Genomic DNA, 109,233 nt, shown 5'->3' with positions numbered 1-109,233 from the left:
TCCGAAACAACGGAACAGCACAGGCGCTACTCTTCGTTTTCCCTATAGCGTTTGGCAGTGCTGTCTCTGTAGTTCGTGTAGTTCATGTAGGTGGTGTGATTCATGGAGGCGATCTGGTTGGAACCGCTTCGTGCCTGTTCTCTGCTTGTTTGCCTGTACGGTAGTTCCTATGACTCAACCCAAGGAACCACGCATCTTCCGCATGGAGTGGAAAGAGATTCATAATGCCTACATCGCTAAGGTGGAGCGGAAGTCCCGCACTAGGGAAGAAGTAGATGAGCTTATTTCGTGGCTTACTGGCTACGATGCAGAGGGTATTATCTCGGCGGGAGAGCGAAGCGTGCGTGAGTTCTTTGATGAAGCACCGGCGCTTAACCCCGACCGTTTCTTGATTACCGGCAGCGTGTGCGGTGTTAAGGTGCAAGAAGTTGAAAACCCTTTGATGCAAAAGATTCGCCAGCTCGACAAGTTGATTGACGAGCTGGCGAAGGGCAAGGCCTTGGAGAAGATTAAGCGTTCAGGCGCTTAACTGCCTCACGAATGACTTCGGGGCGCTTGCAGAACGCGAAGCGTATCTTGTAGCGCCACGGCTCAGGGTTGTCCGTGAAAGTCGCGAGCGGAATAGCCGCAATGCCCTTGGTTACCGGGAGTTGTTTGCAGAACTCGATCCCGTCCATCCCCGTGTGAGAGATATCAGCTACCAAGTAGTAGGTGCCGCGGGTGGCGTGGAGCTTAAAGCCCGCATCCTTTAAACCTTGCGCAAGAATGCCGCGGCATTCGGCGAGCTCGTCGACCATATTGCTCAACCACTCGCGCTCTTCCACCAATGCGTGAGCCACAGCAGGCTGGAACGGAGTGGTGGATACAAAGGTCATGAACTGCTTTGCCTTGATGACGCCATCGAGGAGGTCTGGGTGGGCAATGGCCCAGCCGGTCTTCCACCCAGTCGCATTAAAGGATTTGGCAGCAGAACCAACCTTCACGGTACGGGTCTCCATACCGGGAATACGTAGTACCTCAACGTGCTCGGCATCATCGAAGGGGAGGTCCTCGTAGACCTCGTCGGAAAGCACGAGCAGGTCATGCTCCACGCAGATATCGCGCAGGCCTTCTAGTGCTGCGCGGCTATATACTGAACCGGTGGGGTTATGCGGAGAATTGACGATCACCATCGCGGTCTTATCCGTCACAGCGGCGCGCACAGCATCGACGTCGAGGTCCCAACTTCCTCCAGAAGGCTTGAGAGGGACGGGGACACGGGTGGCGTCGGCAAGCGCAATGGCGGCGGCATATGCATCGTAGTAAGGCTCCATCACAATGACCTCTTGGCCCGGCTCCACGAGTCCCAGCACGGTCGCGGTGATGGCCTCCGTTGCGCCCGCGGTGACCACGATGGCGTCGCGGGCAACGCAGTAGTGGTGTGCCAGGGCGTCGATAAGCTCAGGGCGTCCCCGCAACGGTGCGTACTGATTGTTGCCCGAGGCGATCTGTTCCTGCGCAATCTCCAGCATGCGTGCCGGCCCATCGGAGTCAGGGAAGCCTTGACCCAAGTTGACGGCATCATTGTCCACAGCGAGCTGCGTCATGGTGGCGAAGATAGTCTCGCCGAACTGCTGAAGACGTTGAACAGTCATTACAGCACCAAGAGGTCGTAACGGGTGGCCTTTACGTCGTTGAGGCGTTTGCGAGCGCGGTCAAGGCGTTGCCACTGGTCTTCCGGGATGGACTTGCGTGCCATGGTGACTACCTCAGCATCAGGAGTACCCCACGCAATAGGCATTGGGCTGATCTGCTGCCAGTGGTCCTTGTCGCTGCTGGTGCGCTGACCAGAGACGGCGGCGACTGGAATCTTGGTGCCTACCGTGCGCTTGACACCCGGCACCGATGTCACGGTGCGCAGGCATGCCCCCCAGCGCGGCGGCAGCTTTGGATCGACGTTGGTGTTCACCAGCGCCATGAGCACCATGTCGCGCTCGTTAACCTCAGCCACCACAGCCGGTGCCAAAGGATAGGAATCATAAAGCTTTTGGGCGCTTCCTACCTTGCTAGCGGCAGCAACGCCCACGACAGCTACGAGGATTCCAAACAGCGCAAGGCCCAAAGCCACGGTAAAGCCCCAGGCAGCCTCGACACCGAGGTAGACCGCTACGGCGCCGACGATGAGCAGCAGGCCCATGATGAGGCCCGAGTTGCGCAGGCGCGAAGAATCGCGGAGGAGTTCGTTGTTCTTCTTGGCGTAGGTCTCATCGACCTCGAATCTAAAAATCTTCATAAGAATCACAAGTCTACTTCGTCAACGAGGCGATATGCGTAACCTTGCTCCGCCAAAAATCGTTGACGGTGCAGCGCATATTCCGCATCGATGGAATCGCGGGTCACGAGGGTATAGAACGTTGCTTCCTTGCCGTCAGCCTTGGGGCGTAGTAGGCGTCCGAGGCGCTGGGCCTCTTCCTGTCGGGAGCCAAAGGTACCCGAGACCTGAATGGCAAGGGCGGCCTCCGGCAGATCGATGGAGAAGTTAGCCACCTTGGATACCACAAGGATCTGCAGCTCGCCTTCGCGGAATTGCTGGAAGAGTTTCTCGCGCTTGGCGTTCGAGGTCTTGCCATCAATCACAGGGGCGTTGAGATGCTTGCCCAGCTCCTCGAGCTGATCCACGTAGCCACCGATGATTAGGGCTTGCTGGCCCGCGTGCTGGGCCAGGATCTTGTCTACCGCCCGGTGCTTTGCGCTTGACGACGCCGCGATTCTGTAGCGCTCGCGCGGCTGCGCCGTGGCGTAGAGCATCCGCTCCTCGGGGTCCATGTCCACGCGGACCTCAATGCAGTCTGCGGTGGCTATGTAGCCGGCGGCCTCCAGCTCCTTCCACGGGGCGTCGTAACGCTTGGGCCCGATGAGCGAGAAGACGTCTCCTTCCATGCCGTCCTCGCGGATAAGCGTGGCCGTGAGCCCGAGGCGACGGCGGGACTGGAGGTCCGAGGTCATGCGGAACACCGGGGCAGGCAGCAGGTGGACTTCGTCGTAGATGATGAGCCCCCAGTCACGGGAGTCGAAGAGCTCCAAGGCGCGGTATTCGCCCTTGGTCTTGCGGGTGACCACCTGGTAGGTGGCGATAGTAATCGGCTTGATCTCTTTCTTCTCGCCGGAGTACTCGCCGATCTCGGACTCGGTGAGCGATGTTCGCCGCAACAGCTCGTCACGCCACTGGCGGCCGGCCACGGTGTTGGTCACGAGGATGAGCGTGGTGGCCTGGGCCTTGGCCATGGCGGCCGCGCCCACGATGGTCTTGCCTGCGCCACAGGGGAGGACGACGACGCCGGAACCGCCGGACCAGAAAGAATCTGCGGCGTAGGACTGGTAGTCGCGCAACGCCCAGCCTTCCTCCACGAGGGAGACCGGGTGCGACTCGCCATCGACGTAGCCCGCGAGATCTTCGACCGGCCAATTGGCCTTGAGCAGTTCTTGTTTCAGGCGTCCGCGCTCGGAGGGCGGTACGGCAAAAGTGTGATCGTCGATGCGGGCGCCGAGTAGTGCGCTGACTTTCTTGTGGCGGGAGAGCTCCTCGAGGATGGGGATCTCTTCGGATTCTAGGATGAGGCCGTGGGCCGGGTGGGCGTGGAGACGCACGCGGCCGTAGCGCGACATGGTCTCCGCGACGTCGATAAGCAGCGCCTGCGGCACCGGGAACCGGGAGTAACGCTCGAGGACGTCGACAACCTGCTCGGCGTCGTGGCCGGCCGCGCGGGCGTTCCAGAGAGCCAGGGGAGTGATGCGGTAGGTGTGCACGTGCTCAGGCGCGCGCTCGAGCTCCGCGAAGGGAGCGAGCGCGATGCGAGCGGCCGCGGCGTCCGCGTGATCGACCTCGAGAAGCACGGTCTTATCTGACTGCACGATGAGTGGGCCTGGCATACGGGATCCTTACTTTTTGACTTTAAGGCTCGAAAATATTTTGCTGACTTTGGAAGGGAACTTAGACAAGGTGCACTGAGGTGATGCGGTGTAGCGGGAAACGAATCATTGAACGATCGGAACCTGCCGCGTCCACCTGGCCGCCTGCCACGGACAAAGGTTTGACTGTTCTGTTCTTTGGGTTGCCGTTCTTATCCGCATAGACGATGGTGACCCGGCGGCCGCTACGGGCCGCGGCATGCAGGATGTCCAGGCTGGTCTCATCCGCGGCTGCGGGTGCTGTCTCACCACTTGCGAGAAGCGCCGCGGCGACGGAAACAGGATCGGCGCTTGGCTTCGCGGCTTTGCGAGCTGCAGGCGTGGGCAGGGCGTAGGGCTCGAGGGCCACGCTGAGCGACGCCCCGTTCTCGTCCTCGGCGGCAGGCGCCATGCCACGTTCGCGTAGCTTTTCTAGCAAAGGTCCTACGCGCAGCTGAGAGATGGCGACCGTGGGAGCGATTAGGCGCAGCTCGGGGACGACGCGCACTGCCATCTCTAGCAAAGCAGGATCCTCGCTGCGTAGATACGCCAGTGCGGGGCCGGAGCGCAGCGTGCCGTGTCGGCGGGAGACATCATTGATGAGGAACTCGAGGGCTTGTGGCACCTCCGAGTGGGCGGCGAAGAAGGCAGTGATGTCCTCCGCCGTCATGCCGACGTCGAGGCCGCGACGAAGAGTTGACTCCGTGATGCGGTACAGGCTGGCCAGCCCCGGTGATTCGAGGTCCGCTAGATCACTTAGCCGGTGATGGGAGGCGGCCTCGAGCGGTCCGGGGACCAAGACCGTGAGGTCGCCTTGGATGATGAAGTAATCCACGGTGTCAGGCGTGAGCGAGTGGGTGGCTGCTGGGTCTAACAGCGCTTGGGTGGCTTGTCCGAGCGCGATGAGGCCGAGCCATTCGGCTTCGTCGACCAAGGCGTCGATGGTGACGGACTTGGTGTGGGTGGCAAACAGCGGGAAGCGGAAACGCAGCTCCTCCCAGAATTCCTCTTTGCTTAGAGGCGTGGCGGAGTGCGCGTAGATATCCATGGCGGTTGCGCGATGGCGGGGGAGGCGGTCTTTGGCGGACTCGGGATCGAGCAGTCGGCCCTCCTCCCAGGGCTGCCAGGTGGAGTGCTGCCAGGCGTCGATAAGCACGCGCCACTTATCCGCAAGCGTGGCGTCTAGCCACTCTCGGGCGCCTTGGGTTGGCGCGAGGAAGTTTCCTTCCAAACCTTTGGGCTCACCGCGGCTCAGCAGTCGCGCCGCAAAGCCGAGGCAGACCAAGCGGCGTAACTCGGTCTCGGTGATGGACAACTCCTTGGCCAGGTGTGCTTGGGGACGCACACCGACGGTTTTGTCCTTGAGGAGTTCGATGGGGTGCGCGCCGAGGGCATCGATAAGCTGCTCTAGTTCGCGAACAACTTGGAGTCCTGCGGCGGTGCCGGCGTCGTTAGCCTTGGAATTCGGATTTGGCGTGCCGGCTCGGCCGCTGGGTTCCAGCGGAATGAGTTCGGGGGTGTGGCCCTCGAGGGCACGGCGTGCGGCGCGGGGAAGACGCACCGTGCGGGAGTCCACACGCGTGAGGATTCCTTTGGCGAGCAGGCGCGGGATGGGCCGCGCGGGGTCGGCATTGGGTGCGGCGTCGCGAGTAGTGCCCACTCCGCCGGAAGTGACAAGCGTTTGGAGGATGCGTGCCTCGTCCTCAGGAAGCGCAGCAATTTCCTCGGGTGCAGTGGTGCTTTGGTGCAGCAGGGACCATTCAGTGGGAAGGGCCTGCATGAGACCTGGTGCAAGGCCCACAGTATCCGGATTGGTGGCGTCTGCACTGGTTGTGAAGGCAAGACCCCGCTCGAGCAGCTGGGACGTAGCTGCGGGCTTGGTGACAGCGACTTCCTCGAGCTCACCGCCGCGCTCGGCGATGTCCTCAGCGGCTGCCAGCAGCGCAGCGTCGCAGTGCGACAGCGCGAGCGCGAGGGAGGTGCGCAGAGTTAAACGCGTGGCCAACGGGGCAATCCCCGGGGGTAGCGGATTCAGAACATCGCTGCGGTGGGCGAGCAACGTGGCGAGCTGTGTTTGGTCAAGATCTGCCAGCCAGGTGCGGAAATTGAGCGCGGCTGATGGATGCTGCTGAGGAGGGGTCATGGTGGCACACAAGTTTAGTGGGTAATTGAGTTACTTTTTGCGCCGGGGTTTGGAATAATAAGGGCTATGTCGAATCAGAAGAATGGCTTCGTATCCCCGGCTTGGCCGAAGAAAGAAAATCGCGAGCACGCAATCACTGAAATCTACGCGCCGTTCGCTGGTGCATCCAGCCCATACGGTGACGATCTTGTCCTGCCGATGCCGGCGGAGAAGCTCAACTACGTGCACCCATACACCCGCATCAACCGCTAAATAAAGCACTAGCCGCGTGCCTAACAAGGCTAAAACGCAAAAGACTCCCTGCCACCTCGAATGACGAGGACTGGCAGGGAGTCTTTGTATGAAACGCGTTGCGTTGGCGCTTCGTGTTACTTCTTAGAGGTTGCCGACCAGCTGGGCAATCGGGTCAATGAAGTTGCGGTTTGCGGAGTAGAAAGCGTTGAAGTCGTGGCGGTTTGCCTTGTACTGGTTAGCGAACTCAACCGGGATGGACAGTCCGTACTTAGCGGCGGTGTCCTCAACAAGTGCGTAGAGAGCGTCAACAGCGAGCTCGTCGGATGGCTGTGCGGCAGCCTGCTTAACTGGAGCCGGTGCGGGTGCCGGAGCTGCGTTCAGGTTACGCGGGGTAGCAGCGGAGTTCAGGCCGAGGGAAGCGGAGCAAGCTGGCCATGCGCCCCACCCCTGGGATGCGAGGACCTTCTCCGCAACTGCGATCTGCTGCTCGCGGGTTGCCTGGTTTGCGGTCGGTACGTACTGGCCGCCACCGAATGCGGACCAGGTCTGGCCGGAGAACTGCAGGCCGCCGTAGTAGCCGTTGCCGGTGTTGATTGCCCAGTTACCGCCGGACTCGCAACCTGCGAGGCGGTCCCAATCAGAATCCGGCGCTGCGGATGCGGTCGGTGCCATGATGGCGGCAGCTGCACCGAAAGCGACGGTGGAAGCTGCGAACTTGGTAGCGAACGAGTTGTTCTTAGCGGAGTGGCGTCCCATGAAAGTATTCCTCTTCTCTAGATTTCTCGCGCCCACGTTGTGCCCAGTCCGGCAAATAAAATGTTTTGAAAGCGTTGTGCACAAATATCGGCCGCCGCGAGTAAGCCCGGACTGTGTGTGGGGCGAGACTTCCTCGCTGGCGACCAAGTGCCTGCGTCAAACAGTAACGGTTTATAACGAAATAGTCACGTAATCAGCTCGGCATGGCGGGCATGTGTAGAAATCTCGCTCTATTTTCGCAGGTCGCGACGAAAATGTGAATTAGACCACCCGTGTAACGTGTGTTGTTTATGTGGCAGCAACTTCAAAATTTGTGTCGAAAGGGTTAATATAAATCTCTTTATTGCCCCCGAGAAAGAAAGCGAGTAGGGCACGTGCCAATCGGCAAAGTTAAGTGGTTTGATGCTGACAAGGGCTTCGGCTTTGTGAGCAACCCCGGCGATGAGGACGTCTACGTCGGTCGTAACGTACTGCCCGAAGGCGTTGATGAACTGGTCCAGGGCCAGCGCATCGAGTTTGACTTCGCAGCCGGCCGTCGCGGCCCACAAGCCTTGCGCGTCAAGGTTCTGGATTCCCCGCGTCGCCGTACTCCTTCCCGCAAGCCAGAAGAATTATCCAGCATGCTCTCTGATGTTATGACTCTCCTGGAGACCCAGGTCCAGCCAGTGCTGGCGCAGGGTCGTTACCCAGAGCGCAAGACCGGCCGCCAGGTCGCAGAGATTCTGCGTGCTATTGCCAAGGACCTCGATAGCTAGGCGCATAAGGAACACTAAGGACGTCAGTAACAAGGAGTGCGGGCCCTCCCTTAAATCCCTCGACGAGATAGTTGAGGGTAGGAAGGGCCCGCACTCTTATGCGCGCTGGGGTGCTATGTGGCGCTACTTGTTGGCAGCGGTGGGCTTGCTTGTAGGAGCGGCGGACTCGCTAGCGGGAGCAGCGGTCTTGGTGGCTTCCGCGAGGTCTTCATCGGACATCGTGGACAGGGACCACACCGTGCTAAACGGTGCTTCTTCGCCCTTGGCGTCGGTGCCTAGCATCAGTGCAGAGATTTCAACGACCATCAGGCGTGGGCGCTTGCCCTTGGAAGCGGCAATCGGATCGACGGAACCCGGGACGTCGACAGTGCTCGTCTCATTAGCACCGTGGATGGTCTCATCGTTTGCGGCAGGATCGTCATAAATAGTCAGAATGCGCCACTCGTTTGCTGAGACCGCTTCGGGGATCTCCAGGTGAAGGGTGTCGTTTTCACCGACGGTGAGGTTGGGGGTCTCGCCTTCCGGGCAGTCCGTGCCAATCTCGCAGACCATGTACGGCGCCACCTCGAGGGATTGATCGCCCACGCTGGCCTTAATCTTCACGTCCTTGGGCTCCGGGCCGGGGCGGCTGTTCCACCAGTTCTGGAACAGAACTACGGACACCACAATTACCGCCACCGCGATGATGAGCGCCAACAGCTGCAGCAGTGACTTCTTCCTTGCTTCCTTACGGGTTGCCATGGCAAAAAATCCTACTCGAACGTCACGCGGTACAGATCAACCCACCGCTTGCCGGTGATCCAGTACTCATTCGTCCCAGGTATATGGGCGATTCCGTTGAGCACATCATTGATGGATGTGGGGCCATTTTCGTTGAGCCCGGAGGCATCAATCACTGCCGTAACCGCGCCAGACTGTGGGTCGATGCGCAGAATATCCTCGCTCATCCAGACGTTGGCGTAGACATTGCCGTCCACGCATTCCAGCTCGTTGATCTTCTCCACCGGCTGGCCTTCCAGGGTCACGTCGGTGCGTGGCGCTACTTCCTTGTAGGTCTCCGGATCGAGGTGGCGCAGCTGCGAGGAGCCATCGGACATGATGAGCTGCGTCTTGTCTGCGCCCAAAGCGCACAGTCCCCAGCCCTCACCCTCGTAGGTCGCGCGGCCGACCTCCTCGAGAGTCACCGGGTCGCGCTTGACCGCCTGACCGGCCTTCCAGGTCAATTGCCAGATGGCATCGGAAGTCTGCGCGATGCCTTCACCAAAGTATTCGGTGGGCAGCGAAACCTCTTGTGTGGCTTCTTCCGCGCCGGGTTTCACACGCATCAATCGGGACTGGCCGTATAGTCCAGTGCCCACCAAGAGGTTGCCGTCTGGGTCGACTTCGAGTCCTTGGGTAAACGTGTTCGGGATCATCTTGGTGTGTTCTTTCACGGAGACCTTGAGGTGCTCTACGGCCTCACCAGCCTCCTCACCTTTTTCACTGGAGGCAGGGGAGGCGCTGGTTGCTTCATCGGGGTTTGCGGGTGCATCGTTTGAGCAAGCGGCCAGAGCCCCCACGGTGCCGAGCGCTGCTGCGAGGGCCGTAATGCGGGATGAAAAAGACGTAATGAAAGAACCCATGCACGTTATTGTGCCTGATGTCGTGGATAATGTAGTGCGTGTCTAAGCAAAAACAGCCAACGAACCCTCTTCTCACCGATATGGCAGTACGCATCGCCCGCGCAGCCGTGGACGAGGTAGGCGAGGGCGGCGTCGGAAAGCACCGTGGCGTCGCCGGAGTCGGCCGCAACGTTGCTACCCACCGCTTCGAGGCTGACGTGCCCGGCTACCCAGGGTGGGAGTGGCAGGCCGTCGTGGCGTGTGCAGAGGGATCTCGATTTGTCACGGTCAATGAGGTTGCGCTGGTGCCTGGACAACAGGCGCTGCAGGCGCCGGAATGGGTTCCTTACACCGACCGCGTGCGGCCAGGCGACCTAGGGCCGGGTGACCTCATGCCGCCCGCGCTTGACGACGACCGCCTAGCTGATGGAAAGCTCTCCGCTGCGGGCCTGGAGCGCGCTAAGAATAGGTGGCGCACCGGAGCCTTTGGCCCTAATACGGAAATGGCTTCGCAGGCTCCGCTGCAGTGTAAAACGTGCGCGTTTTATCTCGAATTGATGCCGAATTTTGGCGTGTGTGCCAATGAATACTCTGCCGATGGCCGTGTGGTGCACGCCACCTATGGATGTGGTGCGCACTCAGAAACGAAAGTTCGGGAAGAGGGATCCGTCACGGAAATTGCTTTCGATGACGAAAGACCTATTTACTAGCGCATTCATGGTTTGCTTTCTTTAGCTCTAAAGGTAAGACTAGGCCAGTAAAATTAAATCCTCCTGGCACTAGGTAAAGGGGCTCTCTTAAGCGATGAACGCAGCTCTCGATCGATATTTCAAAATCTCTGAACGCGGTTCCACCGTGGGGACTGAGATCCGCGCTGGCGTGGTCTCCTTCTTCGCGATGGCCTACATCATCCTCCTCAACCCGCTGATTCTGGGCACCGCACCGGACTCCGCCGGACACACGCTCGGCGTCCCACAAGTGGCCGCAGCTACCGCGCTGATCGCGGGTATCATGACCATCGCTTTTGGTGCCATCGCTCGCTACCCGTTCGCCATGGCTGCGGGCTTGGGCATGAACACCTTCGTGGCCGTCACCATGGTCTCTACCAAGGGCCTGGAGTGGAAAGAAGCCATGGGCCTCGTGGTCATCGAGGGTATCATCATCGTCTTGCTGGCCATCTCCGGCTTCCGCCAGGCTGTCTTCGATGCCATCCCGGCTTCGATGAAGGCTGCCATGGGCGTGGGTATCGGCATGTTCATCGCCATCATCGGCTTTGTGGACGGTGGCTTTGTCACCCGTGTTCCTGACGCAGCGCACACCACCGTTCCGGTGGGCTTGGGCATTAACGGCTCGATTGCTACCTGGCCTGCATTTGTCTTCGTAGTAGGTCTTATCATCTGTGCCTTCATGGTTATCCGCAAGGTCCGCGGAGGACTGTTCTTGGGCATCGTGATCACCACCATCATCGCCATGATTCTGCAGGCTATTTTTGGTTCTGAGGATTGGGGCATGGCAACGCCTGAGATGCCCGGCTCCTTGGGCGGCGCACCAGACCTATCCATCGTTGGTGAGGTCAGCCTGGTGGGGGCCTTTACCAAGCTGGGCGTTGTGGCGACTGTGTTGCTTATCTTTACCCTGTTGCTGACCAACTTCTTCGACGCCATGGGCACCATGAACGGTCTGGGCAAGCAGGCTGGTTTGGTCGACGAGAACGATAATCTTCCGGACATGCGCACCGCGCTGGTCGTGGAGGGTGCCGGTGCAGTTGCCGGTGGTTTGGGTTCGGTTTCCTCGAACACAGTCTTTGCCGACTCCGCAGCGGGCATCGGCGATGGTGCCAAGACCGGTCTTGCCAACATCACCACGGGCGTCATCTTCTTGCTTGCCATGTTCCTGACCCCGCTCTACGAGATCGTCCCAATCGAGGCTGCCGCCCCGGTTCTGGTCATCGTCGGTGTGATGATGGCCAGCCAGCTCAAAGACATCGAGTGGACCAAGATGGAGGTCGCCATCCCGGCATTCCTGACCATCGTGGTCATGCCGTTTACCTACTCCATCGCTAACGGCATCGGTGTAGGCTTCATCGCCTTCGCTTTGATGTCCGCTTTTGTCGGTAAGGCAAAGCAAGTGCACTGGATTATGTGGCTGGTTGCCGCGCTCTTTGTTGTCTACTTCGGAATGACTCCAATTACTAACGCGCTAAGCTAGCGTGCATGCGTGAAGTAATTTCTGACCCTTTAGACCCTCGTCTTGACGACGTCCGCGACTTGAATAAGTCGGACAAGTCAGGCGAGGGTCTCGTCATTGCCGAGGGTCACCTCGTGGTCTCCCGTCTCGCGGAGTCTCGTTTCCCTCTGCGCTGCATCGTAGGGTTTGGTTCCAAGCTCGACTCTTACGTCGAGGAGTACGGTGATCCAGGCTGCCCTATGTACGAGGTGACTAGAGAGACGCTCGCACAGGTGGCGGGCTTTGACATGCACCGTGGCTTGGTAGCGGCAGCTGACCGTGCGGCGGAGCCGACTCTGGAGGAAATCCTGCGCACTGCGAAGACAGTGGCGGTGCTCGAAGGGGTGGGAGACCACGAGAATATCGGTGCCATCTTCCGCAACGCGGCGGGAATGGACGTCGACGCCGTGCTCTTAGGATCGGGCGCTGCGGACCCGCTGTACCGCCGTTCCGTGCGCGTGTCCATGGGGCATGTTCTGCGTCTCCCCTTTGCTCACCTGGATGGCGGCTACACCACGTGGCAGCGATCCTTGCAGGTGCTTCGAGACGCCAATTTTCGCCTTGTTTCGCTGACCCCTCACCCGGAGGCGGTGCACCTGGCGCAGGCGCTGCACGGCGCTGAGAAGGTGGCTCTCTTGGTCGGTGCGGAGGGCCCGGGCCTTACCGAACATGCAATGAAGGCCACCGATGTGCGTGCCCGCATACCGATGGCCCCTGGAACCGATTCCTTGAATGTGGCCACCTCTGCGGCCATTGCATTCTACGAACGCCAGCGTTCCCGAATCGACTTCGAGGTCTGACGGACGTAGTCGCTCACGAGGCGACCCAAACGCTTGGCAGTCTTGAGGATCTCCTCTCCGGTGGATTCCGGCTCGAGGTCGTGGTCTTCGTAATCGTCGTAGTCATTGAACCCAAGCTTCGACACGGAAGCCGATGCTAGGTCGCCAAGGCTGCGCTTGTGTTGCGGCTTGGCTACTTTGGGTTCTGGGCGCCCGTCGGTGGCATAGCCCACCACGTCTAGGTCAGGGCCATCGGTGTTGACGTCGATGCCGAGCCAATAAGACTGCGCTGCCTCCATGATGCCGCGTGGCTCAAATGGCAAGGAGATGCCGCCCACGGGCTCGTATTTCTCGCCAGCCCAGTACGGCGCCTCGAAAGGCTCGGGTAGGCCCGTATCTTCCATGACGTTGAAGCGAGTGCCGCACAGGCAGCGCTTTAGGCTGCCGGCGGTCCAGTGGGCGAAGCCGGCGTAGCCGGTGCCTTCTTGAGTAGCGAAGGCATAGATTTCCAGGGCAGGTACCGCGTTGAGGAGGCTGTCCGGAAGCTGGGAGAGCACCAGCTGGTCCTCTTCGATTACGGTCTGCACCACAGTCACGCCAGGGTATCCGCCGATGTAATACTCGCTATCGCCAGCTTGGGCAGAGCGGTTTAGCGGGAACTGGCCGATGGGGGTCACGGGCAGCTTGGGGTTGAGCTGTGCCAAGAACTTTCGCCCAAAGCCGCGGTCAGCTTTGGGTTCGGTGCGCAAGATTGCGGCAGGGTCTTCCGCGGTGACGTACCAGAGAGTGAGAACAGGTTTATAGTTCACGACAAATTACTCGCTTAACTCCTAGCGCTGATGTTTAGGCACTCGATTCCCGTGCGGCTTACTCGCGCGGGCGCTTGGTGTTGGAACGCACTCCCAGCAGGACGTCCTCCCAACGCGGCGTCACAGCGCGGCGGCGACGGCTCTTTGGCTTGGGCTCGGCTGATGGGTTCTGTAGGAAATCCTCGTCAGCGGCATCGGCATCGCCGGACTTTGCGGTGCTATGGGAAGCGTTGGTATCGGCATCGGAACCAGCGGTGGTGCCAGCGTCCTTGTTGCTATCCGGTACTGCCGGGATGTCGTCGTGCGTGATCTCGGAAGCTGCGTCTTCGTCTGCGTCGGCTGCTGAATCTAGGTCAGGTGCAGATGCGGTGGGGACTACGGTCGGCGCGGTGAAGTCGGTGATGTTGGTGATGTTGGTGACTCCGATTGGGGTGTCGCCGTCAATCGCCTTGTCGTAGCGCTCGCCGCGTCCCACGGACGTCAGGGAGCGAACCGGCTGTACGAAGTCCGGGTCGGTGAGATCTGCGGCGACAGAGTTGCGTGCCTCAACTGTGGCAGGGGAAGACATAGTCTGCTTGAAGGTCCACTCTGCCTCGTTCTCAGACAGGCCAGCTTTCCAGGTGATGCGAACTACCCAGGGTTCGCCCTGGTGGCGGTAGGCATCCCAAGTAGCTTCAGAAAGGGAGTGGCCCCGGGCTGCGAAGGCGGTGGCCAGAATCTCCCACAAAGTGAGCTTGGCTGGGCCATCTTCGCGGACTGGGTGAGCCTGCTTGGCAATCTCGGCGATGCGTGCGCGCTCCAATAGGACTGGGTGTGCAAAAGGCTCGATGCGGGATTCCGGAGCGCCGATTTCCTCAGCGATCTCGGCTGCGGAGGCACCAGCGCGGATACGGGTCTGAATCTCTGCGGGGCGTAGGCTAATTGCGTGCGGACGCGACTCGTTGTGGTCGCGAAAGGAGCCGCCAGAAGTGTGCGACGAAGCCGCGGAAAGCGACGGGCGACCCATGTCAACAGCAGGCTGGGAATCGGAAGAACCAGCTGCGCTTCCTGCAGTGGAGTCTGCATCAGCAGAATCCGCGGACTCGGTCTCAGCGGTATCCGCGGTGTCGTCGGGATGCGACTCTGCGGCTACGGAAGAGGAGGAAGGAAGGCTGGAAATGCTGCCCCAGGAATCTTCTTCGGGCTGTGGAGCGTGCAGAATCTCGCGGAGGTCATCCGTTACTGCGAGGAAGAACTCTTCGCCTTCCTCAGTCTGCATGACCAAAGAAGTAGTGGTTGAGTCGCTTTTTGCGAGGAAGAGCTCGCGCATTGAGGGCGCTCCTTTTGCTTGTCGACGGATTCGATCGATACCTCATAACAGTTATTAGATTGAAGCCGAAGCATAAGCCCTGGCGGTTTGTAGGACGGACATCAATGGCTAATGCATTGTTATTAAGGCAGTCAGGCGTACCCCAAAGAGTACGTGTGATGGAATCCACTTTAACCCAGAAATGCCCCGTGCTCGGGGAGGAACGCGGGGCATGTTGGCTCTAGTGCAGGCTGTATTTAGCGGTTGTCCAGCACGTAGTCGATGGCCTGAGTGAGCTTGGCGACGTCCGCCGGGTCGATCGCCGGGAACATTCCGATGCGCAGCTGGTTGCGACCCAACTTGCGGTACGGTTCAACGTCCAAGATTCCATTCGCACGCAGCGTCTTTGCCACGGCTGCTGCATCGACCGAATCATCGAAGTCGATGGTGCCAACTACCAGCGAGCGACCTGCAGGATCAGCAACGAATGGGGTTGCTTCGCTGCGGCCTTCGGCCCAGTTGTAGAGGATGCTCGAGGATTGCGTGGTGCGGGCAACCATCGCGTCCAAGCCGCCCTGCTCGTTCATCCACTGAACCTGGTTCTCCAGCATCAGCAAGGTAGAGACTGCCGGGGTGTTGTAGGTCTGGTTCTTGCGGGAGTTATCCACGGCGGTCTGCAGGTTGAGGAAGGCCGGGATGAAACGATCGGAGGCGTTGATCTTCTCGATACGCTCCAGTGCGGCAGGGGAGACTGCAGCGAGCCAGATGCCGCCGTCCGAAGCGAAGCATTTCTGAGGGGAGAAGTAGTAGACGTCAGCATCGGCCATGTTCACTGGCAGGCCGCCTGCGCCGGAGGTGGCGTCGATGACGACCAGCTGATCGGCGTTGTCCGGATTGGGGCGCACGACGTTGACCATGGCGCCGGTAGAAGTCTCGTTGTGAGCCCAAGCGAAAACGTCGGCGCCTTCAGAGTTGGCCTCACGAGGATCTGGGGCGGTGCCAGCCGGGTAATCGTTAATGATGGGCTCATCGAGCCATGGGGCTTTGGAACTTGCCTTGGCAAACTTTGAAGAGAACTCGCCATAAGTCAGGTGGGCGGACTTCTTCTCGATTAGACCAAATGTTGCTGCGTCCCAAAAAGCAGTGGCGCCACCGAGGGATAAAATGATCTCGTAACCGTCAGGCAAAGAGTAGAAATTGCTCAAGCCCTCGCGGATGGAACCGACCACATTTTTAACGGCGGGCTGGCGGTGAGAAGTGCCGATAATGGTCTCCGCGGCATTGGAAATTGCCTCAATTTGGGCGGGGCGAACCTTGGACGGTCCGCATCCAAAACGGCCGTCGGAGGGGAGTAGATCTGCAGGCAGGACGAGTTCTGTGTTGGTCATGCGGGATAGTGTAGCCCAATTTCGATTGGTCTATTGGTGGAAGTTGAAAATACCTGATGTTGGCAGCGTCACAACTTTTGATAAAGTGTGAAGAGATTTAAAGGTTCTTGCCGGCATGAATCCGGCGTTAAATGTTGAGAAAGGATCAACAAGTGGCTTCTGAAGACAACAAGGTTGTTCTCCACTACCCAGGTGGCGAGTACGAGATGGACATTAAGCAGTCCACCGAAGGCGACTCTGGTTTTGATATTGGCAAGCTTCGCAATGAGACGGGTCTCGTTACCTTTGACCCGGGCTACGCAGCCACCGGTTCCACCGAGTCCAAGATCACCTTCATTAATGGTGAGGAGGGCATTCTTCGCCACCGCGGTTATGACATCGCTGACCTGGCAAACAACGCCACCTTCAACGAGGTCTCTTACCTCTTGATCAAGGGTGAGCTGCCAAACCAGGAGCAGCTGGCCGAGTTTAATAGCGAGATCCGTCACCACACCTTGCTGGATGAGGACTTTAAGGCACAGTTCAACATCTTCCCGCGTAACGCGCACCCGATGGCCGTTCTGGCTTCCTCGGTTAACATTCTTTCCACCTACTACCAGGACCAGCTCGATCCGCTGGATGAGGGGCAGCTCGATAAGGCTACCGTTCGCCTCTTGGCAAAGGTGCCAATGCTGGCTGCATACGCATACCGTGCATCGCAGGGTAAGCCTTACATGTACCCGGATAACAAGCTGAACGCTCGCGAGAACTTCCTGCGCATGATGTTTGGTTACCCAACTGAGGAGTACGAGGTTGACCCAGTTGTCTCCAAGGCCCTCGATAAGCTGCTTATCCTGCACGCTGACCACGAGCAGAACTGCTCCACTTCCACCGTCCGCATGATTGGTTCTGCTCAGGCAAACCTCTTCGTTGCTATTGCTGGTGGCATCAACGCTCTGTCCGGCCCTCTGCATGGTGGTGCAAACCAGGCCGTTCTGGAGATGCTGGATGATATCCAGAAGAACAACGGTGGTGACGCAACTGACTTCATGAACCGCGTGAAGAACAAGGAAAAGGGCGTTCGCCTGATGGGCTTCGGCCACCGCGTGTACAAGAACTACGACCCACGCGCGGCCATCGTCAAGGAGACTGCACACGAGATTCTCGAGCACCTCGGTGGCGACCCAATGCTGGATCTGGCAATGGACCTCGAGAAGATCGCTCTCGAGGACGATTACTTCGTGTCCCGCAAGCTGTACCCGAACGTCGACTTCTACACCGGTCTTATCTACCGTGCGATGGGCTTCCCAACCGACTTCTTCACCGTTCTGTTCGCAATCGGCCGTCTCCCAGGCTGGATTGCACAGTACCGTGAGCAGCTGGAATTCAACACCAAGATCAACCGTCCGCGTCAGATCTACACCGGTGAGACCTTGCGCAAGGTCAGCCCGCGCGCGGAACGTGCATAAGCACTCCACTTTCTGCACGCTAGTAGTGCGATTGGGGGCTTGTGTTGTCTAGCTTGAGCTAGACGACGAGGCCCGTAAAACGTCCTAGGGTGCACAAATGAAGCCGAATTGCAGTTGAACCCGTATACTGGGAACACTGTGGTTCGGCTTTTGTCGTTCTGACTAACCCAATTCTCACCGTGAGGCGGGAAGAAGGTTGGGTGTCGAACCTATAAAACAAACGTTTCCCAAGGAGGATTTTCCCCAATGGATAAGCCCGTAATTGAGGCTCATACTGAGCCGGCCCCGACTGAGCTGGTTATCGAGGACATCGTCGTTGGCGATGGCGCAGAGGCACAGCCGGGTGGCTTCGTAGAGGTTCACTACGTGGGCGTCTCGTACGAGGATAACCAGGAGTTCGACTCTTCCTGGGGCCGCGGCCAGTCCATCGAGTTCCCGCTGACCGGTCTCATCGCCGGCTGGCAGGAAGGTATCCCCGGCATGAAGGTCGGCGGTCGCCGCAAGCTCATCATTCCGCCGGAGAAGGCTTATGGCCCAGCCGGCGGTGCGCACCCACTCGCTGGTCGCACCTTGGTCTTCGTTATTGACCTGATTCGCGCCTAAGACAGTTCTCTTTTACCCCGTCTGTCATCATCGCAAGGTGATAGCTGGCGGGGTTTCCTGATCGCCTAAGCCTTCTTGGCCCATTGTGGGGGAATCTCGTGCACAATGGAGACATGAGTGTCCCATTTATCTCTTTTAATGATGACCGCGAGATGCCGCAGCTGGGTCTCGGAACCTACAAGATGACCGGCGATGAGTGCATCAACGCCGTACGCGAGGCAATTGACCTCGGCTACCGTCACTTTGACACCGCGACCCTCTATGGGAACGAAGCTGAGCTGGGGCAGGCGCTTAACGACGCCATGCGGGCCGGCGACGTCACGCGCGACGAGCTCTTCATCACCTCCAAGGTCTGGCACGATAGCCACGGTGCCAACAAAGTTGATGCGGCCTTCAGTGAATCCCTCAAGAAGCTGCAGCTGGATTACCTGGACCTCTACCTTATTCATTGGCCATGGCCGCAAGGTGGGCTGTACGTAGAGACCTTCGAAGAGATGGCTCGTTTGCAGGGCATGGGGCAGATCGCATCCATTGGTGTTGCGAACTTCTACGAAGAGACCCTGCAGGAACTCATCGCCCGGACTGGCATCGTGCCAGTCCTCAACCAGGTGGAGCTGCACCCAGGCTTCACGCAGCCGGAACTGCGTGAGTTCCACAACGAACATGACATTGTCACCGAGGCTTGGTCGCCGCTTGCTAGGGGAGAGGTAATCAACAACCCTGACGTTAAGGCTGTTGCCGCGAAGCATGAGGCAACGGCAGGTCAGGTCGCCATTGCCTACCTGCTGGCCAAGGGAATCTCCGTTATCCCTAAGTCGCGTAAGCGCGAGCGTTTGGTTGAAAACCTCGCTGCTGCGGAGCTCGAACTTAGCCGTGATGATATTGCTGTCCTCGATGGCCTTGAGGCCGGGGGAGACGGTAGCGGACGCTTGTACAAGGACCCACGCGAGTTCCCTGGCTAAAGCGCACGATAGACCTGCAGTGGCAGTGTGAGGTGGTAGCGCCTCGCGCTGCCACTTTTGCTTTTATGGGACTGCGATCTTTGCCACACCTTGATTCACAAAATTTACAATGTGCAGTTCTTTCGATTTTGGGGGTACTTCGCTAATTGTTAACTCTGCAGGTAAGGGCGCTTAAAGGGGGTGGCTAAGTCTTGCGAATTCAAATTTTCTTGGCAAGATTTACAACCTTGCAATGTGAGTTGGGTAACTTACTTTTCAGACGAAACGTGATGAATGCCACCGCATCCATTCAAGGATTCTCTTCAACCCTGGGTGGTTTCGCGAGGGCAGGGTCACGCTCGTGAATGACATTTTGTGAAATAGGACAACCCACAAGGAGAGCGCCATGAGTAACTCACCTGCCTCGATTCCTACCCGTCGCGAACCGACGGCGCAGGAGTTCATCGAGATGCGCGACAGTGCGCAGTTTAAAGAGTTGCGCGGAGCTTACCGCAACTTCACCTTCCCGATGACCATCGCCTTTTTCGTGTGGTACGTCGTCTACGTCCTCGCTGCAGTCTTCGCCCCAGGCTTTATGGGCACCGAGCTCGGCGGCGGCTGGAACGTAGGACTCGTCTTCGGTATCGCCCAGTTTGTGACCACCTTCGCGATTACCTGGATTTACGTTAAATACGCAAACAAGAGCATCGAGCCGCGTTCGGCCGCTATCCGTGAAGCATTGGAGGGCTAAAGATGCTGACTTACAACCTCGCTGCAGAAACTGCAGACTCGGCTGCCGGCAACCCGGTACTCAACATCGCTGTGTTCGGCGCCTTCCTCGTTATCACCATGTGGGTGGTTCTGCGAGCGGGCAAGTCCACTAAGGAAGCCTCTGACTTCTACACCGGCGGTGGTTCCTTCTCCGGGCGCCAGAACGGTCTGGCAATCTCCGGTGACTACCTCTCCGCGGCTTCCTTCCTCGGCATCGTCGGCGCGGTGGCGCTGACCGGTTACGACGGATTCCTCTACTCCGTAGGCTTCTTCGTGGCCTGGCTGGTCGCGCTGATGCTCGTGGCCGAGCCAATGCGTAACGTTGGCCGCTTCACCATGGCGGACGTTTTGTCCTTCCGCCTGAAGCAGCGCCCAGTTCGCGTGGCTGCGGCTATCTCCACGCTGTTTGTTTCTCTGTTCTACCTCATCGCTCAGATGGCCGGTGCAGGCTCCCTGGTTTCCGTTCTGTTGGACATCCATGACTTCACCTGGCAGGCAGTCGTCGTCGGCATCGTCGGCATCCTCATGATCGTCTACGTTCTCGTCGGCGGTATGAAGGGCACCACCTACGTCCAGATGATCAAGGCTGTCCTGCTGGTTACCGGCGTCGTGGCAATGTGCGCCATGACCTTCTTCGCCATCAAGGGCGGCTTCAGCACCCTGTTCTCTGACGCTATCGACATGCACGCTGGCTCCGACTACATCAAGGAGAAGGGCTACGAGGCCTCCCAGATCATGGAGCCAGGCCTGAAGTATGGCAAGTCCCTCACCACCAAGCTTGACTTCATCTCCCTGGGTATCGCTCTGGTCCTCGGTGTTGGCGGCCTGCCACACGTTCTGATGCGCTTCTACACCGTGCCTACCGCAACTGAGGCTCGTCGTTCCGTTACCTGGGCCATCGTCATCATCGGTGCTTTCTACCTGATGACCCTCATCCTGGGCTACGGCGCTGCTGCACTGGTTGGTCCGGACCGCATCCTCGCCGCACCGGGCGGCGCGAACGCCGCGGCACCGCTGCTAGCGCTGGAGCTGGGTGGCTCTGTATTCATGGCAGTCATCTCCGCAGTGGCCTTCGCTACCGTTCTGGCCGTCGTTGCAGGTCTCGCCATCACCGCTTCCGCGTCCATCGCACACGACGTCTACCACTCCGTCATCCGCAACGGCGAGTCCACCGAGGCTGAGCAGGTTCGCGTCTCCCAGATCACCGTCGTGGTCCTCGGCATCGTGTCTATCATCCTGGGCATCCTCGCAATGACTCAGAACGTCGCCTTCCTGGTCTCCCTTGCCTTCGCAGTGGCTGCGTCTGCAAACTTGCCGACCATCCTGTACTCCCTGTACTGGCGCCGCTTCAACACCGCAGGTGCTGTGGCCTCCATGTACACCGGTGTTATCTCCTGCTTGCTCCTCATCTTCTTCTCCCCGGCAGTATCCGGTACCGAGACCTCGATGTTCCCGAACGCAGACTGGGCACTGTTCCCGCTGTCCTCGCCAGGCATCGTCTCCATCCCGCTGTCCTTCCTGGCTGGCTGGATTGTCTCCCTGATGACCCCGCCGGACAACTTCGAAGAGCTCTCCGCTGAGATGGAAGTTCGCTCCCTGACCGGCGTTGGCGTTGAGGCACCAGTCGACCACTAAAGCACACAAGGCACTGCAGTACTATCTAGACCGTGCTTAGTTCTTTTCTAGAAACGAAGGCGGCTCCGATGAGGTTCGGGGCCGCCCTCGCCGCGTTTTCAGTCTCCGGCTCGCTGCTCGTCGCCTGCACACCCGCAGATGAGCGCGCAGCGCAGGAGAAGGGGGCGTCGTCAAGCGCTGCTGCAGCACGTGCCACCGAGCACGAGAAGGGTGACGCGGACCTGAATGGGCAGCCTGATTCGGTGAGCCAATTCCTAGGTGGCGAAGACCACCAGCAACTGAGCTACTACCGCGTGGGGGACGGCATGCGGATGGCCACCAAGAACGAGCATGAGCCGCGTCCTGCGCTCAGCCTCATCAAGCTCTACATCGCTACCTATGTGTTGGAAGAGGGCTCTTTCAATGACAAGTACGAAGCCCTGGACATGATTGCGAACTCTTCCGATACCAGCGCGGAAGACCTCTTTAACAAGTACCCGAAGTCCATTGATGCCATTGCCAAGGAATACGGCCTTTTGAACACCAAGGCCGGGGATAAGTGGGGTACCTCGGTGACGTCGACCTATGACGTCGTGCGCTTTGTTGTGCAGCTGATGGAAGACGACCCTACGCACCCTGTTCTTGTGGCGATGGCCCACGCCGATCCCGTCTCGGAGGACGGTTACGAGCAAGACTACGGCACCGCCAAGCTGCAGAACGTGGTGGGAACAAAGTGGGGCTGGTCGAATGATAAGACTCTGCACTCCTCAGTTTCCTTCGGCAGGAACTTCGTGGTGGCGGCCTCTGTCACCGGCAGCGCCGATGATCTCACCAAGTTTGTGAAGTCTGAGGTCACCGCGGAAAACCTTCGCGAGGGCACCACCCGTTTCCATAAGTCCCTGAGTGGGGAAGAAGTAGAGACGACCACGGCATCGAAGACGACGATTACCGTGACCTCCACCGCGAAGAAGGACTCTGACAAAGCGGAGAAGTCCTCGAGCGCTAAGCAGGAGCCTTCCGAATCGAAGAAGGAAACCTCTGCAAAGCAAAGTGGAGATGATGAGAAAAAGCCCGCGCCATCGGCACGGGCTAAAGCGACGTCGTCAACCTCGAAGACTTCTACTTCATCGCGTTCTGCAAAGTAGAAATCAGGTCAACGGCTCCCTTGACCTGTTCTTGGGATACGGACGAGCCTCCAATGCGGATGCCGTTGGCGTCAACGCGCGGCATCGTAACGCCCGGGGCCATCGACTCCACCTGGGAGCTCAACGCACCTAGTGCGTCTGAGGAGCCTGCCGGAATCGACGGCGCGGGTGCCGGGGTAGCAGTTCCTGGCTTGGATGGCGCAGCCGGTGCTGGCGCTGCCTGGCCGGGCGTCCACTGACCCCAGTCGCGTGCGTAGACGTGGTTGATATCCACGGTCACGCCATCTACCACGCGCTGCGCGGAGCCCGGCAGCTGGTGGATGGTGGTGCGTGGGTGGATCTTTCCACCTGAACCCCAATCGTGCATCCAGTAGAAGGAGCCGATGCGGTCCTGCACGCACCACTCGATGGTGTTGTAGTTTCCGTAAACGCCGGTCTGGTAGCCCGCCGCGGAAAGCAGCTTGGAGAAAGCCTGCAGGTAGGGCTTGATCTGCTGGTCGTACTGCGCGCGGGTGGGGTTGTCATCGATGGCGATGTAGATCGGGCGGTTGGTTGGGCCGCCCGCAGCTTTGTGGATGGCGATTGCCTGCGGTGCGTGCACAGCAGCGCCCGCAGCGCCTTGCTTCCAGTCGGCGGTTTCTGCGCGGCCGAACTGATAGATGGAGGCCGTGGCCAAGCCAAGGGCGGCGTTGGCCTTGGTTTCCTTCAATGTCACAGGCTTGCCGGTCATCCAGGTCTCAGTGCCAGGGCGGCGCTGGGACACGTAACGAATGGCGCCCAGGTGGCCGGCGTTCTTGATTGCCTGTGGGGAAGGAACACCCACGGCGAAGTCGATGATGGTGCCGAGAACCGGGCCCAACGCGAGCGCGGAGGGGGCTTGGGCACTGACGACGCCCGCGGTAAGGACCACAGCGCCTGCCTTAAACAGGGAACGGCGGTTGAAGGTTGCAGACACGGTGACTTACTCCTTGTACATGAACTTTGAAAGCGAGAGCGAAGTTGAGCGCGAGATTACGCAAGCTAATTAACTTTTATCACTTTAGTTAACAAATGTACCGTAGTATGTGGCGTGTCTCGTGCATGGATGCATGCAGATCCGCAGCGCACAGCAGATTAGAGATCTAGGATTAAGCAATACCGCTTGAGGTCGTCCGCGACTGAAACGACGAGAAGCCGTTCGGGTAGGGGTTTAAGGATTTGGCGTGGAATCAAGGCGTGACCTGATTAGGACTGATTGAGAAACCTAACATTCGTCGGGTGCTCAACCGTGCGGGATACCGTGCAGTCCTTTTCATGGGAGATGCGAATTAGGTTGTCCACCATCGACTGCGCTTGGCGGCCTTCGGGTGTGTCGGGGAAGCGAAGGGTGAAGCCGACCTCGACGTCGCTAAGCCGTGCGGCACCGCCCTCGTCGACGCGCGTTGCCTCGACGTGTACGTCAAACGCCTCAGGTTCGGCGCGCCGGGATGTGACCACGTCGACGTCGACGGCGGAGCAGCCTGCCACGGCGGCAAGAAGGAGTTCGACCGGGGTCAACAGCCCCTCGCCGCGACCGAAGTCCAGGCTTGCCCCTTCCTCATTGGTGGCGCGGTAATGGGTGGGGCCGATGCGGGTGACATCGACGCCGTAGGTGCGAATAATCTTTGATTCTTGGTTGTTTGCTGCGTTAGTCATATGCGCAATCTTAGCCCATATTAGTGCAGGTCAAGGTGGGTAACCCGAATGCTCTTTGCGGTTGTCCGCTAGCTCGGGAATGCTCAGACGGCTCCTAACAAGTCTGAGCGTTTTGTCGATAGGGGAGCATTTTCAGGAGCGTGGCGGTTCCAAGCGATGGGAGCGCCGCCAGGGCATTGACATTGGCCGCGAGCAAACAATCTGAAGTGAAGTGCCCCAGGTTTTGTTCCGTTTGAGTAGATGGGAAAACAAGGCACATGCCTAGGTTCAAAACCTAGGACACTTCATTTTGCTGATGATGAACGAAGCTAATATTCCCAGTTAAGATGGGATGGGTGATTTCCAGCTTTCAAGCTGAGCGATGACGGTGGGAGCGTTGCGTACGAGAGTAGTTTTCCACGACAGGTCACCCTTTTTTTGAAGCCTTCCAATCAGAGTGATGGGATGAACCCCTAGGTTGCTGGCTTGTTCTTTAATCCAAGATGAGTGCACACGATCAGGAACTGCCGGTAAAGGGCTAGAGATTGCGAGTTCGCTGGCCAGCTGGTCTGCCTCGGCTTCATTATTGGCACTGTCATCTGATAGGTCATCGAGGATGACCTCGCCATTATCGACAAGGTGACCCAATAATATATGGGCTGTTTCATGCAGGATGGTAAATAGTATCTTATCGAGCCGATTCCCTCGTCCTGATATGCCAATCACGGGGTGCCCGTCGACCAGCATGGCGCAGCCGTCGAGTTTTCCTCCCGGAAAAGCCTCCACATAAACAAGTCTCACCCCCACCTCGGCGAACAGAGTCTGGAACTCAGCAAACGCCTGCGGGTCACGCGCTCTACTCGACAGCGTCCGGGCGAGGTCTTCTAGTGCCTTACGGGAGTAGGGGGCAGCGTCGAGGGCGCTGGCAGTTGCCCTGACGCAAGCCGCCCACGCTTCCTGTAGAACGGTGACATTTTTCTCGTGGTTACTGCGGCGGGCGGCGAAGCTTATTCCCGAGGGATCTTCAAAGGATCTTTTGCCAAATAAATTCAGCACCTCGTATGCCTGACTCTGCACGTCGGTGGCTGTGATGTATCCCCGCTTGACGAGCAGGGGGACGGGGGCCAGCTCTCGTAATTGGGCGCGGGTTTTCACGGCGCTGAGGTTGTCCTGTATCCGGTCGTCCTGGGACTGCTTCCATAGCAGATAGGAGTCCTGGAGGTTAAGCCAGAATTCTGCGGAGGTGCCCAGGGCGGCGCCGATCTGGGCTGCGGATTCGCGCGTGATCTCCTTCTTTCCGGAAATAATCTCCGAGACAAACTGTGCTGGACGTCCGAGCACCTCGGCAAAGTCGGCTTGGGTCCAGCCGCGTGCGTCTAGCTCGTCAGCGAGGATCTCTCCGGCTGGGAATAGCTCCGCCGCAATTGGAGTATTCATGAGTTCACCTTCTCTCAGTGGTAATCCACCATTTCAATAACGATGACCACGCGGCCATCGCTGTTGGTTGTGAATTTGAGGATGAGCCGAAACTGCTTGTTCAGGCGGATTGAAGAGGACCCGGCTCGGTCGCCTTTCAGTTGTTCCAGATGTAACGACCGCATGGCCCGCAGGTCACGTTCGTCCACGGCTCCCTTCAGGATCTGGATTTTCTTGCGATATGCCTTAATGATGTCCGAACCCCATCGTTTGGGGATGTAGGAGGCATCCTCGGCCATTCGTTGAAGTTCGTCGTCCTCGAAGAGGATGCGCACCAAGTCCACCTCGTCCAGTTCGCTAGCGCCGCGCCCATCTGACGTGACTCATTCTTCTCTACTCGTCTAGTGCTCATCACCCATCGTGTGAAGTATATTATCTTAGATATTCTGTTTCCGCAAGATGGGGCTAGGCATGAAAGAGGGGCGCCTCGTTGCGGCGAGGTGACCCGCCTGCAAGTCCTGAGAGCTGTCAGAATCCATGCATCGTCTGATGTAGTAGCGGAGTATCTCTCCCCTCGGGCTGATTGACTCGAAAGGAGAGGGAATGGCAACCATTCGATGCTAGGTGCACACGGTCCGCAAGGGGTCAGTGACCGTCAAGGCCACCACCACCGTCAAGATCTGGACCGCTACGATCAAGTTGCACAAGCTGGGTCGCTAGCTGCCTCGTCCTGGGAATCATCCGCCTGTTAGGGAGGGAGGGGAGAGCGGCTCGCAACCCCAAGCAGACCAGCAGGTCTACAGCGAAGGCGTCCAGTAAGGTGCTGCGCGGCAAGAGTTATAGTGCGGCTGCGAAGAGGGCCGCCGGCAGCGCACTGCCTCAAGCGTCGAAGCGTCGTGGCAAGTAGCTGCACAAAGTCTGGTGTGGTCCGCAGATGAGCTCCGTCTGCATGCATCGGCTGTTGGTTAAGGCCGGTGGCGATACTTAGTGAGAGTGGACTGGCAATTTCGCCTGTTTGAGGTGTTAGTTCAAAAATCGGCCCCTCATTTGACCGATTTTTCAGCGGCTGAAAAGCTATGTTGTTCAAGCCAACTCAGCAGACTGGTTTCGAAAAGCGTGATTGTGTACATAGCCCTAATTCGCTTGTAGCTAAGCCAGACCTCTGTGCCTCTTCGAGAAGCTCGCCAATTTGGCTAATCATATGCTGAATTTATCAACTGGGTTCGGGAAGAGTCCTTCTTATTTTTAATTTGCTCAAGTGGAGGGTTTATCAGTGCCTGGTCGTGGAAATTTTTCCGGGCCCCATATTGACATTATAGTTTTTGCTGAAATGAATGTTCCCACGCCGAAAGTGAGGGATACAAGCGCTGCGCTTAACAGGTAGTTTTCAAACCCTCCCGGCCTAATCCATATAAAGAAAACAATGGAACAGAATAAACTAAAAGCGCCAAGCTTCACTTTGGAGTCCAGAGTCTTTTCATTTCCTCTAAAGTAGCGACGGTGGTTTATTATGGTGAAAATAATTCCTGTAATTAGGCCCCAAATGAGTCCTGCCGCCAAGGCGGGAACGGCTACTAGTATCATTGCTTTTCCAGGGGAGTGGATGAATCTCGATTAGCTTGTTCTTGTTGCAGCTGAAGAAGCACAGTTTCTGGAATGCCCTCTAGGGAAACCGGGTCATTCAAATCAACCAGCGGAAACCCGTCTGGGTTCCACTCGGCTGCAAGCTGATCTGCATCAATGTACTCAGATTCGGGAGATGGGCCGGCGGAGGTTTGTAACGGCATAGTCCTTGCTGAAGAAATGTATTTATCACTGGTTCAGTAGTCTACAGATGAGTTTTCGATGCTCCCGTAAAGGGTCCCATGCTCGAACCTCCATAAAAATTTGATTCTATCCTCCCACACACAAACCATCAGACACGCTCTGGACGCGGCTTCCTCGTCAGTTACGTAGATCCAGCGGGCAAAGCAGGACGCCGCGGAACCGGCACCGACCACAAACACGACGCAAGGCCCTGCGCATCGCACCGAGGGCCGGCGGCAGAAGCTGAAACGTGCACAACTGCCAACGAAGTCCACCGGTTCTGCTCTGGACGCGGCTTCCTCGTCAGTTACGCAGATCAGCCGGGGGGCTAAGTAGCAAAACGAAAAACTCGAGACACCGTAGGAACGATGTCTCGAGACTTCACATTGTGCCCCAGAGAGGATTCGAACCTCCGACACCGGCTTTAGGAGAGCCGTGCTCTATCCCCTGAGCTACTGGGGCGGGGGTGCTTAACGCAACGAAATTAGGTTACCAGTACTGCACGAGTTGGCGGTAAATCGGATAACTTGTTAGCCATGGGAAATCAGCATGACAATATCGTCCACTTCACTGACGTGCAGCGACGCGAGGTATTCGCTGAGACCATTAGCAAAGACGGGGTGGAAACACTTGCCATCGAGAAGACCGTCCCGGGTGGGGCCTCCAAGCGCTTGCTGCTGCTCAACAAGTATGATGCACAGAAGCTTAAAGCAGCGTTGGACGAGTACCTCAACACCATCTACTCGAAGGAAATCTCCGGGATGGGTGGCACGTTGTCACCAGCGGACATGGTTGAGCTTTTCGGCGAGGACGACGACTAATCCGTGGTCGCTCGCCGATAGCGACTAGCTGGCTTCTACTTGGTGGAGCCGTCGAGCTCCGCGAGCTTGGCGCGTACTGCGGAAGCAGGCGGGTTGGTCTCGTAGGTGCCGTCAGAGTAGAGGACCGTGGGCACGATGCGGTTGCCGTCGTTAACCGACTTGATCCACTCGTTGATATCCTCGGTGCCTTCGGCCTCGGCGTCGACAAGCGCATAAGGCGTCTCAGTGCGGTTCAAGCCCTTGAGCAGCTTGGCGCAGAATGGGCACCAGTCGGCGTAGAAGATGGTGACGTGCTCGGTAGTCTCAGGTGCTGCCAAGGTCATTTAAGCGGCGTCCTTTCGCTCGTAGGTTAAGAATCGGTACTTCATAGGCAACTCGCTCGGCGGTTGGCCCGGAATTGTCAAGTGGCCCTTCTCAGATGTCAGCCAGTCGGTGCTTGCCGACAATCCAAAAGAATCAGGCACTTCAGGAGCATAAACGGCGGCGTCGCCGTAAATATTCCCAATGTTGACTCCCATGAGGGTTATCTCAATGATGTCCACATCATCGATAGTGGAGGAATAGATCTGCCCGCCGCCGATGAACCAGGCGTCGTCAAGCGTGTGCGTAAGTTGTGAAATGTTAGCGGTGACCTGGGCGCCAGCGGACCAAGCGCCAGGTGCCTTGCGGGACAAAACGTAGTTATCGCGGCCCGGCAACGGGCGGAACTTCGGGTTCAGCGACTCCCACGTGCGCCGGCCCATCACCACCGGCGAGCCGATGGTGACCTCTTTGAAGTGCTTGAGATCCTCCGGAACATGCCACGGCATCGCCACGCCATCGCCGATGACGCCGTCCAAGGACTGCGCCCAAATAGCCCCCAGCATTAGACGGAAACCTGCGCTTTGATGGTGGGGTGGGGATCGTAGCCTACGACCTCGAAATCGTCGAAGGTGTAGTCGAACAATGAGTCAGCCTTGTGCAGCTTGAGCTGCGGGTAGGGGCGTGGCTCGCGGGAGAGCTGCTCCTTGACCTGCTCAATGTGGTCGTTGTAGATGTGGCAGTCGCCGCCAGTCCAGATGAGCTCGCCGACCTCCAGACCAGCCTGTTGGGCAAACATGTGGGCCAACGCGGCATAGGAAGCCAAGTTGAAAGGCACGCCTAGGAACATGTCCGCCGAACGCTGATAGACCTGCAGGGAGAGCTTGCCGTCTGCCACGTAAAGCTGGAATAGCAGGTGGCAGGGCATAAGCGCCATCTTGTCTAGTTCTGCCACGTTCCAGGCGGAGACCAAGTTGCGACGAGAATCCGGACTATTCTGCAGTGTGTCCAGAGCCTGCTGGATCTGGTCAACATGCGTGCCATCCGGGGTAGGCCACGAGCGCCACTGGACGCCGTAGACAGGGCCCAGCTCGCCATCGGCGTCAGCCCACTCATTCCAGATACGGACGTTGTTGTCCTGCAGCCACTTCACGTTGGAGTCGCCCTTGAGGAACCACAGCAGCTCGCCGATAACACCGTGGAAGTAGACCTTCTTGGTAGTCAGCAGCGGGAATGACTCGGCCAGGTTATAGCGCAGCTGCGCTCCGAAAATAGAGCGCGTGCCGGTGCCAGTACGGTCACCTTTTTCTGTGCCTTCTTCCAAAACTTTGCGGAGGAGGTCCTCATATGGGGTCTGGATCATGGTGTCGAGTGTAGCTACTCTCGCGCGAAGTTTTTAACTTCTGCTGGCAGGCTAGAAGCTGCCGTTTGCCTCCGCGTAGGCATTAGCGTGCTCCAAGATCTCATCGGCCAGCTCAGGGCGGCAGATGAGAAGGTCGGGGATGAAGGTGTCCTCGTTGTTGAAGCGGATCGGAGAGCCGTCCAGGCGGGAGCAGTGCAGGCCTGCTGCCATCGCCACGCCTACTGGTGCAGCCTGGTCCCACTCGTACTGGCCACCAGAGTGAATGTAGCCATCGAAGTCGCCAAGAAGGACGTGCATGGCCTTCGCACCAGCGGAGCCGATGCCGACGGTCTCAAAGCCCATCTTCTCAGCGATGTGGGAGGCCACCTGCGGCGGACGGTTACGGGAGACCACGAACTTCTTGGCCAGCGGGCCGGTCACCGCGCGGGCGTCGGACGAACGGAAGGTAACGCCCAAGTCCGGCATCGCCACGGCGGCGTGCTCCGGAATGCCGTTGATGACGAGCGCAATGTGCACGGCCCAGTCCTGGCGGCCGGTGGCGAACTCCTTGGTGCCGTCGAGTGGGTCAACGATCCACACGCGGTCCTTCTTCAAACGGCTGAGGTCATCAGCCGCTTCTTCGGAGAGGACGCCATCAGCCGGACGGTGCTGGGCGATGACGCGGGTGATCCATTCTTGGGCGGCTTCATCGCCGGCGTCGCCAAGCGCAAGCCCGCGCAACAGGCCACCATTGCGCACGCCCTTGAGGATCTCACCACAGCCGTTGGCTAATGAATTGGTAAGGCGGGAATCTGAAATCTCGACGGTCATGTATGCCAGATTACCGCGCGCGTTAAAGTAGGGCATGTCAAAAAATATTCTTGGCCGTTTCCGCCCGCAAGTAGGGCAGTGGTTTGAGGATGTTTTCGCAGCGCCCACGCCTGTTCAGGAACAAGCCTGGGACAAGATTTCCCAAGGCGCGCACGCGCTCGTGGTAGCCCCGACTGGTTCTGGTAAAACCTTGGCGGCCTTTCTGTGGGCACTAAATTCCTTGGTGGAAAAGGAAGGGCAAACCGCCTTGCCCGTGGGCCCGGCAGTACGGGGCGGGGCGCAGGGCGTGAAGGTGCTGTATATCTCCCCGCTGAAGGCGCTCGGCGTGGACGTGGAGAACAACCTGCGCGCGCCGCTCAATGGCATCGCGCGCACGGCAGAGCGCTTGGGGCTCGACGTGCCGGACATCACCGTGGGCGTGCGCTCCGGGGATACGCCTTCGGCCGAACGCGCACGGCAGATCCGAAAACCCCCGGACATCCTCATCACCACGCCGGAATCGGCCTACCTCATGCTCACCTCCAAGGCGGCGGGCATCCTGGCCAGCGTGGATACGGTCCTCATCGACGAGATCCATGCGCTTGCCGGAACCAAGCGCGGCGTCCACTTGGCGTTGACTCTGGAACGTCTGGCCGCGGTGGCTGGCGAGTTCCAGCGCATCGGACTTTCGGCTACGGTGCGTCCGCTTTCGGCGGTCTCTAACTTCTTGGGTGGGGATCGCCCCGTGGACATTGTGGCCCCACCAGCGCTAAAGCGCTGGCAACTCGATGTCCATGTGCCCGTGGAGGACATGTCTGACCTACCGACGCCGGAGCAAGGTTCCACCATTGGGGAGATGACCGTTGACGATCCGCTGGGTATCACCGGCACCTTCGACGGGGCTCGCCTGCAGGCTTCGGACTCCGCCTTGCCCACGGCCAAGTCCATCTGGCCCTTCATCGAGGAGGACCTCTACTCCGAAATCATGGAGCATCGCTCGACCCTCGTCTTTGTGAATTCGCGGCGCACTGCCGAGCGTCTTACCTCCCGGCTCAACGAGCTCTACGCGCAGGAGCACGATCCGGAAAGCTTGTCGCCGGCCACGCGCCGGGACCCGGCGCAGCTGATGAAGCAGGTCGACGTCGCCGGCACAGCGCCTGCCGTTATCGCCCGTGCACACCATGGATCGGTGTCCAAGGACGAGCGCCTGCTTACGGAGACGATGCTCAAGGAAGGCTCCCTGCGTGCTGTGGTGGCCACGAGCTCGTTGGAGCTCGGTATCGACATGGGCGCGGTGGAGCTGGTGGTGCAAGTAGAATCACCTCCTTCAGTGGCTTCTGGCCTGCAGCGCGTGGGCCGCGCCGGGCACTCCGTCGGTGCGGTTTCGCAGGGCTCCTTCTATCCCAAGCACCGGGCGGACCTGGTCCAATCGACGCTGACGGTCTCCCGCATGCGCGAAGGCCTCATTGAGGAGATGCATTCGCCGCGTAATCCTCTGGACGTTTTGGCGCAGCAGACGGTGGCGGCGGTGGCTGCTGCCGAGGTTGCGCCGGTGACTGTGCGCGGTGTGCAGCCGGGTGCTGAGGGCTTCGGGGAAGCCGACAGCGTGGGCGGCCTTGATGCTGATACCTGGTACTCCATGGTACGCCGCGCCTGGCCTTATCGTGACCTGGCCCGGGAGGTCTTCGACTCGGTCATCGACTTGGTCTCTGGGGTTTATCCCTCGGCTGACTTTTCTGAGCTCAAACCCCGCGTGGTCTATGACCGCATCACGGGGATGCTGAGCCCGCGCCCAGGCGCGCAGCGAGTGGCCGTGACCAACGGTGGAACCATCCCTGACCGCGGCATGTTCGGTGTCTTCCTGTCAGCGGGTGGGGAGAACACCGGCCCGCGCCGCGTGGGTGAGCTCGACGAGGAGATGGTCTACGAGTCCCGCGTGGGAGACATCTTTACTCTGGGCGCCACGAGCTGGCGCATCGAGGAGATCACCCGCGACCAAGTCATCGTGACTCCCGCACCGGGGCACACCGGGCGCTTGCCCTTCTGGAATGGCGATCAAGCCGGGCGCCCGTATGAACTGGGCCAAGCACTGGGTGCGTACCGCCGCGAAGTCCACCAGGACCCGTCCGTCGTGCAGGACGCCGATGAGAACGCCGCGCGAAATATCGCGGCCTACCTCCAAGAACAATACGAGGCCACAGGCATCATCCCGGATGAAAAGACGCTGGTGCTCGAGCGATTCAAGGACGAACTAGGGGACTGGCGCGTGGTCCTGCACAGCCCGTTTGGCCGCGGCGTTAATGCCGCGTGGGCGCTGGCCGTGGGGCAGCGCGTGGCGGAGCTGACCGGCATGGACCCACAGGCGGTGGCCGGCGATGACGGCATCGTCCTGCGCCTTCCCGAAGGGGAGAAGGAGCCGGATGGCTCGTTGTTCGTCTTTGACGCAGATGAGATCACCGACATCGTGACGGAGCAGGTGGGCGGTTCCGCGCTCTTTGCTTCGCGCTTCCGCGAGTGTGCCGCGCGTGCGCTTCTGTTGCCGCGGCGCAACCCCGGCAAGCGCGCCCCCTTGTGGCAGCAGCGCCAGCGTGCGGAGCAGCTTCTCGACGTCGCCCGCAAGTATCCCTCGTTCCCCATCATCCTGGAGACAGTCCGCGAGTGTCTGCAAGACGTCTACGATCTTCCCGCGCTGACAGAGACCATGCGGGAGTTGGGACACCGACGCATCCGCATTGCTGAGGTCACTACGGAGCAGCCTTCGCCTTTTGCCTCCACGCTGCTGTTTAATTACACCGGCGCGTTTATGTACGAGGGCGATTCCCCGCTGGCAGAAAAGCGCGCGGCTGCCCTAGCCCTCGACCCAGCTTTGCTGTCAAAGCTGCTGGGAACGGTGGAGCTGCGGGAGCTACTCGACCCAGAAATCATCGCTCAGGTCCACGCACAGCTGCAGCGTACAGCCGAGGACCGCCGCGCCCGCACCACGGAGGAGGTCGCGGACCAGCTGCGGTTGCTTGGCCCCATTCCTGTCGAGGAGATGGCCGAGCACACGAATGTCCCGCTCAGCGCCATCGAATCCTTGGGTGCGCGCGTGATGCGGGTACGCATTGGCGGCCGCGAGCACTTCGCGCAGCCACTCGACGCCCCGCTGCTTCGCGACGCCCTCGGCGTCCCCGTCCCGCCCCGCGTCCCAGCGCAGCAAGCCACCATCACAGATGCCCTGCAGCAGCTTGTCTCGCGTTGGGCACGCACCCGCGGCCCATTCGTGCTGCGGGATCTGCAGGATGCTTTCGGCCTGTCAGCATCGACTGCGCACACAGCGTTGCAGTCCATCGACACCATCGTAGAAGGCCGCTACCGTCAAGGCATCGAGGAAGCAGAGTATTGCGCGGCTGAGGTGCTGCGTACGATTCGCTCCCGTTCCCTGGCTGCCGCGCGCGCCGCGACGGAACCTGTCAGTGCGGCGACCTTTGGCCGCTTCTTGCCGGACTGGCAGCAGGTGGCCCCCGTGGGCAAGCGCCCAGTCCTGCGCGGTGCTGATGGAGTCTTTAGCGTGATTGAGCAGCTCGCGGGCGTGCGTTTGCCGGCCTCGGCGTGGGAGTCGCTCATCTTGCCCGCGCGAGTGGGGGACTATTCGCCGACGATGCTCGATGAGCTCACCGCAAACGGAGAGGTGCTCATCGTCGGTGCAGGTAAGGCTGGTGCGAATGACCCGTGGATCATGCTGCTGCCTGCCGACTACGCGGCGCAGCTGGCTCCGCAGCTCGAACCAGAGGAGCTGGGGCTCAGCATGCTGCAGTCTGCAACGCTGGAGGTCCTGCAGCGCGGCGGTAGCTTCCTGTTCGGTGACATTCTCTCTCAGGTGCCCGGCACCGCGGATGAGCTGCGCGAAGCGTTGTGGTCGCTGGTGGAGATGGGCCTGGTCAGCCCGGATTCCTTTGCGCCGATTCGCACGCACGTGGCCACGGCGGGCTCGCGGTCAGGGGCTACTGCACACCGCGCTAAGCGACGCCCCACCCGTTCCCGCCTGCGCATGGGCCGCACGTCTTTTGCCCAGTCGCAGGGACTCGGCGGCGCAAGTGCGGCTCCGGACGTGGCCGGGCGCTGGGCAGCGTCGGTTTCTGGACACGGTGTGGATGCGACGAGCAGATCGGTCGCGCACGGCGAGGCATGGCTCGACCGTTACGGCGTGCTCACTCGCGGTTCGGTCGTGGCTGAGGACGTACTCGGTGGTTTCGCGCTGGCGTACAAGGTGCTCTCCGGTTTTGAAGAGTCCGGCAAGGCCATGCGCGGTTACGTCATTGAGGGGCTCGGCGCTGCGCAGTTTTCCACCCCGGCGGTAATTGACCGCCTGCGCGGATTGGCCGACACGCCCGACGTCACCGGCTGGCCCTCGGGCGCGCGCTCCATGGTGGACGTGGATTGCTTCGTTCTGGCTGCCACGGACCCGGCTAACCCCTATGGTGCGGCGTTGCCGTGGCCGGAACGCGATGGCTCCGGCGGCGGGAATGGGCCAACGCGCAGCGCCGGTGCTCTCGTGGTTCTGATGGACGGCCTATGCGTGGCGCACCTGACCCGTGGCGGCAAGACGCTGACCACGTTCCTCGATGCTCTGCCTGAGGGAATCGACCACACTGAGGTGCTGGCCACGCTTATATCTGCGCTGACGGAACTCATCGCTGCAGGCCGGCTGAGCCCGCTCGTCGTTGAGAAGGCTAACGGCGCGGCCATCTTCGAGACCCCGCTGGCGAATACGCTGCGCTCGGTGGGCGCGGGAATCACGCCCCGCGGCATTCGCGTCTCCGGCAAGGCCGCGGCACCGCGAACCTCGCGCCGCATCGAGGACAACCGCAGCGATCCATGGCAGAAGCCGCTGGAACCACGTCGCGGGCGCACCGTGTCCGAAGCGCTTGATGAGCTGGGCGACCATGGCGACCTAAGCTTCGACGACGAGCCACCCTTCGACCCGCCCAACGGCGCGCCGGGCGGTTTCCGGCCGCGGGGCTATCGCCGCTAGCGCCAAAGCCCGCACGTTCGGTGGGGGGGCTTAGCGCGGCGGGCAGGGCTTCGACACCCTCGTGGTCACCGTCGATACGCCGGTGGGTGGGCAGCGCCTGCGCGACAACCGCAACGGTATGTGCATTCCACCGCGCGTGACCGCGGGAACCGTATTCGACGCCGCGCTGCGCAATCCGGAGGCGCACATCTAAGCGCTTAAAATAGAGCCCATGCCAGAGGGTGATTCAGTGCTGCAGCTGTCCGACAAGCTACAGTTTATGACCGGCCGCGAAGTGACCGGGGCGCAGCTGCGTGTGCCGCGTTATGCCACGGTGCATCTAGAGGGCAGCACCGTGCAACGCGTGTGGCCTTATGGCAAGCACCTGTTCATGCAGTTCGCTCGCTCGGAAGCGGAGAGCCTTATCCTGCATACGCATCTCAAGATGGAGGGCCAGTGGGCCATTCACTACAAGGGGGACCGCTGGCGCAAACCCGGCCACAGTGCTCGGGTGGTGCTGCAGCTGGCGAATCAGCCCCGCGACATCGAGATGGTGGGGCATTGGCTCGGGGTGGTGGAGGCTTATCCGGCGGACTTTTACAACGAGCGCATCGCGCACCTGGGGCCGGACATCCTGCGCGAGGATTGGGAGGTCGGCGGCTCGAAGGAAGCAGCTCGTCGTATTTTGGCTCGCCCCGAGCGCACTATTGGTGCGGCGCTGCTTGATCAGCGCAATGTCGCGGGCATCGGTAACGAGTACCGCGCTGAGGCATGCTTCATTGCGGGCGTGCACCCGGCTACACCTGTCGCGCTTGTCGACGTCCCCCGCATCCTCAACGTCTCGCGGCGCATCATGTGGTCTAACCGCCATTCGCCGGTGCGCGTGACCACGGGCGTGCGCCGAGCGGGTGAGACTACCTACGTCTTCGGCCGCAATAACGCGCGTTGCCGCAGGTGCGGAACGCCGATTGCCAAGTCCACGCTGGGCGGCGTGGATGCTGGGGGTGACGAAGGCGAGCTCGAGCGCATCATCTGGTGGTGTCCGCACTGCCAGCCTTTTCCGGACTAGTTGGCTGATGCGCTGCGAGACTTAGTGGTTGGAGCGGTACCAGCCGATGAGCTCGTCGGTGGAGGAGTCACCGGAGTTGGCGGCTTCTTTGCCGGAGACGGCAGGAGCGAGGTCGTTGGCCTGCTGCTTGCCCAGCTCCACGCCCCACTGGTCGAAGGAGTTGATGTCCCAGATGATGCCCTCAGTGAAGACGATGTGCTCGTAGAGCGCAATCAGCGCACCGAGAATCTCCGGGGTCAGTTCCTCCGCGAGGATCGTGGTGGTGGGGCGGTTACCCGGCATGACCTTGTGCGGAACCACTGCCTCGTCCACGCCTTCAGCGGCGATCTCCTCGGCAGTCTTGCCGAATGCCAGGACCTTAGTCTGAGCGAAGAAGTTGCCCATCAGAAGGTCATGCATGGAGCCGGTGCCGTCGGAAGTAGGGAAGTCCTGCTTCGGGCGAGCGAAACCGATGAAGTCAGCCGGAATGAGGCGGGTGCCTTGGTGCATCAGCTGGAAGAAAGCGTGCTGGCCATTGGTGCCTGGCTCGCCCCAGAAGATCTCACCGGTGCCGGTGGTCACGGCGGTGCCGTCGCGGCGCACCGACTTGCCGTTGGACTCCATGGTCAGCTGCTGGAGATAAGCCGGGAAGCGGCCCAAGTCCTGGGAATAAGGCAGGACCGCGTGGGTCTGTGCGCCGTGGAAGTTGGAGTACCAGACACCGAGCATGCCCATCAGAACCGGGATATTGCTCTCCAGCGGGGTGGTGCGGAAGTGCTCGTCCATGGCGTGGAAGCCCGCGAGCAGAGCCTTGAAGTTATCCGGGCCGATGGTGCACATCAAGGATAGACCAATCGCGGAGTCCATGGAGTAGCGGCCGCCCACCCAGTTCCAGAAACCAAACATATTCTCGGTGTCGATGCCGAAGGCGGCGACCTTCTCAGCGTTGGTGGAAACTGCAACAAAGTGCTTGGCCACTGCGGCTTCGCTGCCCAGCTGCTCAATGAGCCATGCGCGAGCAGCGTGCGCATTGGTCAGGGTCTCCTGGGTGGTAAAGGTCTTGGAGGCAACTATGAAGAGGGTCTTGGCAGCGTCGAGGCCATCGAGTGCTGCAGCCATATCTGCCGGGTCTACGTTAGAGACGAACTTGGCCTTGACACCAGCGTCTTCGTAGGCGCGCAACGCCTTGGACGCCATGGCCGGGCCAAGGTCAGAGCCACCGATGCCGATGTTGACCACAGTGGTGATGCGCTCACCGGTGTGGCCGAGCCACTTGCCGGAGCGGAGGGCGTCGGCAAAAGTGCTCATGCGGTCCAAAACCTCGTGGACGTCAGCGATGACGTTCTGGCCATCGACGGTGAGCTCGGCGTCGGCAGGCTTGCGCAGCGCGGTGTGCAAGACGGCGCGGTCCTCGGTGTTGTTGAGGTGCTCGCCGGCGAACATAGCGTCGCGGCGGCCCTCAACGTCGGCGGCGCGGGCGACGTCGACAAGCGCTGCGAGAACGTCAGCATCCACAAGGTTCTTGGAAAGATCGACGTGCAGGCCCGCAGCATCAAAAGTCAGGGTGGTGGCGCGGGACGCGTCGGCGGCGAAAAGCTCACGCAGGTTGAGGTTCTTCTTCTCTTGGAACAGCTGCTCAAGTGCGGTCCACTGGGGCTGTGCGGTGATGTCCATTACAAGGGCCTTTCTGGCATTAGTTAGACATGAGTTTTTACCCAATCCACCGTAGTCCACTGCCGCGACTTTCGCCGTCGCTAGCCGGCTGTCCCAAAGACAAGAAATTACAGAACCATCGCGCCAATCCAGCCGGCGATCAGCAGCGGGATGTTGAAGTGGAGGAAGGTCGGGATGACCGAGTCACGGATGTGATCGTGCTGGCCGTCAGCGCCCAAGCCCGCAGTCGGTCCCAGCGTGGAGTCGGAGGCGGGGGAGCCAGCATCGCCCAGCGCGCCTGCTGTACCCACGATTGCCACCGTGGCGGCCGGGCTAAAGCCCAAGGACATGCACAGCGGGACGTAAATGACCGTAATGATGGGAAGGGTGGAGAAGGAGGAACCGATGCCCATCGTGACGATGAGACCCACCAAGAGCATGGCTCCGGCCGCCAGCATCTTGTTGCTGCCGAAGGAGTCCGCAGTGGCGGTGACGAGCTCCTCGACCTCACCTGTTGCGCTCATGACTGACGCGAATCCTTGGGCCGTAATCATGATGAATCCGATGAGCGCCATCATGCGCATGCCATCGGAGAAGACACTGTCTGCCTTGCGCCAGTTCACCGCACCGGTGATGAGTAGGATGCCCAGGCCGGTCAGTGCGCCGACCATCAGGCCGTCGGATTCGAAGTCCAAGGATTGCATGATGATCTGCACGGCGAATGTTGCCACGATTGCGATAATGCTGACCCAAATTTTGTACGGCGCGGGCGCTTCCTCGGTGGGCTCTTCGTCAGAGATTGGGGCGTCGGCGTAGTCGCGCGGCTTGCGGTAACTGATGAAGATGGCGATGAGCAGGCCGGACAGCATGCCCAGTGCCGGGATGCCCATGACCTTCATGATGGAGATGCCATCGGTGTCGAGGCCGGCCTCGTTGATGTTGAACAGCAAGATGTCGTTCAAGAAGATGGAGCCGAAGCCCACTGGCAGGAACATGTAGGTGGTGACTAGGCCGAAGGTCAGGCAGCAGGTGATAAGTCGGCGGTCGATGCGCAGCGCGTTCATCACCTTGAGCAGCGGCGGCACGATGAGCGGGATGAACGCAATGTGGACGGGAATGACGTTCTGGCTCATCACGGCCATGGCGATGAGACCCACCACCAGGATCCATTTGGTGGCAGACGCCGCGCTTGGCGACGCCCCATTCGCAGTACCGGCTGTCGCCGGGCTGATGCGGCGGATAAGGAAGTTGGCTAGTAGCTGGGGCAGGCCCGTTGCGGCAACGCCCATGGCGAAGGCGCCGAGGAGGGCGTAGCTTAGCGCGATCTTGGCACCGCCGCCGAGGCCGTCCTGGAAAGCAACCATTGTGGCATCGAGGCCCATGCCGGAGAGGAGGCCGCCAGCCAGGGCTCCGAGAAAGAGTGCGACGACCACGTGGACGCGCAGGAGCGCGAGGGCCAGCATGACGATAACCGCAATGAGAACAGCATTCATGCTGATGAGATTACGGTATTTTATCCAGAAAACTGAAATTTATTGATTGCGATTAGCCGAGCTTGCCGCGACCCATGCGCAGCAGGGCAGTGGCGATTGCGGGCCCTTCTTCGCCGAGCTCGTCCCGGAACTCGTTGAGGATGGCGATTTCGCGGGTGTGTACTAACTTGGTTCCACCCGAGCTCATGCGGGTGCGGCCAATGGTGCGTGAGATCTCGGAGCGGCGCTTTACTGCATCGAGGATGACTCGGTCAAGACGGTTAATCTCGAGGCGATAGTTTTGAATCTCCGCGTCGGTGAGGGGATCGTCAGTGCCGGAAGGCATGCGGATCTCCATGCCGTTATCAACGACGTTGACGTCATGAGCGTCGACACCAGCGGTGGCGTCGCCGTGCTGATCGGGAGTTTCGTGTGCAGTGGACATAGACACCGATTGTGCCACTCGGAAACTAAAATTGAAACTTTCAACGCGGCGTTCCCGTTGTGTTCGAAAGTGCTGGGTATGGCGTGTTATGGGGCAATGTCCGGAGGGACTAGTAGGTTGGTAGGCATTATGAATGATGCGTCTCCATTTTCTCCCGCCCCGCGCCCCGAAGGCCATGGCAGTGCTGGTGCCCCCGGCGATTCAGCCGGTGGATTCGGTGCTGGCCAGCAGCCGGATCTCTTCGGCGGCTTTGGGCAGCCTGCCCGCGCCGCCACTCCACCAGCCTCGGCCAGCCAGAGGCTCGCTAGTCACGCGGCAGCCGATCAGAGACCAGCTGGCCCAGATCCGCTGACGGAGGGGCTTAACCCGCAACAAATAGAGGCCGTCACGCACGCAGGATCGCCGCTGCTGATCGTGGCGGGCGCGGGTTCAGGTAAGACTGCCGTGCTCACGCGCCGCATTGCTTATCTCATGCGTAACCGAGGCGTGGCGCCGTGGGAGATCCTGGCGATTACCTTTACCAACAAGGCTGCGGCCGAAATGAAGGAGCGCGTCGGCCAGCTCGTGGGTCCGGTGGCTGAGCGCATGTGGGTCTCGACCTTTCACTCCATTTGTGTGCGCATCCTGCGCCAAAACGCTCAGCTAGTCCCAGGGCTGAATACCAACTTCACCATCTATGACGGGGACGATGCGCGCCGCCTGCTGACCATGATTGCCAAGGACATGCAGCTGGACTTGAAGAAGTACACGGCGCGCGTGCTGGCTAACCAGATCTCGAATCACAAGAACGAGCTGGTTTCCCCTGACTATGCCTTAGCTGAGGCGGAGAAGACCAAGAATCCTTTCGAGATTACGGTGGCGCGCGTATTCGACGAGTACCAGCGGCGCCTGCGCGCGGCTAATTCGGTGGACTTTGATGATCTGATTGGTGAGGTCGTCCGCATCTTCAATCAGCATCCCCAGGTGGTGGACTTCTACCGTCGTCGCTTCAAGCACGTGCTGATCGATGAGTACCAGGACACCAACCATGCACAGTACGCTTTGGTGTCTGCGCTGGTCGGTAGGGGAGAACTGGGGCCGGACGCGCCGGAGCTGTGCGTGGTGGGTGACTCTGATCAGTCCATTTATGCATTCCGTGGCGCCACCATCCGCAATATCCAGGAGTTCGAACGCGACTATCCGCAGGCGCACACCATCTTGCTTGAGCAGAACTATCGCTCGACGCAGACCATTCTGAACGCCGCGAATGCGGTGATTGCTAAGAATGAGGGCCGGCGCGAGAAGAACCTGTGGACCGCTCACGGGGAGGGCGCCAAGATCGTCGGCTACGTTGCGGACAACGAGCACGATGAGGCGCGCTTTATTGCCTCAGAGATCGATTCCTTGTCTGACAAGGGCCGCGACTATTCGGACATCGCGATCATGTACCGCACCAACAACGCGTCCCGCGCACTGGAAGACATCTTCGTTCGCTCCGGCATTCCGTACAAGGTGGTTGGCGGTACACGCTTCTACGAGCGCCGGGAGATTCGTGACATGGTGGCTTACCTGCGCATCATCGATAATCCGGATGACACGGTGAGCCTGCGCCGCATCATCAACGTGCCGAAGCGTGCTATTGGTGACAAAGCCCAGGCCCAGATAGCACTGCATGCGGAGAACCTCGGCATCAGCTTTGGCAAGGCGCTTTATGACGCCGCAGCTGGCAACGTTGCGGGCCTGGGTACCCGCGCGGTCAATTCGGTGTCGAAGTTCAACGAGATGCTGGAAGGTATCCGCGCCCAGATCCCGGGCATGACCAATGAAGTTACGCACCAGCCAGACCTAGGCGAGCTGTTGAGCGCAGTACTGGACGCCACCGGATACCGCGCAGAGCTGGAAAACTCCAACGACCCGCAAGATGGCGCCCGCTTGGACAACCTCAATGAGTTGGTTTCTGTAGCGCGCGAGTTTAGCTCCGAGGCTGCGAACCAATTGGTATTCACCGGTGCCGATGCTGAAAACGACATAAGCCCGGAGCTTGCCGAGGGGGAGGCCCTGCCCGGCTCGCTCCAGGCGTTCCTGGAAAAGGTGTCGTTGGTAGCTGACGCTGACCAAATCCCAGACAACGAGTCCGGAGTGGTCACGCTGATGACGCTGCATACCGCCAAGGGCTTGGAGTTCCCAGTCGTCTTCCTCACCGGCTGGGAGGACGGCCAATTCCCGCACATGCGTTCTTTGGGGGACCCCAAGGAACTCAGTGAAGAACGCCGCCTGGCGTACGTAGGCATCACGCGTGCTCGTGAGCAGCTGTATCTCACCCGTGCGATTCTTCGCTCGTCGTGGGGCAACCCGATGACGAATCCGGCCAGCCGCTTCCTCGCCGAGATCCCAGAGGACCTCATCGACTGGCGCCGTGAAGAACCAGACAGCTCGCTGTCCAGTGCATGGGGTGGAGATGACTCCTACCAATACGGTCGTTCTTATGGTTCGGATTGGTCTGGGTGGGGCAGGACCTCCCCGCGCGCTACGTCTTCCCCTTCGCAACGCACGCGGAAACCTGCCGCTTCGACCTCGATGCCAAAGAACAACCAGTTGAATTTAGTTGTGGGGGACCGTGTCAATCACGCTAAATACGGACTGGGCACGGTCATCGATGCCTCCGGCTCCGGTCCACGCGCCACCGTGACGGTGGACTTCGGATCGGCAGGCAAGGTGCGCCTCATGCTTATCGGCGGTGTTCCGATGGAAAAGCTTTAGGCGCTAGGGGGAGCTCGCTTAGATGATGATTCCACGCTGAGCGAACCACGGAACCGGGTCGACGGCTGCGCCGCCACCTGGGTGCACCTCGAAGTGGAGGTGCGGGCCGGTGGAGTGGCCCTCGTTGCCGATGACGGAGATCTGCTGTCCAGCAGAGACTCGGTCGCCGACGTTTACGAGGAGCTGGTCACCTGGCATGTGGCCATAGACGGAGATGGTTCCATCGTCGTGCCGGATGCGGATCCAGTGGCCAAAGCCTTGCGCCGGACCAGAGGAGATAACTTCACCGTCCATGATGGAGTAAATCGGCGTGCCAATCGGGTTGGCAATATCGATACCGTTGTGGAAGGTGCCCCAACGCGGGCCGAAGCCGGAGGTGAAGGTACCGGAGGTTGGGAACACAACGGTGTTTCCGGAGCTATCCTGGCCCTTGACTGGGGTCAGTCCGGAGTGGTCACCCGCTGGGGCATAAGCCTCAGCGAGGCCTGGGATGCTGGATGGGTCAAGAACGATGTTCAGGGCGCCGCCGTTGTTAGAAATCTCAGGTGAGACTGCGCCCGCCAAGACGCCGGCGGTGGACTTGGTGAGTCCCACGAAGGCGTCGATAAGCGTGGTGTTATCTGCATTAGTTGTAACTTCTGGCTTTGACGAGCCATCAGAGACGTCAACGCTGGCTGCCGGCTGCGCGGCGGAGGCGTTAGCGCCCATGGTGGTAGCAAGTGCAGTGCTCAATGATAGAGCCGTGAGCGTCACAATCTTGCGTGCGCGGGAATTGCGCTTCATAACTTCAAGTCCTTTTCATGACGGAGCATGTTCGGGGTGGCTCGGTTAAGCCTGCGGGATGCCATTGATTTCAAGTCCGACACGCCGGGAAAGTTCAATCCCGGCTTGGCGGCCTGTTTGTGGCAACGAGATAAAGCTATCGGTCTTTTTCGTGAACTGCAATATCTGAAATTGCAGGTAAACGCCGGAATTTTTCGAAAATCATTCGAACATGCCAGCATGTTGCGCGTGTTACTGATGTGAAAGAAGTTGCGACTGTGAAGCTTGGGTTTAACGTGTGGGGGTGCGTTATGGGGGTGAATCCTCCTACGCGCTGAGAAACGCTGGATGAGCTGCGACAAGGCTGGTGCCTAGACCGCTTTCTAGGCGAGAGCTCGCTGCTCGTCGCGACCACGGGCAGTGATGTCACCGCCACGTCCCCGCGCCTGGCTCAGCGCAGAAATTGCGGCACCGACCAAGGGCACTGCAATAACCACCAGAAGCATCCAGCAGTCCGGTTGGAAGTACTCGATACCGTTAATTGAATATGGATTGGAGTTATAGAGGTTTCGGGGAGCTTCGCTGAGGAACACGCCTACAGCTTGGCCCAACACATATCCCGTCAGCATGCTGACTCCGGCGATGATCCATGTCTGCCACGCACTAACCTTGGCCATCAAGCTCAGCGGCGCACCCAGCGAGTTATAGGTATCTGCTTCGCGCCGCATGGCAACGGCGGTATTCGCAATGATGAAGACCAAGGCCAGCACGCTGAGCACAGCGAGGATTGCAGCTGGGACCCATTCATCACTCTGCAGAGTGCCGGTGAAGGAAATAGTGTGGGTTCCACCTGATGCTTGCTCGACAGCAAAGGAGATGCCCTCCCGCTCCTTTAGAGTAGGGGTCTCGTTAAAAGCTACTGCGGTTCCTAGTCGAACTGCTTTAATATTCAGCTTTTCCGCGGCACCAGGGCTAATCAGTGTTACGTCGCGCGCAAAAATAGGCAATGCCTCAACTGCCGGAAGCTTTGCAGTAGAGCTGCCGATGACGCTGCCATTTCTTTGCTCGGCGCGTTCTGCGGTGAAGCGTGCTTCGCTGCGGCCTTCCAAGTGGCGACCGTGGGCTAAGACGATGCCGCCCTGTTCAAGGGTGGCAGCTGCCTTGTCCTTGTCTGCCGGACTGTCGAAGTTGAAGAGATCGAGTGTCTCCGGCGTTGCCTCAAGGGTTCTTCCGTACTTCATCAGATCGCTGGTGGGAAGCCATGTCATCATTTCATGCGCACAGGCCTCGCGAGCCTCAGCTGAAGTATCAGTTGTTCGACCTTGCCTATCGATGAAGGTCGCTTCTTCGACGTTGTCTGTTGGATCCGTCTGCTCGCAGACGAAGTCATATTCCATCGTGAGTTTGACGCTGGGTACCTGCGAGTCCGGCAGATGCGCGGAATAAGGGTCCACGTAGCCGCGCAACTCCATCGCGTGGCCGGGTTTCTGAGCAAGCGCGGCATCGGCGGCGGCTGTTTCAGCACTTGAGTTGGGGTTATCAACGGCGTTTGAATAGTCATCGGTGGCGATGATCGCCGTTGAACCTGGGTTGACCAAGGTGGATTGCTCCTCCCACTTGGCGGCGTCGAGGAAGGAAAGCACAGAGCCCGCCGCTGAGGTGAACGTGATTGCTAGGAGCGCCACCGCAGTGGGAATGGTGCGCATGCCACGTCGCAGTAGACCTCGCCCGGCAAGGCGGAGAGCGAGGCCGCCGTGGCTGCATAGCCGGGAAGCCGCAAAAATGAGGGCGGGCGCACTTGCCCCGACGGCGATGAAGGCCAAAAGCCCCAAAGGGCCGAAGAACATTTGTCCTGCTGGTGTTAGGGAAAGGAGAACCAAGATTGGCAGGGCCATTGGCCCGTATGCCATCTCTTTACGCCAGCGCACTATGCGGTCAGGGCTGCCGCCTTGGATTGCGGTCGTCAGCGCCGAGCGTGCCGCCAACCAAGCCGGAATTGCTGCAGCGCACGTAGAGCCAAGGACAGCAATCACCCATATGTTCGCGCACATCAGCCAGGGGATATCGAGGGGTAGACCTGGGAAGTGAACGCACCAGGTCGCGATACCGATGGCAAAGCCCAAGACTGCACCAATCGTCGCGCCCACTACTCCGGTGAGGAAGCCATATGCCAGCACGGCAGCGGCGATGTGCTTCGGAGAGGCGCCCTGCGAGGCCATGAGCGCATAAAGGCGTAGGTTCTTACCCAACGCAAAGCTGAAGACTGGCGCAATGAGGACCAGAACGAGCAACGCTGCGAAGGAATAAACGCTCGCAACGAAAAGCAAGAAGAGGATCTCATCTCCGGTTAGGCTGGGTGTCACATCGCTGTTGGAATCAAGGTGGCTGTCGTACAGCGCCAGGCCCTTCTTGGCTAGGGCTTTTGCGTCATCCTCAGTGAGCTGGTGGCTGCCCACGATCGCCCACATGGCTTGGCCAGGATTGTGGTCCAAGTCTTCGTCGCTGACCAATGCCGGTGCCGTGGCGTAGCTATCAACGCCGGGAACGATGCCCGCAACCTTAGCTTCATTTCCTTCACTGACCTCCACCACGTCGCCAACGTCGGCGCCGATCTTCTTGGCCGTATCAGCAGAAAGAAGTACTTGCCCAGGTTGCAATTTATAGTGCTCCAGAAGCACCGCAGCCCCAGCGGGCGGATTGTCTACGTCGAACTGAGAAAAGGTCGTTCCAGCACTCTTAGAGCCAAAGCGAACAGGACCATGGAAGAAATTGACCACAGGGCTAGCCTGTAGGTCACCAGGAAGGGCCTCGTTCGCAACATCGCGGAAGTTTCGCTCCGAACCGTTGTCGAATTCTGGTGAAGCTGGGCTAATGGTGCGATCCATGCTGTACATCAGCGAGCTGAACTGGCTTTCGGAGGACACACCGACTCCGAACGCGATGAGTGCCGCGACCGGAAGAGCCACCAGTAACAGGCCTGCGAGCGAGCGCCACGGGTGTTTGACCATGTCGCGCCTCGTTGGGCGCGTGACAGCCGAGAACGAAGACATAACTAGTTGCCCTCCTTGCTGAGTTTGCCGTCGCGGACCATGACCACGGAGTCGGCCCAGCCGGCAAAGCGTGGTTCGTGTGTGACGAGCAGTCCGGATGCTCCGGCGTCGATGCGCGAGCGCAGCAATTTCATGATCGAATCGCTCGTACTCGTATCGAGTGCGCCCGTGGGCTCATCTGCCAGAAGCACTTTGCGGGGGCCGATGAGTGCGCGTGCGATAGCCACTCGTTGGGCTTGGCCGCCGGAAATCTCTTCGGGAAAGCGGTCAGCAACGCCCTCGAGGCCGACCTCTGCGAGCGCTTCCTCGGCGGCCTCCCGGCACTTCTCGCGGGATACGCCGTCGAGCTCTAAAGGCAGTGTCACGTTCTCACCGACCGTCAGTGTGGATACCAGGTTGAAGTTCTGAAATACGAAACCCAAATGGCGGCGGCGCATGGTGGCAGACGCTGACTTGGAGAGATCGGCGGCATCCGCGCCGTCGATAAGCACCCTGCCCGAGGTCGGCGGGAGTAGGAGCCCGGCAACGTTGAGCAGAGTGGATTTACCGGAACCCGATGGCCCCATGACTGCCACGAGCTCGCCGGGGTGCAGCTGGAGATCGATGTTGTCCAAGGCCGTAACCTGCCGGGCGCCCGTGCCGAAGACGCGGGTGACCTCCTGCAACTCCAGGGGGAACGGTGCATGAGCGTTGGTGGTGGCGTTCATTGTTAATCCTCTTCCGGCTTGGTAGTGGGGGACAAAGATGTTGGAGTGGCTAAAGACTCGGCGCGATCGAGCCAACGGGAGAGCGCTTCGAGGTCGAAAATCTCCCTCTCTAGAGCCAACCTTCGTGCGCTGCGCTCTTCTGGCATTTCGGAGGCTTGTTGGTTGAGGATGCGAAGCTGCTTCATCGTGGCAAAGCGCTGCGTATCCAAGATTTTTAGGGCATCAACGTCGCTGCGGCTGGCGGCGAGTGCAATCTTGAGCACGAGCTCGTCGCGCTCGATGGGCTGCTTGCCGACGCTGCGTGTCCACCACGCTGCCAGCTCGCTCCGGCCCTCCTCAGTGATGGAGTATTCAACGGCCTTTCTGCCCGTGGGGCCGGTAACCTCGCCGCTTTCTGCGATGAAGTTGTCACGTTCCAAACGCTTGAGGGTTTGGGAAACTTGGCCGATATTAAGGGGCCACAGGCCCTCCATGGCATCGGCAAACTCGTGCTGCAATTGGCTGGCCGTGGCTGGCCTGGCGCTGAGAAGCGATAGCAAAGAGTGTTTCATTGACATGGTCGGTGCCCGTTCTTGGGAGAGTTTTGGGAAGGACAGTGAGGGCGCTGGTATGCGATATCTGAAAAATGCGATGGTTACCGGGTAATCACTTTGGAGCTTACCGGGTAAGCTTTAAAAGGGCAATGGCCCGGCCTTCTTGGGGCAATTATTAGGGCAGCGGTCTCCTTTTGGGGACAATCCCACAAACTCGGGGTTTAGAGTTTTTGAAACGGGGGTGGGAAGGGCCTTTTTCAAGCCTTTCGCTGTAGTTGAAAGACATTCCCTAAAGAGATCTATTTCACGGCCGAGAAAAGGAAAAGAAAGCGGCTGAAAGCTTAAAAACGGCAATGAAGCGAAGTGCTTCATTGCCATTGTGGGATAAAGCGGAGAGGTGGGAAGGAAGAATTTTTTGGGGGGCTTGAGAGGTCTTAGGAGATAACGATGCCGCGCTCAGCGAACCAAGAGATTGGGTCAACTGCGCCCTGGCCTGCAGGGTGGATTTCGAAGTGCAGGTGGGAACCGGTGGAGAAACCGAGGGAGCCCATGCCGGCGATCTTCTGGCCAGCGTGGACGCGCTCACCAACAGCGACGTCGAGGGTCTGCATGTGGCCGTAAACGGTCATGGAGCCATCGTCGTGCTGGATGCGGATCCACTGGCCGTAGCCGGAAGCTGGGCCGGAATCGATGACGGTGCCGTCCATAGCGGCGAGGATTGGGGTACCGACAGCGTTAGCGATGTCGATGCCAGAGTGGAAAGAGCCCCAACGTGGGCCAAAGCCGGAGGTGAAGGCGCCTTCTGCTGGGCGGGCTACGGACGGAGCGCGAGAAGCCTCGTCAGCGGCGGTGCGAGCCTCAGAAGCCTGAATTGCCTTGTTGAGCTGCTCGGTGAGGTCAGTGACCGGTTTAGCCTCAGCTACAGCGAGGATCTGTGGGGTAGCGGCTGCCACGGCATTAGCTGCTGCTTTGGCGCCGTTCTGAGCATTCTCGAGAGCGTCAGACTCGTTAGCCAAGTTATAGTCAACAGTCTGTGCCTTGGTGCCAGCGTCTTCTGCCTGAAGGTTTGCAGCTGCTGCGCCACCAACGCCTGCGGTGGACACTGCTCCTGCAGCGATGGTTACCAGTGCCAGGCGCCCCTTCGCCGTCTGCGAGGTGGTGATCTTGCGGTGACGGCCTGCGCTCCGCTGAGTCTTGCTTCGCATGAATTCTTCTTCCATCATCTTCACAATCACCCAATCGCACCCGCAATAAAATCAGTCAAAGTTTCGCGTTACAGCTTTGGGAGGTTGGTTATGTGATTGTGACCTTCCTGTTACCAACGAGATGTAACAGTAGCGTCTCGAAAAAGTAACAGCAACCCGTTCTTTGGATTTTTCGGGTAAGTCGGTGAAAATCGCAGGAAGTAGCAGAAAAATTTTGGATCACATTTGGCTTCATTAGCTGCTATTTGTCGGGGGTAGAAATAAATCGTCACTTGGAAGAGTCACACTGCGTGTCTCTTCTTTCCTTTCCTTATATATAGGCCTATTGCGCATCTCATGATTTTCATGAGAGTTTTGGGGTCTTAAAACCAGACGAAAGCGCTGCCTTCTTGTAGAGGGTTAAAGGATTTGCGTACCTTGTCGTCGTGCCAACCTTATAACTGCCTGGCGCCGTGGCAAAGTGGAGCCGATGAACAAAAACACCAGCCCTCAAACGCGGTCGGCCTCCCGCTCGCGCGCGCAAGTGCGCGGGCGGGGTGGAACCGCTAGCTCTAAATCCGCTGCGCGCGTTGCCAGCAAGGTCGGCTCGCAGGCACGAGCACGCCGCGCCACTGCACCGACCACGATGGCCGGGCGCATTCGCCGCATGCTCTGGACCGTGGCTATCCCCAATGTCGTCGTTGTCCTCATCGTGCTTTCGGTAACACTGGCTGCGTTGTTGTTGACCAGCTCGCCGCTGGCGTGGCTGCCCACCATCGTCGCGGAATCGTTGATGGTCTTTAATCTCGCGCCTGTATCGGCAGGGGGCATTGAGCTCTCTGTCATGCCTTTGCTGCCCGCGGGGCTTCTCGCTTTTGTGGTGGGGCATAGGGTGCGCCAGGCCATCAAGCACAAGGTGAGCATCAACGATCTCCTTGTGCTGCTGGCGTGCGTGGTGGCGGTCCCATTGGTTCTGACGATCATCGCGTGGCTGATGCTGTGGGACGCGGGCAAGGTTTATGACGTTTCCCCGCCGAACTTCTTCGCCGTTCTGCCACGCATGTTGCTGCTACACCTTGTGGCCTTGGCGGGCGGCATGGGCCCACGCTTGTGGAAGGCGCTGGCGAAGCGATTCGGTTTTCCGCGCATGCTTGTCGACGCCGCGGTTACCGCCCTGCGTTACCTTGGCGCGCTAAGTGCGGTCGCCGCGTTAGTTTTTGTCATCGTGGGGATCGTGGGTTGGTCCCGCCAAGGGCAGTTGATGGATTCTTACCCGGCAATCGACGGTGTGGGAACGTTCCTTCTGTATTGCCTGAGCCTGCTTTACTTGCCCAATGCGATCGTGGGAACTAGTGGCGTTCTTGCTGGCTCCGAATTCCAGTTCGGCCCTGAGAGCAGCGTGAGCTTGTTTAGTATCCACATGGTGCCTTTGCCACCGCTGCCTATCGTCGGCGTGGTTCCGGGGGCTGTGTCCTCGTGGGCAATCGGTTTGTTGGCGCTGCCCATCTGTGCGGCCATTGTGGTGGTCTGGCGGGCACGCCGTCACGTGAGCTTTGCTTTCGCGGCTGCAGCGACTGTGTTCGTTGCTCTCTTTACTCTGATTGCAAGCTACTTTGTGACTGGCACCCTCGGTACATATGGTGCGACCGGTCTGAACATCTGGTCCACTACCGGGCTGGTGGCACTGTGGTTCGCGGCCATTGCGTTCGCCTTTGCTTGTGCCTTTGCGATCGGCGCATGGCATGCTTCCCGCAGCGCTTCTGCTTCTGCAGCCGCAGCTGCTGATGAAGCAGAAGAGGCTGCAGGGGAAGCGGCCCTGACTGATGGTGACACCACTGGGGTCGACGCTGGGGCTGACGCTGGGGCTGAAGCTGCGGCCAGTGCAGCGCCCGACGACGTCGTGAATGCGGACGTAGTGGACGCAGAGATAGAGGAATCTGATGCCAGTGATACCGGTGATGCAGGGAAAGCCGAAGGTGCTGACGATGCTGAAGAAACAGAAGATATAAAGGAAAGCACGGTTGGCGAAGCGGGAGCTCCCTCCTCGGAGACTGAAGAGGCTGCGGGGGAACCTGTGGAAGAGGCTGCGGAGGAGCCGGCAGACGAGCAGCCGAACCAAGCCCAGGGCGACGTGGACGTAAGCAAGGAAGGCGCCGAAGCCGTAGAGGAAGATCTTGAAGTAGTGGAGGGAGAAATCGTCGAAGAATTCCCGCAAAAGGGGTCAAAGGACTAGGCTAAGTGCCGTGACTTCACAGCATCAGCCACAAGGTGAAAACGCCCGTAACTCCCGTCCGAATGAAATCGTGGTTCTGGTTTCCGGAACCGGCTCACTCCTGCAAGCCATCATCGATGCACAGGATGAGAACTATCGTGTGGTCAAGGTCGTCGCTGACGTGCTTTGCCAGGGAATCGAGCGCGCCCAAGCCGCAGGCATTGCCGCAGAAGTAGTGGGGATGGGCCAAGACCGCGCCGAATGGAATAAGCGTCTGGTTGCCGCAGTGGATGCTGCGCAACCAGACATTGTTGTTTCAGCTGGTTTCATGAAGATCCTGGGCGCAGACTTCCTGTCCCGCTTTGAGGGTCGCACCATCAACACCCACCCAGCACTGTTGCCATCCTTCAAGGGCGCCCACGGCGTCCGCGACGCATTGGCATACGGAGTGAAGGTCACAGGTTCCACCGTCCACTTTGTCGATGCCGGCGTAGACACCGGTCGCATCATCGCGCAGGAACCCGTAGCGGTCCGCGCTGACGATGATGAGGCCAGCCTGCACGAACGCATCAAGGTGGTCGAACGCCAACTCATTGTTAAGGTCCTGCGTTCCGCCCAGGTTTCCCAGGAATCCGACAAAACCATTTCGATTCAGCTCTAAAACTTTTAGGAAGGCTTTCTCCGCACTATGAGCGATGACCGTAAGCAAATCAAGCGCGCCCTGATCAGCGTCTACGACAAGACCGGACTCGAGGACCTTGCTCGTTCCCTCGACGCAGCTGGCGTTGAGATTGTTTCCACCGGTTCCACCGCTGCCAAGATCGCAGACCTTGGCATCAACGTCACCCCAGTGGAGAAGCTCACCGGCTTCCCAGAGTGCCTCGAAGGCCGCGTGAAGACGCTGCACCCGAAGGTCCACGCTGGAATCCTGGCTGATACCCGCAAGTCGGATCACCTCGCGCAGCTCGAGGAGCTGGGCGTCGAGGCTTTCCAGTTGGTTGTTGTAAACCTGTACCCATTCCGTGAGACCGTTGCCTCCGGCGCTGACTTCGATGGTTGCGTTGAGCAGATCGACATCGGAGGCCCATCCATGGTCCGCGCTGCTGCGAAGAACCACCCATCCGTGGCCATCGTTGTGGACCCGGCTCGTTACGGCGACGTCGCTGAAGCTGCCAAGAACGGTGGCTTCTCCCTCGAGGAGCGCCGCGCTCTTGCTCGCGACGCCTTCCTGCATACCGCTGACTACGACGCGGCCGTCTCCGCATGGTTCGTGGACCAGCTCACCGAGGGCGGCGCCACCACGACGCTGCGCTACGGCGAGAACTCCCACCAAAAGGCCACCGTTACCCGCGATGGCTCCGGTAAGGGCCTGGCTAACGCGCAGCAACTGAACGGCAAGGAGATGTCCTACAACAACTACCAGGATGCTGACGCCGCGTGGCGCGCCGCCTGGGATCATGAGCGTCCGTGTGTTGCCATCATCAAGCACGCCAACCCGTGCGGTATCGCCGTGTCTGATGAGTCCATCGCTGCGGCACACCGCGCCGCGCATGCGTGCGACCCGCTCTCCGCATTCGGCGGCGTCATCGCCGTCAACCGCGAGGTCTCTGTCGAGATGGCCAAGCAGGTCAAGGACATCTTCACCGAGGTCATCGTCGCTCCGTCCTACGAGGATAGCGCCGTGGATATCCTTAAGGAGAAGAAGAACCTCCGCATCCTCGTTGCCGAGCACGAGGCTCCAGCAGAGGAAATCAAGCACATCTCCGGCGGAGTCCTGTGCCAGGAGCCGGATACTTACCAGGCCGAGGGCGATAAGCCGGAGAACTGGACGCTGGCCTGCGGCGAGCCGCTCAACGACGCTGACCTCGCTGAGCTTGAGTTCGCATGGCGCTCCGTCCGCTCTGTGAAGTCCAACGCCATCCTGCTGTCCAAGAACAACGCCTCCGTGGGCGTGGGCATGGGCCAGGTCAACCGCGTTGACTCCGCCAAGCTCGCCGTCGAGCGCGCTAACGCCCTAGCCGAGGATGGCGCCGAGCGCGCACGCGGCTCGTTTGCCGCCTCCGACGCATTCTTCCCGTTCGCAGATGGCCTGGAGGTTCTCCTCAACGCTGGTGTCAAGGCTGTTGTGCAGCCAGGCGGTTCCATCCGTGACGAAGAAGTCATCGAGGCCGCTAAGAAGGCTGGCGTAACGATGTACCTCACCGGTACCCGTCACTTCTTCCACTAATTCGCTATCGCGAATTAGTAGGTTGCGCCGCTAATTAGGCGCAGCGCTAATTAGCTGAGGGGCCTGGCAGTTTATGATTGCTGGGCCCCTTTAGACGTTTTCGGATGGAATGTCGCTCATGGTCGTTGACGCAGTTGAGGTTGGCGTCGACACCGTGTCTGCTGGGGCGTCTGGAGCGTCTTTTGACAGCAGAAAATATGCCGCGGCGCCTAAGACAATGGAGAGGAAGAGGAAGGCAGCAATCAGACCTATGATTGCGCCGCTAATCAATCCTTTGCCGTTGTGCGCTGGCATTTGCGCGCCGAAGTTATTAGGTTGCGTAGCCGATGGTGGGTGCGTGGGGTTTGTACCGGGGACAAAAGATCCGCAACCAAATTGTGGCGATGATTGTGGCGCAGAAAACTGTGGGTAGCCTAACTGGGGCGATGAATTAGGACGCGAGTTATTAGGCTGCGAGCCGAAACCTGGATAGTTCGTCATAGGGAATTCTAAAACGGCCTTTCCTCAACAAAGACGGTGGCGAATCACATAAGCAGTGATAGCAATAGTGACAATGTAACCGAAGATTTGGCTACTTCACCTACTGCCAAGGAAATTTCCCCAGATCCGCCTACTTCGGGGGAGTTCGGCACAAAAATTAGCTGGTCGAAGGGCACGCGTGTGTCATAATCAGAAATCTAAGTAATTACCGTATCCCTGCATAGAGGAGACCGTTTTGTCTGGCGAAAACAATGGCTTTGGCCCCCACCAAGGCGCAAACGAAGCACCCAATACCAACCCTTGGGCAATACAGTCGGACGGGCAGAACGCGGCGGATCAACCACAACAGCAATTCCCGCAAGGCTACTCAGAGCAGGGGTACCCGCCGCAGGACAACGGCCAATACGGGCAGTCCAACATGGGTTCACCATTTGTTGGTGACTCCGCGCCGTACTATGCGCAAGGCGGATACGGTCAGCAGTATGGTCCTGAGTATGGTTCTGCGGATTACAGCCAGGCGGCGCCGGTGTACCAAGAAAAGCAGTCGAGCGGTGCGAGGTGGGCAATCATTGCTCTCATTGTGCTTGCCGTCATCGCGCTCTGCGCTGCTTTGGCATTTTTCCTTCTTAAGAGCGGCAGCGATGAGAAGAACACCAGCCCGATACTGACAACCTCTGCAGCAACGACCATCGAGGCGCCACCAACCGAAGAAGCGGCCAAGGTTCCGAAACGCCCAGCGTATCCCTCGCTTCCGGCCGGTGCGGTGGCCGCAAACGAGGCAGCTATGTCTGGAGCTGCGGGCGGAGACCTGAACAACGTCTACCGTGATTCCACGATGACCTCTCCTGAGTTCGCGCGCGCCGTCCGCGATGCATACGTAGAGCATTACCTATCTACCAAGGAATATAACGCGGTCATCACCGCGTATAGCCCGGTTACTGGCATCACCTACACGATGGATTGCCGTGACAACGGCGAATATGTCACCTGCACGGGCGGCAACAACGCCATTGTGTACATCGTTTAATCAGCTTCGGCAGAGAGACAGGACCCAACTAGATGAAGAAAAAGAACCTGTGCGGCCTAGGCCTTCTATGCGTGGCTTTGACCGCAAGCGCCTGCACTATCGGTGATGTGGAGGAAAGAGCGGAAGTGAGCATGACTACCAGCACGGATGTGGACCCACGCCCCACTTTGAGCGGGCAGACGATGGTGCCCGATGCAGATGCTAAAGGCGATGATGGAAAGTCTGACAAGGACCCAGCTCCTGCTCCAGTGGGGGAGAACGTCCAGGAAGCACTGCAGAAGATCGTACAAGACGTGGAAAGCAAGTACGGCGGTACCGCAGGAATTGCCGTTGCTGGTCAAGACAAGATCTATAGCGCTGGTATTTCTGAACCGCGAGCCGCATGGTCTACCTCGAAGGTGCCGGTGGCCATTGCCGCAGAGCGCGCTGGTTCGGCAGATCCTTCGATGATTTCTCAGGCCATTACCTATTCCGATAATGCAGCCGCAGAAAATCTCTGGCAATCCCTTGGTGGAGGACAGTCCGCAGCTAGTGCTGCGAGCGCGGTTCTGGCTGAAACGGGGCTAGACGTACAGGTACAGCCCACGATTACGCGTCCGGGGTTCTCCGCTTTCGGACAGACCCAATGGACAGTTGCTGATCAAGCGCGCTTTATGGGGCAGTTGGGTTGTATCGCACAGGGCAGCGGGGTGCTCACTGCTATGGCTTCCTCTGATCCTGCCCAAAGCTATGGCTTAGGCAGTCTCGATAATTCATCTTTTAAGGGCGGTTGGGGCCCAGATACTTCGGGCGCCTATGAAGCACGGCAGATGGGCACGGTAGAGCTCAGTGGCGAGAAGATTGCAGTTGCTATTTACGCGACGTCGCCAAGCGGCGCCTATGGCTCGGCGCAACAAATGCTCAGTGCATTGGCCACCGAATTCGCAGGTGCAAAGGTTAAGTGGCCTAAAGCGGCTTGCTAGTTGGCGCTCCAGACGGTGCTGAACTGGCCGGTGTCTCGCTGGCTGTAGTCAGAAGAGGTGCTGTCTGGGACGATTGTGAACTCGCTGCCATTAATCAGCAGCTGGCTGACGTTGTTGAATGTAGCGGTGTAGGAGGTGCCGCTTCCCGAGGCAGTGCCAACGGCTGGGCCGCTGGACCAACTGCCGCGGTAGACCAAGCCGGAGCCTTCGTCACAGATGACGATGTGTGCTGATGGTGCGGACTTCTTGGCTGCGTACACGGCCTCGCCGCCGTTGCACTGCGCGCCGGGGATTCCGTCCCAGCCTTTGGCGCTAAGCCCTGCCGGATAATCCTCGCGCTGCGTAGCGGTGTGGGTTTGCTGGCGCGGCTGCTGCCTGTGCTGATAGCGCGGCGAATTATTCTGCGCCGGGGAAGAAGAAACCTGGGTAGGCGTTGGACCAGACTCGGTTTCTTCCGTGTTCGTGACGGGTTCTTCCGCAACCTCCGTCGACGGCGGTGCTGGAGCGACAGGTGGCTGCTGAGCCTCGTCGCTCTTATCCACCCAGACCACGCCGCCGCCAATCAGCATGGCCAGGATGACTGCCAAGATGCATAGGATCGGAACCCAGTTTCGCGAGGGCTGCGCGGCGGGCGCTGTAAAACCCCTCGGCTGCGTCGACTGGTAGCGGACATTTGGGTTGGTAAAGGGATTCTGCTCGCCAAATCGGGATTGCGACTGCGCGCCCGAGTACATATTCGGGGGCAGCGAAGGGTAGTGATTTGGGCCTTGGTTAGGGTTGGTCATTGCATCCTTCGGCAAAGTAATCGGCGATAGGAAATAACTGCAGGCAGAAACTATTCGATGCTTGAGTAGTTAGCACTAGCGTCTGTCTTCTACGAGCGGATATGCTACCCCATAAGCGGGGTAGATAGGGTGATTCTGAAGATCTGCATTTGCATCGGGTGTGATGAAATATACGCGTGAATGATTCCCGTGTAGTGAGTTGGCTGGAGCGTCAAGGATACGTAAACGTCCGGCGCATCGGGGGCGGCGGCATGGGAACCGTCTTCGCAGCCACCGATATTGATCTAGGGCGCAACGTTGCAATCAAGACGGTGTTGCCGGAGCTACACAACGAAGAAGGGCTCAAGCGCTTCCACAATGAAATGAAGGCGCTGGCGGCCATCCATAGCTCCTATGTCACGCACATAAATAAGAAGCTGGCCGATAACGATGGCAATCTTGGCTTCGAGATGGAGCTTTTCGAAGGCGGCACGTTGGAAGAGCTCATCCGTGAACGTCGCCATAATAACGAGCCGGGATTTAGCATCAGCGACGTCGTCAAGTACTTGCGCCCCGTGGCCAAAGCACTGGACCAGATGCATTCGATGCGCCCGGATGGGTGGATTCACAGGGATGTAAAACCGGCCAATATCTTGCTACGCCGCCGGCCCACCGATAGCGGTTATAGCGTTCTGAGCGACTTCGGTATCGCGATCTCGGAGGGGCAGTCGCGCCTGACTGCTATCGGTAACGTCATCGGAACCGAAAACTACTCCTCGCCGGAAAGTAACTCCCGTGACTACAGCGGGCAAGAAGCATCCTTTTCAGGTGATAACTATGCGCTAGCACTCATCGCGTTTGAGATGCTGACCATGTATCACCTTAAAGAGATGATGCCGGATTCTGCCTGGCGTGCAAAGCGCACAGTCCCGGCGATGGGCACCCCGGCTATCATGGCACGGCTTGATCCACAGGCGGCAATGGCCACTCAGCAGATTGATGCAGTTATGGAACGGGCACTGGATAACACTCCGTATCAGCGTTACTCAGAAGCCTGCCAGTTCATTGACGCATTGGAGGCCTGTGGAAAAGGTGGAGCCGAACTTAATGCGCGATCCGCAGTTCCAGAAAGCCAAGCAACCAACTATCCGGCAAGCGGCCAGCTTCCCGCCATGGGCTTTGGAATGGGCAGCGCACATAACCTCGCCGGAGGTGCGCAGAATTGGAGCAACCCCGCGATGGGTTCGGTGCCTTCTTATGGCGGTTCTAGTAATGCGCCGTTTAGATCAGGAATCAATCCGGGCGCGTCTATGCCCTCAGCGCGCCCCGTTCAGTCTGCGCAACTGCCTCAGCAGGTTCAATCTGCTCGGCCGGCACAGCCTGCTCGGCCGGCACAGCCTGCTCGGCCGGCGCAGCTCGCGCGGCCGCAGAAGGACAACAACAATGCGTTGATGATTACAGCGACGATTCTCATCATCCTTGCTATTGCCGTCACTACGATTGCGCTAGTAACCAGTTAACTTTCGCGCTTGTAGGTATTAGTATGGACTTTTGAAAAATCCCCCTATCCATCTATCCTCAACTTCGAAAGCGTCTCATCTATGCAGCCCAATGCCAGCTCGCCGGCAAACTCTGGACCATGGCTTCAGATCAATGATTTGGTCGGGCAGATACACCGGATGGGCCCGGGAGACGAGCTCATAGTAGGCCGTGCTGGTGACTTTGTAGTAGGCGCTGAGGATTTGGACCTCCACCGCCAGCTATTCCAGCTGTGGTACTCCGGTCAAGGCTGGATGCTCGCCAACGTGGGCCGCCATATTCCTCTTTATATAAGCCAGCGCAATGTTCGCTCGCATTCGCGCATCGAGGTCGGTCCGCGCGGCTTGTCGCCCATTCCGCCAGGGCCGACCGCCGTAACATTCACCACGCCAGATTGCGTGTATGAGATTCACATCGACGTTCAAAACAATGACATGGTTCGTCGCACCCCGCGTCCACTGGATGAAAGCAGGGACCAGACGCGTACCCGCCACGTACCGAATGACGAGCAGGAGCTGTTGCTGCGTCAACTGGCAAGTTACCTTCGCGCGCCGGGCGCCACGGATGCCAATATCCCCACAATCCGCGAGCTAGCGCAGGCGCTTGGCTGGACTGAGAAGAAGACCAATCAGAAGATCGACCGTCTGATTGAGAACCTGAAAGAAGATGGGGAAGCGGTATATAAGCCCTATAAGAACTGCTTGGCTCACTATGCGGTTCAGCGCTATCGTTAAGTGCTAGGAAGACTAGCGCACCTAGCATCTAGAGTATTTCTCGTATCGACCCTGAAAAAGAAGGCTCACACTATGACTTATCCGTATCCACAGCAAAAAGATAAGTCTGGCATGGTGCCTATCGTCGTCGGAATCGTCATTCTCGTCGCAATCGTGGCCGCCGCTGCATTCTTCTTGCTCGGGTGGGGTGGCGAGAAAACTGAGCAGACTGCGCAGCAGGAATTTAAGCCAGTGGAATCAACTGCCGCTACGGCAGAGACGACTTCCGCAGCGTCTAGCACCAAAGAAAGCCCAAGCCCCTCCGTAGTAACCGTGACGGAAACAGCGCCTAACCCGGAAGAACATTACGACCACGGGCGCGATAAGTCCACGGTTAGTGGCGGCATTTTAACTGACCGTGGCTGGTCCGGAAGCTATGCCTCATGCACCGCGGGCGAGGACCTCATCCTTGCCGGCACCAGTGATGACGGCAAGGTCGTTGTCTGCGGCAACTCGGGCGGCGCTACCTACCGTTCCGATATGTTCGGTGGCACCTTGGAGCTGCCCGCCGAAGGTCACGAAGGCACCTACCAGGTTGATGCCTATCCTTCTTCCATCGTGGTCAATGCTGACGGTCTGCGCGTCTACCAAGACAACGTGGCCGTAGAAAGCGTCACCTGGAACGACTACTGGCAGCGATAGGTGCTTGCTTGGCAGCACCACGCTGCACACACTAATTAATTGCTGGACTTCTTCTTATGATCCGCGGCAGCAGCAGCGGCAGAGGAGATGGAGTCGTGGCGGTTCTTGAGCAGCTCAAGAGTGGTCTCTTCTGCGTTGTCCGGAACCTTTGCACCGAGAACGGCTAGCGCGGCGTCGGCAAGCATGGCGGCAGTTTCTGGAACCCGCTGCGATGCGTCGAAAGGAGGCGTGCCATTATTTGGGCGCATCTCGATCACAGAGAGTGCGATGTGGAAGGGGAGCTCGATGCGGGGGTCATCCTTGCCAACGATGGAGGCGGCGATAGCGCGGAAGTGGCCTTGGAGGGCGTCACGTTGTTCGTGATACTCCGAGAACTCCGGAGAATTTGCCACCGGCAGCTGGTAGAGGCGGCCGACGTTCCAAGCGCTGGTCAACAGCAGTCGCGACTCGGCAGCGACCAAAGACCACAGGCGTTGTTCTGCGGATGCATCGGAAGCCGCGAGTTCTTCAGCGAGTTCCAAAGAAGGTTCGATGGTCGAGTTCAGGAGGGTCAAGAAGATTTCCGTCTTGGATGGGAAATGATAATACAACGAGGCCTGACGGATGCCGACCGCATCAGCGATCTGGTGCGTCGAGGTCGTAGCAAAGCCCTGCGTGGTGAAGAGCTCGGATGATGCATCGAGGATTTCTTCACGGGCAGTCGCTCCACGGCGGCGCGGGCTGTTCTTGCGCGGCCTACCTACAGTTCCAGCCATATGGTAGGACGCCTCCTTTCGTTGGAATGAATGTTAATTCATAAAGCCAGTTAAGTGTACTCGCTAGTATGCGAAGCAACTAATTATTTGGTGATTGGGTGATATTCGGGGTGCCGTTGAGTGATGGACTCAAAAATCGCGGAGACAGTTCGGCATGCCGAACCATAGGCGGTGCGGTCCAAGGGCGGCAGATCTTCCAAGACAGCGCTGTGGCTGTCGACGCCGTCGCGCCACCTGCGCAGCTCCAATGCAATGCCTGTGCCCCAGGAAAGACTTAAGGCCTCAGCCTCGGAGGCTTCGAGACACTCTCGCTCCACGCCGATTGCTAAGCGGTCTGGGGTGGGGCGTGGGGCGGGTGCTGCCCAGCGAGCGATGGCCGCAATGGGGGCGAGTAGACCTGCCTGCACATCCACAGGTGCATTTCTGTCGGGCAAACCATCTACGAGGCGCAGTACCGGCGGGCGTTGGTCCAGTGCAGCGCTGAGGAGCTCGGCTTCGCTGCCCGCGCCTAGTGGAAGACCGGCGTCGGCACGACTAGCCGTTGATTCGGCTACAGAAGAGCCTTTGAGTCCGGCATCGCTGATGATGGACTCTAGTTCAGAATCATCACCTAGCCAAGTGACAACCATCGAGGGCAGTGCGTCACCGCGAGCAGCCGGGCCAGATAGGCGGACTGGGCTGGAAACGCCAGGGGAGCGGACGATGTCAGTAATAACACGCGAGAACCAGGCAGCCAGCTCAAGCTCGTCTGCGCGGTGATCGAGCGAGTTGCGCAACAGGTCCTGGGCCTCAGCTAGAAGACCGCGGGCTGTGGCAGGGGATTGGCAGTGCGCAGCCAACTCGCTGAGATCAGCCAGTGATTGGTGCAGTGGCATGCGATGAAGAGCCCTTTCAATGTAATGGGTTGTTGGATAGAACCAATCTATCACTCACTCGAAAGGGGCTGATGGCAGAATCTGTAATTATTGCCCTTTTGCATGGTGCTAAGTAAGGCATTGGCCTCAATGCGTGCCGGTTAAAACGAACAAATGAAAACAAACAAAACCGCCTAGCCTTCAACGAGAATTGTTGAAAGCCAAGCGGCTTTGTAGGTTCTTTTACCGTGTCACACTTGCCAGCGGCAAAAGTGCGCTGTTGAGAAACCCAGCTACTGATTTAGCGGGCGGTGAACGGCAGGAGAGCCATTTCGCGTGCGTTCTTCACAGCGGTAGCGACTTGGCGCTGCTGCTGTGGGGTAAGACCGGTTACGCGACGGGAACGGATCTTGCCACGGTCGGAGATGAACAGACGCAGGGTCTTAACATCTTTATAGTCGACCGTCTCGATACCCTCAGCCTTCAGCGGGTTCTTCTTCGGGCGACGAGTCTGTTCCATGCGGAACTTCTTTTGGTTATTGCGCTTGATAGCCATTGTGCAACTACCCCTTTACCAGCTGGACTTACGAACGCCTGGCAGCTCACCACGGTGAGCCATGCCGCGCATACGGACACGGGACAGGCCGAACTTACGGAGGTAACCACGTGGGCGGCCGTCGGCTGCGTCGCGGTTACGGATGCGGGAGCGGGAAGCATCGCGCGGCTGACGGTTCAGCTCGAACTGTGCATCCAGACGCTCCTCGTCCGGGGTGTTCGGGTTCTTGATGATGGCCTTGAGCTCAGCGCGACGCTCCGCGTAGCGGGCGACGATTTCCTTGCGCTGCTCGTTCTTGGCGATCTTCGACTTCTTAGCCATAGATTATCGCTCCTCGCGGAATTCGACGTGCTTGCGGACGATCGGATCGAACTTCATCAAAGAGATGCGATCCGGATTGTTGCGCTTGTTCTTACGGGTCACGTAGGTGTAACCGGTGCCCGCTGTGGACTTCAGCTTGATGATTGGACGGATGTCATTACGTGCCATCTTTAGATCTTCTCCCCACGTGCGCGAATCTTGGCGACGACGGACTCGATGCCATCGCGGTCAATGATCTTGATGCCCTTTGCAGAGACATTCAGGGTGATGGTACGGCCCTCGGAGGGCAGGTAGTAGCGACGACGCTGCACATTGGGGTTCCAACGGCGCGAAGTACGGCGGTGCGAGTGCGAGACCTGCTTGCCGAATTCCGGCTTGCGGCCCGTTACCTGGCAAATAGCCGACATGGGTCTTCTTTCTCCTAGCCGCCCACATCGTGGCTACTGACGGTTATGCCTATCTGCGGTGAGGCGCAGCGCTCGGAAAGTGAGGTTGAGCTTGGAGGGCAAGACCGTCAAACACCAGTAGACGGGGCGTAAAACGTATACTTTGACAACAGCAAGGGGAAATCTTACAGCCCAAGGCGCAAATTACCTAATCGCCCCTGTGGCTACCGGCTTGCGGTGCACCGGAAGTTTCTTTCGGCTCGGAGCTTGGGCTTTAGCATTGTTAACGGGTGTGGTTGATGTGAATAATCGGCTTTGTAACACTCACTAGTTGTTAGCACCGAATCGTTTCCACTCGTTTCAACATCTCTTTTAGGACACGGTTTTCATCTTTTTGGGACACGGTTTTGGGGACACGATCCGGGGTTTGGGAAAGTTGCTGGTCGGGTGTAATATGTTCCGAGTTGTCGACGTCTGCGCCCAGCAGGGGCGGAGGAGTTGACGCCGTTTATTAATCTGCACATCCCAACTCGGGCACGATCTGCGCCGCCGATTACTGTAAGTAAGTTGCAAGTTTTAGGGCTTTGCCAGGCAAAAGAGCGTAGAACCGACCCGTAGTTTCAACCCTGAGGGAATAAATATGAAGAAGGATATCCACCCGGATTACCACCCGGTGGTCTTCAAGGATGCCGGTACCGGCCACTCGTTCTTGACCAAGTCCACTGCTACTTCCGACCGCACTGTTGAGTGGGAAGATGGCAACGAGTACCCGCTGATCGTCGTTGACGTGACCGCTGAGTCCCACCCGTTCTGGACTGGTGCACAGCGCGTTATGGATACCGCAGGCCGCGTTGAGAAGTTCAACCAGCGCTTCGGTGCCATGGCTCGTCGCAAGAAGAAGAACGCGTAAGGAGGATAGAAGAAAATGGCAACTCCTAAGTTCAAGATGTCCCGTGCGAACACCCGTGCACGCCGCTCCCAGTGGAAGGCTGACAACGTCGCCCTCCAGGAAGTCACCATCGATGGCCAGACCGTGCGCATCCCGCGTCGTCTGGTCAAGGCTGCAAAGCTCGGCCTGGTTGACGTAGAGCAGTTCTAATTTGGAGTAATCCTATATAAAGGAACACTTTGAATTTCGAGCCCGCGCCATTTAGCAGATTAAATGCTAAATCGTGCGGGCTTTTATTGTGCCCATTTACTCTGACCTTTCTTCGTCGCTTCAGGCGGGGTATCACCTTGCGTTGCTTTGCGGGAGTGTATGGGGAGCATATGGCCTACGTTTCGAAAATCCCACAAAATAGTTCATAATTAAATCTATGAAAATTCTTGTCGTAGATGATGAGCAAGCCGTGCGTGAATCGCTTCGGCGTTCTCTCAGATTTAATGGCTACGATGTCCTGATTGCTAGCGATGGTGTTGAAGCTGTCGAGACCGTTCATCGTGACAACCCTGAGCTCTTGATCCTCGACGTAATGATGCCCAACATGGACGGGCTCGAGGTGTGCCGTACGCTGCGCAGCGAAGGCTGGGACCGTTCGATTTTGGTTCTGACAGCACGCGATGGTGTCTCTGACCGTGTCGCAGGTCTCGATGCTGGTGCTGATGATTACCTGCCAAAGCCTTTTGCGCTTGAGGAGCTTTTGGCTCGCGTGCGTTCTTTGGTTCGCCGCGCTGCTGCTAATTCGATTGGCGTGAAGACAGCATCCAAAACCCAGCTCTCCTTTGAGGATCTGCATCTCAATGCAGATACCCGCGAGGTTAAACGTGGCGAGCGTGCGATCTCTTTGACCCGCACGGAATTTGCGCTTCTGCAGCTGTTGATGGAAAGTCCCCGCAAGGTTCTTTCACGAAACACCATCCTCGAAGAGGTGTGGGGATATGACTTCCCTAGCTCCGGAAATGCGCTCGAGGTATACATCGGCTACTTGCGCAAGAAGACTGAAGGGGGCGGTGAGCCTCGCCTAATCCATACCGTGCGCGGCGTCGGTTACGTGCTTAGGGAGAACAGAACGTGATTCTGAGGAAGCCCACGCCAGGCGTGGAGGCTTCCGATCAAGAACAACCGTCCCCAGTCTCCGAGATTGCTGGGAGTAGGGGAAGTTGGGCTTCTCGGGCGCCACTGCGGTGGCGCCTTTCGCTCGTTACTGGCCTAGTGGTGGCTGTGTCTGTTGCCTTAATGACGCTGGTGACCTATTGGACTGTGTCAACCTCGTTAACGGCGACCGTCGACAAGCAGCTTGCGCAGCAGGCCGACGTCTTGATCCAACAAAGCCAGGACCCGCGCTTCATCGAGACAATTGATCAAGAAATTGCACAATTCAAGCTATACAACCCCTCAACGCGAGTTGCAGTTTCGTCTCAATCTCGGAGTTCTACCTACGGTGACGCGATTCCTGTTGGCGGCGAGTTCCGCAAAATTGATGATCACACCGAATCTTCCGTTCGGACCGTTGGCGGCGAACGCATCTTGGCCATCCGCCACGACTTGGACTCAACTGTTGTCCTAGCTCGCGATCTTGCGGAGACTAAAGAGCTGATCTCTGCAATCGGTTCGATGTTGTTGGTGATCGTTGCACTGGGTGTTCTGTTGGCTATCTTTGCCGGCATGGTGGCCTCAAAGACCGGTATGCAGCCTATCTCTCGTCTCAAGCGTGCGGTGGACTACGTTACGCAGACCAACGACCTACGGCCAATTGAGGTCGTGAACAACGACGAGATGGCGCAGCTTACCGTCTCCTTTAACCAGATGCTGGAAGCACTCCAGCAGTCGCGTGTTCAACAGAGACAGTTCGTCACTGATGCTGGTCACGAGCTGAAGACTCCGCTTACGTCGATGCGTACGAATATTGAGCTGCTCCTGATGATGAACAAGTCCGGCGGCGGATGCGGCATCAGCGAAAAAGATCGACGTGATCTTGAAGATGACGTGATGTCGCAGATGTCGGAGCTTTCTGCCCTCATCGGTGATCTTGTGGATTTGGCCCGTGGGGACGCCAATGAGAAAGCGCCGGAGCCGGTCGCTCTGATGGAAGTGCTGGAATCTTCGCTTGCGCGCGCTAGACGACGCCGCCCTGACGTGAAGTTCCGTGTCCGGTTTATCCCGTGGGTGTTGGAGGGGGACCCGTTTGCTCTTGGTCGTGCGACCTTGAACCTGATGGACAATGCCGCAAAGTGGTCGCCGGCCACCGGAACTGTGCGCGTATCCATGCAGCAGATCAGTGAGCATGAAGTCCGTTTGCGCGTGGATGATTCAGGTCCTGGTATCCCGCCAGAGGAGCGAGAAAAGGTCTTCGAGCGCTTCTATCGTTCAGCCGAAGCTCGCTCTATGCCCGGCTCAGGTCTTGGTTTGGCCATTGTGAAGTCCGTGATCGAGTGACACGAGGGTGCCATTGAAATCAAGGAGTCCAGCGATGGCGGTACCCGCATGGAGGTAACTCTTCCGGGCTACCGAGGAGAGGGGGACCCCTTTGTTGACAGCTTGTCTGAGCCTGACTTCGCGCAGGAGGAATCTTCACCTTCGGATCGCGGCACCATCTTCGCTGAACGGTGGTTCAATCAGGGCTAATATTCTGGATGGCTTTTGCATGCATTTCGGCCCAGCCGTGCAGGTCACGATATGCAGGATTCTTTCAGGAATTCTTAGTAGCCTTACAGAGTTGATACAGATGTACTCCAGCACGGTACGGCACAATTCTGGATATGAACATGAGGAACTCGAACATGAATGAGCCTGAGGGCCAGGGGCAGCGCGGCGAACAGCTGGGCAATGACTACTTTTCTAATTCGGCTGGATGGAACCAGCCGCGCAATCAGCAAGGTGGTAGCCCGTCTCCGAACAATCACCCGCCGAGCAATCACCCATCAGGCATGCAGTCGCAAGGCGGGAGTGCAGCCAATGGTGCTGGTGGCGGCACTGCCTGGAATACCGCGCAGGCTCCGCAAGGCAGCCAAGGCAATGGCAGTCAGATGTATGGAAACCAAGGTCGAGGAGCATCGCCGTACCGCAGCGGATTTGGAAACCCGGGCACAAACCAAGCACAGAGTCCAGCTCAAGGATTCTACAACCAAGGCATGTCGGCGGGGGAGACTGACAACGGTGTGACTCTGATTGGCGAGCAACGCCCACCGAAGGAGAAGAAAAAGGTGGGGCTCGGTACCGCGATGGCGTTGATGCTCGCTGGCGCCGTTGCCGTTGGCAGCATTACTGGCATTGCGCTGGGTGGAAGCAATAAAAATGACACCAGCACTGTGAACGAGGTCCTCAAAAATGCGCCAGTGGCAAACAGCACCGGCGAGGAGCCCGCAAAGGGCTCGGTCGAGGCGGTAGCCGCTAAGGTTCTTCCAGCTGTTGTCTCGATTGAGGCCTATGGGCAAAGCGGTGCCGCAGAGGGATCGGGTTCGATCATCTCCCCTGACGGCTACGTGTTGACCAACCACCACGTTGTGGCTGGGGCTGAAAACGGCGGCCAGCTGCGCGTCACGATGAATGACGGCAGCAAGCACGCCGCAGAAGTTGTTGCCTCGGACGCCAATACGGACGTAGCAATCGTTAAAATCGCTGATGTCTCAGGTCTTCCATACCTTGAGTTCGGGGACTCCGATGCCGTGGCTGTGGGCCAGGAAGTCGTGGCCGTGGGTTCCCCGCTGGGTCTTAACGCAACGGTGACCTCCGGCATTGTTTCCGCGAAGAACCGTCCGGTTCGCGCCTCCCAAGGGGGCGGGGAGAGCTCGCTTGTCGACGCCATCCAAACTGACGCTGCGGTCAACCCCGGCAACTCCGGTGGCCCACTCGTGGACATTAATGGCAATTTGGTGGGAATGAATTCCATGATTGCCTCCTTGTCCAATTCTGGCTCGAGTGAGGCTGGATCTATTGGCTTGGGGTTCGCTATCCCGTCGAACTTTGCCAAGCGCATGGCTGAGCAACTTATCAACAACGGTTCTGTAAAGCACCCAACGCTGGGTGTGAAGGTCGATGCGCGAGACAGTGGTAACGGTGCTCGCATCGTGGAAGTCGAGCCAGATAGCCCAGCTGAGAAGGCGGGGCTGAAAGCGGGTGATCTTGTGACCCGTGTCAATGATCGCCTAATCGATAACTCGGATTCCCTCATCGCGGCAGCTCGTTCGCAGGCCTTTGGCGCCAAGGTCACTCTTGAGGTCAGCGGCGAAGACGGCAAAGATTCCCGACAGGTAGAGGTAACCCTGTCAGGGGAGTAAGTTATCTAACAACTACAGAACATATTTCAGACGTATTCCAAGAAGACGCCTTGATATATCGGCCCTATTTAAGGAGCAACTTTGGCACACGATGCTGATATCGAGACCAACACTGGCGCCATTGAAGTCCCGGAATCCACTGGAGCGCTTTTGGACGTCGCTGAGCCAGATGATGCATTCCTCTTCGCGAGCGAGCAAGAGCAAGGCCTCAATGCTCCTCGCCGCGCACTGGTCGTGATTGTTACTGATCATCCTGAGCGGCACGCTGAGGAAACCTCGCGTTTGGTCGGGGAGTTGCTGGCGGAAGCTGAGTTTCAGGTTGATGGCTCAATCATTGTCCGCTCGAAGAAGTCCAAGATTCGGCAGGTTATAGAGACAGCCGTTGTAGGTGGCGTCGATTTGGTCCTTACGATTGGCGGCACAGGCGTTGGGCCACGTGACAAGACCCCTGAGGCTACGCGTTCGGTGCTCGACCAAATGGTTCCTGGAATCGCTCAGGCGCTTCGTTCCTCTGGCCAAGCTTGTGGCGCTGTAGACGCGTGTACCTCTCGTGGTATCTCCGGCGTTTCGGGGTCCACGGTCATCGTGAACCTTGCGTCCTCTCGCGCGGCAGTACGTGACGGCATGGCTACTCTTGCGCCGTTGGTCCACCACCTTATTGATCAGCTGCAGAAATATAGCGTTCAATAAGCAGCGAGGAGCTGATTAAGATGGTCCAACCCGGCAAGCGTCGCCGCGTGGTTCGCCGTGCTGAGAGCGACTATGACCGCACAGCAGATCGTCCGGACTTTGTCTCCGCGTTTGATGAAACTGGGGATGAGCGCGGCTCGGACGCCACACGCGAGGTAACTCTGGACGAGGAACAGCCGGCTGAACAGTCACACAATGAGCAGTTCTATCGTGAACAGATTCCTCCGCACTATGGGGAATAGGTGAAGTCTCCAAGCCGACTCCTTGGGTTAAACGCTCAATCCTTGACGGACAGGTCTACAAGGACAAGGCAAGATTAAGACCCGAGAGCACGTTCAAAGAAGAAGATGAAAAAGGGGCTCCGCGTCCTCCCATGACGGAAGGTGCGGAGCCCCTTGGTGGTTTAAAAGAAACCACAGTGCCAATTAATTCCTCGCGGAATTAAGCCTGGTGACGGCCAGTGGAGTCTGGGTCAACGGTGGTGTCGCCAGCTACGGAGTTCGGGGAAGTTGCAGCCTTTTGCGCCTCCATGAGGTCGCGAATCTCGGTAAGCAGCTGCTCTGTGGTCGGAGCCGGCTCTTCTGGGTCAACGCCCTGGCGGCGCTTTGCTGCTTCAGTGATCTTGTTGATTGGCATAACGATCAAGAAGTAAACAACAGCGGCGATGATGAGGAAGTTGATTGCCGCGGTGAGGACTGCACCGAAGTCCATGAAGGTGGACTCGTTGTCGGTGATCTGGAAACCAAGACCGGAGTAGTCTGCAGAACCGAAGGAGTTGATCAACGGCTGGATAAGGCTGTCGGTTACAGCGGTAACGATAGCGGTGAATGCGCTACCGATGATGACTGCGACAGCCAGCTCGATGACGTTGCCGCGGAGGATGAAGTCTTTAAAGCCCTTCAGCATGTGTTGGTGTTCCTTTCCTAAAAACACTTTGTGGCCCCGCCCCTGTAAGACACTGTGGAAGTTCCTGAGCCAAGTGTTTGTGTTTATTATCAGCGGGGCTAGTGCGGACTAACCTTAGTGATTTTTAGTGGATATGCCAACATCTATTTGTGAGCGCTGTGGCTTTTTCATCCAGTGGCACGCTGCCCAACGATGACTACCGTGAGAGGTTGGCTCAGTGAGGCGGAAGCAACTGCGTCAGCCTGGCTGGCTGGGAGTGCGAGTAAAAGGGTAGAGGCATCCTCGCCATCGCGTGAGCTAGTGGTGGCAACAACCCGACCACCAGCGGCGATGATGCTTCCAGCGGGGGATGTGGTGCCGGTTAATTCGGAATTGGAGTTTCCGGCGATGACGTTTACTGTGTCTCCATGATGGAGATGCGGAAGGATATCCGGTTCTGCGAGTTTGAGCGGAATCATGTGGGATTCCTCTCCGGAAGTATTTAGCGTGGAATTGTTCACTAAGTTGTCTACAAGCTCTGGGCTCAGCAGCCTGGCGTCGGTGACGAGTTCGCCGCTTGCAGCCGCTGCAACGACTACTCTGCCCTCCAACTTTTCGAGGTCCGTGTCAACCGCAGAATCGGGCAGGATGTGGGATGGCACTGGAGCTAACGTGAGGTCCTCTGCTTGTAGGGCGCTGCCTGCCGGCACGTCTCGGGCAAAGACTACCGCCTGCGGAAGCTCGCGACGAGCATTAAGGGCGCTGAGGCCCGCGCCGATAATGAGGACGGCAGCGAGTACGCGACGAACGAGCAGTGATCGTCGATGCCCAGGGATACGAATTGGGCGAAGGATCGTTTTGGCTTCCATACGGTTTTAGACTCCGCTGAAGCCCTGGAGGTTCCCAATCGCCCAAACTGCGCTCCAAACGTGGCAGGAATAAGCCTAGGTGAGGCAGGGGTAAGAAGCTAAGAAAACAAGAAGTTAAGAAGCTATAGCCACTGGAAATCCCGTTCGGTGAGAATGCCATCGACTGGGCGGTCATGGTCTTCGCGGGGGAGCTTGCGGATCTCCGAGGAGTGAACGACCGCTATGACGGGCGGGCGGCCAGTGGGGAGGGGAGTAAGCGCTCGATCATAGTACCCGGCTCCTTTTCCTAGGCGGTAGCCTTCAGTATCCACGGCCATTGCAGGGGCAAATATGAGGTCAACGCCAGCGAGGATGGAACTGGTGGAACGCTTGCCTTTTGGTTCGGCAATGCCTAAGGCGCCAGGCTGCATGGACTCTGGGCCGGAATAAAGCGCCCAATAAAGGTGCCCGTCGTCGCCAGAAATGGGCAGGTAAAGGTGTTTGCACGCCGCCGCGAGGGTTTCCACAAATGCGTTGCCGCCGGGCTCAGAACCCAAAGGGTTGTATGCCGCGATGTTCATCGAGGGGGTGAGCAAGGCGGCAGCACCATGGCACCATGCGGCGTCGGCATCAGCTTTTTCCTCGGGAGTACGGGCACGGCGCATAGCGAGCAGCTCTGCGCGAAGGGCGTCTTTTTGTGTAGCTATCTCACTCATAGAGCAAATAGTAATTGCTGGTGTATCGCTGCACGAAAGAAAATGCTCTGCCTGTAAGCTCAAACTTATGGCTAATAACAACGAGGGCTCCCTTCATGGGATCAAGACAGTTGTAGTGCCGGCTGCGGGCCTGGGCACTCGCTTTTTGCCAGCGACCAAGACTGTCCCGAAAGAATTGCTCCCCGTAGTGGACACACCAGGCATCGAGCTCATCGCGGAAGAAGCGGCGGCGGTTGGTGCTCAGCGTCTTGCGGTGATTACCGCCCCGAATAAGCAGGAAGTGATGCGTCACTTCGATGCCTTCCCAGAGTTGGTGGAGACGCTCGACGCACGCGGTAAAGATGAGCAGGTGGCAAAGGTGCAGCGTGCCGGCCAGCTAATTCATCCGATTTCTGTACCGCAGGAAAAGCCGTTGGGACTCGGCCATGCAGTGGGCTTGGCTGAATCGGCGCTAGATGATGACGAAGAATGCTTCGCAGTCATGCTTCCTGATGACATCGTTCTTCCAGCAACTGTCATGGAAGAGATGGCACGCGTGCGCGCCGCCGTCGGCGGCTCCGTGCTGTGTGCATTTGAGGTCGACCGCGAAGAGACTTACAACTACGGAGTCTTCGACGTTGAGGACACCAATGTGCCCGGCGTCAAGAAGGTTGTCGGAATGGTGGAGAAACCTGAACCTGAGGATGCTCCCTCTAATCTGGTAGCTACTGGCCGCTACCTTCTCGACCGCAAGATCTTCGATGCCCTGCGTCGAATTAAGCCAGGCAAGGGTGGGGAGCTGCAGCTGACCGATGCAATCGAGCTCCTCATCCAGGAAGGCCACCCGGTTCACGTTGTTGTTCACCGCGGTAAGCGCCATGACCTGGGGAACCCAGGTGGATACATTCCTGCCAACGTGGACTTCGGCCTACACCATGAGAAGTATGGCCCGGCTTTGTACAAGGCAATCAAGCAAATCATTGCCGAATATGAGGCGGAAAAGGGTATCAACTAGCCTAAGGCAGTAGGCAAAGAAGGGAAGGCGGCAGTCCATGCGTTCGGTAGATGACCAGCTTGCTTTGATTACTGATGCGGCGGTGACACCGGAACCAGTGCGTATTGCAATTGCAAACTCACTGGGGTTGATGTGTGCCGAGGAAGTGCAAGCTAATCAGCCGCTTCCCGGGTTCCCTCAGGCGGCTATTGATGGTTATGCAGTGCGTGCCGTGGACGTTGGAGGCGAGCGCGCACTGAGGGCACGACGTTCCTCGGAGGAGGACGTGGAAGAAGAGGAGTCCGCTGCAGAAGTGGAGCGCTCTATTCCTGTGGTCGGTGAGGTCCCCGCGGGCTCTCGCCAGCCACTGCGCCTGCAACCTAAGCAAGCAGTGCGGGTCTATACGGGCGCGCCATTGCCCACGCTTGCCGACGCCGTTCTTCCCCTTGAATGGACTGACCGCGGAAGAAAACGCGTAACCGCGCACCGGCCAGTTCGCTCTGGTGACTTCGTACGTCGAGTTGGCGACGATATTCAGCCGGGTGACGTTGCGGTCTCGGCGGGAACCATCCTTGGCCCAGCACAGATTGGGCTCCTTGCTGCGGTGGGGCGCTCAAAGGTCTTGGTTTATCCGCGACCTCGCGTAACTATCTTGTCTTTCGGTAAGGAATTAGTGGATATTGACCGCGAGCCGGGCTTGGGTCAAGTCTTTGACGTTAACTCTTATTCCTTGGCAGCTGCTGCGAAAGAGGCAGGCGCCGATGTACACCGCGTAGGAATTGCGGAGGGAGAGCCACGCCGCATCCGTGAGGCACTGGAAACCCATATTGGCCGCAGTGAGGTTCTCGTGATTTCCGGTGCCGTCGGCGGTGCCGGCTCCCAAACTGTGCGTGAAGTCCTCAACGAACTGGGAGATATTGATACTTCTCGTGTGGCCATCCATCCCGGTTCGGTCCAGGGGTTCGGCCTATTGGGCGAGGAGCGTATCCCGACGTTCCTCCTGCCCTCGAATCCAGTCTCAGCACTCGTCATCTTTGAAGTGTTTGTGCGCCCATTGATTCGTTTGTCTCTGGGGAAACGCAATGCAAACCGTCGTGTGGTGCGGGCGCGAGCTCTCAATCACATGGAGTCCCGCCCGGGCCGTCGTGGGTTTATTCGTGCGCGCTTGATGCGCGACGCAGAAACCGCTGATTACCTGGTTGAGGGCTTGGGCGGTGCGTCTGGTGCACCTGCCCACCTGTTGGCTGGTTTGTCCGAAGCTAATGCGATGATCCGAATTCCGGAAGAAGCCACGGAGATTCGTCCTGGTGATGTGGTCGACGTTTTGTTCCTCACGCAGCGAAGCTAAGCATGCTTGATCCTTTTGGTACTGCGGCGGCTCGGCTGCGCAGGCCCTCGAGCGGCCAGCCTGATCCTGAACACCCAGGGTGGCCCGAGTCCACTCCATACGTGAAGTTGCATCCCTCTGCTGTCTTGGAGGAAGGCGCTCGTCTGCGACTGCGTCCATTGATGCGCAAAGACGGGGAAGCGTGGCGCATTCAGCGTATCGCCGATGAGGAACACTTGCGCCCAGTCGAACCGACGATGCCAGCATCGTGGGCCGATGCCCATTCGCACAGTGCATGGCGCAACCATCTCATGTTCTTACGCGAATCTGCGCGCTCGGGTTCCGTGTTGCCTCTGATTATTGAGCTAGACGGGGATTTTGTAGGACAGGTGACTTTAGGGAACATTCAGCACGGGAGTATTGGAGAGTGCTGGATTGGATACTGGGTTCATTCGGCAGTCCATCATGCGGGTGTTGCTACTGCGGCGTGTGCCTTGGGCGTGGATCACGCTTTTCGGCGCGTCGGAATGCATCGCGTGACAGCCACGTACTTGCCGGATAATCCAGCCTCCGGGAAGGTGCTGAAGGCGTGCGGCTTTCGTGAGGAAGGGTATCTACGGAGAAATCTGCACATCAATGGTGCATGGCGCGATCATCATTTTGTGGCCTTGAATCGGGAAGACTTCTCCACCACGGCGGTCGACCGTCTGCGCAGTGCTGGACGCATCGTTTAGCTGGACGCGTTGTTTGAGTGCCCTAGTGGGGTGTAATTTGCCACTGTTTTCACACAAGTCACAACATTGTAATTTAACTGGTTTGGATACCTCTACTGGTGGTGAAAAGCGCTAACGTTGGGAGGAAACTCTGCACCCTACGGAAGGTCACCTCTACCGTGTCCATTGCTGTGCCCATCATCGGCATCATTGTGGTCTGGGCCTTCGTCTTGGCTCCGTGGTTGCTGCGATCGCAGCGCCCAATGAGCCACACTGGCGAGGCCTTTGACGATACCCGCGTCTTGTTCGAAGGCGATTCTGGAAATGTTGCTGCCCGCCGCCGTCCCCGCTTAGGCAAGCGCGACGTGCGTTTGAGCGAGGCAGACGATGAGGATTTCGAGGTCATCGATGCTGCGGACATCTCCGTGGTTGATGACAAAGAAACGGAAGCAGTAACCATCGCCGGGGCTGCCGCAAAGGCCAAGGCACATCCGCGTCAACCAGGTGCACAGCTTGGTGACAAAGCTGAAGCTGCGCAGTCCGCACTTAGCGAGGAAGCTGAGCACACCCCTGAGACGATCGAAGGTGAGCTGGTCGAGGATGACAACGAAGTCACGATCGTTGGGTCCGCAGAGACTAAGGATGAGCCTTCGAACCAATCTGAGCTAGCTCAAAATTCTGACAACCACGAAAGCGGAAGCAAAGGTGGTGCAGCGGCTGAGGATGCCGACGACGTGGAAGAGGACGACCTGCTCATCGAGGATGAAACCAAGGCTGGAGAAGACTCTGACGTAGAGGTGTCAGAGGACGTCCAAGCTGAGGAAGCAGAGGTCTTCAGCGCACCTGCCGTAGCAGACGTAGCGGAGGATGCCTACGAAATTGATTCCACTTACACCTCCCCGGTGGACTTGATGTACCCAGGTGCGGTGGACAGCGCTGAGCAGGTAAGCCAAATCCCGCATGCTATTGAAGCGGAGGAAGAGCAGGAATCTGAACTCGCTGAGGACACAGATCTCTCGGCAGACGAGGTTGCTTTTGCACAGCGCCGACTAGGTCGCGGCGGCTGGGATCCAGTAGCTGAAAAGGCTGCTTCTGCCAACCGTTACCAGCGTCGTCAGCGTACGTTGATTGGTTTGGCAGTCGCCGTCGTATTCACCGTTGCTTTAGGCATTGTTTTCGGCGGTTGGACCTGGACCTTTGCGGCCCTCGCGGGCCTGTCTAGCATCGTCTACTTGGTAGCGCTTCGGACCCAGGTGCGTCAGGAACAAGCTCTGCTGCAGCGCCGTGTCTACCATCTGCGCCGCGCTCGTTTGGGTGTGCGTAACGCTGAGGATGAAGCCTTAGCAATCCCCCGCAATTTGCGCCGTCCGGGCGCTGTAGTGCTGGAAATTGATGACGACAGCCCGGATTTTGACCACCTGCCCGTGCATTTTGACGATGACGAGTTTGACGGATTCGATGGACCCCACGCCACCAATCGCCAGCGCCGTGACGACTTGGCATCGCGCCGCGTGAGTTAGTTAAACCACGTCATCCCACACGCCGGAGGTACCGCGGCGGTGGGAACCGATGAGATGGGCATCGAACATACCGATTGCTTCCATCAGCGCGTGGCAGGTCACAGGTCCAACAAAAGTGAAACCCTCCTTCTTTAAGGCCTTGGAAAGTTCCTTGGCCTTTTCACTAGTTTTAGGGATGTCTTCCATGAACCGGGGATAGAGATTCTCCTCGGGCATGAAGCTCCAGATGAATTCACTCAGGCCACCCTTTTCGCGGAGTTTGATGGTGGCGTTGGCGTTGTTGATGGCAGCCTCGATCTTGCGGCGGTTGCGGATGATTTTGGGATTATTGAGCAACCTCTCCACTTCTGCTGGGCCAAAAGCTGCGACAGCATCAGGATTAAAGCCTGCAAATGCGATGCGGAAGTCATCTCGCTTACGCAATACCGTGGCCCAAGAGAGACCCGACTGGAAGCCTTCTAGGGTCAAACGCTCAAATAGTCCGGCTTCATCGCGGACAGGCATTCCCCATTCCGTGTCGTAATATTCGCGCAGTAGTGCAGACGTTGTGGCCCATGGTGGGCGCCCCACTCCTTCAGAATCAAACACAAGGCCGGTCTTGCCCGTTGTGTTACCTGGTTCGGAGGCTGGATTGGGCATCGATGGTGCCGCAGAAAAGTCGATAAATTGGGTGGGTGACTGGGCTGTGGCTTCTTCATCGCGCGCAAAAGGGTTGGTCATGGGCGCCACGTTACTATCAATGATTGTGCTTTCATCGGTGTGAATATCTGATTTGTAAGTCATGATCTATTGGACTGCGCGAGTGGCTGAAAGGTTCCTTTGCTTGCCAATCTGCGGTTGATTCGCCAGTACCCGGGGGTCCCAGGGTAGTGTAATGCTCATGAATAGACCTGCTGTACGCGATGCCGCGCTGCTTATTCTGCGCGCAGTTCTAGGTCTCGTTTTCGTAGCCCACGGCGTAGACAAAATGTTTTACGCTGGGATGGACGAAACCACAGGTCAGTTCTCTGCGATGGGTATCCCACAACCACATGTTTCGGCCTACATTGCCGCCATTGGCGAAATGGTTGGTGGCTCGTTGCTGGTGGTGGGGCTTCTAACCACGTTCGTCGCCGGTGCGCTGGCATTATTCATGGCTTGCGCGCTTTACTTTGTGCATCTTGGCAATGGAATTTTTGCGGCCGGCGGCGGCTTTGAGTACCCAGCGGTACTTATCGTTTCCCTGTTAATGGTCGTGGTCTTCGGTTCTGGTCGCGCGAGCTTGGATGGGGTGTTGAGCCGTGTTGACGCATGAGCAAGTCCAAGCCGCGATTTCCGCGCAGCTTGACGGGGAGCCGGCGCAGTTGCCTGCCGACGTCGTCGATACCCACGTTGAGAGTTGCGCCCAATGCCGTGCATTTCGTGACAAGGCCGCCGCGCTGTCTCGCTCTTTGAGCTTCGTGGAATCGGCAGAAGGAATGGCACCGCCGCAGGACCTCTCCGAAGTCATCATTGCGGGTGTTGAGTCCGAATGGAATAGGGCATCGAGCGCGCGCCAAACCGCGTTGACTGTTGCCCGCGTTGGTCTTGTCGCACTCGGATTGGTATTCGCTGTATGGGCGATTGTCGTAGTCGCGAGTGCCTCGGGATTGGCTGTAATAGGGGATGAAGGGACGCTTTCGCCTTCCGCCGATCCAGAGCATGCCCGCTTGCTTATCGAAGGCGCAGCGCTACGTTTCGGCCTAGCAATCGGTCTGCTCTTCGCGGCTTGGCGCCCAGCCTCGATCCCGGGGACCCTGCCGGTCGTGGCTACCATGTTTGCGTTCCTTTTCGGATTTACCATGCGGGACATTGCCCTAGGAACGACCGTGATGAGCCAAGTCTATATTCTCCTCGCTACCGGCCTGAGCACACTGGCTTTGATCTGGGCTTGGGCAGCAGATAAGGGTTACGTGCTACGAGACTTCTGGCGCTCGCTGGGAGCTGATCCGCATTAGCCCACCGTCCCCCCTCGCACTAGCGCGCAAAGGGAGCGCCTGCGGCGTCGTCAAGCGCTGCGCACGATGCCTCGATGAACGTGGTTGTGTACAGCAGGATCCAAGAAGAAGGCATGGTCTACACCACGCCTTCTTCTTGTGTTGTTCCTAGTCTGTTGCCGCGGATTAAGACTCCATCGCCACAAGCGGACAAGCTATTCGCGTTGGATACTTAACTCGCCGTGAAGTACTGCTAGGTCCAATTGTTGAGCCACATCATGGATTGGTACCAGTTCTCAGGGATGATGTAGCCGTAGAGGATTGGGGAGAAGTAGATAAACATCGCGAGCACGAGCGCCAGGTAGCACACCGCCACGAACGAGCCGGTCCGGATTTCTCCGCCCGCCAAGGATTTGAGCCAGCGCCATTGCAATTGTTTGCCGTGTCCGATCATCTGCCCTAAAGCCAGCGCAATGAGCACGATGACAAATGGGATGAATGCGGTGGCATAGAAGAAGTACATCTGACGGTCGAAAGCAGCTAGCCACGGAAGGAAGCCCGCAGCAAAACCGACCAGTGGAATCAGGAAGGCGCGGTTGCGGCGCACCAGTAGGGACCAAAGGCCCCAGAAGACTGCCGGAATGACAAGCCACCAAATAGCGGGCGTACCGAAGAGATACAGCATCTTGCGGCATGTACCGCCGTCGCCACATTCCAGGTCCGTGGAGGAGTAGTACAGAATCGGACGAGCCGCAACGAGCCATGCCCATGGTTTGGAATCCCAAGGGTGGGAGTGTCCGCCAGAGCTGGTGAGCGAGGCGTGGAACTCCAAGACAGAGGAGTGGTAGTAGAACCAACCGGCGATTGGTTCAGGCAAGTTGAGCAGCCACGAACCTTCTTCAATAGTGCCGTCGACCTTTGCATGACGGTAGACGGAGGTCTCGGACGCAAACCATGCACGCCAAGTCCATGCATAGATGAGGACGGGGACCAAAACCAACGAGGCGAGCGCTGCCGGGGTGTCACGCACCAAGGTACCAAGGACGTAGCGGCGCACACCGTAGCGGCGTCGCAAAGCAAGATCGCTGAAAACAGAGAGCAATCCAAAGAACATGATGTAGTACAGGCCGGACCACTTTACGCCCAATGAAAGACCCAAGAAGATGCCTGCGGTAAAGCGCCACCAACGGAAACCAAAACGCGGGCCAAATTTGGAGGTACCCATGTTTCCGGAGGTGAAAGCTTCATGGAGGCGCAGGCGCATTTGGTTATGGTCTCGCGCCAAAGCCCACGCAGCTGCGACGACGAAGAAAACCTGGAAAATATCCAGCATTCCGAACTTGGAGGAAACGAGCAATACGCCGTCGCATACTGCGATAAACCCAGCTATCGCTGCAATTTGCCAAGAACCGGAAACACGGCGTGCCAGTGCCATGGTCAACAAGACGGTGGCTACACCGAAAAGAGCCGTCATCGTACGCCAGCCCCAAGGCGAGTATCCAAAAACCATCTCCGACAATGCAATGATCTGTTTTGCTAGAGGAGGGTGGACCACGAGGCCATAACCTGGGTTCGATTCGATGCCACCGATAAAGAGATTGTCCCAGCTGCGCACCATATCCCATGCTTGTGGTACGTAGTGTTTCTCGTCGAAGACCGGGGTGCCATTAGCTACCGGAGCGGTCAGGCCCACAAAACGCGTGATGAGAGCCAATACCCCGATTACGGCCGTGCTAATCCAATCTGGTTTGCCCCAAGAGTAGGCGATCGGTGCAGGAGGCGCTGTAATGGCGTGTTTGCCGAGCGGTTTACCATGGGCTTTAGTCGAGGCGGTAGCAATAGTCACTTGGAAGAGTTTAGGATATGCGATCCCGAACTGGGGAGTCTGTGCCCCAAGTTATGGAAAGCTAGGAACCATGAATACCAATTTTCGCCTGGAACCGCTGCCCCGTGGAGTTATTGTCGCCGCCACACCATTGGGCAATATTGGGGATGCCTCTGCACGTCTCATGCAAGCACTGGCTGAAGCAGACGTTGTAGCGGCGGAGGATACCCGCCGAGTACGTAGCTTGGCGTCCGCTTTAGGTATCGAGATTCAGGGCAAAGTGGTTTCCAACTTCGACCATAATGAATCGCAGCGGGCACAGGCGCTAGTCGATGCCGCTCGTTCCGGCACCGTGCTGGTGGTTTCTGATGCAGGAATGCCGCTGGTTTCTGACCCCGGGCACTCGATTGTTGCAGCCGCGGTGGAGGCTGGCGTGCCTGTCACATGTTTCCCCGGACCCTCAGCTGTGCCGACGGCGTTGGCCCTTTCCGGCCTTGGGGTTGGCCACTTCCTCTTTGATGCCTTTGCACCGCGCAAGGCGGGGCCTCGCAAGACATGGCTGGAGTCCCTCAAGGGGCAGGAGCGGGCCATCGTATTCTTTGAGTCTCCCCACCGTTTGGCCCAAACGCTTTCTGACGCAGCCGACGTCCTCGGCGCTCAGCGTTCTGCTGCAGTGTGCCGGGAGTTGACCAAGACATACGAAGAAATCAAGCGAGGAACGCTGGGGGAATTAGCCCAGTGGGCAGTGGACAATGCAAGGGGAGAGATCACAGTCGTAATTGAAGGCGGTGCGAGTGAGCCTGCACCTGTTGAGGATTTGGTGGAGCGGGTTCATGAACTCGTCTCCTCGGGCATGCGCGCAAAAGACGCTTGTAAAGAAGCAGCAGCTGGAACCGAAGTGACTAATCGCGATCTTTATGACGCGTATTTGGCGGCTCGAGACGCATAAATCCGCGATTGTTGCAGGATTGTTATAGGCAAAACCTAGCGTGTGCTAAAAACGCCTGCTTATGTTGAACAACTGCGTCTTTTAAACTGTCTGGGGAATGTAAATAACCTGCCAAAATTCTGACTTTGGGGTTCTATGCAGCGCTTTTTAGGTTGACGCGTCATGCATAACTCACACATTCTGGGTTGTATGACTAATCCAGATAAGAATCCTAAGACGGAAGAAGGTGCGGTTGCTGCTTCAAACTCGCCAGCAGTAACTTCCGACGAGTACCAGACCGTCGACGAGAAGCTGGAATCAGCATCTGCGACGAGTCAGCTGCAAGACATGCTCGGCAATGAGGACTTCGCTCCCCACGAGATGACCGAGCCTGAAATTGAAATAGCAGCCGATGACGATGCTCCAATCGACTGGACCATCGTCGGCATCGCTGGCGTGCTCATTGCCGCCATCGTTGCGTGGGGCTTGGCTGCTCCGACCAACTTCGCAAACTTTGCTAGCGATGCACTGAGCTTCGTTGTTAACGACTTTGGTTGGGCCTACGTCCTCTTCGGCACGATTTTCGTTGTATTTGTTATCTTCATCGCCGCCTCCAAGTTCGGCACCATCCGCTTGGGCCATATCGATGAAGAGCCTGAATTTTCTACGCCTTCCTGGATCGCGATGATGTTCGCAGCCGGCATGGGCATTGGCCTGATGTTCTACGGTGCTTCTGAGCCGCTGAACTACTACCTCAACGGAGTTCCTGGCCATGAGCCAAAGGAAGTGGGAACGTCGATGGCTACGGCGATGTTCCACTGGACCCTGCACCCATGGGCTGTTTATGCCATCGTTGGTCTCGCAATTGCATACTCGACCTTCCGTATCGGCCGCAAGCAACTGCTGAGCCAGGCATTCGTGCCGCTCATCGGCCAGCGCGCTGCTGATGGCTGGGTTGGCAAAGTCATCGATATCCTGTCAATCTTCGCCACCGTTTTCGGTACCGCATGTTCCCTGGGTATCGGTGCAACCCAGATCCAGGCTGGTATCCAGGCTTCCGGCCTCATCGACAACCCATCCCAGAAGGTCGTCGTTGGCATCGTCCTCGTGCTGACCCTGGCCTTCCTGCTTTCCGCAATGTCCGGCGTGGGCAAGGGCATTCAGTATGTCTCCAACGCCAACATGGTTATGGCCGCACTGCTTGCCATCTTCGTGTTCATCCTTGGCCCAACTGTTTCCATCCTGAACCAGATTCCGGGTTCCATCGGTAACTACCTGAATGCGTTCACCGAGATGATTTCCCGTACTGCTGAGTCCAACAACGGCGAAGCAGGCGAGTGGCTGTCCTCCTGGACCATCTTCTACTGGGCATGGTGGGTCTCCTGGTCCCCATTCGTCGGTATGTTCCTGGCACGTATTTCCCGTGGCCGTTCCGTCCGCGAATTCTGCATCGGCGTCATGCTGATCCCGGCTGGCCTTTCCACCGTGTGGTTCGCCATCTTCGGCGGTACCGCAATCCACATGGAGCAGAATGGCAACTCCATCTCCGGCGAGTCCTCTGAGGTTGAGCTGTTCAATTTGCTGCACAACCTGCCTGGTGGTTTCATCGCCGGCATCATTGCAGCTATCCTGCTCGCAACCTTCTTTATTACCTCCGCTGACTCGGCTTCTACCGTTATGGGCTCGATGTCTCAGAATGGTGCATCCAACGCCAAGCCATGGCTGTCCGCAGCATGGGGCGTTGCCACCGCGGCTGTTGGTCTGACCCTGCTGCTGGCTGATGAGAACTCCCTCTCCAACCTGCAAAACGTCACTATTGTGGCTGCACTCCCATTCCTCTTTATTGTTGTTGGCTTGATGTTCGCCATCTACAAGGCGCTCAGCAACGACGTCATTTACTTGGAATACCGCGAGTCCCAGGCATTCCAGCGTAAGCTGGCACGCGAGCGTCGTCTGCACCGCGAGTACCAGCGCGCAGAAGAGCTCAAGAAGCGTCGCCAGCAGCGCAAGAAGGCACACCACAAGCACTAGGCGTTCCAAAGCACCGCACAGTGCGTATTGCGCAGGAGAATCCTCCTTCCTTAGCCCATCCCTTGACCGGGGAGACTGGGGGAGGGGGATTTCTTTATGCGTGGCGTCAAGGCACCCTTAACGCGCACTTTGTCTACCGGCTTCGATAGAGTGGTGTGCATGACTGAGTCAGTAGTAGTTAATGTTGCTTGGCCTTATGCCAACGGACCCCGCCACATCGGACACGTGGCCGGATTCGGTGTTCCTTCGGACGTCTTCGCTCGTTTCCAGCGAATGCGTGGCCGCAACGTTCTCATGGTCTCGGGTACCGATGAACACGGCACTCCGCTGCTCGTGCAGGCTGACAAAGAAGGCGTGACCGTCCGCGAGCTTGCTGACCGTTACAACCGCCAGATCGTCACGGACCTTGCGGGTCTGGGATTGTCCTATGACCTGTTCACCCGCACCACGACCCGCAACCACTACTCGGTGGTCCAGGAGCTTTTCAAGGGCCTCTACGAGAACGGCTACATGCTTAAGGAGACCACCCAGGGAGCTATCTCGCCGTCGACTGGCCGCACCCTGCCTGACCGCTACATCGAGGGCACCTGCCCAATCTGTGGCGCTGACGGCGCTCGCGGCGACCAGTGCGATGAATGCGGTAACCAGCTGGATCCGGTTGACCTCATCAACCCAGTGTCCAAGATTAACGGTGAGACCCCGGAATTCATCGAGACCGAGCACTTCCTCCTCGACCTGCCTTCCGTCAAGGACGCTCTCGAAGCGTGGCTCAAGACCCGTGAGGACTGGCGCCCGAACGTCTTGAAGTTCTCCCTCAACCTGCTTGAGGACATGCGCCCGCGCACCATGACCCGTGACATCGACTGGGGTATTCCAATTCCAGTAGAGGGCTGGGAGGAGAACTCCGCTAAGAAGCTCTACGTGTGGTTCGACGCGGTCATTGGCTACCTGTCTTCTTCCATCGAGTGGGCACACCGTACCGGCAACCCGGATGCATGGAAAGACTTCTGGCAGAACGACAATGCTCGCCACTACTACTTCCAAGGCAAGGACAACATCACCTTCCACTCCCAAATCTGGCCGGCCCAGCTCTTGGGCTACGCAGGCAAGGGCGCCGAGGGTGGCGATCTGCATAAGTATGGCGAGCTCAACCTGCCTACGGAGATTGTTTCCTCCGAGTACCTGACCATGTCCGGCTCGAAGTTCTCTTCCTCGAAGGGCGTTGTCATCTACGTCAAGGACTTCCTCGCGGAGTTTGGTCCAGACGCGCTGCGTTACTTCATCGCAGTGGCCGGCCCAGAAAACAATGACACCGACTTCACCTGGGATGAGTTCGTTCGCCGAATCAACAACGAGCTGGCCAACGGCTGGGGCAACTTGGTAAACCGCACCGTGTCCATGGCACACAAGAACTTCGGTGAGGTTCCTGCACCGGCTGCTTTGGAGGATGCAGATAAGGTGATTCTGCAGCTAGCTGAGGACACCTTCGCCGCCGCAGCCGCAAACCTTGAACAGTCCAAGTTCAAGCAGGCCATTACTGCCATCATGCACGTGGTGGGTGAGGCCAACGCCTACATCGCAGCGATGGAGCCATGGAAACTGGCCAAGGACGAGACTCAGCGCGAGCGCCTTGCCACCGTCTTGTGGACTGCACTGCAGGTGGTCTCTGACTGCAACGTCATGCTCACGCCTTTCCTGCCGTTTACCGCGCAGAAGGTGCATGAGACCCTAGGTCGCGATGGTGTATGGGCTGCCCAGCCGGAGATCCAAGAGGTCGTCGATGACATCCCAGTTGAGCTGGTTGGCGTGGGGCTGCCACCGGAGAACCACCCGTACCCAATCATCACGGGTGACTACACCGCACAGCAGGCCACGTGGCAGCGCGTCGACGTGGTTCCTGGCACCTCATTGAGCAAGCCGAAGCCACTGGTGGCCAAGCTTGACCCAGAGCTCGCCGAGACTGGCCCAGAGTGGGCGCCAGTTCAGAAGTAGGATGCGGCAAAGCCGTAGCATCGCGACCGCTTTCGCGTTTGCGGTAGTAACCCTCACCGCGCTTAATCTGCGCTCGGGAATCGCCTCGGTGGCTCCCGTGCTCGGGGACTTAAGCGCGGCTTTCGGCATTGGCCCGGCCAGCGCGGGAATTCTCACGGCCCTGCCGGGATTGTGCTTTGCCGCGATGGGGTGGGCAGCAGTCCCTATCGCGCGCCGCTGTGGGCTCAGCCCCACCCTGCTTGCAGGCGCCCTCGCCTTGCTCATCGGCTTGGCGGCCAGACCCTGGGTCAACAACTTTGGGGCCTTCGTTGCGCTGACATTCTTGGTCGTTGGCGGCATCGCCGTGACCAACATCCTGCTGCCTGCCTGGATTAAGACCTACGGCAGCCGCCGCACGATGGTGGCGCTGATGACTACCTACACCACGGTGTTGGGTCTATCCAGCGCCCTCGGACCGTTGTCCGCGAACCTCGCAGCATGGCGCACCTCTTTGTTCCTGTGGGCCATTCCTGTGGTGCTGCAGGCGGTGGGTTGGTTCATTGCCACCCGCCACGTGGGGTTTGACCCAGTGGAGCCTTCCACAACAGGCAACATTCCTCTGCGGCGTTCGCCCACCGCCGTCGCGCTACTGTTCTTCTTCGGCCTGCAGTCAACCATGGCCTACGTGCAGATGGGCTGGCTGCCCACCATGCTTGTCTCGCGTGGCGTCGGAAGTGGAACTGCTGGAGTCTCACTTGCCCTCATCGGCGCTTTCAACATCATTGGCGGACTAGTGATGCCGGTGCTCATCGAGCGCCTGCGGGATCTGCGCCCGGTGCCTCTTATCCTTGCTGCGACCACAGCTGCGGGCTGGATTGGCGTGCTGGTCAATGCGTCAGCAGCGCCGTTGATTTGGGCGAGCCTCATGGGGATTGGCGGAATGTGTTTCCCACTCGCACTGGCCCTGCTCGCAGCTCGCACCCGCGAGCCAGCGGTGACGGCGCGGTTATCGGGGTTTGTCCAACCAGGCGGCTACCTCTTGGCGGGTGGTTTTCCCTTCATTTTTGGCCTCGTGGCTCAGGCAACCGGCGGATGGTCGGTGAGCCTAGCGGTGCTCATTGCCCTCACAGTTGCGATGGCCGTGGCCGGTGTAGCCGCCGCGCGGCCGGTCTACATCGACGACGAGCTTCTATCGAAGTGACGCTGCAGGTGCACTAGTCCAAGGCGAACGCCATCCTTGGTGTGGATATTCGGCATGCGTCCGGTTTCTTCGAATCGGAACTTCTTGTGCAGCGCGATCGATGCCTCGTTGGTGTCCACGATGTAGGTGATCATCGTCTGCACGTAGTCATTTTCCTTGGCGTCATCCATGACTGCGCACATGAGCTCGTTGCCCACGCCCTTACCGCGTGCAGACGGCGCCACATAGACGGAATTTTCTACGGTGCCCCAGTAGATTGCCGGGGTCACGAACTGGAAGTATGCTGCCCAGCCGATGATTTCATCGTCGTCGACAGCCACAAAGACGGGGTATCCATCGGATTCCATCTGCTCGAGCCAAGCGATGCGGTCCTCGACGGATTCTTGCCACGTGACCAAGTTGGCAGCCGGCCTAGCGGCCGACGCGGCGTTGTAGATGGAGGCGATTGCGGCGGCGTCGGAAAGCGCGGCGGGGCGAACGTGCATGGATTGATCCTTAAAGCATGAGCTGCAAGTGAGTGAGGTTGAGCCAATGTCCCATCTTGTAGGACACCTCTTTGAACGTTCCTACATTGGCAAAACCGAACTTCTCATGCAACTTGATGGATGCGACGTTGGTGTCCACGATGAGCCCCAGCAGCGTATGCACTTTTTCATCCGCGCGCGCCAGGGAAACGAGCTCACCTAAAAGGGCGGTGCCCACGCCTCGGCCTTGGGCTGCCGGATCCAAATAAATGGTGGTTTCGTAACACCCTTTCCACACGCTTGGGTCGCGGTAGGGGTGATACATGGCCCAACCTAAGTGCTGAGGCTTTTCGCCTGGCGTCTCAGGCTCGGTTTCTGCAGCCAGCCACGGGCAGCCATCAGCGATGTTCTGGCGCAGGTATTCTTCGCGCTCGGCGATGGTTGCTTCGGTGTCGCGGAAGATGAAGTCGGTCTCCCGGATGGCCCAGTTGAGGCACTCGGTCATCGCGGGGACGTCGGCGAGGGTGGCACTGCGGATTTGCATGCGTTCCAGATTACAATTGCGTACATGTCTAAAAAGAAGCCACGCCCAGTCCCTGTTCCAGCAGAAGGCTTGTCGCAGCTTGTCGACGCCCATACGCACCTAGCCTCCTGCAAGGACCCAGCCGCCGACATCGTGTCCCGCGCCGGTGCTGCAGGGGTGTTGCGCATGGTTACGGTAGGTGATGGTTTGGAAGAGGCCGAGCGTGCGCTCCAAGCGGCACATGAGTTCCCCAACGTGTGGGCAGCCTGCGCCATCCATCCCACCAAGGCCGACACGCTCGATGCCGCGGCGCGGAAGCGGCTGGAGGAAATGGCTGCGGACCCACGCTGCGTGGCAATCGGGGAGACCGGCCTCGATACCTATTGGATTAAGCACGAGCCAGAGTCCACCGCACCCCTTGACGTCCAGGAGGAGGCGCTGCGCTGGCACATGGATTTGGCCAAGGAGGCGGGCAAGGTCCTCATGATCCACAATCGTGAGGCGGATGTGGAGCTTCTGCGTGTGCTTGGCGACGCCGAGAATGTCATGCTCCATTGCTTCTCCTCACCGTTGGACGTGGCGAAGGAGGCCCTGGCACGCGGTTGGGTTCTCTCCTTTGCCGGCAACGTGACGTTCAAGCGCAACGAGGAGTTGCGTCAGGCGGCGGCTATTGCTCCGGCGGGGCAGCTACTCGTGGAGACGGATGCTCCGTATATGACTCCCGAGCCCTTCCGCGGTGCGCGCAACGAGCCGACCTTCATCGGTCATACGTATAACTGCATTGCGGAAGCGCGGGGCATGGATGTGGAGGATTTGGTTACGGAAGTTAACCAGACGTTCAACTCCGTGTTTGGTTTGTGACGATCGTCATATTTAGTATTTGTCCTGGTCAACCGTAAAACACGTGTTGGGTGTTGCGGTAGTGTTCCAAGTGGCGTGGCGAAAGGAATCGCTCTCGACTGGACGCTGCTGTTATCGTATTGTTATTGAAGATTTGCTCAACGCGCTACCGTCCCATGGTTGGCCCCACGCCTGAGGGCCTAGCGCGAGACATCATTCGTTTTGAGAGAGTTACATGAACCAGATTAAGCGCATCAATTCTTCCCGTTCCCTTCCACTGCGTCTTGCCACCGGCGGTGTGCTCGGCACTTTGGCAGTGGGCGGTGTGGTCGCTGTGTCTGCGCAAAAAGACATCACCCTTGACGTCAATGGCGACAAGATTGAGCTCGCCACCTTCGCGGGCAACGTCGATGAGGCTCTGCAGGCTGCTGGCGTCAACGTCGGTGGTGAGGATCTGGTCTACCCGGCTCCTTCTGAGAAGGTCGCTGACGGTGACAACATCACCGTGCGCACCTCCAAGCCGGTGGCCGTGTCTATCGACGGCGTCAAACAGCAGCTTTCCTCGACCGACCTCAAGGTTTCGGATCTGTTGGGCAACCTTGATGGTATCGCCCCAGGTGCGGCTATTACCTCCGGTGATAAGGAGGTAACGGGTGATGACAACCTGACTGAGGGCATGGAACTCGAGGTTGTCTCACCGAAGATCGTCAAGATCAATGACGGCGGCAAGATCACCTACACCAACATTGCGGCCAAGACCGTGAAGGACGTCATCGAAGAGCGCGGCATCGACGTTGATGAGGATGACCGCGTGTTCCCGTCGATGGATACCCCGATCGTCAATGGCATGTCCATCAAGGTTGACCAGGTTTCCACCACCTTCTACGACGCAACCGAGGAATTTGAGGCGGAGCCTACCTTCGTTGACGATCCTGAGCTTGAAGAGGGCAACGAGGAAGTGCGCGTGGAGGCAGTCAAGGGCCAGCGCAACGTCACCCGCAAGCTCGTGATGAAAGACGGTGCCAAGGAGTCTGACGAGATAGTCAAGGAGAAGGTCATTAACGAGCCGGTCGCTGCGACCATCGCCCGTGGCACCAAGAAGCCCGCCGCTGGTGTCACAGCGCCAGCCGTGGCTGACGGCTCCGTGTGGGATTCCCTCGCGCAGTGCGAGTCCACCGGTAACTGGGCCATCAACACCGGCAACGGTTTCTCCGGCGGCCTTCAGTTCACCCCGTCCACCTGGGCTGGCTTCGGTGGCACCGCTTATGCTCCTGAGGCATGGCAGGCAACCCGCGAGCAGCAGATTGCTGTCGCGGAGAAGGTCCAGGCCGCACAGGGCTGGGGCGCATGGCCTGCATGTACCTCCAAGCTGGGCCTGCGCTAAACGCCCCTTCTGGGCCGGCCGAATTTGGCCACCGCAGCTAGACCTGAATCGCTTTCCTGAAACAGCCCGCTTATGCGGGCTTTTCTGATTTTGTGAACTACTCTGAATTGCATGACTGAACCCAAACTGCTCGGACCCGTGGAAATTCGCCAACTGGCCGAGAAGCTGGATGTAACCCCCACCAAGAAGCTTGGTCAGAACTTCCTGCACGACCCAAACACTATCCGCCGCATCGTTGCCGCAGCAGACTTACAGCGCGACGACCGCGTGGTTGAGGTAGGACCTGGCCTGGGGTCTTTGACCTTGGGCCTGCTGGAAGCAGTCGATGACCTCACCGTGGTGGAGATCGATCCGCGCCTAGCGGCGCAGCTGCCGGACACCATTGCTGAGCGCGCGCCGGAGCAGGCGGGCAACCTCCGCCTCATCGAAAAGGATGCGTTGCGCATCGCGCCGGGAGAGCTGGGAGAACCCACGGCCCTTGTGGCGAACCTGCCTTATAACGTTGCAGTTCCGGTTTTGCTGCACCTGCTGGAGCTGTATCCCACCATTCGACGCGTGCTGGTGATGGTGCAGCTGGAGGTCGCTGAGCGCCTCGCCGCGAAGCCCGGTAACAAGGTCTACGGTGTGCCCTCCGTGAAGGCCTCCTTCTACGGCACCGTCCGCCAGGCGGGAACCATCGGCAAGAACGTCTTCTGGCCTGCCCCCAACATCGAGTCCGGTTTGGTTCGCATCGATTGCTTCGAGGACGCCCCGTGGCCTATCGACGATGCGACGCGTAAGGCAGTTTTCCCGCTTGTCGACGCCGCCTTCGCCCAACGCCGCAAGACCCTTCGCGCAGCTTTATCCGGCCACTTTGGCGGCGGCCCGGCGGCGGAGGAAGCCCTCGTGGCGGCGGGCATTGACCCACGGTTGCGCGGCGAGAAGCTCGCGGTAGAAGACTTCGTGTGTTTGGCAGGTATCAAGTGATTCTGAGAGCACGCGCCCACGCGAAAGTAAACTTGCACCTCGGGGTCGAGGCAGTTCGCGACGATGGCTTCCACGAGCTGGCAACGGTGTTTCAGTCCCTCGATATCAGCGACGAGGTCTCTCTTGAGGTTCACGCCGACGAACCGACCACCGGCCCAGTTGTTGCCGCGCTGCACGCCAGCGGCACCTATGCTGCCGGCGTACCGGAAGATGAGTCCAACCTGGCCTGGCGCGCTGTCGAGGTGGTGGCCCGCGCTGTGCGAGCCGACCGGCAGGTGGCTCTGCCGCGCGTGACGCTGCACCTGCAGAAGGGAATTCCTGCCGCAGGCGGCATGGCTGGCGGCTCGGCGAACGCCGCTGCGGCCCTGCGCTTAGCTGCGCAAGCTTTCGCAGACTTTTGTGAGCTCAGCGAGGACAAGCTTTACGAGCTGGCCGCCGAGCTGGGCTCCGACGTGCCTTTCACGCTCATGGGCGGCACCGCCTTGGGCACTGGGCGCGGCGAGCAGCTAGCACCCATGATGACCCGCGGCACCTACACGTGGGCGATTATCACCAACGCCGAGGGCTTATCGACGCCGGCGGTCTTCCACAAGATCGATGAGCTGCGCGCGGCGGGGAAGGGTAGCACCCCTGCGATGGATACATCAGCGGTAGCCCAGGCGTTGATGAGTGGTCAGCCGCAACAGCTGGCGGCCGCGCTGCGCAACGACCTGCAGGCCGCCGCCGTGTCCCTGCGGCCAGACCTGCGTAAGATTCTCGACACTGGCAAGGCCGCCGGTGCTCTGGCCGGGATTGTCTCCGGTTCCGGCCCCACCTGCGCCTTCCTCTGCGAGGATGAGGAGACCGCCGGAGAAGTGGTTGCGCAAGTCATGTTTGACAACAAGGGCACCCGCGGCATTGTCACGCACTCGCCGGCCCCAGGTATTGAGATGCTTGGCTGATTAGCCCACTTGAGAGCGACTGAGATCGACAAAGGCACCGTCCCATTGAACGGTGCCTTTGTCTATTTCCTAGCTAGAGCGGAGGGGGCTCTACAGCGCAACCTTAGAGGACAGCCATCTCGGTCGGCTTGATGTCCAGCTTGAAGCGGTTGATCTCCTTGCCCTCGAACAGGTCGATGACAACGAGCTCCTTTTTGTTGGCGTCGGTGACGTAAGCGTAGCCGTCAACGGACTTCAGGATCGGTCCAGGCAGCTGCCACTCTTCGTTCTCGCGCCACTCGGAGATAGCGTCGATCTTCTTGGTGACCTTGCCGGATTCCGGATCGATGACGTTGAGCTTGCCGTCGTAGGTCAGAACCAGTGCCTCGCCCAGCGGGCCTCGGGCCAGGGAACGGAACCAGTAAGAAGATCCAAGCTCAACCTTCTTGGCGGAGTAGTCCTCGGTGTTGATGAGGGAGACAGATGTTGGGCGCTCGAACTCGGCGTCCTTCTCAGTCTTATTATCAGCGAGGATGATGTCAGACTCTTCGGAACCAGCGGAGTTACCGGAGCGCTGGTAGCCGTCCTTGCCAGCGTAGGAAGAAACGTCGATCTTATGGAACTCCTTGCCGTCGAAGACGACAGGGCCGTCCTCACAGCCGAAGAAGAGCTTTCCGTTACCAGCGGTAGCCTCACCGTGGACGCCAGGGCACTTGGTGGTCTCGGTCAGGACCTTGCCATCCTTGTCCAGGTGCTGAATGGTGTGGCGCTCGTCCTCGGTGCCCTTGGTCATAACGACGGAGCCATCCTTGAGCGGAACAGCCACACCGTGGTGAGCCTCGCCGGACTCGAAGGTCTTAACGTCCTTTGGATCAGCAATCTGGTCGGTTGGTACGACCTGTGCGGTGCCGTCACCATCGGAGAAGAGCGCGGTGAAGCCGTCGTGGTGAACCACGTGGCCTGCGTGCGGTGCCTTGTACTCGGCGTCGTCAAGCTTTGGCTCAGCGGTGTAGTAGTGGTTGTGATCGCCGTGCGGCTTGGTGATGAGGCCGGTGTCGAAGGTGAGGAACTTGTCGCCCTTGGTCACCATGACGTGACGGTCATCGCCAGCGTTAGACAGGCGCAGGAACGCAGGCATATCCTCTTCCGCGATGACCTTGCCGGTCTTGGCATCGTAGGTCTTCAGGCCACCCTCGTGGGAGAGAACGACGCGATTAGGCAGCTGGGCAACCTCAGTCTCGCCCTCGCTGGCTTCCATGCCGTCGTGGGAGTGGTCATGTCCCTCGTGCTCATGATCGTGAGCCTCCTCCGCAGCGGAGGTTGCCGGAGCAGCCTCGTCAGCTGGCTTGGAGCAGGAAGTGACAAGAAGCGCTGTCGCGGAGACAGCGGCGAGAATTGAAAGCGCAGATTTCTTCATAACGCTTTAGGTTATTTAGAACGATATTCATTTGCAATACTCGTGAAAATGAGGGGGTAATCCGAGCTAGGCATTAAGATGGGACAACGTTATGGCGAACCTTATTAACTTGGAAAACGTATCCAAATCTTTCGGCCTCCAGACTCTCCTTGATGGGGTATCACTCGGCGTGCAATCCGGTGACCGAATCGGAATCGTTGGCGTTAACGGCGGCGGTAAGACCACGCTTCTAGAGGTCTTGACTGGCATCGAGCCGCCAGACGAGGGGCGCGTTTCCCACAACTCCGATCTACGCATGGCTGTGGTGACGCAACGCTTTGAGCTTGACGACGCCCTGACCATCGCCCAGATCATCATCGAACCGCTCGGCCTCGAAACCTTTGAGTGGGCCTCCAACGCCAAGGTACGCGACGTCCTGGGGGGCCTCGGAATTGTGGAACTCGGCCTAGAGACCCAAGTGGGCTCGCTCTCGGGTGGTGAGCGCCGCCGCGTGAATCTAGCCGCAGCGCTCGTACAGGAACTCGACCTCGTGGTACTCGACGAGCCGACCAACCACCTCGACGTCGAGGGCGTGCAGTGGCTTGCGCAGCACCTGCTGGGCCGCAAGATTGCCGTCGTGGTGGTCACTCACGACCGCTGGTTCCTGGATACCGTCGCCACCACCACCTGGGAAGTGCACGACGGCGTGGTTGACCCCTACGAGGGCGGTTACAACGACTGGATCTATGCCCGCGCCGAGCGCGCCCGCCAGGCCGACACCATGGAACAGCGCCGCCAGAATCTCGCCCGCAAGGAGCTGGCCTGGCTGCGCCGAGGTGCGCCGGCTCGTACCTCCAAGCCGCGTTATCGCATTGAGGCCGCCGAGGCCCTCATCGCGGACGTCCCCGCGCCGCGCAACAAGGTTGAGCTCATGGCCTTTTCCAAGCAGCGCCAAGGCCGCGTGGTTATCGAACTCGAGGACGCGACCGTGGCAACCCCCGACGGCCGTGTGCTGGTAGACCATCTGACCTGGCGCCTCGCGCCGGGCGAGCGCATTGGCCTCGTTGGCGTTAACGGTTCCGGCAAGACCACTCTGCTGCGCGCTTTGGCAGGGGAGCACTCGCTCACGGCAGGCAAGCGCATTGAGGGGCAGACGGTGCGCCTGGGTTGGCTGCGCCAGGAACTCGACGACCTTGATCCGCAACGCCGGCTTATCGACGCCGTCGAAGACGTCGCTACCTATGTCCACCTCGGCAAGAAGGAGCTGAGCGCCTCGCAGCTGGCCGAGCGCCTCGGCTTTTCCGCCAAGCGTCAGCGCACCCCGGTGGGTGACCTGTCCGGTGGCGAGCGCCGCCGACTGCAGTTGACCCGCGTGCTCATGGCCGAGCCAAATGTTCTTCTGCTGGACGAGCCGACCAATGACCTAGACATTGATACCCTTCAGGAGCTCGAGTCGCTTCTAGACTCGTGGCCCGGAACGATGGTGGTCATCTCGCACGACCGCTACCTTGTGGAAAGGATCGCCGACAACACCTATGCGCTGTTCGGCGACGGAAAGCTGACCAACCTGCCGGGCGGAATCGACGAATACCTGCGCCGCCGCGCCCAGCTCGACGCCGCCCAGAATTCCGGTGTCCTGAACCTGGGCGGTAAGAACGCGGACGGAACTGCTGCCGATACGGCCAAGGTCAAGGGCGACGGAGCCGGCGGCACTGGCACCGCGGCGCCAAAGCGCCTGAGCTCGCAGGAAGAACGCGAGCTGACCAAGAAGATGAACGCACTGGAACGCAAGATGTCCAAGCTCGACGAGCAAGCGGAGAAAGTGAGTGCGACCATGGCAGAAGTTGCCGCTGCGACGGTACTCGATACCGAGCAGCTCACTAAGCTAGATGCGCAGCTCAAAGACATCACCGCGCAGCGCGAGGAGCTGGAAATGGAGTGGCTGGAACTCGGTGAAAAGCTGGAGGGATAAGCCTTTGGGCAAGCGGGGCGTCGTCAAGCATGCCTCCCCCTGCCGTATAACGATGCGGTTGCGATCTGCCGAACAGCGTTCAATGCGGTGTCCTCATACCGCGTAGCTGTGGCACGGTGGAGGTCATGAACATCTCGCGCCGCATCCTCCCCGTTACAGCCGCACTTGCCTTGACCATGAGTGGGCTGGTGCCAGCCCAGGCACAGGTTCAGCTCCCGCCACAGGTCCAAGAGCTTTCCTCCCAGCTGCCAGCGGGTAGCTCGCAAATTGAGCTGCCTGCACAGGCATACGACCTCGCCAAGCAGTTCAACATTCAGCTGCCGCCGTTTATCAAGCAGCCAGCCCCTGAGGTGGCCCACCAGCTGGTTAGCGCCACGAATGCGCACCTGCGCAAGCAGGGCCATGTTGAAGACGGCAACGCGCGAAACATCGCGCAGGAGTGGGCTGATCAAGGCGCAGCGGGAACGCTGACCTTCCACGGCAATGCCGGTGATGGCCGCACCCACCTCAACGAGGGCAGCGGCAACGTCTACCGCCTGAGCATCCAGGAAGCACAAGACCGCCTCAACTGGCTCAACCGCGACGTCCCAGTTACCCCGGGACCTAGCAAGCACTTTGGCGTGGCCACCAGCTTCGACGGCTCGAACGTCTACGTTGCGGAGTACTTCTTTAACTAGTCTTTGCTTCTTTATCTACTAAGGACGACGGGTGCACTGATCCGACCCACTGCGCGGAGCAGAAAGGCAGGTCGTGACGGGAGCATGGCGGCGTAGTTTCCGGGTACGTAAGATGGTCCCCATGATTTTGATTAACGTAAAATTCCACGTAAAGCCCGAATATGCAGAGACCTTCCTCGAGGAGATCGACTGGTACACCCAGGCTTGTAATGCGGAGTCGGGTTGCCTGAACTTTGATTGGTACCGTGATCCGGAGGACCGTCAGCGCTTCCTCCTCGTTGAGGCTTATGCTGATGGCAAGGACGTGGATCATGTCCAGGGCGAGCACTTTAAGCGCTCCTGCGAGGAGTTCCCGAAGTACTTGCTGGAGACCCCGGAAATCATCAACGTCCACATCGACGGGAAGACCGAGTGGGACCGCATGGCCGAGTACAAGGTCGAGTCCTAAGAAACTCGCTTAAAAGCAATCCGCCTCCCTGCACCGTGTATACAACCACGCAGCGCAGGAAGGCGGATTTTTTTATTTGGGCAATCTAGGCCGCGACGTTAAGAAGGATAATCAATAGGGCCGGAGGTACTAAGAGCCCAGCGAGGATAAACCAGGCATTCTTCTGCCCAAAGTTGAATTGGGAAGAACCGCTGGGAAGGGGCACCATCGCGCGGGTATCTGTGGGGTCGTAGTAGAACAATCCGTAACGAAGCTTGCCCGCTGTAGAGGAGTCAGGAAAGTGTTCATCCAGCTTTTTATTTATGCTATTCAACCTGAACACGAGCCAGACGCAAGCCACAAGGATGGCAACGACTAGGAACTGTATAACTAGTGGAGCGAGGCTTGGAGCGAAGAGACTAGTGAGCGCGAACGCCGTGCAGATCGCCGTTAGTGCAAAAACCAAAAGCTTAACGCTGGAAGGATAGCAGCGGAGTGAGCACGGCTACGCTCGATATCAACCGCAGAAAACTGCGAATAGCCGTTTGTGGTTGTCTTGGTGCTTTGTTGCGTTATGCCGATAGTTACTGCTGATGTAATCGTGAGAACGAGAGGTACAAGTAACGCAAAGCCAATTGCATTTCGATAGGTCTTTGGCATCCATGCATCAGGTTCGCCTCGACCATTGAAATGCTTGGGCAGCGGGTCTGGGAGGCTGTCCCAGCCGAGGATTACAACTATTGCGGCGACTAGCGCAAGCGCTGCCGTGGCTACTAACCAAACCCATTCTTTGCGTGGAGCTGTCAACAGGAAGTTCCTCGGGTGTGCAGTTTCCTACATAAATCCAAAACAGTATAACGAAAATTTCGGCTCAAGCGTTAGGCAAACGAAAAGGCGGGCAGTCTGTTGTAAGAGACCGTCCGCCTTTTGCGTTCTAGGGGCTTTGGCTCAAGAACTTCTAGATCTGGCACTTGGATTCCAAGTTCTTGTCGTAGTTGGAGTACTGCAACAAGGCGTAGTGGAAAGCCAGGGCGTATTCCGAGGCGCCTTCCGGAAGCGGGTGAATGCCGTCGGAATAGAGCAAGTTCGGGTTGCTCTGTGCGTGGGTGCACCAGTCAGCGAGGTAGACGTTGTCGTACTTTTTCGCAGCGTCGATGACGTCGCGCTGGGACTGTGCCATCCATCCGCGGTCGCCGTAAGGAACGGCCATCACGATGGTGTGGTCTGGGCCGATGAGGTCAACGACTTCCTGAATCTGGTCAGGGAATGCCGGGCCATTGGTACCGAAGCCAAGGAAGACCGTGGAGCGCAGCTGACCAGAATCCTTGAGCTGCTGAATGATCGGGATAGCTGCCGTGTAGTGGCGGGAAACGGCGGCGTCGACGTAGATGCCTGGGTAGCGCTGCTGCAGTGCCTCGGAGGCAGCCAACATCACCGAGTCACCGATGGCGGTAATCTCATTGCCGGTTGGTATCGGACGGCGGGTATTTTCTACTGGGTTCGCTGGAGCTGCCGTATCGCCAGGGTTGCCCTGGTTGCTTTGGGTGTTCTTCTGCTGCAGCATCTCGAGCTGCTGCTCCAGCTCAGACTTATCGCTGGAGGTCGCCAGCGCATAGCCCACGCCCACTAGGGAAGCGACGACGATCAACGGCACGAGCGGCCAAAAGGCCTTGGCAAATCCGTCCTTCATCTCGGACATGGATGGGCGGGCCGCCCAGTAGCCAGTCCACGTCTTCTTGTAACCGCCGCGGCGGAAAGGATTCTCCACGAACTGGTAGGAAAGCTCTGCCAGCAAGAAAGAGATCGGTACCGCGACAAGGCCCAGAATCCACGGCTTGTCGGAGGAGTGGTTTCCGTCGAAAATCGCGCGCAAAATCATCACGACCGGCCAGTGCCACAGGTATAGCGAGAAGGAACGCTGACCCAGCCAACGCATGACGGCGGTGCTGAAGATCCATTTGAGAGGACCGAATTCGCGGACGATGCCCCAAATCATGAGCGCGCCGAGGACGCTTGTCAGTACCAAGCCGCCGCGGTAGGTGAAGTCTGCATCGTCCGGCATTAGGAACAGCTGCGCGATGTAACCCGCAAGCGCTAAGAAGCCAATCGTTCCTGCCAGAACGCGCTCGGACTTTCCGGGACTTGCCCACGAGTCAGCCTCGGGATCTTCCTTGGTGCTGGTGAGCATCAAAGAAAGGATTGCGCCAATGAGCAAGCCGAAGGCGTGGGTATCGGTGCCGTAGTAGACGCGCGTTGGGTCCTCACCAGGAGCGTAGATGAGCCACATTGCGACGCCGGACGCGATGGCCAGAATTAACGAGACCGCAATTGGGAGGCGGCGGGGCTGACGTCGAGAAATGGCGAAAATGGTGAAAATGAGCAGGGGCCAAATGACATAGAATTGCTCTTCAACAGCCAACGACCAGTAGTGGGCAAAGACCTGAATTTCGTTGTCAGCAAAGTAAGACTGCGAGGTGGCAATCTGTGTCCAGTTATTGACGAAGAAGAACGTGCCCAGGAACTGCTCGCGGATTCCTACTGCTAGATCACCGCCGACGAGGGCAACGATGGACGTGCAAATGATGAGCACGGTCAACGCTGCGGGCAGGATTCGGCGGAATCGGCGGACCCAGAAATCCTTCAAGCTGATGCGGCCACTGGCGCGGAATTCGCGGACGAGCAGGGAGGTAATCAAGAATCCGGATAGGACAAAGAACATGTCAACGCCGAGGTAACCACCGGGCAGGAAGTCGCCGAAGAAGTGGTAGATGACCACTGCGAGGACGGCTAGGCCGCGAAGGCCGTCGAGGCCCTTGACCTGGCGCAGGCGGGCGCGGCGGTTGTGCTTTACTTCCTTGCTTTCTGGTGGCGTGGCAAGTGCTTCGGGCTCGTGGGGGAAGCTGTCCACCATGACCGGGGTAGCCGGTTTTGCAGATTGCTGCGGGCGCGGCTCATTCTTGGGCGGCTGCACAAATGCCGCTGGGGCAGTAGCGATGCTTGCTTCTTTGGCAGTGGACTTCGCGATTGGCTTATTGTTCGGCTTGGCGTCTGAGGTCTGCGCAGAACGATTGGGATGCTTCTGTGCTTCGCGAGGAGGCTTCGGCGCCTTCAGCTGCTGCTGGGAAGGCGTGCCCACGGATTGCGAGCGACGTGCGAGTGCGCGTGCGATCTCCTGCTCAGTGGCAGCGTGGTTCGCAGAGTTTGCGGTGGCTGCTGCGCCAGCTGCTTTTGCAGTGGTTCCAGGCTTCCCGGTACTCGCTGGGCGGTTCGCCTGTTCTGCCTCTGGCCGTGGCTTTTGCGGCTGCTGTGCTTGAGCCTTGGGCTGTGTCTGCTTAGCCTGAGATTGCGGAGCCTGGGCCTTTGGCTGGGCCTGAGCCTGCAGCTTTCCAGCAGGCTGAGAAGCTTGGGCCGTCTGAGATGCCTGTGCTGCGTTGGCCGGCTTGCCCTCGGGCAGCTTGTTCTTACCAGCATCAGGTTGCTTCGGTTGTTGCTTTGCAGGTGGAGTCTGTGCATCAGCCTTGGCCTTGGTTGCGGAAACACCGGCTGCGGCGGCACCAGCTGCTGCGGGGCCTGCCTTCGGGGCGCCCTGTTTCGGCGTCTCTGGCTTAGTGCTTTGCTTCGAGGTGGCGGGCTTGGCGCCCTGCTTCGCAGTGTTCGGCTGAGCGCTTTGTTGAGTCTTTGGCTGTTGAGTCTTTGACGCCTGTGCGTTCTGCGGCTTTGGGGCGGCAGATGCCATTTGCGTCTGTGCTGCAGGATGCTTCGTTGCAGGCGGATAAATCAGACGTGGTTTCTTTTTGTCATCGGCGTTCTTGGCTCCTTCGATGGTGGAAGTGCTTGGCTTGGAAGATTTATCAGCCGGGGCCTTGGGCGCCTTTGAGTTCTGTGGCTGCTTGTTTCCTGCAAAGGAGTTGCCAGTCTTGGGCTGCTGAGCGTCCTTGGCCGGTTGTTGCTTCTGTGCGTTGTTGTTTGGACGTGGCGGCAGCTTCGCAGAGGGGGTGTCCTTCACCACAGATTTGGTGGAATTCTGCTGAGCTGGCTCGTGCTTGGCCTGCTTCGGATGGTCTACGGATGCGTTCTTCTGGCCACTTGCGGTCTTGTCCGCCGGCTTAGCTGCATGCGAACCATCTTTCTCCGATTTCCCAGCGTTCTTGGTGCCTTCGATGGTGGAAGTGCTCGGCTTGGAAGAATTGCCTGCCGAAGTTTTGGGCGCGGCCGGCTTAGGTGCTGGTGCTTTCCCCGGCTGAGGCTTTGCAGACTGCTGCGGAGACTTACCCTGACCAGGCTTGGGCATCTGAGGCTTAGCGGAGTCCTGGGGTTTTGGAGCTGGAGTCTTTTTCTGAGTCGGCTGTGCGGCCGGCTTCGCTGCAGAATCGGTGCCAGAAGGTTTGCCTTGAGCGGGCTTAGTGCCCTGCGCCTTTGTAGATTCCGGCGTGGAGGCCTTCGCGCTGTCCTTATCCTTCGGAGCTTCAGGCTTGTTGCCGGACTGCGGAGGGGTGGCCTGCGAAGCCTGCTCTCCCTTGGACGGAGTCGCGACCGGTTGGTAAACGGGTTTCTTGGACTTCTCCTGGGCAGTTGAGGAAGGCTTGCCGAGGAGGGACCTCAAAAACTGTTTCAAAACATTCTCCAGGGGAATAGCGGCTAGCGACTGGATCAGTTTAGCCCGCGAAGTGTATGGATTCCTAAAATAACGGGGAGTGTTTCTCACCCAAATTTGGACTGCCTAAGAAATGCTTAAATCGCTGGTTGGGGCACCTGCGAACAGGCCCCGCAGTACCGTAGCGACACCATTGTCGGCATTGGAGGGGGCAATGATATCCGCAATCTCTTTCAATTGCGGGTGAGCATTGTCCATCGCCACCGCCAATCCGGCAGTACGAAGCAATTCGTAATCGTTGAGGAAGTCCCCAAAAGCAGCGGTCTCAGCAAGAGGGATTGAACTCAACTCAGCCATCGCAGTCAACGCCGCGCCCTTGTCGACGCCGTCCGCCATCACGTCCAGCCACACCTTGCCGGAGATGGCCACATTGTGGTCCTGGACGACATCATCGATAGTGGGGGCAAGGTTGGCCTCAGATCCGTCCTGGCAGTAGGCCGCAATCTTGATGATGTTGTCGTGCTGCACCGCGGTGAGGTCGTCCACCCACGTCACTGCCTTGTAATACTTAGCGATCTCTGCGACGGCATGGTCCGGGATGTCACGCTCAATGAACGCGCCAGCTGGAGTGCACAAAACCAGCGTGTGTTCGGCAGGAAGAGTCGCCGATGCGTCCAAGACGCGCTCGACCACCTCGACCGGCAGTGGGAAGGTCGCGATGATGTCGCCATCGCGCATGACGACGGCGCCGTTTTCCGCAATGAAGGTAGAAAACTCCGGGAACATCAGCTGCAGGGTGGCAAGTTGGCGTCCGGATGCGGGGATAAGCGTAGCGCCCTGACTCCGGGCGAGCTCGGTGAGCTCAGCAAAATCCGGGGGAAGTTGACCTTGGGGGTCAAGCAGTGTGCCGTCCATGTCTAGCGCAATGAGCTGCGGAACCAAAGTGTCCAACCAATCTGTGATTTATCGGGGTGGCTGTATCAATTGTGATGTGTCACACTGGTGTGCATGTCTGAGAAAACAAACGTCGAAAACACAACAGCCTCGCCAGTGCTTGTTTCAATTCGCAACCATACCGGAGTGATTGAGCTAAATCGCCCGCGCGCGCTCAATAGTTTGAATCCTGAGATGCTTGACATTATTCGTCAAGCTCTTTCCCAGTGGCGTCACAACGACGAGGTCGAGCAGGTGCTCGTATATTCCAATAGCCCCAAAGCTTTCTGCGCAGGTGGCGACGTACGCGCTGCGCGCGACGGCGTTCTCGCCGAAAAGTGGGCAGAGGTAGACGAGTTCTTCGAAGGCGAGTACGCGCTCAACGGGGATATCGCCGAGTATCCCAAGCCGTATATCGCTGTTATCGACGGCGTAGCCATGGGCGGAGGCTTGGGTATCTCCGCGCATGGTTCGCACCGAGTCGTTACAGAGAAGGCCTTCGCGTCTATGCCGGAGATGGCAATCGGCTACGTTACCGACGTCGGCATCGCCTACATGTCCCAGCGCATGGTCGGAACTCGCGGGGAAGCTGACCCCGCTCTGGCGAAGCTCTGGGGTTTGAGCGGCTACCGCATGTATGCAGCCGACATGCTGTGGTCTGGCCTTGCCACCCACGTCGTCAAGGATGCCGATGCCTTTATCGAGGACGTCGTCGCCGACGGAGTTGACGCGGCCATCGAAAAGCACGCCGTAGAACCTGAAGGTCAGCCAGAGCTGGCAGGTCTCATCCAAGACATCGACGAGGTATTCCAACACGCAACGTGGGAAGAGATCGCAGCCGCGTTGCCACAACATCCGGAACTCGCAGAACTCTTCGCCAAACTCACCGAGAAGGCGTGCGCTTCGGCTTTGGTCGCAGCGACCGAGCTTTTCGAAGCCGAAGCTAATGCCGCCGACATTCGCGAGGCGCTGCGTATGGAACTAGAACTCGGCAAGCACATGTTGCGCCGCCCAGATTTCGCAGAGGGTGTCCGCGCTGTTCTGGTGGACAAAACCCAAGACGCGCAGTTCCAGCCGGCTGGCCAGCCGGAAGAATTCCGCGCAGCTATCGCCCGCGCTTAGAAAGCCCAAGACCCGCCGAGTGCACACTCGGCAGGCCGGGTTTTAGAAATTACAAAAGGATGCCGCGGCTTGCCGCATAAGCAGAGCGAGCGCGGGCGGCATCGCATTGCGCCGGCAGTTTTACCGCCAGTACTGCATCGGTAACATCACGCGTCGGCGCGGGCAGCGTCAAGGTAGGCGAGCTCGCCAGGAACAACCCAGTCTTTTCACCCAAGCGCGCGGTCAGCAGCGTCCATACTCCCAACACCGGCATTGCCATCTGTGGCAGATGAGCAGCCCGCGCCCACGCTAGGGGCAGCTGAGGACGCACGAAATCCGGCAGCGCATTATCGCGTCCAAAACGTAGAAGATTATGTGCAGCTTGGGCCGCGACAGTCGAGGAATACTCAGGCTCCGCCCATGCCCAGGTCAAATTCTCAGAGTCAACAACCGCGATGAGGTGCGCGTTCACGGTCGTCGAGCCGGTAGCCGTGTTAAGCACGGCGCTTCCCGTCGAAAGATCGAGTTCAGCCTCAGCGTTGGGGTAGCGTGCCTCCAGGAAGAATTGGTGCTCAACGGCAGTGAAGTGGGCGTCGGAAAGCACCTGCTCCGGCAACAAACCATAGTTGCGTCCCTGCAGAACCACGATGCGCTGGCCTTCTGGGGCGCCCTCAGGAGTAAGGCGGACTTCCGTGCCATCGCTGAGTCGAATGCTCTCCGAATCCGCGCGCGTGGTGGAGTCTGTCTCAAGGCCCATCGCTTGGGCCAAGTGCAATAGCGCCAAACGCTCGTCGACCCCACCGCTAAAGCACTCGATGCCTGCGAGAATCGTGGCTCGGGCGTCCTGCGGAAGTTGGGTGAAGGGCACCGCTATGATTGCCTCGTGATCGCCCTGCTGAGCGCGCACGACCGGGGCGTTTCCTACCAAGAAGCGCGCAATGGTGAGCAACGATTCGTGGTAAGGCTGCGGAGCGTGGAACTCCGCCATGGGAGCTTGGGCTGCTCCTGTGGCTCGCCAAGTTAGGACCTCGTCCTCCACGGTGGCAAGGCGAATTCCCGGAAAGTCCTGCGGGCCCCTCGCTGTGTTGAAACGCACCTGAACCTTTTGATCGAGCTCAGTCTCCGCGTCTCCTTCAGGAGATGGCTGGAAGTTGAACTCGATGGCAGTTACCTTGCCCAAAAACTCGGCGAAGGAGGCGTCTATTCCGGTTTGCACGAATGCGCCGGCGGAGTAGATCTCTTCCAAGCTGGTGGGCAGTGGCAACGGCGGCAATGGCATGAGGAATCCTTGTCAGCGGTGATAGGGGTTGGCAGTAGCTTCTTCATAGGCTGCAACGAGCGCCTTTGTGGATTCTAACCATGAATACTGCTCAGCTTCGGCACGCGCGGCCTGTCCCATGGCGGCGCGTCGCGAAGAATCTTCAATCAGGCCCAGCGCTGCGCCCGCCCAAGCTTCGTCGGGAGCGTCGGGATCGATGAGGTGGCCCGTCACGCCTTCTTCGATGACGAAGGGGATTCCGCCAGCGTTGGTGCCGATGACCGGCACTCCAGAGGCGAAGGATTCCAATGCCACGAGGCCGAGGGTTTCGGTGGCAGAGGGGAAGAGGAATACGTCGCCCGAAGCAAAGGCCTGCGCGAGTTCTTCGCCGGAGAGGTAGCCGGTAAATACCGTCATCTCGGGATCGAAGGTTGCCTTGAGCGCGTCGAGGTACGGTCCCGCGCCGATGATGGCGAGGCGTGCGTCCGGTGCCTGGCCGCGCACCAGGCGGATGACGTTGTCGAGCCTTTCCAGGTCTTTTTCCTTGGAGATGCGCCCGATATAGGTCAGCAGTGGGGCCTCCGGGTGGCCGGCGGTGAGGCGTTCGCGCATGCTTGGCGACGCCTTCCTCGGGTGATACGTCTGCGTGTCCACGGCCTTGGGCCACAGTTTGACGTTGTGCATGCCGATGCCGCGGGCCTTATCCACCATCGGGCCAGAGGTGCAAAGGTTCACGGCGGCCTGGTTGTGGAGGTAGTTGATGGCGGCCTCAGTCAGTGGGCGGGTCCAGCCGATGCCGAGTGCTTCAACGTATTCGGGGACGTTGGTGTGGAAGCTGGCCACGAGTGGGACGGCGTCGCGCTGCGCCGCGAATACGCCAAGTGCAGCGGTCCAGACTGGATTGACGGCGTGGATGACGTCAGGCTCCCAGGCGCGAATCTCCGAAAAGAACTTCCAGGTGGGCAGTCCGAACTTGATCTCTGGATACACCGGCAGAGAGAGACTAGGGATGCGGGTCACCTCGAATCCCGCAAAGGTCTCTGGCGGGTTGCCTGGGGCGAAGATGCGGACCTCATGGCCCAGTACCGCGAGCTGTTTCAGGGTGTGGGTGATGCGGGTGACTACTCCGTCGATCTTCGGCAGGAAGACCTCGGTAACGATGGCTATGCGCACGATGCTTCGGTGAATTGCTTAGTGAGCGGCCTCGTTGAGGAGTTCTTCCGGAACGCCCGCATGCTGCTGCTTGGTCCACAGGGACTGGGCCGGGATCTTGGAGCGGTCCACTCGGTCGGCGTAGCGCTGCGCGACTTCCTCGACCTCGTGAAGGAGACCCTCGGACAAAGTGGTGGGTTCAAGCCCCAGCTCGAGGAAGGTGTTGTTAGAGACGTGCAGCTCGTTTTCTGCGGACTCCTTGCGCGGGTTCGGCACCATGGCGAGCTTGGCACCAGAGAGTTTGGCCACCAGTTCTGCGAGATCGCGAACGCGGTGGGTTTCAGTCATCTGGTTAATGATCTTGACGCGATCACCCTTGGCTGGCGGGTTCTCGAGCGCGAGTTCGATGCAGCGAACCATGTCGCGGATGTGGATGAAAGCGCGGGTCTGGCCACCGGTGCCGTGGACGGTAAGCGGGTAGCCAATACCAGCCTGGATCAGGAAGCGGTTGAGCACCGTGCCGTAGTCGCCGTCGTAATCAAAGCGGTTGATAAGGCGCTCGTCCTTGAGGGTCTGCTCGGTGTGGGTGCCCCAGATGATGCCCTGGTGCAGGTCGGTGATGCGCAGTTCGTCGTTCTTGGCGTAGTACGCAAACAGGTGCTGATCCAAGACCTTGGTCATGTGGTACACGGAGCCAGGGTTAGAAGGGTAGAGGATCGACTGCTCGATCGGCTCTTGGCCCTCAACCTTGACCTGGACGTCGAGGTAGCCTTCCGGAATTTCCATTCCGGCGGTGCCATAGCCATAGACGCCCATCGTGCCAAGGTGCGCCACGTGAATGTCTTCACCGGACTCGACGATGGCAGCCAGCAGGTTGTGGGTGGCGTTGATGTTGTTGTCCACTGTGTAGCGCTTGGTGCGGGAGCTCTTCATGGAGTAAGGCGCAGCGCGCTGTTCGGCGAAGTGCACCACGGCGTCGGGACGCTCGGTGGTGAGGAACTCGAGGAGAGCGTCGTAGTCCTGCGCCACGTCGAAGTTACGGAACTCGATGGTCTTACCGGAGACCTCGTGCCAGGCGGCGATGCGCTCTTCGATGGAGACGATCGGAGTCAAAGACTCAGCGCCTAGCTCGGTGTCGATGGCGCGGCGGGAGAGGTTGTCCACGATGATGACGTCGTGGCCTTGATCAGATAGGTACAGGGAGGCTGGCCATCCACAGAATCCGTCGCCGCCCAGAATCGCTACCTTCACTGTGGACACTCCAAATATGCTCGGGGGTAAATACGACTTACACGACAATACCCCGGAAACCACCGCTTTTGCGGGGGCCCGGGGTGAATTTTTAGTGAACTGCAAAAAGCACGAGACACTGAGCTTGGGTTGTGACTGGTCTAAGGAATCTGCTTCAGGATTTGGAAGGCATGATGCACGATCTCCCGTTTTTCAGCGGAACTGAGCTTTGTTCCGGAGCTTTCCTGGTCAGCGATCTCTGTCAGTACGACCTTGGCCGCGGCGCCGTGTGCTGCAAGCAGGATTGCTAGTTCCAGTTTGGAATAACCTGGCATGCGGCGGCCGAAAGCCTCGACGATTCCGAAAGCCACCTTTTCAAAGCGTTGGCGTTCCTCAGCAGTGTGGCTCATGCTCTCGATGGACTCGCCGATTGTGACGAGCGTGGCGAGGGAATGCAGGTTGGGCTGGTCATCGTCGAGGACGTCGAGCAGCATAGTCTCGAAGAATTCGTTGATGCCCATCTCCGGGTACATGTTCTCGATCACATCGGAGTAGGACTCGAGCAAGCTCGCGGCGAAGAACAACAAAGCATCGGAGGCCGAAGAGAAATAGTTATGGAAGGTGCGCGGGGATACCCCCGCGGCTTCAGCAATTCGGGCGACGGTGAGGTTTTCCACGCCCTCATCAACCACCAAACGCGCTACCGAATCTGCAATGGCATGGCGCGTTGCCTGCTTCTTGGTTTCCCGCAAGCTAGACACGAGCTGCTTCCTTTCCCTTCGACTTTTCCTCTACCTTATCGCGCTGAAACTCTTTGGAGTTCTTCGTGCTGGGCACTGAGAGCCTCGCCTTCGATGTCCATGTTGGGCAGAATCCTATCGAGACACTTCGGAATTGACCATGCCTTCTTATCGAGCAGGAACATCGTGGCCGGGATGATCATCATGCGTACAACGAAGGCGTCCATGAACACACCAACCGCCAGGGCGAAGCCCATGGTCTTGATGAATGGGAGGTCAATGAGCATGAAGGCTGCGAACACGGAGATCATAATGAGCGCTGCCGCGGTCACGGTGCGTGCGCCATGCTTGAAGCCATTCGACGTCGCGTTGCCCGCGGTCTTGCCATGGACGAAGCCCTCGCGCATGCGGGTGACCAGAAATACCTGGTAGTCCATTGCGAGGCCAAAGGTCAGGCCGATGAGCATGATCGGCAGGAAGGACAGCAGCGGCTGTGGGTCGTCGATGATTCCGAACATGCCCTCCTGGAAGATGGCCGCGGTGACGCCGAAGGTGGCTGCCATGGACAGGCCGAAGCCAGCGGCCGCGATGAGCGGCACCCAGATGGAGCGGAAGACTAGGAGAAGCACGATGAATGCTAGGCCGAGGACGATCGCGATGTAGGGGAGGAGGACGTCGCTAAGCTTCTGCGAAATGTCATCGAAGATTGGGGTGATGCCAGTGATGCCGTAGGTGCCGCCGGTGTTGTCCTCGAACTCGGCCTTGAAACCGCGGAGCTTTTCCAGGGTTTCGGTGGTGGTCTCGTCGGTTGCGCCAGTGGTCGGGGTAATCAGGATCTGCGCCGCGTCCATGTTGTCCGTGGTGGCGACGATCTGCGCATTGACGACGCCCTTGGTCTCACTGAAGTCCTTGAGGAGTTCCTGGAAGGCCGGCATGCGGTCTTGCTTTGCGACGTCCGCGACGTCGACGTAAGCGATCATCGGGGCGTTGCGACCTGGGCCGAATGCCTCTTCGGTCATCTCATAAGCATCGCGCTGCGGGGTGCCCAGCTTCGAGGTTCCGTCGGTGGGCATGGCCAGGCGCAGGTTGGCGGCCGGCAGGGCGAGGATGCCGAGCAACAGCACGCCGGCGATGAGGTGCATCCACGGGTGAGCGCGAATGCGGCGTACCCACTTTAGGCCCATGGTGGGCTTTTCGTCCTCAGGGTCCGGAACCTTGGGGCCCGGCACGCGGCCAGCGAAGACCTTGGTGCCGAACAGGCCCAAGAGGCCAGGGATGAAGGTGAGCGCGACGCAGACTGCCACAACCACGGTTGCGGCAGCGGCGATGGCCATGGTGGACAGGAACGGAATACCGATGATGGTCAGCGCTGCCAGTGCGATGACCACGGTGGCACCAGCGAAGACCACGGAGGAACCAGCGGTGCCCAAGGCCATGCCCATGGCGTGTGCGCGGGTTGCCTTGTCCATCTCCTTGAGCTCCTGCGCGAGCTCCTTCGGGCTCAGGTCATTGAGTCCGGAGGAGGTGATGAGCTCGTTGCGGAAGCGGGCCACGATGAACAGCGCGTAGTCGATGCCCACGGCCAGGCCGATCATGGAGGCCAGCATTGGCGTCATGTCGGAGACAGAGTCCGTGAAAATGGTGGCGAGCTGGACGCCCAGGATTCCCACGCCCACGCCGACGACGGCAGAGATGAGCGGCATACCTGCGGCCACGAAGGAACCGAAGGTGATGAGCAGGACGATGGCGGCAACGATGAGGCCGATGACCTCGGAGACCATGTTCATCTCGGTGGCGCCGTTGAAGGCATTGCCGCCGTACTTCACGGTGAGGTCGCCGTCGTCGTACTGATTGAGAACGTCGGTGACCGCGGTCATCTCTTCGGCAGGGATCTCAGTGACGGACGCGGCATCGAAGTTGATGGAGATCGTACCGGTGCGCTTGTCCTCGCTGAGAGGGGAGAGTGCGGCAAGGTTGGAATCGATCTGCTCCTGCGGCATGCCCTGCGCGGCCATTTTCTCGGTCATCTGCTTCTGCATTCCCATGGAAGCCATGACCGGGTTGACGATTGCGTCGGGGTCCTTCAGCGCGTCGGTTCCTTGCAGCTCCTTGATCATGGAATCGACTTCGCCCATGACCGCCTTATCCGTGAGCTTTCTGCCCTCCGGAGCCTGCAGTGTGATGGTGGCGCTGGGGGCACTCATTGCATCTGTCTCCGTGCCGAAGCGCTCCATCATCTGCTCTTGGGTGACGGTGGAGTCCATGTCTGGCATGGAAAAAGTGGGGCTTGGAGACTTCGCGAAGGCACCAGCGAGGCCGCCCATCGCGACGAGCAGTGCCAGCCAGAACGCGAGGAACGGCCAGACTTTTCGATATGACCAGCTACCCAAACGGTAGAGGAATTTTGACATGTGCAGATCCTTTATGAAATTTGCAGTCTTTCAGAAACGTTGCGTAGCTTAGGCAAGTTTGCATGGGTTGTGCAAATTTATGGTTGCTGGCGGTTAATCCTTTCGAAATTTGGGGCCGCCGCCGCGCACTGTAGACTTGCGCGCATGCTCCACGCCGTCATCTATGCTTTCGGAGACTCCGTCAACGCGCTGCTCATCGGCATCCTCGTTGCCATCGGAATCATCCTGCCACGCGGTAAATACCGCAAGGTGGCGCCGCTAATCGTGGCGGGGGATTGGCTCGGCGTGCTCGTGGCCTCCCTGGCCGTGCTCTTTATCTTCGTTGGAATCCGCGAACAGATCGTTGCCGCGCTGGAGTCGCCAATAACCGGCATCGTCCTCATCGCAGTAGGCGTGCTCATCGGTTTCGGCGCCTGGCGTTCCAAAGGCGAATCCAACCCGATGGTGGAAAAACTCCTCGTGCCGCTGCGCGAGCCCTCGCTCAAGACCGCAGCTATCGGTTTCGTCATGGGCGTGGTACAGTCGCTGACCTCCGTGCCCTTCTACGGCGGCCTTCTGCACCTCGCCGCCGGCGAGTTCTCCGACGCCACCCGCTACCTGGGCACTTTGTGGTACGCCACGCTGGCGCTCTCGCTGCCCACGCTGTGCGGATTCTTCATCGCCCTCGTGCGCGCGCAGCCGCACAGCGCCGCTGGCAAGCTTTTTACCGCAGCCCGCGAAAACTCCGCGCGCGTAGCCGAAATCAGCGGCTACGTCGTGGCAGTCTTCCTCGTCATTATGGGTGT

Annotated in this window: 102 protein-coding genes, 1 tRNA gene and 1 pseudogene (1 of these 104 cut by a window edge); 52 read left to right on the top strand and 52 right to left on the bottom strand. The window is 58.8% G+C overall.

The annotated features are described in order from the left end of the window. The first annotated feature begins 169 nt into the window (after positions 1-169). Complete coding sequence (locus CHU71_RS09350; protein WP_147760889.1) at positions 170-529, top strand: DUF2200 domain-containing protein; 360 nt, start codon at positions 170-172, stop codon at positions 527-529. On the opposite strand, the gene CHU71_RS09345 is transcribed toward CHU71_RS09350, so the two are convergent. From CHU71_RS09345 to CHU71_RS09330, 4 genes are all read right to left on the bottom strand, one after another. Beyond that, the gene (locus CHU71_RS09345) at positions 510-1,634 is read right to left on the bottom strand and encodes an aminotransferase class I/II-fold pyridoxal phosphate-dependent enzyme (RefSeq protein ID WP_147760888.1); all 1,125 of its coding nucleotides are present in this window, start codon (positions 1,632-1,634) and stop codon (positions 510-512) included. The genes CHU71_RS09350 and CHU71_RS09345 overlap by 20 nt on opposite strands. Next, entirely contained in the window at positions 1,634-2,272 is a 639-nt protein-coding gene (locus CHU71_RS09340; RefSeq protein WP_046645166.1) for a DUF3239 domain-containing protein, read from the bottom strand. The genes CHU71_RS09345 and CHU71_RS09340 overlap by 1 nt, the downstream gene beginning before the upstream one ends. A 5-nt stretch (positions 2,273-2,277) precedes the next feature. Further along, the gene (locus CHU71_RS09335; RefSeq protein ID WP_114976056.1) at positions 2,278-3,909 is read right to left on the bottom strand and encodes a DNA repair helicase XPB; all 1,632 of its coding nucleotides are present in this window, start codon (positions 3,907-3,909) and stop codon (positions 2,278-2,280) included. A gap of 61 nt (positions 3,910-3,970) precedes the next feature. Continuing rightward, on the bottom strand, positions 3,971-6,070 hold the full coding sequence (locus CHU71_RS09330; RefSeq protein ID WP_147760887.1) for a helicase-associated domain-containing protein: 2,100 nt from the start codon (positions 6,068-6,070) through the stop codon (positions 3,971-3,973). Positions 6,071-6,136: 66 nt separating this feature from the next. Between CHU71_RS09330 and CHU71_RS09325 the strand changes: the two genes are divergently transcribed. Next, entirely contained in the window at positions 6,137-6,322 is a 186-nt protein-coding gene (locus tag CHU71_RS09325; protein WP_147760886.1) for a hypothetical protein, read from the top strand. Positions 6,323-6,445: 123 nt separating this feature from the next. Here CHU71_RS09325 and CHU71_RS09320 read toward each other — a convergent pair whose 3' ends face one another. Next, positions 6,446-7,060, bottom strand: a complete 615-nt coding sequence (locus CHU71_RS09320; RefSeq protein ID WP_147760885.1) for a resuscitation-promoting factor Rpf1 domain-containing protein — start codon at positions 7,058-7,060, stop codon at positions 6,446-6,448. A gap of 374 nt (positions 7,061-7,434) precedes the next feature. On the opposite strand from CHU71_RS09320, the gene CHU71_RS09315 reads away from it, so the two are divergent. Beyond that, complete coding sequence (locus tag CHU71_RS09315) at positions 7,435-7,815, top strand: cold-shock protein (protein WP_005530281.1); 381 nt, start codon at positions 7,435-7,437, stop codon at positions 7,813-7,815. 123 nt (positions 7,816-7,938) lie between these two features. Here CHU71_RS09315 and CHU71_RS09310 read toward each other — a convergent pair whose 3' ends face one another. Together CHU71_RS09310 and CHU71_RS09305 are read right to left on the bottom strand one after the other, a co-directional pair. Further along, positions 7,939-8,556, bottom strand: a complete 618-nt coding sequence (locus CHU71_RS09310) for a DUF2771 domain-containing protein (RefSeq protein WP_147760884.1) — start codon at positions 8,554-8,556, stop codon at positions 7,939-7,941. Positions 8,557-8,567: 11 nt separating this feature from the next. Further along, positions 8,568-9,437: a glutaminyl-peptide cyclotransferase gene (locus CHU71_RS09305; RefSeq protein ID WP_147760883.1), complete on the bottom strand. Its 870-nt coding sequence runs from the start codon at positions 9,435-9,437 to the stop codon at positions 8,568-8,570. 80 nt (positions 9,438-9,517) lie between these two features. On the opposite strand from CHU71_RS09305, the gene CHU71_RS09300 reads away from it, so the two are divergent. The 3 genes from CHU71_RS09300 (at position 9,518) to CHU71_RS09290 (ending at position 12,442) form a co-directional block, all read left to right on the top strand. Next, positions 9,518-10,126 carry a DUF3027 domain-containing protein gene (locus tag CHU71_RS09300; protein ID WP_147760896.1) on the top strand — a complete coding sequence of 203 codons (609 nt, stop codon included), beginning with the start codon at positions 9,518-9,520 and terminating at the stop codon, positions 10,124-10,126. Between the two features lie 94 nt (positions 10,127-10,220). Beyond that, positions 10,221-11,624, top strand: coding sequence for an NCS2 family permease (locus tag CHU71_RS09295; RefSeq protein ID WP_147760882.1), 1,404 nt, complete (start codon positions 10,221-10,223; stop codon positions 11,622-11,624). A gap of 5 nt (positions 11,625-11,629) precedes the next feature. After that, positions 11,630-12,442 (top strand): RNA methyltransferase, encoded by an 813-nt coding sequence (locus CHU71_RS09290; protein WP_147760881.1) that lies wholly within the window; start codon positions 11,630-11,632, stop codon positions 12,440-12,442. Here CHU71_RS09290 and CHU71_RS09285 read toward each other — a convergent pair. From CHU71_RS09285 to serC, 3 genes are all read right to left on the bottom strand, one after another. After that, a complete protein-coding gene (locus CHU71_RS09285; protein WP_147760880.1) occupies positions 12,403-13,230 on the bottom strand; it encodes a hypothetical protein in 828 nt (275 codons plus the stop codon). The genes CHU71_RS09290 and CHU71_RS09285 overlap by 40 nt on opposite strands. A gap of 58 nt (positions 13,231-13,288) precedes the next feature. Beyond that, positions 13,289-14,539 (bottom strand): septation protein SepH, encoded by a 1,251-nt coding sequence (gene sepH / locus CHU71_RS09280; RefSeq protein WP_147760879.1) that lies wholly within the window; start codon positions 14,537-14,539, stop codon positions 13,289-13,291. A gap of 236 nt (positions 14,540-14,775) precedes the next feature. Further along, positions 14,776-15,906: a phosphoserine transaminase gene (serC, locus tag CHU71_RS09275; protein WP_147760878.1), complete on the bottom strand. Its 1,131-nt coding sequence runs from the start codon at positions 15,904-15,906 to the stop codon at positions 14,776-14,778. A gap of 152 nt (positions 15,907-16,058) precedes the next feature. On the opposite strand from serC, the gene CHU71_RS09270 reads away from it, so the two are divergent. From CHU71_RS09270 to CHU71_RS09245, 6 genes are all read left to right on the top strand, one after another. Next, a complete protein-coding gene (locus CHU71_RS09270) occupies positions 16,059-17,354 on the top strand; it encodes a citrate synthase (protein ID WP_147760877.1) in 1,296 nt (431 codons plus the stop codon). Positions 17,355-17,600: 246 nt separating this feature from the next. Next, a complete protein-coding gene (locus CHU71_RS09265; RefSeq protein ID WP_005530265.1) occupies positions 17,601-17,957 on the top strand; it encodes an FKBP-type peptidyl-prolyl cis-trans isomerase in 357 nt (118 codons plus the stop codon). Positions 17,958-18,070: 113 nt separating this feature from the next. Continuing rightward, the gene (locus CHU71_RS09260; RefSeq protein WP_147760876.1) at positions 18,071-18,919 is read left to right on the top strand and encodes an aldo/keto reductase; all 849 of its coding nucleotides are present in this window, start codon (positions 18,071-18,073) and stop codon (positions 18,917-18,919) included. A gap of 385 nt (positions 18,920-19,304) precedes the next feature. Next, the gene (locus CHU71_RS09255; RefSeq protein WP_147760875.1) at positions 19,305-19,649 is read left to right on the top strand and encodes a DUF485 domain-containing protein; all 345 of its coding nucleotides are present in this window, start codon (positions 19,305-19,307) and stop codon (positions 19,647-19,649) included. A gap of 2 nt (positions 19,650-19,651) precedes the next feature. After that, complete coding sequence (locus tag CHU71_RS09250; protein WP_005530262.1) at positions 19,652-21,304, top strand: cation acetate symporter; 1,653 nt, start codon at positions 19,652-19,654, stop codon at positions 21,302-21,304. A gap of 32 nt (positions 21,305-21,336) precedes the next feature. Beyond that, entirely contained in the window at positions 21,337-22,428 is a 1,092-nt protein-coding gene (locus CHU71_RS09245) for a hypothetical protein (RefSeq protein ID WP_309221922.1), read from the top strand. Here the strand turns inward: CHU71_RS09245 and CHU71_RS09240 are convergent. The 6 genes from CHU71_RS09240 to CHU71_RS09215 all read right to left on the bottom strand — a co-directional run bounded on the left by CHU71_RS09240 (position 22,403) and on the right by CHU71_RS09215 (position 27,765). Beyond that, positions 22,403-23,383: a DUF1906 domain-containing protein gene (locus tag CHU71_RS09240; RefSeq protein ID WP_046645058.1), complete on the bottom strand. Its 981-nt coding sequence runs from the start codon at positions 23,381-23,383 to the stop codon at positions 22,403-22,405. The two genes, CHU71_RS09245 and CHU71_RS09240, sit on opposite strands and share 26 nt — an antisense overlap. Before the next feature lie 269 nt (positions 23,384-23,652). Next, complete coding sequence (locus CHU71_RS09235; RefSeq protein WP_046645057.1) at positions 23,653-24,102, bottom strand: OsmC family protein; 450 nt, start codon at positions 24,100-24,102, stop codon at positions 23,653-23,655. 321 nt (positions 24,103-24,423) lie between these two features. Further along, entirely contained in the window at positions 24,424-25,518 is a 1,095-nt protein-coding gene (locus tag CHU71_RS09230; RefSeq protein WP_147760874.1) for a HigA family addiction module antitoxin, read from the bottom strand. A 14-nt stretch (positions 25,519-25,532) separates the two neighbouring features. Then, positions 25,533-25,832, bottom strand: a complete 300-nt coding sequence (locus CHU71_RS09225; protein ID WP_236593764.1) for a type II toxin-antitoxin system RelE/ParE family toxin — start codon at positions 25,830-25,832, stop codon at positions 25,533-25,535. A 1,245-nt stretch (positions 25,833-27,077) separates the two neighbouring features. After that, positions 27,078-27,284, bottom strand: coding sequence for a hypothetical protein (locus tag CHU71_RS09220; protein WP_147760873.1), 207 nt, complete (start codon positions 27,282-27,284; stop codon positions 27,078-27,080). Positions 27,285-27,692: 408 nt separating this feature from the next. Then, positions 27,693-27,765 (bottom strand) — tRNA-Arg (locus tag CHU71_RS09215). 74 nt (positions 27,766-27,839) lie between these two features. On the opposite strand from CHU71_RS09215, the gene CHU71_RS09210 reads away from it, so the two are divergent. Beyond that, positions 27,840-28,124 carry a hypothetical protein gene (locus CHU71_RS09210; protein ID WP_147760872.1) on the top strand — a complete coding sequence of 95 codons (285 nt, stop codon included), beginning with the start codon at positions 27,840-27,842 and terminating at the stop codon, positions 28,122-28,124. 35 nt (positions 28,125-28,159) lie between these two features. On the opposite strand, the gene CHU71_RS09205 is transcribed toward CHU71_RS09210, so the two are convergent. The 4 genes from CHU71_RS09205 to CHU71_RS09190 are packed head-to-tail and all read right to left on the bottom strand — an operon-like array spanning position 28,160 to position 30,597. Continuing rightward, entirely contained in the window at positions 28,160-28,447 is a 288-nt protein-coding gene (locus CHU71_RS09205) for a glutaredoxin domain-containing protein (protein ID WP_147760871.1), read from the bottom strand. Continuing rightward, entirely contained in the window at positions 28,448-28,990 is a 543-nt protein-coding gene (locus tag CHU71_RS09200; protein WP_005530249.1) for a dihydrofolate reductase, read from the bottom strand. Next, positions 28,990-29,787 carry a thymidylate synthase gene (locus CHU71_RS09195; protein ID WP_147760870.1) on the bottom strand — a complete coding sequence of 266 codons (798 nt, stop codon included), beginning with the start codon at positions 29,785-29,787 and terminating at the stop codon, positions 28,990-28,992. The genes CHU71_RS09200 and CHU71_RS09195 overlap by 1 nt, the downstream gene beginning before the upstream one ends. Positions 29,788-29,838: 51 nt before the next feature. Further along, positions 29,839-30,597 (bottom strand): 3'(2'),5'-bisphosphate nucleotidase CysQ, encoded by a 759-nt coding sequence (locus CHU71_RS09190; protein ID WP_034657244.1) that lies wholly within the window; start codon positions 30,595-30,597, stop codon positions 29,839-29,841. 34 nt (positions 30,598-30,631) lie between these two features. Here CHU71_RS09190 and CHU71_RS09185 point away from each other — a divergent pair, with 34 nt between their 5' ends. The 3 genes and pseudogenes from CHU71_RS09185 (at position 30,632) to CHU71_RS09175 (ending at position 36,638) form a co-directional block, all read left to right on the top strand. Further along, on the top strand, positions 30,632-35,590 hold the full coding sequence (locus CHU71_RS09185) for a DEAD/DEAH box helicase (RefSeq protein ID WP_147760869.1): 4,959 nt from the start codon (positions 30,632-30,634) through the stop codon (positions 35,588-35,590). Between the two features lie 46 nt (positions 35,591-35,636). Continuing rightward, positions 35,637-35,753, top strand: a pseudogene (locus tag CHU71_RS09180) (alpha-hydroxy-acid oxidizing protein); the annotation flags it as partial. A 48-nt stretch (positions 35,754-35,801) separates the two neighbouring features. Further along, positions 35,802-36,638 (top strand): DNA-formamidopyrimidine glycosylase family protein, encoded by an 837-nt coding sequence (locus CHU71_RS09175; protein ID WP_147760868.1) that lies wholly within the window; start codon positions 35,802-35,804, stop codon positions 36,636-36,638. 21 nt (positions 36,639-36,659) lie between these two features. Here CHU71_RS09175 and pgi read toward each other — a convergent pair whose 3' ends face one another. The 3 genes from pgi to CHU71_RS09160 form a co-directional block, all read right to left on the bottom strand. Continuing rightward, positions 36,660-38,291, bottom strand: a complete 1,632-nt coding sequence (gene pgi, locus CHU71_RS09170; RefSeq protein ID WP_147760867.1) for a glucose-6-phosphate isomerase — start codon at positions 38,289-38,291, stop codon at positions 36,660-36,662. A gap of 107 nt (positions 38,292-38,398) precedes the next feature. Next, the gene (locus tag CHU71_RS09165; RefSeq protein WP_147760866.1) at positions 38,399-39,763 is read right to left on the bottom strand and encodes a Na+/H+ antiporter family protein; all 1,365 of its coding nucleotides are present in this window, start codon (positions 39,761-39,763) and stop codon (positions 38,399-38,401) included. Positions 39,764-39,815: 52 nt separating this feature from the next. Continuing rightward, positions 39,816-40,187, bottom strand: coding sequence for a chorismate mutase (locus CHU71_RS09160; protein WP_005530203.1), 372 nt, complete (start codon positions 40,185-40,187; stop codon positions 39,816-39,818). 129 nt (positions 40,188-40,316) lie between these two features. Here CHU71_RS09160 and pcrA point away from each other — a divergent pair, with 129 nt between their 5' ends. Continuing rightward, the gene (gene pcrA / locus CHU71_RS09155; protein WP_147760865.1) at positions 40,317-42,926 is read left to right on the top strand and encodes a DNA helicase PcrA; all 2,610 of its coding nucleotides are present in this window, start codon (positions 40,317-40,319) and stop codon (positions 42,924-42,926) included. A gap of 18 nt (positions 42,927-42,944) precedes the next feature. Here the strand turns inward: pcrA and CHU71_RS09150 are convergent, their stop codons facing one another. Beyond that, complete coding sequence (locus CHU71_RS09150) at positions 42,945-43,709, bottom strand: M23 family metallopeptidase (RefSeq protein ID WP_005530200.1); 765 nt, start codon at positions 43,707-43,709, stop codon at positions 42,945-42,947. A 36-nt stretch (positions 43,710-43,745) separates the two neighbouring features. Between CHU71_RS09150 and CHU71_RS09145 the strand changes: the two genes are divergently transcribed. Further along, entirely contained in the window at positions 43,746-43,952 is a 207-nt protein-coding gene (locus tag CHU71_RS09145; RefSeq protein WP_128088527.1) for a hypothetical protein, read from the top strand. Between the two features lie 119 nt (positions 43,953-44,071). Here CHU71_RS09145 and CHU71_RS09140 read toward each other — a convergent pair whose 3' ends face one another. The 4 genes from CHU71_RS09140 to CHU71_RS09125 all read right to left on the bottom strand — a co-directional run bounded on the left by CHU71_RS09140 (position 44,072) and on the right by CHU71_RS09125 (position 49,183). Further along, the gene (locus CHU71_RS09140; RefSeq protein WP_147760864.1) at positions 44,072-46,738 is read right to left on the bottom strand and encodes an FtsX-like permease family protein; all 2,667 of its coding nucleotides are present in this window, start codon (positions 46,736-46,738) and stop codon (positions 44,072-44,074) included. A gap of 2 nt (positions 46,739-46,740) precedes the next feature. Beyond that, positions 46,741-47,445, bottom strand: a complete 705-nt coding sequence (locus tag CHU71_RS09135) for an ABC transporter ATP-binding protein (RefSeq protein WP_110333446.1) — start codon at positions 47,443-47,445, stop codon at positions 46,741-46,743. A 2-nt stretch (positions 47,446-47,447) separates the two neighbouring features. Next, positions 47,448-48,002, bottom strand: a complete 555-nt coding sequence (locus CHU71_RS09130) for a PadR family transcriptional regulator (RefSeq protein WP_147760863.1) — start codon at positions 48,000-48,002, stop codon at positions 47,448-47,450. 410 nt (positions 48,003-48,412) lie between these two features. Continuing rightward, positions 48,413-49,183, bottom strand: coding sequence for a M23 family metallopeptidase (locus tag CHU71_RS09125; RefSeq protein ID WP_046646398.1), 771 nt, complete (start codon positions 49,181-49,183; stop codon positions 48,413-48,415). Between the two features lie 469 nt (positions 49,184-49,652). On the opposite strand from CHU71_RS09125, the gene CHU71_RS09120 reads away from it, so the two are divergent. Genes CHU71_RS09120 through purH form a run of 3 tightly spaced genes read left to right on the top strand, consistent with a single transcriptional unit; the run spans position 49,653 to position 53,601 of the window. Beyond that, positions 49,653-51,395: a DUF6350 family protein gene (locus tag CHU71_RS09120; protein WP_222709852.1), complete on the top strand. Its 1,743-nt coding sequence runs from the start codon at positions 49,653-49,655 to the stop codon at positions 51,393-51,395. 10 nt (positions 51,396-51,405) lie between these two features. Then, positions 51,406-52,035 (top strand): phosphoribosylglycinamide formyltransferase, encoded by a 630-nt coding sequence (gene purN, locus CHU71_RS09115; protein ID WP_147760862.1) that lies wholly within the window; start codon positions 51,406-51,408, stop codon positions 52,033-52,035. A gap of 27 nt (positions 52,036-52,062) precedes the next feature. Then, positions 52,063-53,601: a bifunctional phosphoribosylaminoimidazolecarboxamide formyltransferase/IMP cyclohydrolase gene (gene purH, locus CHU71_RS09110; protein WP_046646339.1), complete on the top strand. Its 1,539-nt coding sequence runs from the start codon at positions 52,063-52,065 to the stop codon at positions 53,599-53,601. 90 nt (positions 53,602-53,691) lie between these two features. Here the strand turns inward: purH and CHU71_RS09105 are convergent, their stop codons facing one another. After that, positions 53,692-53,895, bottom strand: coding sequence for a hypothetical protein (locus CHU71_RS09105; protein ID WP_046646340.1), 204 nt, complete (start codon positions 53,893-53,895; stop codon positions 53,692-53,694). A gap of 421 nt (positions 53,896-54,316) precedes the next feature. Here CHU71_RS09105 and CHU71_RS09100 point away from each other — a divergent pair, with 421 nt between their 5' ends. Together CHU71_RS09100 and CHU71_RS09095 are read left to right on the top strand one after the other, a co-directional pair. Continuing rightward, a complete protein-coding gene (locus tag CHU71_RS09100) occupies positions 54,317-55,108 on the top strand; it encodes a hypothetical protein (RefSeq protein ID WP_110333443.1) in 792 nt (263 codons plus the stop codon). 131 nt (positions 55,109-55,239) lie between these two features. Further along, on the top strand, positions 55,240-56,070 hold the full coding sequence (locus CHU71_RS09095; protein WP_236593762.1) for a hypothetical protein: 831 nt from the start codon (positions 55,240-55,242) through the stop codon (positions 56,068-56,070). Here CHU71_RS09095 and CHU71_RS09090 read toward each other — a convergent pair. After that, positions 56,067-56,855: a hypothetical protein gene (locus tag CHU71_RS09090; RefSeq protein WP_114976076.1), complete on the bottom strand. Its 789-nt coding sequence runs from the start codon at positions 56,853-56,855 to the stop codon at positions 56,067-56,069. The two genes, CHU71_RS09095 and CHU71_RS09090, sit on opposite strands and share 4 nt — an antisense overlap. Positions 56,856-57,031: 176 nt before the next feature. Here CHU71_RS09090 and CHU71_RS09085 point away from each other — a divergent pair, with 176 nt between their 5' ends. From CHU71_RS09085 to CHU71_RS09075, 3 genes are all read left to right on the top strand, one after another. Continuing rightward, positions 57,032-58,354: a serine/threonine-protein kinase gene (locus CHU71_RS09085; RefSeq protein ID WP_147760860.1), complete on the top strand. Its 1,323-nt coding sequence runs from the start codon at positions 57,032-57,034 to the stop codon at positions 58,352-58,354. An 81-nt stretch (positions 58,355-58,435) separates the two neighbouring features. Then, complete coding sequence (locus CHU71_RS09080; protein WP_005530168.1) at positions 58,436-59,107, top strand: hypothetical protein; 672 nt, start codon at positions 58,436-58,438, stop codon at positions 59,105-59,107. Between the two features lie 72 nt (positions 59,108-59,179). Further along, complete coding sequence (locus tag CHU71_RS09075; protein ID WP_100087231.1) at positions 59,180-59,788, top strand: hypothetical protein; 609 nt, start codon at positions 59,180-59,182, stop codon at positions 59,786-59,788. A gap of 35 nt (positions 59,789-59,823) precedes the next feature. On the opposite strand, the gene CHU71_RS09070 is transcribed toward CHU71_RS09075, so the two are convergent. From CHU71_RS09070 to rpmB, 6 genes are all read right to left on the bottom strand, one after another. Further along, the gene (locus tag CHU71_RS09070) at positions 59,824-60,543 is read right to left on the bottom strand and encodes a TetR/AcrR family transcriptional regulator (protein WP_147760859.1); all 720 of its coding nucleotides are present in this window, start codon (positions 60,541-60,543) and stop codon (positions 59,824-59,826) included. Between the two features lie 83 nt (positions 60,544-60,626). After that, positions 60,627-61,418 carry a hypothetical protein gene (locus tag CHU71_RS09065; protein ID WP_147760858.1) on the bottom strand — a complete coding sequence of 264 codons (792 nt, stop codon included), beginning with the start codon at positions 61,416-61,418 and terminating at the stop codon, positions 60,627-60,629. Positions 61,419-61,698: 280 nt separating this feature from the next. Further along, positions 61,699-61,947: a 30S ribosomal protein S18 gene (gene rpsR / locus CHU71_RS09060; protein ID WP_034657238.1), complete on the bottom strand. Its 249-nt coding sequence runs from the start codon at positions 61,945-61,947 to the stop codon at positions 61,699-61,701. 21 nt (positions 61,948-61,968) lie between these two features. Next, on the bottom strand, positions 61,969-62,274 hold the full coding sequence (gene rpsN / locus CHU71_RS09055; protein WP_005530158.1) for a 30S ribosomal protein S14: 306 nt from the start codon (positions 62,272-62,274) through the stop codon (positions 61,969-61,971). Positions 62,275-62,277: 3 nt separating this feature from the next. Next, positions 62,278-62,442: a 50S ribosomal protein L33 gene (gene rpmG / locus CHU71_RS09050; protein ID WP_005530156.1), complete on the bottom strand. Its 165-nt coding sequence runs from the start codon at positions 62,440-62,442 to the stop codon at positions 62,278-62,280. 2 nt (positions 62,443-62,444) lie between these two features. Then, entirely contained in the window at positions 62,445-62,681 is a 237-nt protein-coding gene (rpmB, locus tag CHU71_RS09045) for a 50S ribosomal protein L28 (RefSeq protein WP_046646348.1), read from the bottom strand. 619 nt (positions 62,682-63,300) lie between these two features. Here rpmB and CHU71_RS09040 point away from each other — a divergent pair. The 7 genes from CHU71_RS09040 to CHU71_RS09010 all read left to right on the top strand — a co-directional run bounded on the left by CHU71_RS09040 (position 63,301) and on the right by CHU71_RS09010 (position 68,809). After that, entirely contained in the window at positions 63,301-63,570 is a 270-nt protein-coding gene (locus tag CHU71_RS09040) for a type B 50S ribosomal protein L31 (protein WP_005530151.1), read from the top strand. Between the two features lie 15 nt (positions 63,571-63,585). Then, the gene (gene rpmF / locus CHU71_RS09035; protein WP_005530148.1) at positions 63,586-63,759 is read left to right on the top strand and encodes a 50S ribosomal protein L32; all 174 of its coding nucleotides are present in this window, start codon (positions 63,586-63,588) and stop codon (positions 63,757-63,759) included. A 217-nt stretch (positions 63,760-63,976) separates the two neighbouring features. Next, on the top strand, positions 63,977-64,675 hold the full coding sequence (locus tag CHU71_RS09030; RefSeq protein WP_147760857.1) for a response regulator transcription factor: 699 nt from the start codon (positions 63,977-63,979) through the stop codon (positions 64,673-64,675). Continuing rightward, positions 64,672-66,036, top strand: coding sequence for a HAMP domain-containing sensor histidine kinase (locus CHU71_RS09025; RefSeq protein ID WP_255456426.1), 1,365 nt, complete (start codon positions 64,672-64,674; stop codon positions 66,034-66,036). Before CHU71_RS09030 ends, CHU71_RS09025 begins: the two co-directional genes overlap by 4 nt. Positions 66,037-66,380: 344 nt before the next feature. After that, positions 66,381-67,877: a S1C family serine protease gene (locus CHU71_RS09020; RefSeq protein WP_255456425.1), complete on the top strand. Its 1,497-nt coding sequence runs from the start codon at positions 66,381-66,383 to the stop codon at positions 67,875-67,877. A 99-nt stretch (positions 67,878-67,976) separates the two neighbouring features. Further along, positions 67,977-68,567, top strand: coding sequence for a molybdenum cofactor biosynthesis protein B (locus CHU71_RS09015; protein WP_046646401.1), 591 nt, complete (start codon positions 67,977-67,979; stop codon positions 68,565-68,567). 20 nt (positions 68,568-68,587) lie between these two features. Beyond that, complete coding sequence (locus CHU71_RS09010; protein ID WP_046646357.1) at positions 68,588-68,809, top strand: hypothetical protein; 222 nt, start codon at positions 68,588-68,590, stop codon at positions 68,807-68,809. 199 nt (positions 68,810-69,008) lie between these two features. Here CHU71_RS09010 and mscL read toward each other — a convergent pair whose 3' ends face one another. The 3 genes from mscL to CHU71_RS08995 all read right to left on the bottom strand — a co-directional run bounded on the left by mscL (position 69,009) and on the right by CHU71_RS08995 (position 71,016). Further along, positions 69,009-69,473, bottom strand: a complete 465-nt coding sequence (mscL, locus tag CHU71_RS09005) for a large-conductance mechanosensitive channel protein MscL (RefSeq protein WP_147760855.1) — start codon at positions 69,471-69,473, stop codon at positions 69,009-69,011. Between the two features lie 167 nt (positions 69,474-69,640). Next, positions 69,641-70,321, bottom strand: a complete 681-nt coding sequence (locus CHU71_RS09000) for an SAF domain-containing protein (RefSeq protein ID WP_147760854.1) — start codon at positions 70,319-70,321, stop codon at positions 69,641-69,643. A 122-nt stretch (positions 70,322-70,443) separates the two neighbouring features. Next, the gene (locus CHU71_RS08995; RefSeq protein ID WP_147760853.1) at positions 70,444-71,016 is read right to left on the bottom strand and encodes a 5-formyltetrahydrofolate cyclo-ligase; all 573 of its coding nucleotides are present in this window, start codon (positions 71,014-71,016) and stop codon (positions 70,444-70,446) included. A 67-nt stretch (positions 71,017-71,083) separates the two neighbouring features. Between CHU71_RS08995 and CHU71_RS08990 the strand changes: the two genes are divergently transcribed. The 4 genes from CHU71_RS08990 to glpR all read left to right on the top strand — a co-directional run bounded on the left by CHU71_RS08990 (position 71,084) and on the right by glpR (position 75,549). Next, positions 71,084-72,010: a UTP--glucose-1-phosphate uridylyltransferase gene (locus tag CHU71_RS08990; RefSeq protein ID WP_147760852.1), complete on the top strand. Its 927-nt coding sequence runs from the start codon at positions 71,084-71,086 to the stop codon at positions 72,008-72,010. A 37-nt stretch (positions 72,011-72,047) separates the two neighbouring features. Then, positions 72,048-73,337, top strand: coding sequence for a gephyrin-like molybdotransferase Glp (gene glp / locus CHU71_RS08985; RefSeq protein WP_046646362.1), 1,290 nt, complete (start codon positions 72,048-72,050; stop codon positions 73,335-73,337). Between the two features lie 2 nt (positions 73,338-73,339). Beyond that, positions 73,340-74,050 (top strand): GNAT family N-acetyltransferase, encoded by a 711-nt coding sequence (locus CHU71_RS08980; RefSeq protein WP_070420002.1) that lies wholly within the window; start codon positions 73,340-73,342, stop codon positions 74,048-74,050. 158 nt (positions 74,051-74,208) lie between these two features. Beyond that, complete coding sequence (gene glpR / locus CHU71_RS08975; protein ID WP_147760851.1) at positions 74,209-75,549, top strand: gephyrin-like molybdotransferase receptor GlpR; 1,341 nt, start codon at positions 74,209-74,211, stop codon at positions 75,547-75,549. On the opposite strand, the gene CHU71_RS08970 is transcribed toward glpR, so the two are convergent. After that, positions 75,550-76,188 carry a DNA-3-methyladenine glycosylase I gene (locus CHU71_RS08970; RefSeq protein ID WP_070420053.1) on the bottom strand — a complete coding sequence of 213 codons (639 nt, stop codon included), beginning with the start codon at positions 76,186-76,188 and terminating at the stop codon, positions 75,550-75,552. 241 nt (positions 76,189-76,429) lie between these two features. Here CHU71_RS08970 and CHU71_RS08965 point away from each other — a divergent pair, with 241 nt between their 5' ends. After that, the gene (locus tag CHU71_RS08965; RefSeq protein WP_070420052.1) at positions 76,430-76,843 is read left to right on the top strand and encodes a DoxX family protein; all 414 of its coding nucleotides are present in this window, start codon (positions 76,430-76,432) and stop codon (positions 76,841-76,843) included. Next, positions 76,830-77,525 (top strand): zf-HC2 domain-containing protein, encoded by a 696-nt coding sequence (locus CHU71_RS08960; RefSeq protein ID WP_070420000.1) that lies wholly within the window; start codon positions 76,830-76,832, stop codon positions 77,523-77,525. Before CHU71_RS08965 ends, CHU71_RS08960 begins: the two co-directional genes overlap by 14 nt. A gap of 232 nt (positions 77,526-77,757) precedes the next feature. Here CHU71_RS08960 and CHU71_RS08955 read toward each other — a convergent pair whose 3' ends face one another. Further along, positions 77,758-79,344 (bottom strand): dolichyl-phosphate-mannose--protein mannosyltransferase, encoded by a 1,587-nt coding sequence (locus CHU71_RS08955; RefSeq protein ID WP_187272059.1) that lies wholly within the window; start codon positions 79,342-79,344, stop codon positions 77,758-77,760. A 76-nt stretch (positions 79,345-79,420) separates the two neighbouring features. On the opposite strand from CHU71_RS08955, the gene rsmI reads away from it, so the two are divergent. From rsmI to CHU71_RS08935, 4 genes are all read left to right on the top strand, one after another. Further along, positions 79,421-80,278 carry a 16S rRNA (cytidine(1402)-2'-O)-methyltransferase gene (rsmI, locus tag CHU71_RS08950; RefSeq protein ID WP_005530121.1) on the top strand — a complete coding sequence of 286 codons (858 nt, stop codon included), beginning with the start codon at positions 79,421-79,423 and terminating at the stop codon, positions 80,276-80,278. Between the two features lie 189 nt (positions 80,279-80,467). Then, the gene (locus CHU71_RS08945) at positions 80,468-82,288 is read left to right on the top strand and encodes a BCCT family transporter (protein ID WP_187272058.1); all 1,821 of its coding nucleotides are present in this window, start codon (positions 80,468-80,470) and stop codon (positions 82,286-82,288) included. Between the two features lie 159 nt (positions 82,289-82,447). Further along, a complete protein-coding gene (metG, locus tag CHU71_RS08940) occupies positions 82,448-84,280 on the top strand; it encodes a methionine--tRNA ligase (protein WP_147760848.1) in 1,833 nt (610 codons plus the stop codon). 1 nt (position 84,281) lies between these two features. Beyond that, positions 84,282-85,460, top strand: a complete 1,179-nt coding sequence (locus tag CHU71_RS08935) for an MFS transporter (RefSeq protein WP_005530116.1) — start codon at positions 84,282-84,284, stop codon at positions 85,458-85,460. On the opposite strand, the gene CHU71_RS08930 is transcribed toward CHU71_RS08935, so the two are convergent. Further along, positions 85,430-85,945, bottom strand: a complete 516-nt coding sequence (locus CHU71_RS08930) for a GNAT family N-acetyltransferase (RefSeq protein WP_005530114.1) — start codon at positions 85,943-85,945, stop codon at positions 85,430-85,432. The genes CHU71_RS08935 and CHU71_RS08930 overlap by 31 nt on opposite strands. 10 nt (positions 85,946-85,955) lie before the next feature. Next, on the bottom strand, positions 85,956-86,468 hold the full coding sequence (locus CHU71_RS08925; protein ID WP_147760847.1) for a GNAT family N-acetyltransferase: 513 nt from the start codon (positions 86,466-86,468) through the stop codon (positions 85,956-85,958). A 24-nt stretch (positions 86,469-86,492) separates the two neighbouring features. On the opposite strand from CHU71_RS08925, the gene CHU71_RS08920 reads away from it, so the two are divergent. From CHU71_RS08920 to CHU71_RS08905, 4 genes are all read left to right on the top strand, one after another. Next, positions 86,493-87,308: a TatD family hydrolase gene (locus tag CHU71_RS08920; RefSeq protein WP_147760846.1), complete on the top strand. Its 816-nt coding sequence runs from the start codon at positions 86,493-86,495 to the stop codon at positions 87,306-87,308. A 214-nt stretch (positions 87,309-87,522) separates the two neighbouring features. Beyond that, positions 87,523-88,671, top strand: coding sequence for a resuscitation-promoting factor (locus CHU71_RS08915; RefSeq protein WP_147760845.1), 1,149 nt, complete (start codon positions 87,523-87,525; stop codon positions 88,669-88,671). 111 nt (positions 88,672-88,782) lie between these two features. Then, positions 88,783-89,637 (top strand): 16S rRNA (adenine(1518)-N(6)/adenine(1519)-N(6))-dimethyltransferase RsmA, encoded by an 855-nt coding sequence (gene rsmA / locus CHU71_RS08910; RefSeq protein WP_147760844.1) that lies wholly within the window; start codon positions 88,783-88,785, stop codon positions 89,635-89,637. Then, a complete protein-coding gene (locus CHU71_RS08905; RefSeq protein ID WP_005530105.1) occupies positions 89,634-90,578 on the top strand; it encodes a 4-(cytidine 5'-diphospho)-2-C-methyl-D-erythritol kinase in 945 nt (314 codons plus the stop codon). Before rsmA ends, CHU71_RS08905 begins: the two co-directional genes overlap by 4 nt. Before the next feature lie 103 nt (positions 90,579-90,681). On the opposite strand, the gene CHU71_RS08900 is transcribed toward CHU71_RS08905, so the two are convergent. After that, positions 90,682-91,974, bottom strand: a complete 1,293-nt coding sequence (locus tag CHU71_RS08900; RefSeq protein WP_005530103.1) for a hypothetical protein — start codon at positions 91,972-91,974, stop codon at positions 90,682-90,684. A gap of 91 nt (positions 91,975-92,065) precedes the next feature. Between CHU71_RS08900 and CHU71_RS08895 the strand changes: the two genes are divergently transcribed. The 3 genes from CHU71_RS08895 to CHU71_RS08885 all read left to right on the top strand — a co-directional run bounded on the left by CHU71_RS08895 (position 92,066) and on the right by CHU71_RS08885 (position 95,050). Beyond that, the gene (locus CHU71_RS08895) at positions 92,066-93,925 is read left to right on the top strand and encodes an ABC-F family ATP-binding cassette domain-containing protein (protein WP_147760842.1); all 1,860 of its coding nucleotides are present in this window, start codon (positions 92,066-92,068) and stop codon (positions 93,923-93,925) included. Between the two features lie 125 nt (positions 93,926-94,050). Continuing rightward, on the top strand, positions 94,051-94,602 hold the full coding sequence (locus CHU71_RS08890) for a hypothetical protein (protein ID WP_147760841.1): 552 nt from the start codon (positions 94,051-94,053) through the stop codon (positions 94,600-94,602). Positions 94,603-94,723: 121 nt separating this feature from the next. Then, entirely contained in the window at positions 94,724-95,050 is a 327-nt protein-coding gene (locus tag CHU71_RS08885) for a putative quinol monooxygenase (protein ID WP_034657186.1), read from the top strand. 429 nt (positions 95,051-95,479) lie between these two features. Here CHU71_RS08885 and CHU71_RS08880 read toward each other — a convergent pair whose 3' ends face one another. The 3 genes from CHU71_RS08880 to CHU71_RS08870 all read right to left on the bottom strand — a co-directional run bounded on the left by CHU71_RS08880 (position 95,480) and on the right by CHU71_RS08870 (position 100,574). Continuing rightward, positions 95,480-95,836: a DUF1648 domain-containing protein gene (locus CHU71_RS08880; RefSeq protein ID WP_187272057.1), complete on the bottom strand. Its 357-nt coding sequence runs from the start codon at positions 95,834-95,836 to the stop codon at positions 95,480-95,482. A 151-nt stretch (positions 95,837-95,987) separates the two neighbouring features. Further along, positions 95,988-99,644 carry an acyltransferase family protein gene (locus tag CHU71_RS08875; protein ID WP_239298056.1) on the bottom strand — a complete coding sequence of 1,219 codons (3,657 nt, stop codon included), beginning with the start codon at positions 99,642-99,644 and terminating at the stop codon, positions 95,988-95,990. Between the two features lie 105 nt (positions 99,645-99,749). Continuing rightward, positions 99,750-100,574: an HAD family hydrolase gene (locus CHU71_RS08870; RefSeq protein ID WP_187272056.1), complete on the bottom strand. Its 825-nt coding sequence runs from the start codon at positions 100,572-100,574 to the stop codon at positions 99,750-99,752. 57 nt (positions 100,575-100,631) lie between these two features. Here CHU71_RS08870 and CHU71_RS08865 point away from each other — a divergent pair, with 57 nt between their 5' ends. Next, positions 100,632-101,678: a 3-hydroxyisobutyryl-CoA hydrolase gene (locus tag CHU71_RS08865; RefSeq protein ID WP_147760839.1), complete on the top strand. Its 1,047-nt coding sequence runs from the start codon at positions 100,632-100,634 to the stop codon at positions 101,676-101,678. A 49-nt stretch (positions 101,679-101,727) separates the two neighbouring features. On the opposite strand, the gene CHU71_RS08860 is transcribed toward CHU71_RS08865, so the two are convergent. From CHU71_RS08860 to CHU71_RS08840, 5 genes are all read right to left on the bottom strand, one after another. After that, positions 101,728-102,936, bottom strand: coding sequence for a DUF6882 domain-containing protein (locus CHU71_RS08860; RefSeq protein WP_147760838.1), 1,209 nt, complete (start codon positions 102,934-102,936; stop codon positions 101,728-101,730). Positions 102,937-102,948: 12 nt separating this feature from the next. Continuing rightward, positions 102,949-104,088, bottom strand: coding sequence for a glycosyltransferase family 1 protein (locus CHU71_RS08855; RefSeq protein ID WP_070419989.1), 1,140 nt, complete (start codon positions 104,086-104,088; stop codon positions 102,949-102,951). Between the two features lie 18 nt (positions 104,089-104,106). Then, complete coding sequence (locus tag CHU71_RS08850) at positions 104,107-105,318, bottom strand: NAD-dependent epimerase/dehydratase family protein (protein WP_147760891.1); 1,212 nt, start codon at positions 105,316-105,318, stop codon at positions 104,107-104,109. A 140-nt stretch (positions 105,319-105,458) separates the two neighbouring features. Further along, positions 105,459-106,058, bottom strand: coding sequence for a TetR/AcrR family transcriptional regulator (locus CHU71_RS08845; RefSeq protein ID WP_147760837.1), 600 nt, complete (start codon positions 106,056-106,058; stop codon positions 105,459-105,461). Positions 106,059-106,093: 35 nt separating this feature from the next. Next, entirely contained in the window at positions 106,094-108,448 is a 2,355-nt protein-coding gene (locus CHU71_RS08840; RefSeq protein WP_147760836.1) for an MMPL family transporter, read from the bottom strand. A 144-nt stretch (positions 108,449-108,592) separates the two neighbouring features. Between CHU71_RS08840 and CHU71_RS08835 the strand changes: the two genes are divergently transcribed. Then, positions 108,593-109,233, top strand: the 5' portion of a protein-coding gene (locus CHU71_RS08835; RefSeq protein ID WP_046646379.1) for a membrane protein. 13 nt of this gene lie beyond the right edge of the window; only the first 641 of its 654 coding nucleotides appear in the window; its start codon is at positions 108,593-108,595; its stop codon lies beyond the right edge, outside the window.

It is taken from the genome of Corynebacterium sp. LK14, from assembly GCF_008042215.1.
Lineage (GTDB): Bacteria > Actinomycetota > Actinomycetes > Mycobacteriales > Mycobacteriaceae > Corynebacterium > Corynebacterium striatum.
This window is presented reverse-complemented; position numbering and strand designations above follow the sequence as displayed.

Bases quoted from the DNA above. Each gene is read 5' to 3' on its own strand.
- CHU71_RS09350 (WP_147760889.1), top strand. From the start codon at position 170: ATGACTCAACCCAAGGAACCACGCATCTTCCGCATGGAGTGGAAAGAG.
- CHU71_RS09345 (WP_147760888.1), bottom strand. From the start codon at position 1,634: ATGACTGTTCAACGTCTTCAGCAGTTCGGCGAGACTATCTTCGCCACC.
- CHU71_RS09340 (WP_046645166.1), bottom strand. From the start codon at position 2,272: ATGAAGATTTTTAGATTCGAGGTCGATGAGACCTACGCCAAGAAGAAC.
- CHU71_RS09335 (WP_114976056.1), bottom strand. From the start codon at position 3,909: ATGCCAGGCCCACTCATCGTGCAGTCAGATAAGACCGTGCTTCTCGAG.
- CHU71_RS09330 (WP_147760887.1), bottom strand. From the start codon at position 6,070: ATGACCCCTCCTCAGCAGCATCCATCAGCCGCGCTCAATTTCCGCACC.
- CHU71_RS09325 (WP_147760886.1), top strand. From the start codon at position 6,137: ATGTCGAATCAGAAGAATGGCTTCGTATCCCCGGCTTGGCCGAAGAAA.
- CHU71_RS09320 (WP_147760885.1), bottom strand. From the start codon at position 7,060: ATGGGACGCCACTCCGCTAAGAACAACTCGTTCGCTACCAAGTTCGCA.
- CHU71_RS09310 (WP_147760884.1), bottom strand. From the start codon at position 8,556: ATGGCAACCCGTAAGGAAGCAAGGAAGAAGTCACTGCTGCAGCTGTTG.
- CHU71_RS09305 (WP_147760883.1), bottom strand. From the start codon at position 9,437: ATGGGTTCTTTCATTACGTCTTTTTCATCCCGCATTACGGCCCTCGCA.
- CHU71_RS09300 (WP_147760896.1), top strand. From the start codon at position 9,518: ATGGCAGTACGCATCGCCCGCGCAGCCGTGGACGAGGTAGGCGAGGGC.
- CHU71_RS09295 (WP_147760882.1), top strand. From the start codon at position 10,221: ATGAACGCAGCTCTCGATCGATATTTCAAAATCTCTGAACGCGGTTCC.
- CHU71_RS09290 (WP_147760881.1), top strand. From the start codon at position 11,630: ATGCGTGAAGTAATTTCTGACCCTTTAGACCCTCGTCTTGACGACGTC.
- sepH (WP_147760879.1), bottom strand. From the start codon at position 14,539: ATGCGCGAGCTCTTCCTCGCAAAAAGCGACTCAACCACTACTTCTTTG.
- serC (WP_147760878.1), bottom strand. From the start codon at position 15,906: ATGACCAACACAGAACTCGTCCTGCCTGCAGATCTACTCCCCTCCGAC.
- CHU71_RS09265 (WP_005530265.1), top strand. From the start codon at position 17,601: ATGGATAAGCCCGTAATTGAGGCTCATACTGAGCCGGCCCCGACTGAG.
- CHU71_RS09260 (WP_147760876.1), top strand. From the start codon at position 18,071: ATGAGTGTCCCATTTATCTCTTTTAATGATGACCGCGAGATGCCGCAG.
- CHU71_RS09255 (WP_147760875.1), top strand. From the start codon at position 19,305: ATGAGTAACTCACCTGCCTCGATTCCTACCCGTCGCGAACCGACGGCG.
- CHU71_RS09250 (WP_005530262.1), top strand. From the start codon at position 19,652: ATGCTGACTTACAACCTCGCTGCAGAAACTGCAGACTCGGCTGCCGGC.
- CHU71_RS09235 (WP_046645057.1), bottom strand. From the start codon at position 24,102: ATGACTAACGCAGCAAACAACCAAGAATCAAAGATTATTCGCACCTAC.
- CHU71_RS09230 (WP_147760874.1), bottom strand. From the start codon at position 25,518: ATGAATACTCCAATTGCGGCGGAGCTATTCCCAGCCGGAGAGATCCTC.
- CHU71_RS09220 (WP_147760873.1), bottom strand. From the start codon at position 27,284: ATGCCGTTACAAACCTCCGCCGGCCCATCTCCCGAATCTGAGTACATT.
- CHU71_RS09210 (WP_147760872.1), top strand. From the start codon at position 27,840: ATGGGAAATCAGCATGACAATATCGTCCACTTCACTGACGTGCAGCGA.
- CHU71_RS09205 (WP_147760871.1), bottom strand. From the start codon at position 28,447: ATGACCTTGGCAGCACCTGAGACTACCGAGCACGTCACCATCTTCTAC.
- CHU71_RS09200 (WP_005530249.1), bottom strand. From the start codon at position 28,990: ATGCTGGGGGCTATTTGGGCGCAGTCCTTGGACGGCGTCATCGGCGAT.
- CHU71_RS09195 (WP_147760870.1), bottom strand. From the start codon at position 29,787: ATGATCCAGACCCCATATGAGGACCTCCTCCGCAAAGTTTTGGAAGAA.
- CHU71_RS09190 (WP_034657244.1), bottom strand. From the start codon at position 30,597: ATGACCGTCGAGATTTCAGATTCCCGCCTTACCAATTCATTAGCCAAC.
- CHU71_RS09185 (WP_147760869.1), top strand. From the start codon at position 30,632: ATGTCAAAAAATATTCTTGGCCGTTTCCGCCCGCAAGTAGGGCAGTGG.
- CHU71_RS09175 (WP_147760868.1), top strand. From the start codon at position 35,802: ATGCCAGAGGGTGATTCAGTGCTGCAGCTGTCCGACAAGCTACAGTTT.
- pgi (WP_147760867.1), bottom strand. From the start codon at position 38,291: ATGGACATCACCGCACAGCCCCAGTGGACCGCACTTGAGCAGCTGTTC.
- CHU71_RS09165 (WP_147760866.1), bottom strand. From the start codon at position 39,763: ATGAATGCTGTTCTCATTGCGGTTATCGTCATGCTGGCCCTCGCGCTC.
- CHU71_RS09160 (WP_005530203.1), bottom strand. From the start codon at position 40,187: ATGTCCACTGCACACGAAACTCCCGATCAGCACGGCGACGCCACCGCT.
- pcrA (WP_147760865.1), top strand. From the start codon at position 40,317: ATGAATGATGCGTCTCCATTTTCTCCCGCCCCGCGCCCCGAAGGCCAT.
- CHU71_RS09150 (WP_005530200.1), bottom strand. From the start codon at position 43,709: ATGAAGCGCAATTCCCGCGCACGCAAGATTGTGACGCTCACGGCTCTA.
- CHU71_RS09140 (WP_147760864.1), bottom strand. From the start codon at position 46,738: ATGTCTTCGTTCTCGGCTGTCACGCGCCCAACGAGGCGCGACATGGTC.
- CHU71_RS09135 (WP_110333446.1), bottom strand. From the start codon at position 47,445: ATGAACGCCACCACCAACGCTCATGCACCGTTCCCCCTGGAGTTGCAG.
- CHU71_RS09130 (WP_147760863.1), bottom strand. From the start codon at position 48,002: ATGTCAATGAAACACTCTTTGCTATCGCTTCTCAGCGCCAGGCCAGCC.
- CHU71_RS09125 (WP_046646398.1), bottom strand. From the start codon at position 49,183: ATGCGAAGCAAGACTCAGCGGAGCGCAGGCCGTCACCGCAAGATCACC.
- CHU71_RS09120 (WP_222709852.1), top strand. From the start codon at position 49,653: ATGAACAAAAACACCAGCCCTCAAACGCGGTCGGCCTCCCGCTCGCGC.
- purH (WP_046646339.1), top strand. From the start codon at position 52,063: ATGAGCGATGACCGTAAGCAAATCAAGCGCGCCCTGATCAGCGTCTAC.
- CHU71_RS09105 (WP_046646340.1), bottom strand. From the start codon at position 53,895: ATGCCAGCGCACAACGGCAAAGGATTGATTAGCGGCGCAATCATAGGT.
- CHU71_RS09095 (WP_236593762.1), top strand. From the start codon at position 55,240: ATGACTACCAGCACGGATGTGGACCCACGCCCCACTTTGAGCGGGCAG.
- CHU71_RS09090 (WP_114976076.1), bottom strand. From the start codon at position 56,855: ATGACCAACCCTAACCAAGGCCCAAATCACTACCCTTCGCTGCCCCCG.
- CHU71_RS09080 (WP_005530168.1), top strand. From the start codon at position 58,436: ATGCAGCCCAATGCCAGCTCGCCGGCAAACTCTGGACCATGGCTTCAG.
- CHU71_RS09075 (WP_100087231.1), top strand. From the start codon at position 59,180: ATGACTTATCCGTATCCACAGCAAAAAGATAAGTCTGGCATGGTGCCT.
- CHU71_RS09070 (WP_147760859.1), bottom strand. From the start codon at position 60,543: ATGGCTGGAACTGTAGGTAGGCCGCGCAAGAACAGCCCGCGCCGCCGT.
- CHU71_RS09065 (WP_147760858.1), bottom strand. From the start codon at position 61,418: ATGCCACTGCACCAATCACTGGCTGATCTCAGCGAGTTGGCTGCGCAC.
- rpsN (WP_005530158.1), bottom strand. From the start codon at position 62,274: ATGGCTAAGAAGTCGAAGATCGCCAAGAACGAGCAGCGCAAGGAAATC.
- rpmG (WP_005530156.1), bottom strand. From the start codon at position 62,442: ATGGCACGTAATGACATCCGTCCAATCATCAAGCTGAAGTCCACAGCG.
- rpmB (WP_046646348.1), bottom strand. From the start codon at position 62,681: ATGTCGGCTATTTGCCAGGTAACGGGCCGCAAGCCGGAATTCGGCAAG.
- CHU71_RS09040 (WP_005530151.1), top strand. From the start codon at position 63,301: ATGAAGAAGGATATCCACCCGGATTACCACCCGGTGGTCTTCAAGGAT.
- rpmF (WP_005530148.1), top strand. From the start codon at position 63,586: ATGGCAACTCCTAAGTTCAAGATGTCCCGTGCGAACACCCGTGCACGC.
- CHU71_RS09030 (WP_147760857.1), top strand. From the start codon at position 63,977: ATGAAAATTCTTGTCGTAGATGATGAGCAAGCCGTGCGTGAATCGCTT.
- CHU71_RS09020 (WP_255456425.1), top strand. From the start codon at position 66,381: ATGAATGAGCCTGAGGGCCAGGGGCAGCGCGGCGAACAGCTGGGCAAT.
- CHU71_RS09010 (WP_046646357.1), top strand. From the start codon at position 68,588: ATGGTCCAACCCGGCAAGCGTCGCCGCGTGGTTCGCCGTGCTGAGAGC.
- mscL (WP_147760855.1), bottom strand. From the start codon at position 69,473: ATGCTGAAGGGCTTTAAAGACTTCATCCTCCGCGGCAACGTCATCGAG.
- CHU71_RS09000 (WP_147760854.1), bottom strand. From the start codon at position 70,321: ATGGAAGCCAAAACGATCCTTCGCCCAATTCGTATCCCTGGGCATCGA.
- CHU71_RS08995 (WP_147760853.1), bottom strand. From the start codon at position 71,016: ATGAGTGAGATAGCTACACAAAAAGACGCCCTTCGCGCAGAGCTGCTC.
- CHU71_RS08990 (WP_147760852.1), top strand. From the start codon at position 71,084: ATGGCTAATAACAACGAGGGCTCCCTTCATGGGATCAAGACAGTTGTA.
- glp (WP_046646362.1), top strand. From the start codon at position 72,048: ATGCGTTCGGTAGATGACCAGCTTGCTTTGATTACTGATGCGGCGGTG.
- CHU71_RS08980 (WP_070420002.1), top strand. From the start codon at position 73,340: ATGCTTGATCCTTTTGGTACTGCGGCGGCTCGGCTGCGCAGGCCCTCG.
- CHU71_RS08970 (WP_070420053.1), bottom strand. From the start codon at position 76,188: ATGCCCAATCCAGCCTCCGAACCAGGTAACACAACGGGCAAGACCGGC.
- CHU71_RS08965 (WP_070420052.1), top strand. From the start codon at position 76,430: ATGAATAGACCTGCTGTACGCGATGCCGCGCTGCTTATTCTGCGCGCA.
- rsmI (WP_005530121.1), top strand. From the start codon at position 79,421: ATGAATACCAATTTTCGCCTGGAACCGCTGCCCCGTGGAGTTATTGTC.
- CHU71_RS08945 (WP_187272058.1), top strand. From the start codon at position 80,468: ATGACTAATCCAGATAAGAATCCTAAGACGGAAGAAGGTGCGGTTGCT.
- metG (WP_147760848.1), top strand. From the start codon at position 82,448: ATGACTGAGTCAGTAGTAGTTAATGTTGCTTGGCCTTATGCCAACGGA.
- CHU71_RS08935 (WP_005530116.1), top strand. From the start codon at position 84,282: ATGCGGCAAAGCCGTAGCATCGCGACCGCTTTCGCGTTTGCGGTAGTA.
- CHU71_RS08930 (WP_005530114.1), bottom strand. From the start codon at position 85,945: ATGCACGTTCGCCCCGCCGCGCTTTCCGACGCCGCCGCAATCGCCTCC.
- CHU71_RS08925 (WP_147760847.1), bottom strand. From the start codon at position 86,468: ATGCAAATCCGCAGTGCCACCCTCGCCGACGTCCCCGCGATGACCGAG.
- CHU71_RS08920 (WP_147760846.1), top strand. From the start codon at position 86,493: ATGTCTAAAAAGAAGCCACGCCCAGTCCCTGTTCCAGCAGAAGGCTTG.
- CHU71_RS08915 (WP_147760845.1), top strand. From the start codon at position 87,523: ATGAACCAGATTAAGCGCATCAATTCTTCCCGTTCCCTTCCACTGCGT.
- rsmA (WP_147760844.1), top strand. From the start codon at position 88,783: ATGACTGAACCCAAACTGCTCGGACCCGTGGAAATTCGCCAACTGGCC.
- CHU71_RS08900 (WP_005530103.1), bottom strand. From the start codon at position 91,974: ATGAAGAAATCTGCGCTTTCAATTCTCGCCGCTGTCTCCGCGACAGCG.
- CHU71_RS08895 (WP_147760842.1), top strand. From the start codon at position 92,066: ATGGCGAACCTTATTAACTTGGAAAACGTATCCAAATCTTTCGGCCTC.
- CHU71_RS08890 (WP_147760841.1), top strand. From the start codon at position 94,051: ATGAACATCTCGCGCCGCATCCTCCCCGTTACAGCCGCACTTGCCTTG.
- CHU71_RS08885 (WP_034657186.1), top strand. From the start codon at position 94,724: ATGATTTTGATTAACGTAAAATTCCACGTAAAGCCCGAATATGCAGAG.
- CHU71_RS08865 (WP_147760839.1), top strand. From the start codon at position 100,632: ATGTCTGAGAAAACAAACGTCGAAAACACAACAGCCTCGCCAGTGCTT.
- CHU71_RS08860 (WP_147760838.1), bottom strand. From the start codon at position 102,936: ATGCCATTGCCGCCGTTGCCACTGCCCACCAGCTTGGAAGAGATCTAC.
- CHU71_RS08840 (WP_147760836.1), bottom strand. From the start codon at position 108,448: ATGTCAAAATTCCTCTACCGTTTGGGTAGCTGGTCATATCGAAAAGTC.